Origin of the sequence: Gluconobacter sp. GP1, assembly GCF_032913585.1 — a bacterium.
Lineage (GTDB): Bacteria > Pseudomonadota > Alphaproteobacteria > Acetobacterales > Acetobacteraceae > Gluconobacter > Gluconobacter cerinus.
The window spans coordinates 920,078-1,013,139 of the sequence record NZ_JASGXC010000001.1; the positions used below are offsets into that span (position 1 = coordinate 920,078).

Sequence of the window (93,062 nt, forward strand, 5' to 3'; positions counted from 1 at the left end):
CGTGCCGTAGCCCCAGTCCATAGGAGAGACCCGCTGCACCCAGCAGGAGCGAATTTTTATGGAAGAAAATGAAGGCCAATAGCCATACCAGGCCATTGATCAATACAAGACCCACAATCAAAGAACGCCTCTGCGGACATGGACGGACACTGTTATCTGTCAGAGGGCCTCTCCGATTGTCTGACATGCGCTTTTGTCATTTCACAAGACGATCATTGCTTCCCACGGACAATGTCGCATCATGCATTTTTCCACAATGGCAACATCATCCGGGTGGGATTTATTCTCAGAAGTTCAGATTGGCCTGTAGATAATAATACCCGCCGTTATAGCCAAGTTGCTCGATCTGATAGTCATATTGGAATGCTCCCAGATAACGGAACTCCTTTGGGATGCGGCGTTGCTTTGCATTGCCGACATTATTTCCCCCAAGCGTCAGTCCAAGCTGCGGCAAGACCTGATAGGAGACGGCAAGATTGGTCTCGAACCGCGCCTTATTCACATATCGCATGAAATCAGTGTTCGAGTAGGCCAGTGGCCCTTCGTAATAGGTCAGCGACGATGTGGCATGCCCGTAACGGACTTCATGCACAGAGACACCGAGCTTCTTGTATTGCCACGTTCCACCAAAAATCAGCTTGTTCTTCGGGGTGTAGCTTGTGATGTAGGCCGCCTGCTGAGAGTTGAGAAGGCTATTGCCGTTACCGTCTTTGCCAACATGTGTCAGGTCGGTTTCGTTAAGATTGAGCGCTACGTCCCAGTCAATCTTTCCCCAGTTCTGTAGTCGCGTCTGATAACGCGCTGTGACGTCCAGCCCTCGTGTCCGTGTATTGGCTGCATTCGCATAATAGGATGCTGTCACAGCATTGGATTCAAGTGTGGATGGGACGGAGAAGCCATTCAGACGCAGGGCCTCGATTGCATTGGCTCCGTTATAGACACCAGCGGCCAGAATTCGGTTTTTAATAGCAATCTGATACGCATCAACAGTGATGTGCAATCGCGGCAGAGGATCCAGCGTAAATCCGGCGCTGTAGCTCATCGTATGCTCAGGATGGAGTGGCTTCGCCCCGATCAAACGGGCGCCAGCGGAGTTAACGGGCAAATAGCCTGTCGCATAAGTCGGTGCCACAGACAGGTTGGACCAATGCTCCTGCAAAAGCGACGGCGCACTAAAGCCGTTGGAAATGGTACCCCGCAGAGCGAAATATTTATTGAAATCATAGCGTGTAGAGACCTTACCCGTCTTGGTGTCTCCGGCATCCGTGTAATATTCATACCGGCCCGCAAAGTCGACCTGCCAGTTTTTAAGGGGCCGCGCAGAGAGTTCGACATAGCCTGCCGTCACATCACGGTTGCTCTCACTCGCATTCTGGGGGCTCAGGCCGTGCAGACCCTGCGGTCCCGTGCCATAATATGAGTTGGCATCACCCGCCATAATATCGAATTCGTCATATCGATACTGCGCACCCATCGCGAGATTGATCGGACCAGCAAAAAGAGGCGTGTGGAAACTGCGATGAATTCCGAAATCGTTTGTCCATTGCGTGTTTGTAAACGCCATTTCATGGAACCGAGACGGTGACGCACCTGTCGCAGCATAAAGCGACGGATTGACGGTGTTAAAGAGATCCATGGATGTATGATCACTGCCATACGTCGTACTGAGGTCCCAGTTCCAGCCGAATTTTTCTCCTTTTAGGCCCAACGTTACGCTGTAATCATCTTCCGTAACGCTCTCCTTTGGGCTGAAGCCATTAGGATACATGGGCCAATCCGTGGATGCGACGCGCGCGTCCTGGTAACTCTCGCCGTAGCGATGCCCATACGTTGAAAAGGAATACAGAGACAGATCAGGAAGAAAGTCATACTGCATATTGTAGGACAGAGTTCCCCGATGCTGCCGCGGGTCTCCCTCGTCTTTAAAATCGTATTTTCCGGTACGACTGTCGGGCGAATTCCGGATCGTATGGTCTTGGTATTTGTATTCTGCACTCAGATCGAAAAACCCATGCCCCATCAGGTCAAAACCGGCATTGATCGACTCACCTGATTGAAAGCCATCCCCTGCATACCGACCACCATTCGTGGACTGCATCGTGATGCCAGACTTGCGATGCTTGAGAATGATATTGATGACACCTGCGACAGCGTCCGACCCATAAAGTGCCGCAGCACCGTCCTGAAGGATTTCCACATGATCTATTGCCGAAATCGGGATCATGTCGATATCGACGCCGTTTGATCCTTGCTGCGGCCCGGAATTGTTCGAAAGGACCGAAGTGGAATGCCGACGCTTCCCGTCTACAAGAATAAGGGTATGATTTGGAGATAGGCCACGCAGACGAAGCACATCCACCATGTTGGCATTCCCGATCAGCAGCGGAGCACGCGTCAGAGATGGTGTCAGCTGTGTGAGGGCGTCACGAAGGTCGGACTGACCGGTTCTGGAAATTTCCGCAGACGTCACAACCTGAATAGGGCTGGCACTTTTTCGGACAGTCTGGTGAGGGTCACGCGTTCCTGTAACAATCAGCGTCTCGTCTTCTTTAGGGCGAGAGACATTTTTCTTCTTGGAGGTAATATGAGAACTCGCTTTCTTAGGAGACTGAGCATCTGCGCCATGAAACTTCATATCAGCTGCATAAGCATGCATAGCGACCAACTGGCTCGCCGCACATGTGAGCAACATCACACCAAGAGGAATTGAGAGTTTCTTCATCGCTGATGTTCTTCCCGTCCATCTGCCCCCTGCCCGTCGCCCAATTCAGACATCAGAGAGTTCGGAGCATGTCTCCAGTGATCCTCCGCATTTCGCCGATCACTCTGGAAGAAAACTTAACGGACTTTGAAACGATAACGGAATGTATGTTTTTTTCCGCCCCAGCGTAAGCTGATCTTATCCTTGCTGAAGCGCATCGATATGGAAATTTCAGGCATGATTTCGTGGTTCGGACTATAATAAGTAACCACAAGTAAAAATACTGAAGTTTGCGAGAATAGTACGCTCCTTAGACGTGAACATAAAAATGGAGAGTAGGTTTCACTCCTCCCACCCTCCACTTTTAATGAACATTAAAAGCGAGCGTCAATTCGGCCGAAGTAATATCCGCCAGTCATTGGGACTTGAGCGGAATTAGCATCATAGATTCTCGCTCCATAGTTATTGTTTAGGTCGTTAACCCGACGAGGGCGAATATTGAAAATATTATTCGCTCCCACAGTGAGATGCCAGTGCGAATTGATACGGTATCCGACTTCAAGATCAGTAAGCCACCGTGGCGTATTTTTGAATTGAGCAAAGCACTTATTGGAATACCGTAATGCACTAGCAACACCGTTGCTGACACACTGGGCACTGCTCGGGGTCCAGTCCTGATACGCCAGCATCGCCGTTGTTTCACCATACCGGGTCTGCCGCAGGTTGATATCCCAGTTATCAACCGTCCAGTAAGCATTCAGGATAAGCTTGCTGCGAGGGTAAGACGTCGTGATGTAGCTAGCGCTGGCGGCCGTTAAAAGAGGTGTCGTCACGCCATTGACGGTTGTAGTTCCTACATGGCTCAGGCGCGTCCGGTTTAGATCAAGTGAAGCAGAGAGAGCCAGATTTCCGTAGTTATGCAGATGCAGAAGATAATCAGCCTTTACGTCAAGACCTTGCGTTCGCGTACTGGCCCCGTTCGCAAAATAGTACGTACTGACTGCATTGGGATCGAGGCCAGACGGCAGCACAAAACCTAACTGTTGAACGGCATTAATGGCTGCCTGCCCATTGGTCGAACCGCCCGCAATGATACGATCTCGAACATTGATCTGGTACGCATCGACTTCGACATGAAAGTCTTTCAGAGGCTGCAGAACAAAGCCTCCACTGGCATTTGTGGACCTTTCAGGTTTGAGAGCGGCGGCTCCAAGGGTACGGGCAGATTCAGAACTGACGGGTAATAGGCCGGACACACTGGTTGCGCCAACATTGATGGCACTAAAATGCTGTTCAGCCAGCGTTGGCGCGCGAAACCCGTTACTGATAGTCGCCCGAAGGGCAATGCGCGGCGTGATATCATAGCGCGTCGAAATTTTTCCGTTTTCGGTATTTCCAACGTCCGTATAATGCTCAAAACGACCTGCGAAATCCAAGTCCCAGTTTTTCGTCGGATGGAAGTCACCATCCAGATATCCCGCCCAGATATCGCGGCTCCAGTTTCCCGCATTCTGCGGTTGAAGGCCTACATATCCTGCCATTCCGCCAGCTTCGTAAGAGGGTGGCGTCCCCTCCTCGATTTTGTAGGTCTCAAGGCGATGTTCTGCGCCAAACGCGACAGTGACCGGAACTCGAGAAGCAATGTTGAAGTTTCTCTTGAAATCGAGATTGTTCGTCCATTGCGCCATACGGTACGTTTCAGCGCGCGTTGTCGTGGGAGACCATCCACAGCCATCAGTCGAAAGATAAGGACTTGTGCTTCCAGGGTTCGCTGACCGCACGAGGCAATTGCTGCTCAACATGCCGGCGTTAATACTGTTTTTATCGCCTATATCGTTTTCGTCTGCGCCGTATGTGGTGCTAAGATCCCATGAAAAGCCGAGAAAATTATTCCCTTTAAGACCGAGAGTTGCCGCGTAATCATTTTCTTCAATCGTTTCGAGCGGAGAAAAACCATAAGGGTAGACAGATGGGAGTGTGCTGGGAACGCGATAGTTCTGATAAGATTCAGCATGCCGATGTGCATACGTGATCAAACCATAACCTTCGATACCGTCCGTCAGCTTCTTTCCGAAATCTATACTCAGGTTCTGTCGGGTTTCCTCTGGCGTGCTCGTCACCTTATTTGAATCTTTGGGTACGGAGACTGAGCCCGTATACATTGAAGTGCCCGCGCCTGCGGGCTTGTAATTCAGCAGGCGATGATCTTCAGTATACGGCACCATATGATCCGTATGATACAACTGACCGCTAATGTGCAGGTATCCATCACGCCCCAAAGACAGTCCACCGTCGACGCTGGCCTGATACTGCCACCCGTCGCCGTTATAAGCATTGGCACCAGTCTGAAAACTGGTGTTCAGGCCGTGGTTTGTCTTCTTGGTGATGATATTCACCACGCCTGCGATGGCATCAGATCCGTAAAGCGCCGCCGCACCATCCTCCAAAACCTCGATATGGTCGATCGCGGCGGCCGGAATCATGTTGAGGTCGACCGGCGTCGCCCCGAAGGCAGGCCCCGCATCTGCATAGATATTGGCTGTCGTATGACGTCTCTTGCCATCTACCAGAACAAGAACCTGGTTGGGATTTAGCCCACGCATACGAAAAGCTGATGTCAGAGCTCCCGCATCATTGCCCATGTTGCTGACGTTAATGGAAGAATATGTGCGTGTAATGGCTTGAGCGAGGTTCATTTCTCCAGAACGACGCAACACCTCGGCCGAGATAACGGAAATTGGCGTTGTGCTCTGCCGGGCTTTACGATTTGTGGCGTGTGTTCCCGTGACAATCAGCGTCTCATTGCTGCCAGCCTCAGCAGAATGACCTGGCTTCGTTTTTGCGGAATGCTGCTTTACGGGCGCAGACTTAGCTTTCGAGGAGCCCACAGCATCTTCTGAGTAGGCGCTTGCACTCAAAAGCGACGAAAACAGGCACGAAGTTACAAAGAGGGATTTTCTGATTTTCATGAAGACGTTTTCCAGGCAGGAACCAGCGGTCAGTGAACCAGGCTCTCCTACAGCCAACCTGCTGCGAAAAGGATGAAATAAATATGAAACCGCAGGTTATATTATATAATATTTCTTGATTAATTATCGATTTATATTTCTAAATTAATCCTGATGCTTGCATTTAGCTAGAGAAATACCGGGAGCTCCAACTTTGTCACATTGCAATCGCCGCACTCTACTGCAGACTGCCAGCCTCGTCCTTCCTGCTATCGCCACGATCGGAGCGCGATCGGTTGCACATGCCGCAGAGCTGCAACATGCGCGGCTTAATGTTACAGAAAATCCTTTTGGCCCCTCTCCTGCCGCAAAACGCGCCATTGCACAGAGCATTTCGCAAGCCGCTTACTACGTGGAAGACGAACATGCCCTGCGAGACCTTATTGGAAAGCGGGAAAATCTACCCCGTGAGAAAGTCGCGCTTTCCAACGGCTCATTGGATGCTCTCTCTCTTCTTTGCACCGATATCGGCCTGAAAGGTCATATCATTGCCCCTCAACCCGGATATTCCACTCATTTATCGTATGCTGCACGTCGCGGCGTTAAGACTCGTTTTGTTCCATTGAAAAACCATCAGGTCGATTTGGCGGCCATGAAAAATGCCATCAACTCAGAAACGGCTTTAGTCTATTTATGCAACCCCAATAACCCGACAGGTCAGATGATCCCACACGATCAGCTGACAGCTTTCTGCCGCGACGTTGCAAAAAGCATTCCAGTTATCATTGATGAAGCTTACTTTGAACTGCTTCCCGCCGCAATGCAGCAGACAATGGCCTCACTCGTCCAATCTGATCTGGATATCATCGTGACGCGGACATTTTCAAAAGTCTACGGAATGGCCGGCCTCAGAATTGGATATGTCCTGGCGCAACCAGCACGCGTCCGTCAGCTCTACGGTCTCACAACAACATCTCGCAATCAGCCTGGATACGCCGCGGCAATGGCGTGCCTTGGTGATGAACACTATTTAGCTGGTGCGATTGAATACCTCAAAACCTGCCGAAACATGCTTTACAAGATTTGTGACGAGAACAAACTTTCGTACCTCAATAGCCAAGGAACGTTTGTTTATATCGACACAGAAAGATCCGCCTCGGCTGTAAAAGAAGCGCTGGCACAACGGGGCGTAGATATCCGGACGTTCGATGCTCCGGGTTATGAAACATGGATCCGCGTGGGAACGGCAACGCCAGACGAACTCAAACTTTTCCAGAAGACGTTACCTGCCGTTTTGGCGGCAGTCTCTCGAAGTCCCAAACATGGATAACATAGACAGGCTTCCGAGAAAGCTTAGAGCGTATATGCATTAAAGCTCTACCCTTTTGTGTAATCAGGCCTGCTTTAGCTCTTTGCAGAAGCAGGTCTGAAGTGATCATGATCAACGGGGTGTATAAGCTTATTTTTTAATTCGAGGTGCCTTATCCCGATTATGAACTCCGAAATGAGCTCTGATAACAGGGCTTTCACCCGCATTCTGAGCAATAAAAGACGACCCCCTCTCAACCAATAAATCTCGTCGCTACAAAATTTTTGCTGAACGCCTTGAAAACATACCGTCCGGACGGTATTTGAAAATCTATGGCAAACCTTTCCAAACGCACCAACCGTCCGGAAGCCGTGAAAAGCGACCTTCTGAATGCTGCCGCGCAGATCCTGACAACACGTGGAATTCAGGCCTTCACACTTGAGTTGGTGGCGAAGGAAGCGGGCGTGAGCAAAGGAGGTCTTCTGCATCATTTCAGCAATAAGAAGGCTCTCCTCGATGGTCTTTTCATCCGGGAGATGGAGGCCTTTCGACAGCACATTCTTGCAACGATGCAAAATGACCCCGTCAAAGTCGGCCGTGCTGCACGTGCCTACATTGGCATCGGACAAGCCCCTACATCCGCACCACCAGGCATTATTCGTCATCTTCTGGCTGCCATGCTGATTGATCCACAAATCAGTCAGGAATGGACACACCATTATTGGCAAACCATCAAATCCATTGGACTTTTCGAGAACATCACTACACCCCAGCTTCTAGCGTGCTTAGCGATGGATGGCTTGTCTCTGTGGGATATTCTTGAAACCGATCTCCTAAGCCAGAAGAGCCGCGACGATCTGGAGAAATTCATGATCGAACTTACAGGAAAATCAGAGAAAAATTCCTGAAATGCTTGGGTATCTCTATATTTTCATCACGGTTCTTTCTGAAGTCGCTGCGACCACAGCTCAAAAAGAAACGGATGACTTCACCAAGATAATTCCTACGGCCATTATGGTTGTAGGATACGTTTCGTCATTTATATTTCTCTCACTCTCTCTTCGACTTGTCCCTATGGGAACAGTTTACGCAGGATCAGCCGGGCTTGCTATTGTCATGGCAAATCTCGCTGGCTGGATCTACTTCCGTGAAGGACTGGATTCATCCCAAATTATTGGCATTGTTCTTATTTTACTGGGAATTTCAGTAATAGCCCGTGCGCGGGTGACAGGATGACCCACCTTTCTCTCGTGGAAAATATGCTGCTTGCTCGTTGTCATTTTCCTCGCATCGTTCGGGTCATAGCAACAATACCAGCTCTCTGGCTTGCAGGGTGCAAACCGGCAAATACATCAGCGCCCCCATCAACGTCTCCTTCCGTGCAAACGATGCGAGTACAAAGTGCCGATTTGGAAGCTCAGTCCTTCATTGGCACGTACCAAACAAGGCGCACGATCCCATTGGGCCCAAGCCAAGCGGGCCGGATAGCAACGATAAAAGTTGTTAACGGCCAATATGTGCACCAGGGAGAGGTACTGGTTGGTTTGGAAAATAGGCTCTTACTGGAAGCGGTAGCGCAGGCCCAAGGCGAAGTTGACGCGTCGCGTGCGGATGCAAAGCAAGCTGTGTCCACTCTCAGAAGAAGCCAGGGCTTGGATGTTGCGGGGGGGATTTCAAGCGGGACTTTGGAAGAACGTGCCGCTTTAGCTGAGGCTGCTCAAGGAAAATACAGAGCCTCCATAGCCGCGTTGCATCAAGCTCAAATCCAGCTGGCCGAAGCAGATATACGCGCACCGGAAGATGGGTGGGTCATTAGCGTTTCAGGCGTAGCGGGACGTCTTGAAGATGCAGGAACAGAAGTCTTACGCCTAGCAGCCGGAGAGCCCGATATTCACGTCAAGGTGCCTGCCCGGTCTCACTTTAAGGTTGGTGATGCGGCTGAAGTTACCGATCAATCAGATCAACACGCTCAATTTGTGCATGCAAGCGTCAGAGAACTTGGCCCTGTCGATGAGACCTCCCAAATGCAGGACGTCTACATCCGGCCGGATCATTCTCTTCCCGTGCCCTTAGGCAGTCTCGTCACTGTTGCGTTGGCTCCTCCCGTTCAGCCACACGCAGTTCGCGTTCCTCTCACAGCACTTATCTCGGATGATCAGGACCATGCGCATCTTTGGAGCCTCACAGAAGACAAAGCCCCGCAGCTTGTTCAGACATCTGTCATCATCGTTGGACTAAGAGGGGCAGATGCCCTTGTTGACGGCCTAAAGCCACAAACACGGATTGTCACCAGCGGCGTAGACTCACTCCAAGCAGAAGAACATGTTCATATCTCCAGCATTACAAGTGAACGCTAATGATGGACCGTTTCAACGTCTCCCGCTGGGCTGTTAGCCATCCAGCTTTAATCATTTTCATGATGGTCGGCCTTTTCCTGGCTGGTGGCTACGGCTTTCTGAACCTAGGGCGCGCGGAAGACCCAGCGTTTACCCTTAAAAACATGATTGTTTCGGCACAGTGGCCAGGCGCCAGTGCTGAAAAAATGCAGCGACACGTTGCAGAGCCGCTGGAACAGAGCCTACGAAACATTGAAGCCATCGATATTCTGAGCACCTATTGCGTATCATCAGCCTGTGTCACACAAGTTTACCTGAGAGACGATGAGCACAAAGAAAAGGTTCCAGCAATTTGGCAACAAATTCGCAACAGACTGACGGACCTCGCACCCGACCTTCCAGAGAATGTTACGCTAGCGGCTAATGATGACTACGCAGATGTCTACGGGTATGTTTTTGCCCTAACCGGCGCAGAGAATGCGGCGCTTATTAAAACAGCCGAAACATTGAAGAAAGCATTTCAACGCGTCCACGGCGTTGGAAAAGTTCAGATCAGTGGCGAAGTTCCCCAGCAGATCAATGTTGACCTTGATCTGCAAAAAATTGCTGCCCGAGGACTGGTTCTTGAGGATATCGCACGGTCGCTCCGGCAACGATCAGTTTTAGGGGCTGCCGGGTCAATAGATTTTACAACGACCGTTCCACTGAGCATTTCCGGGAACCTGGAAAGCCTGAAATCTGTCGAAAATACGCCCATAGCTGGCCAGGCTGGCTCGTTACAAGTCAAGGACGTCGCACAGGTTAGCCGCGATTATGCAAGCCCTGTCCCCTCTGTGATCCGGTACGGAGGAAAGCCAGCAGTCATCATTGCTGTCGCGATGTCTTCAGGCGGAGACGGTCTTACCCTGGGTGCCTCACTCCGTAAAATCACAAGCGCATTCGATCTCCCTGCTGGCATGAAATTGACGCAGGTTGAAGACCAAAGCCTTGTGATTGGAGAGGCTGTAAACACGTTTCTAATAAAATTTGCGGTTGCGCTCATCGTTGTTCTTCTGGTGGCTTTCGTAAGTCTGGGATGGAGATCCGGCATCATTGTCGCCTGCTCCGTTCCCCTGACACTCGCTGGCGTCAGCCTTTACATGGGAATGAAGCATATCGGGCTGGATCGCATCTCGCTGGGCGCCCTCATTCTTTCTCTGGGTCTTCTGGTCGATGACGCCATCATCAGCATTGAGGCCATGGTAGTGCAACTGGAACAGGGGAGCAGTCGGGAAGAAGCAGCCTCTTTTGCCTGGACACACACGGCCTTCCCCATGCTGACAGGTACGCTTTTGACTGTTGTCAGCTTTCTGCCTGTCGGCCTGGCCACATCCACGACAGGCGAATATGCCGGTGAAATTTTCTGGGTCAGCGGTGCGGCGCTTCTGTTCAGCTGGATCGTCGCGGTTGTCTTTATTCCGTTTCTAGGTGTTCACCTTCTGCCAGAACCAAAACATACAGCAAACGATATTCCGCAGATTTCTGCGGGAACGACAAAGCTCCAGAAAGTCCTCTTATTCGTTCTGAACTATAAAAAAGCGGTAGCAGCAGGAACGATTGGTCTTCTTGCCCTGGCATGTGGTGGTTTTTTCTTCGTTGATCAGCAGTTTTTCCCACAGTCTGATCGTCCGGAACTCATTGTGGACGTCGCCATGCCCCCCGGTACATCCATCAAAGAAACAGATCAGGCCGTCGGCTTTCTGGAGCGTCATCTCGCCGGTCTCTCCTCGCTGCGTCACATGGAAGCGCATATCGGAGATGGCGCGCCCCGGTTTTATCTTCCTTACGCTCCCGCCACCCCCAGTGCAGCACATGCGACCCTGCTTTTGGTTGCGAAAGATCTGAATGCCCGGGAAGAGCTTGCTCGTCAGATTACGACAATTCCGGTTCCCATCGCCGTACACCTCCATGTGCAGCGCCTGTCCTTAGGCCCTACAGCCGATTTCCCTGTACAGTACCGCATCATCGGCCCTGCCGCAGACAAGCTGCTTACAATCGCCCATGAAGTAAACGGAATCGTCGCTGCGACTGGCGCAGCAGTCTCAGTACAATCCGACTGGGGCAGCAAGGCTCCGACCCTGATGCTGGAAGCAGATCCTGACAAACTGGCACGCTTCCAAATAGACCGTGCCAATCTTGCTGCTCAACTCCAAGCAAGTATTTCTGGTGAAAACGCAGGAGACATTTCTAAAGATCACCATGCCATCCCCGTGATCGTACGAGCAGCGCAAGGCATGCGCTCCGATCCAGGGCAGTGGCAATCCATGCCAATCATGACAGGCGCTGGAATTCTTCCCCTTGGTCAGCTTGGAACAATACAGGTGACAAGTGCCTTTCCGATCATATGGCAGAGAAATGGTGAACTCTGCATGACCGTTCAGTCCGGTGTGACTGGAGATGTACAGCCTTCTCGCGTCCTGCAGCTTGCGGCTCCCGCAATAGATGCGCTCCAGCAAAGGCTTCCGGCAGGTTATCGCATTGAAATCGGTGGAGATGCAGAACTCTCATCAACGGCAAATGACGCAATCTTCGCGCTGTTACCGGTCACAGGCGGCCTGATGCTCTTGTTCCTGATGCTTCAGTTACAGAGTTTCAGCCGTTCTCTACTGGTCATCTTTTCAGCTCCGCTCGGCGTCATCGGCATGGTGGCTGGCCTCTTGATATCTGGTGCGCCCTTCGGATTTGTCGCTTTGCTTGGACTGATTGCTCTCGCGGGCATGATCATGCGCAACACAATTCTTCTCGTTGATCAGATCCAGGCCAACCATACCAACGAGACTTCGCTCCATGATGCAATCATCAAAGCGACGCTACTGCGTGCACGACCGGTCTGCCTAACAGCCATAGCCGCTGTTCTGGCCTTCATCCCGTTAAGCTTCAACGTGTTCTGGGGGCCTATGGCCATTGTCATGATTAGCGGCCTTATCGGCGGCACTCTGCTGACGCTTGTCGCCCTACCTGCGTTTTATGCGCTTCTGTTTGATCGCTCACCGTCAGCATCTAACGGTTCACGTCATGCCTAAACCATATTTTGGATCAAAAACGGCGTTTATCGTCCTGTGTGCAACTATTATTGGCTTGGACGGATGTACCATGGGCCCCAATTTCGTCAGCCCGAAGCCTGTTCTGGCGGATCATTGGCAAAACGCAGCTCCCAACCCGAGCGATCAGCACGCGGCAGCTCAATGGTGGACTGTTTTTAACAGTCCCTGCTTAAATACTCTGATACGTCGTTCCGAAAGCGGCAATCCAGACCTCGCCATGTCGCGTGAGCGGATCAGAGCCGCCCGAATACAGCGTGGCGCCGCATCGGCGGAAAGTCTTCCTACACTGAATGGGCAGGCAGCTTATAGCCGTGAACGGCTTGCCACAGCGGGGGTAGGACAGGTTCTTCAACCACTTCTTGGTCTCTCTTCCAGCACTACGGGCAATGAGCCTGAAGGTGTGTCTTACAACAACTACAACATTGGTGCCGTAGCTTCGTGGGAGCTCGATCTGTGGGGCCACCAACGGCGCTTGCAGGAAGCCGCTGCATCTGAGCTTTTAGCCGTAGAAGCCGACGCAGATGCAATGCGCCTTTCCAATCAGGCTGAAATTGCTCGAACCTATTTCCAATGGCTCGACACGAACGAGCGCCTCGAACGATCAGAAGAAACACTCGACACCGCACAAAAATTACTCTCGATTGCTCAGACAGTGCGTGCACATGGGCTTCTCGCAACTATCGACCTTGATGAGCAAAACACCTTTTACCGCACCGCCCAGGCTGAACGCGACAAACTGGCTGCGCAAAAAGCCTCGCTTTATCGAGCGTTGAGCACCCTTGTTGCAGGCAGACCTGATGCCGCAATGCCAGAGCTTAACGCAAAGACCTCATTGCATGACATCAAAATTCCGGAAATTTCTGCCGGTGTTCCTTCGGAAATAGTGCGTAAGCGCCCTGATATCCGTGCGGCAGAAGCACGCCTTCACGCAGCAACAGCAGTGATCGGTATGGCAAAGGCCGACTTCTACCCGCAGCTCACACTCACGGGCCAATTCAGCCTGGATGCCCTGACAATTGCAGAACTCGGATGGAATGCACGGAATACATCCTTTGGCCCAACCCTCTCCCTTCCTATCTTCAATGGCGGGCGCCTCTCTCGACAGCTGGAACTTCGTCACTCCGAGCAGTGCAGCGCAGGCCTTTATTACCAGAGTACTGTTTTAAACGCATGGGTCGAGGTTGAAAATCTTCTGGCAAGCCGTACACTTCTCCAAGAACGGCACAAAAGCCAGAACTCACTCTCCGAAGAAAAAGAAGAAAAGAGTCAAATTCTTGAAAAACTATATCACCGCGGAGAGATTGCTCAGAAAGATCTATTCACGTCAAAGATTTCAAATATAGAATTTCAGAATGACCGTACAGGAACACTAACTGCAAGACTCATCAATGCAGTAGATCTCACAACAGCATTAGGTCAATAGAATTGAAATCAGGGAAATTTAATATTACTAAAAATGTTACCATGTGATGATCACATCAAGAAATATCGCGGTGTCAGACATGTCGCACTTCAGAAGTACTCGTTGCTCTTGTGTAGATGCATAGACGCTACTCCCCTGCTTTAGCGACAGGGGAATAGCATTCTGTCATTCACAAGGCTGGTTTTGTGCCGCCATGGAGCTCCAACCAGCTCCCCGCAACATCCACCGAAATCGTCGCAGGTTTATAAGCCTCTTTCGGCGCGAGCATGATATTTTCTACGTAAGTCTGAGGGTTTCGATCATACAGCGGAAACCAACTCGACTGGACCTGTATCATGATCCGGTGTCCCGGCAGGAACGTATGATTCACCATCGGCAAGCGCACTGGATAGACCTGCTTCACATTCGCAGGGATCGCTTCGGGGTGCTCAAAACTTTTCCGATACCGCCCGCGAAGAATATTTCCAGAAACCATGAGCTGGTAACCACCCATGGAAGGCTGTTGAGCCACTTCATCTGGGTACACGTCAATCAGCTTCACAACAAAATCGCCGTCTGTTCCTGTCGTGGCTGCAGTCAGATGCATCAACGGCTCACCCGTTACAGTGAATGGCTTCGTCAGAACGTCAGACGTCAGAGACAGAACATCGGACCGCGAAGCAGCGTTACGCTGATCCGTCGCCAGCCACCAGCGCCACTCGGAGCCTGCCTGCCCTTTTGAGATGACAGGACGGGAAACATAGGACACCGGATGTTCAGGATCAGAAACATAACTCAGTTGCCCCGCATTAACCGGAGGCTTGCCGAAGCCAAGTCCATGATCAGGCTGGAAACGCAGGATCGAGCATTGGCTGTCACAATCTGGCGAAGGAAGAGCATCCATAGTCTCCCACTCGTTCTCGCCTGACCGATAAGCCGTCACACGCGCGGGTAACGGGACTGTTCCATCCTTGAGATAATGCGCAAGAAACGGACTCAGGACATGTTTCCGAAAGTACAGCCCGGTATCGGAGTGAAGATCCACTGCCCCCAGCGTACTGGCGGCATGAATTTCACCCCCGTGATTCCACGGCCCCATTGCCAGCCAAAGGTTGGATCGTGCATCGAAATTCTTACGCAACGCGTCGTACATCGCGATGGCGCCATAGTTGTCTTCCTGATCCCAGAGGCTATGAACCAGCATCGTCGGAACCTTCAGACCTTCTTTAGGCAGAAGTCGGTCTAGGGCCTGCAACTGCCACCATGAATCATACGCGGGATGAGCCAGAATCTGCTTGAAAAAGCCGATTTGATCCATACCGCGTGACTTACCAACAGCCCCTGCGGAAACACCGTTCAAGAAGAGCGTGTATGAATCATAAGCGCTATTCCACCATTCGACAGTGTTTTTCCGAGTAGCTCCCTGGTCGTAAATATAGGGCAGCATTTCTTCACGAAACGCACCGTTATGGAACCAGTCGTCCCCCATCCAACCATCAACCATCGGGTTCATCGGCACAGACGCCTTCAATGCCGGATGAGGATGGAACAGAGCTGTGATAGCCGTGTATCCGTCATAGGATACACCGAGAATGCCGACCTTCCCGTTACTTTGCGGAACGTTATGAGTCAGCCATTCGATAGTATCCCACGTATCGGTACTCTCATCGACGTCCGTGCCATTCAGTGGGCCCCGCATCGGGCGGTTCATGACAAAAGCCCCTTCAGAACCGTATTTTCCACGAATGTCCTGAAGAACCCGAATATATCCGCCCTCGGTTATGACATCCGGCATGTTGTCATAACCGGGCAGGATCGACGCTAGATGATTGCTTGAGCCGAGCGATGCCATATGCGCCGCATTGTAAGGAGTACGCGTCATCAGCATTCCAGCGTTTTGCGCACCTTTTGGAACCAGGATAACGGTGTGTAGTTTCACGCCGTCCCGCATCGGAATCATGACGTCTCGACGCGTATAATCGAAACTGGCATCGGAAATATGAAATTCAGCCGGCATGTCCGTGTAGACCGAGCCGTCAGCCTGCTGGGCCAGAGCAGACTGCGAGAAAGCCAGCACACAGGCCGACACCATAAGAATTTTTTTCATAATCGTTCCAGGAATAAAGGACGCGCACGGTGCAGACGGCATGTATATTACACCCGATTGCACCGCACCATCATGTCACATCAGAACTCAGCAGAGACTGTGCCGAAATATTGACGCGGCGCTGCGACGAAGAGATTGGCGTTATTGTCGCCTGAGACTGACGCCGCCCCGTAAATTCCGCCGATGTAGTTAGTGTCAAACAGGTTGGTGATACCGAAGGTGGCTTTTAAATTCTGTGCAAAGCCAACTTTGCCGAAATTATAGGCAAGATTAAGATTTGCCTGCCAATAAGACGGAACATACTGGTCGTTGAGGTAAGTCATCGGACGCGCACCAACGTAATTGACGTTGAAATTAAACATCGCCCGACGCCAAGTATAATTCAAATTCGCCTTATACATGAATTTTGGATAATAGACCTGATGCTTACCCTTCAGGCTATATGTACGACCGCTATAATTAATTGAAGACGTCTGATACTCTGCGTCGTTCCAGCTAAAGCTGTTCGTAATTTCCAGCCCACGAAACGGGCGGATGGTGGCAACGGCATCAGCACCATTCATGGTCTCCCGCCCAACGTTCAGATAAGCGCTGTGTGCGGTCGCAGTGCTACCCTCTGTGATAGACGCCAGTCGATTATAGTAATCGGTATGGTAAAAATCTGCACTTCCCGAGAAAAAGCGGGAATCATATCGATACCCCACGATATAATTCCAGGTTCTCTCTGGCTTGATGACCTTTTTATTCGCATCGAACACGGATTGAGCAGACTGAGACGAATTGCCCAGACCACCCCATGGCGTCGCGCTGGACGTCTGTGAATAGTAGTCGTAGGCACGCAGGTTTTCAGCGATATCCCAGTAAATTTCATGATGATCGAGGAAATGATAATCAAAATTGAAATGAGGCAGGAATGCACCTGACGCTGTCAGCGTACCACTTGCTGCATGACGATAATACGTGTTCCACCCTTCAGCAGCGAGTTGATCTGTATAATCGTTTTTTGTACCGCCATGGGTCGTTTGTGTCAGTGACTTGAAACCGGCAAGCAGCGTCATGCCAGGCATGATCTTCCAGCGATCCTGGAGGAAGAACTGAAACGTGTTGGTATTATAGGCGTCATTATACCATGTGCTGCCGGTCCCTTTTTTGAACCCGGACAGCGGATTATGACCAGTTGTCAGACCGTCTTCATAGAGCATGGAATCATATATCCAGCGGCTATTTTCATACCAGACGCCACTTTCAATATAGTTGTCATGCGGGGCTTCATACGAGAACTTCTGCGTGAACCCCAGTCGTCGCATATCGGCATGTGACATGCCCAGCGCCATGGGAACCCCCGTGACCGACCCGTCCGCCTGCAACGAGGGCGTGCCATAGCTCGGCGATGTCACAAAGTTATTGGTTCCTCCATACAGACCACTGCTGACATTTCCATAAGCAACCGTGTCCGAGTGAATTTTTTCGGAGAGATCGAAATGACCCGTCACGGCCGAAAGATAGGTTCTCTGCACCTGAGAGGCGTCCCATGCATAATCACCAATCTCATCATTGGACAATTTCCCCTCATAACCTGGAGGAACATCCGACGTGTACTGAGCGTAATAGGCCCACTGTTTGGCCTTCTCGTAGTCCGGCTTCAGATAGGTCGTATCGCGTCCCATCTGCCGCCACATGTTTTTGGTGAGCGTCAGATAATTCATCTGCTGGAAATTGCCATAACCGAAGAACCCCGTGAGCTTTCCATGCTCGCCCACAGGCTGAACAATCTTGGCATCAGCCTGTAATTCGCTTTGTCCCCCTGCCCCTTTCCACATGTCCGTGTCAGTGCGCGCAAAAGAGGCATAGAATTTTGTGCCCGTAGAGTTCAGGATACCACTGTCTGCGCGAACATACGTTCTGTAAGCATTGTAGCTACCAAACGTCTGGCTGATTTTGCCGCCCGCCTTGTCCTTCGGATCAGAAGACGTGTACGTCATGGCGCCGCCAAGGTTCTGAGCAGAAAATGAATCCAGCGCCCCGGCGCCCTGCGACATTGTCATGCCGCCAACATCATCCTGGATCATCGCCTGAGTGATTGAGACACCGTTATTATTGGCGAAACCTTGCGTCCCCAATGGTATGCCATCAAGCGTTGCGCCGATCTGCATCTGGGTAAATCCGCGCACATAGAACGTGTTGCCGTAGGTATCGAGACCAAAGGCGTCGGTCGACGTGAAATTCGCACCTGGCGTAGTCATCGCGAGGATCTGCATGGGGTTTGTGCCTTCAACAAACCTGTCCATGACTTTACGCGTGACAGCCACTTCAGGCCCGTGACTCCGTACACGGGACACACTAACCGAAATCGATTCCGGATCAGCACCTTCAACCGTATGATGTCGCTGAGGTTTTGAAGCCGCCTGGGATACAGCTCGCGGCGACGAAGGACGGGCCTTCGTAGTATGGTGCGACTTCGTTGCAGCACCTGCTCCCGTAGACACCACACTTGCAACAACCATGCTGAGGATGCTCGTCGTGAACAGATAACGAGATCTTCTTCTCAGCTTACCTGACGATTTCACAACACACATCCGCCGCACTCCTGGAAAGACTTTGATTAAGTTACGTTACGTGTCCGATATGTTGCGCGTCCATATTGCTTTATTTTCGCAGCTGATAGACTGAGGTTAACTCGTCGTCACCGTTGAGGCCTCGCAAGACCGAAAAATACCGACGAGATCCGAGCATTAAGCTTCTCTGATCAAAAAGTGCCCTCCTTGCGCAATATTTCCCAAATGATTGTAAGAGAGATATGAAGACCCTCTTCCCAGTCAGTGGGTTAATACCGTTACTCGTTTGTTCCCAGGAGAGTATACACCGTGAGATTACGTCAGATCGAAGTCTTCTATGCGATCATGACGACGGGATCGCTCCGAAAAGCCGCAGAAGTCCTGAATGTTTCGCAGCCGGCCGCCAGCAAGGTTCTCCGTTATGCTGAGCATTCTCTTGGCTTCGCATTATTCGAGCGCAAAGGTGGTCGACTTGTCCCCACGCGGGAAGCGCAGATCATGCTTCCTCATGTGAATGCCATTTTCGGCAAACTTTCTGACCTGCGGCGCCTTACCCATAACCTGCGCTATGCCCGGGCAGGGCATTCCATCAGTATCGGGTGCGTGCCAAGCCTGGGCCTGAGCCTCATCCCCCGTGTGGTCCGCAGTTATTGTGCTGATCATCCCGATACAGAGGTCACGATTGATGCACTGCATGGCTCAGAGATCGTCTCACGAATTTTCAACCATGATCTCGATCTTGGCGTTGTATTTGGCAACTACTCACGAGAAGGCCTGACGGCCCAGCACATTGGCGACATCCCCTTGGTCCTGATTGATAAAGAGAAGGATCAAGGCCCCGTAGCACTGACAGATATTGATCAGAACCGTTATCTCGGCTTGTCCGAGAAAGATCCGACTGCTGACCTGCTTGATATGGCGCTTGACGAAGCAGGCATATCCGCCACCCCAGCCATTCGAGTGCGGACGCATTTCATGGCGGCAGAACTCGTTCGGTTAGGTGTTGGGTGCGCGATCGTAGATGCGCTGACAGTCCTGCATCATCCGGGGCTTCCCCGCCCTTGCACACTCTCTCCCCCTCTCAGCATCAAATGTACAGTCCTTTACCGCGCGGATTATGCTCTTTCACATATTTCGCGCGATATTCTCGGCCTTTTAAGGCACGAACTCGACAAAGATCTGCAGGATTTGGAAGCAATGGTTTAGCCTTAGGTTATCACCTACGTATATCTCGTCACGGGACACTCCCCTGATTCCATGCTTTATTTCTCTTATCTGACACAGAGGTTCGTTTCTGGACCAATATAAGATGAGAGTTTTCGAGCCGTTATGAACAAGCGTCGCGCCCTGTATGGAACTGCTCTTCTCGCAGGGGCGCTGATGCTCCATCCGGCATATAGAGTTCAAGCCGCAGAGCTACCGTCTGGGTTAACGGCTCCATATATCGATGCATCTGTAGAGCAGGCACGTAAGGCTTTTAACGTGCCTGGTATTGCTGTCGCTGTCGTGCAGGATGGAAAAATCGTTTTCAAGCGCGGTTACGGACGCCGCGCGGAGGATGTCCATAGCGCGCCTGTGGATAGCAGCACCCTGTTTGCCATTGGGTCGAATACAAAGGAATTCACGGCCACCGCTCTGGCCCAGCTTGTAGATGCCGGGAAGCTGAAGTGGGATGATCGTGTTATTGATCACCTGCCGGAATTTCGTGTTTCGGACCCATGGATCACACGCGATTTCCGTGTCTCAGACCTGCTGACTCACCACAGCGGCATGGGTCTTGGCGCGGGAGACCTGATGCTCTTCTCCCACAGCACATTCACCCGCAAAGACGTTTTGGCTGGGCTTGCATATATGCCTTTTACGGCTCCTTTCCGGAAGGAGTACGCCTACAACAATCTGCTTTATGTCGTGGCTGGTGCGCTTGTGGAACGGGTAACAGGCCATAGCTGGGAAGATGTCGTCCAGACCCGCCTCGTCGACGCATCTGGGCTGGCAGCATGCCAGTCAACACCACCATATAAGGGCGAGACAGACGTTGCGACCGGCCAAGGGGATCACACACACCTACCCGAAAAGGCAGCTCGCCGTTTTCCAGCAGTTGGTCCGGCGGGCAGCATATGGTGTAGCGCAGAAGGCATGGCGCGTTGGGCTCAGATCTATCTTGGAGGAGGACAAACGCCAGAAGGAAAGCGCATTTTCAGCAGCGAGAGCCGCGACACGCTTTGGGCGCCCCATGCTCTTCTTCCCTTGCCAGACATGGCGGCTTTAACCGGAACGCATTTTCGCGCCTATGGCTACGGGTGGTTCATGGAGGACTTCTTCGGGCACAAGCGCGTCTGGCATACCGGCACGATCGGAGGAATGGTCAGTTACGTCACGTTCCTGCCGGAACTGAAAAGTGCCGTTGTGATCCTGACCAATCATGATGACCACAATGCAACCTACGCCCTGGCGACCACATTGAGCGCGCGCATCGCAACCGGTCACAGTGCTGACTGGATCAGTTACTGGAAACACGAGGAAGACGAAGCAAAAGCGCACGATAGCGTAGCTGCGACTACGACTGGTCCCGGATCGCCTGCTCGTCCTTTCGTGACACTCCAGACGTCACAGCGACAGGACTATATCGGCGACTATCTGGATAACTGGCGCGGACCAATCTCCGTGACTGAGCACGGTCAAGACCTGCGTCTAACATTTTCCAAGGCCGATGGCCTGGCGGGGACCTTAAAGGCTCTTCCGCATGACCTGTTCGTCGTACGCTGGGATAACCGCGAGGAAGACAGCGAAGATGACGCGTATGTCCAGTTTGAACGCGATGTCACGGGCAAAGTGACGAGTATGAAGATGCAGCTTTTAGGGTCTGACTTCAGTTTCGATGCACAGGACCTCCACCCCCGTAAAGTAGAGACAGCGCACGGAGAGGCACATCCGTGAAACAGCATATTGCGGTTATCGGCGGTGGCGTCATCGGGCTTTCGACGGCTTATGCCCTCATCCGAGCGGGCCATCGCGTAACTCTGATCGAACAGAGCGCAGATGTCGGCCTGGGAGCAAGCTATGCCAATGGCGGTCAGCTCAGCTACCGCTACGTCACCCCTCTAGCTGATGCTGGTATTCCGCGTCAGGCGCTGCGCTGGATGCTGAAATCCGGGTCTCCGGTCTCCCTTCGTCTTCGGGCCGATCCGAAACAGTGGCGCTGGATGCTGTCCTTTCTCTCCGCCTGCACTCGCACAACAAACCGTCGAAATGCAAAAGTGCTTTTACAACTGGGCTTGGAAGGACAGGCCGAGATGAAAATATGGCGCGAAGAGGGATTGAAAGGTTTCCTTTGGCGACAACCAGGGAAGCTTGTCCTCTATCGGAATGAAGCCGTTTTCAGGAAAGCCGTATCAGGAATACAGAACACAACCTTGGAACGGGCCCTTTCTCCTGCCGAATGCGCTGAGATAGAGCCAGCTTTCGCTCACCTGACACCAGATCTCGCAGGAGGCATTTTCTCCCCCGAAGATGAGGTCGCGGACAGCCACCTCTTCTGCAAGGCCTTAAAGACAGCTCTTCTGGACGCACCTGGATTTCAATACCTTCAGGAAAAAGCCACGCTCGCACCTGACACGAACAACACGTGCATGCTGATTGTCGGCGGCCGACATCTTGAAGCAGATCAGATTGTCCTGGCTGCGGGCCTGAACTCACGCAAGCTCGCTGCCCCGCTGGGCATCCATCTACCTCTTTATGGCCTGAAGGGTTACAGCCTTACACTCCGCCCCTCACCCAAGACGCTACCGTCTGTGAGCGTTACCGACTACGACAACCGAGTAGTCTATGCACGCCTTGGCGACGCACTGCGTGTTGCCGCGATGGTCGATATCGGGGCGGAAGATACATCTCTTAACCCAAAGCGTCTCGCATCGCTGCGCGCCCTCGTACGGCAAACGCTCCCGCAGGCAAGCACAGATCATAGCCCTGACTCTCCATGGGCCGGTCTACGGCCTGCCACTCCCACGGGTGTCCCCATTATCGGCCGGAGCAAATGTGACAACCTTCTGCTCAATGTAGGTCATGGCGCGCTCGGCTTCACACTTGCTGCCGGTTCAGCAGCGCGGATCGCCCAATTAGTCGCCGCCGTTCATACCGATGGAGTTCAGAAATGAATGCACACCTACGTCGTCGACTTTCTGCATTCCTGCTTATGGCAAGCGCTGGCACAGCATATGCCGTTCCCCCTGCTGCCACAGACGCACTGCTGACGCACACGTTAACAAATGGGGAGGCCCGCCCGCTGGCAGCACTCGCCGCACTGCGCATCCATAATGGTGCCGTGTCCTACCGATATGTGGGCGGTTTTGCGCGCAAAAATGGCGCTGAAGTCACCCCCGCCCATTCAGATACCCTGTTTCGCATCGCATCTGTCTCGAAATTCGTTACGACGATCGGTCTGATGCAACTGGTGGATCAAGGGAGGATCGATTTGGACGCCGATGCCTCCAAGTACCTTGGCTTCCAGCTTCGGAACCCTGGTTTTCCAGATACACCGATTACAACACGCATGCTGCTCAGCCATACGTCAAGCATCGCAGACGCAGACGACTATGTAATACCCGCAGATCACACCGTTTCAGAATTTTTCGATGCGTCCCGCCGCCCGGGAGCCGCAAACTACCACTTCCTGCCCGGACGGAAGCCGGGGTCATGGTTCAGCTATTGTAATCTGTGTTACGGCTTGGTCGGCACCATAATCGAGCGGGTGAGCGGAGAGCGCTTCGATCTTTACCAGCAAAAGCACGTGCTAACGCCACTTGGTATTGATGGCAGCTATGACCCGGCGCTTCTTTCCCATCCTGAACGTCTCGCAACGCTCTATCATCATACCGCCACTGGCTACGAAGCCGCCAAAGACAGTGACACGCATTTCGCTCCAGAAGCCTCCGCCCAATATCGGATCGGGACGAACGCCACGATTTTTTCACCACAAGGTGGCCTCCGTATTTCCCTTGATGGTCTCTATCGTCTGTCGCAGTTCGTGTTCGGAAACGGGACGCTTCAGGGGGTGAAAGTCCTTTCCTCCCAGTCGCTTCAGGCGATGCTGCATTCGGGCTGGCATTACGATGGTCATAATGGCGAAGGACCTTATCCCATCGCAAGCTACGGTCTGGCGACCATTCAGTTGACCGGCGCGCGCGACCCATCAGGGCACCCGACAACCCCATGGCGTGGCTATCAAGGCGGCCTGGTTGGGCACCTTGGGGATGCTTACGGTTTGAGGTCCGGGTTCTGGCTCAATCCGGCAACGCGCGATGGCTATCTGTTCATTGCCGATGGTTTTCCTGAGGACGGCAAGGAAAAGCCAGGAAAAATATCGTCTTTTACCAATGTCGAAGAAGAGATTTTTAGCGCGCTTTCAAACACAGGGTCTGTTTCAGGAACGGTTCAATGAAGATTACCATGCCCCATAGCCGCACATGCGCGTTGGTCTTGTCACTTCTCTCATGCACATCCTGGACAGCACACGCTCAGGACGACGCATCGACGCAGTCACGCCTTTCCAACTTAATGGCAATGCCATTTGCGACGGATATGGTAGGAGCCAAGCACGCGCAGCGTCTGGCATGGGTAGAACAACGCAAAGGCGTGCGTAACGTCATGATCTCGGATGCCGGGAACGCTCCCCATCAGGCCACAACCTACTTAAAGGATGACGGAACCTCCCTTTGGGGCCTGGCGCTCACACCGGAGGGCAAGGCCCTGGCTTATGTAGAGGGCGGCGATCCAGAAGCCCTCACAGCCCCTGCTCCCAACCCGGAAAATGCCGCCTATCGCCCTACGGCCACAGTCCATGTCGTTCGCGATGGCAAACAAAACACCATTGCAGGACAGGGCTATCTTCCGAAGTTCTCTCCCGACGGGCGGCAACTCGCTTTTGCACAAGGAGGCACTCTGCTGCTCGGGGCAACCGGCTCTTCTGCCCGGGCGGTCATGACTACGGACGGAACGATCACGGCCCTCCATTGGTCCCCGGATGGCACGTTTGTCGCATTGGAGATCAATCGTGGTTCACACGGCCTGATCGCGTTATGGGACACGAAGCACAGCGTTCTCAGCTTTATTCCGCCAGGTTTAGGGTTCGACCGGCTACCGACATTCTCACCTGACAGCAAGCATCTTGCTTTCGTCCGTGTACAGCAACCTCCATTACTGACGCGTACAGAAAACGGCCGGTTCTGGTCCCTCCATAGCTACGACCTGACAAGCGGTGCAGAACAACTGCTCTGGACACCACCAAAAGGGCCTGGAAGCAGGTTTTGGGCAGCAGACGACCTTGATCTTACATGGACGCCAGACGGGCGCATCCTGTTTCCTTGGGAGGGAAGCGGCTGGCTTCGGATCTGCGCCATTTCTGCTGCTGGCGCTGTCACGCCGCAATGTTTAACCCCCGAACAAGCCGAGGTTTCATCCTATCTCCTGTCATCCGACGGTAAGTCGCTTTTCTATACCTCCAATGTCGGGGAGCTCGATCACTGGCGCGTATGGTCCAAGCCGTTGGACGGGAATGCAGCCGCTCTGACGGATGCAACAGAAGAAGCAGGCTCGCTTGCTATGGCTGGCGAGGACCTGGCAGTGATGGTCACAAGCGCCACCCAGACGGCTCACCCTATCCTTCGCCACGAGGGACAATGGAGAGCGCCGGTAACGCCGACACTTCCTAAAGATACCAACTTCGTTGCACCGCAGAGTGTGCAGTTTCGCAGCGAAGACGGAACTAACATCCACGGTCAGCTTTTCCTTCCACCGACTGAAATGCATGGACCTCATTCAGCGCTGGTGTTCGTCCACGGCGGGCCTAATCGGCAGATGATTCCGGCCTTCAATGCCATGGGATACTATTCCAACGCTTACATGATGAACCAGACACTCGCATCACACGGTTACGTCGTGTTGTCCGTGAACTATCGCAGCGGTACGGGCTATGGACAGGCGTTTCGTGAGGCCGACAAAATAGGAAGCGCGGGAGCCAGCGAATACCAGGATGTCCGTGCCGCCGCGCAGTATCTGCGAGCAAGACCAGACGTAGCATCGAAGCATATCGGGATCTGGGGCGGAAGCTGGGGTGGCTACCTTGTCGGATTAGCACTGGCCCGCGATAGTGGGTTGTTCGCTGCCGGTGCAGACTTCCATGGCGTCCATGACATGACAGAGCCAGATCATCCCGGTCTGTCCCCTGAAGAAAACCGCAAGCAACACGAAACGGAATGGCGCTCGTCCCCTCTGGCAGACATCGCGCACTGGCGCGCGCCGGTCCTGCTTGTCCACGGGGATGACGATCATGACGTGGAATTTGAGCAATCGGTGTTGCTGTCCAAGGCATTAACTGCGTCAAGTGTGACGCACGAGGATCATATATTCCCAGGTGAACGACACGAATTTCTTCGGCAGCAAGACTGGCTGAAAGCATACGGCTGGACCATTCGATTTTTTGATCACTATCTCGAAAACGCTGAGGTGCCGTAGAGCGGCTTACCCCACAACAGATATTATCTGGATATTTTCACGCAAACTGTGAGCACGCCTAGAAAAAATCGACTTTGATATACCTGTTCGCTATAGAGGCAACATTCTTCAACCGGGTCTTCAAGGGTTAGTTTGTGCAGTGCGAGTGGCGTAGATCTTATGACAGGCTGGTTCCAATGCTGATCAAAGAACATTTCGGAGACCCGGGTGTCCTTACGCGGCAGTTCCCCTACATGAAGTCGACGTATCTATGGAAAAACGACGACTTTATCATCACGGCAAAAGCCCTTTCCAACCCGAATAGCAAGTATCATGAGCTTGAACGACAGGCCGTAGCGCTTCATCAGGCCGGATCTTGGCGACTTGCCGGTGAATATTGGCTAATTGCGGCCGGATGGCGTCGTAATATGATGGACGCAGGCAATGAACAACACGTAGAGGCGCTCCAATTCGTGCTTCGTCATGTCGAGTACAACAGAGCACTAGCGGAATGGAAAAAGAAGAAGCTTAGCCGAAATGCTATGCCCTATCCTGATCAGTTCGGAATTCCCGAAGAGTAAAATTTCGATATCGTCTTAGTTCCTAATTCTACACAGATTCTCAATATTTTTGAAATTTCAATTTTCAGAGGGTGCGAATTCATTAACTCGCACTCAAAACCAATTGCGTTTATTCTCCACAAGTACACATAAAAATACTTTCGATCTTCTATTCCACTTCTTCGGTGTCTCTATAATTCCAGAGACAGCAAGTTTTCATAGAAAAATAGAGGTTTTTCTAACCTCATCCGTCATCAAACACCGCAGATTCAACATTGATAGCAGAACGCTTCAAGCGGGCTCGCTCGAAGGTGATCGACCTAAAAAGCGTGCTGATGCGTTCTTTTCCTCAGTGATCCTCTGAGGACGAAAGATACGATGAAGCGCTTCTACAATCACCGCGATACTCTTGTTGCAGAAGGTCTTGACGGTCTTCTGAGGTCATCCGTCGGGCACCATCTCTGCCGACTTGAAGGGCACGAGAATATCCATGTCGTTCTCAGAAGGGACTGGGATAAGTCGAAAGTAGCCATCATTTCCGGCGGAGGCTCAGGCCATGAGCCAGCTCACGCTGGTTTTGTCGGCAAAGGCATGCTGACGGCAGCAGTCTGCGGTGCACTCTTCGCCTCCCCCAATGTGGATGCCATTCTCGCCGCCATCCTTGAAGTGACTGGCGAGGCAGGATGCCTCCTGATTGTTAAGAATTATACTGGAGACAGGTTAAATTTCGGCCTTGCCGCAGAACAGGCCCGCACTCTTGGAAAGAATGTTGAACTCGTCATTGTGGCGGACGATATCGCACTTGGCCGCGGATCTCATGCCCGAGGTATCGCTGGGACAGTCCTTGTTCAGAAAATCGCGGGCCATCTGGCAGAAACGGGATCTAGCCTGGCAGATGTAAAACAGGCTGCCACTGATGCGATCCAATCAACAGCGTCGATCGGCCTCGCTCTATCAGACGTCAATGTTTACGATGTGGAGCATAAAACGCGGCTAAATGACTCAGAGGCGGAACTAGGCCTTGGCATTCACGGCGAACCTGGCGCTGAGCGGATCTCTGTAGATAAACTCGATGTTTTAGTTAATAAAGCCGTAGATACACTCGAAAAAACTCTAACAGATGATAAGCAAGTCATTATGGTCAACATGCTGGGCGCAGTTCCAGTTCTGGAGGCTCAGGCCATAGTTGATGCTCTCTCCAGAACCGCATTTGCAGACCGCATAGAATTTATTATCGGGCCTGCCCCGATGATGACTTCCTTGGATATGTATGGATTTTCTTTATCCGCCATACCTGCAAGAGAAGACTTCGTCGAGGCCTTGAAATCTGCTGTTGAGCCTTGGGCTTGGCCGGGTTTAGCCCCTTTTAAGGAAGTACAGACAAGGCAAACTCCGACCTTGCCTGAAACATTCTCCTACGAGCCCTCATCCGACGCTTATGTGGAGAGCCTTATCACTCATGGCGCAAAGGTTCTCATAGACAATGAAAAAGATCTCAATGCGCTTGATGCTCTGATCGGCGATGGCGATGCAGGCTCAACTTTCGCTGAGGCGAGCCGCGTTATTCTCAAAGAAATCGGCCGCCTTCCCCTCGCTTCTCCCCAACATCTCTGTGAAACGATAGGCAGGCTTCTCGCGCGCAATGCTGGTGGCTCCAGCGGCGTTTTGTTGTCCATCATGTTTGCCACAGCAGGACAACAGCAGGATTGGCGCACCGGGCTTGAGGCAGGTCTGGACCGTATGCACAGATACGGTGGAGCGTCTCAAGGAGATAGAACAATGCTTGATGCGTTGTTTCCAGCAATAACGACACTTCAAACTGGAAATCTCCAACAGGCTGCCAAGGCTGCTCGTGAAGGTGCGGATGCCACCCGGAAGATGCCAGCACGAGCTGGCCGCGCAGCTTACGTTCCGAAAGAACAACTCAAGAATATCCCTGACCCAGGGGCAGAAGCCATTGCTCGCCTGTTGGAAGGACTGTCGAGTTTAACCTAAAAAGTAGTGGCGCTTTAAAATTCTCATTGCGCGTTGTTACGATTTTTACCAATCGCCAACAACGTGCGCACATTTTTTCCTGCGAAATTCCAACACTTCCACAATACATATCTAGTTTTTACAAAATTAAACTACATCTCGCCCTCTTTGAATGGAGAAAAATTATTCTAAATATCATTACCATACAAAAAAACGTATATCATTTTCGAACTAAGATAATCATAGCCGCCATAAATAACCATAAGATATAGAACTATAAAAATATTTTTATTCTATTTGTTTATCACTCTCATATATTTTTCCCTCCTTATTTCGTCATGCTCAAAAAATCGTTACCACATCAAACTGTTGCCAAAAAAATACACACGATTTCATAAATCATTCGTTTCTGCATCAGAACCGCTTGCTTGGTTGCAATTAATATTGAAACAGCAACAAAATGTAGCGTTCCGGACGGCTGATCCGTGATCCCAACCGTCATCGAAAGAAACCCATGGTGTATCGAAGCAGAAAGCGACGTCGTACAATCATGCTTTTTGGTGCTACTGCGCTGGCATCAACCTCTATGTACGCGGGTGCGTCAAAAGCACAAACTGTCAGCCAGGGCGCAGGCACTGCTGGAAACCAAAATCCAGCCGTGGTTGCCCCTCATCATCGCGGCAAGAGTGCCAGCAAGAAAAAAACACCCACACAAACAATCAAACCCTCTGGTGCCGAAGCCCCGGCAGGCTCCGCAATAACGACTGACAACGCTGCCAACAGGCGCGTAATTGCTGATGCGAAGGCGCAAGGAGCCGCCCCTCGGTCCAGAGAAGAGAACGTTGTTGTAACAGGAACGCTCTTCAGTGATCCAAACGCGACCAATGCGTCGCCGATTGAACACATCACCCGCATGGACATGCAGCGGCGCGGTCTCAAGACAGTGACCGACGTGCTCCAGTCCCTGTCAACGAATGGCGCAGGCAATCTGACAAACGGCTGGTCTGCTGGTGGTGGTTTCGCAACTGGTGGGTCTGCTCCGTCGCTTCGTGGCCTCTCTACCGACTCAACTTTGACGCTCATAGACGGTCAGCGCCTCGCCTATTATGGCCTTGCCGACGATGGCGAGCGCAATTTCGTGGATACCAACTGGATCCCGATGTCGATCATGCAAACGGTCGATGTTCTTGAAGATGGTGGCTCCGCCACCTACGGTGCAGACGCTGTCGCAGGCGTCGTCAACATGGTGACACGCAAGGAAATTCAAGGCGTTGAGGGAAATGCTGAGGGCGGCTTGTCCCAGCGTGGCGATGCCGGTCATCAGCGTCTGTGGGCAACATATGGCCACGGCGATCTGCACCGTGATGGATACAATTTCTATATCAACTCAGAATATCAGCAGGATGACCCTCTTTACTACCGCCAGCTTCAGTCCCCTTACAATAGTGGCGACCTGACAGGTATTGGAGGTGGAAACGCCAACTATAACACCCTGCTCCCGGATGGAACGATCAGTCCTTTCGGTGTAACGCCTGCGGCTATCGTCCGACGTAGCGATGGAGCAAACAGCGGAACAGGGGCGTGGCAGCTTCTGAATCCTTCTGCTGGATGCGGCTCTTTTGGATCGGTTGTTACCGGCAGTGTCGTGAGTGGCGACAACGGTAAAAGCCAGACCTGCACCATGAATTCGCAGCGTTATGCTCAGGTCGCGCCAGACATTCGCCGTATCAATGCCACCGCGCATCTTACGGTGAACGTGACACCGCGTTCCCAGCTCGTGGCCATGTTCAATTACTCACAGGCCATGACGACTGTTACAGGCACACCAACAACCACAAGAACTTACAGTCAGGCTGAACTGGCAAACACGCTAAGCACGCCAATTCCTGCTTATCTTCCGAACGGACAGCTCAACCCTAACGATCCGTTTGCTGCCGAAGGCAAAGCGGCAGAGGTCGATTACCGTTTTGCGGACCTTCTACCGACCACAACAGAGTTTAATCAGAACTTCCGCGGGTCCGTTCGCTACGCAGGATGGGAGCCCTCTGACTGGGGTTCAGACTGGCATTATAATGCCGATTTCGTAGGCATGGCGACACGCCTGACCCAGACTATTACGGGCGTCCCCACAATCAACAGTCTTGAGAACGCGATTACAAGCGGCGACTACAATTTCGTCGATCCTTCGCAAAATTCACAGGCCGTTCTAAACGCGCTGGCTCCTCGGAGTGTTATTACAGCCACAACATCTGAATATTCTGGGAATCTCACCGCCAACAAAGGTCTTTTCAAGCTTCCGGGTGGCACAGCCAACCTCGCAATTGGCGCCAATTTCCGCCATGAAGCATTGAATGATCCGTCGGCCAATCCGCTAAATATTGCGGATCCTGGAGCACAGTACGTTGGCACGATCAATCCCGTGAATGCAAAAGGAAGCCGTTGGGTTGAATCTGGCTTCTTTGAAGTCGGCTTACCATTCCATAAAATGGTCAATGTGGACGTCTCGGGCCGTTACGACAATTACAACGAAAGCACGGGCAACAGCTTCCACCACTTTTCACCTAAAGTGGGCCTACAGTTCAAACCGACGAAAATGCTGACCCTTAAGGGAACATTCAACCAAGGTTTCCGAGTTCCAAGTTTCTCTGAAACCGGTGGCTCGAATGTCGGTTACGTGACCTATGATCCGTCTGCTGTCACATCTTTCGTCAATCAGCATCGGAGTGCTGACGGCTCAGCCAATACCTACGCCCAGCCTTATTCAATCGGTGAAAATACGTCTGGCAATCCAAACCTTCGACCAGAAACATCGACTGGGTTTTCCGGAGGGCCAGTATTCAAACCGACCGACTGGCTGACAATCAGCGCAGATTACTACTATATTCGCAAAAACCACTATATTGCGCCTAATCCCTATGGTGTCGCTGCTATGGCGACCGACTATCTAGAGGGGAATGCTCTCCCAAGCGGCGTAACCGTTACCCCTGACGTTGCTGACACGCAGAACCCGAGTGGACAGCTACGCCCTGGCTTGATCAACCTTGGCTACGTTAACACGAAGAAGCTGATCACGGATGGTTTTGATCTGAAAATTCAGGCACAGAAGCACCTGCCCGGTCCGCTACATGATGTTCTCTGGGTGAGTAAGGGCGAAGCGACTTTTGTCCATCGTTACAATATCTATCTACCTGCCTCATCCGGCGGCGGTGTAGAGCGCTTTGCAGGAACACTTGGCCCTTACAGTGCAGTTTCTTCTTCAGGAACACCACGCTGGCGCGCGAACTGGGCCAACACTTTCATGTGGAAAGGGCTCTCCGTCACACCGACCGTATATTACACAAGTGGTTATCGCCTGACTGCGGACGACTATTCCGGAGCTGGCACAAGCGGCGGTTGCGCTAACGTAATCTCCAACAGTGCGTATTATCCCTCCCAGTGTCATGTAAAAGGTTTCTGGGATGTTGATCTGACGGTCAACTATCAGGTGAACCGTCGCTGGAATATTTACGCGAACGTCTACAATCTTCTTGGCTTTCGAGCACCGTATGACTTTGGTACATATGGCGGCTATCTTTACAACTCTTCCTGGGCTCAAAATGGCGTTGTCATGCGTTCATTCCAGTTCGGTGTAAACGTTACGCTGTAGTCCTTGATGCTCATTTATTGTGATTTTGAATTTTCGCTGATTTAGGAAAATTTAATAGACTGCCTGCGGACGAGTAAATAACTCGTCCGCAGCTTTCTTCGATATGGCGTCGCAGATCGCGAGATGAACGGCTACCAGATTGAAAAAGCTTATCGCCTGTTTTTCACGGCCTTAGCCCCTCTCTGCCTGGAAACTCTCTCTCAGATCAGCAGCTGGCTGCATACCATACTCCGTCACCACAGACGCCCGACACTCTATTTCTCAGCCATCTGCTGCGTAGCAACGATCATGGTCCGGTTATGAACCGTCAGCCTATGGCAAACGCCTTTTCATACAGACGTAAGCCGCTAGATAAATAGCCATATAAAAGAACGGGATGAAGAAGATAGCGCCTTCCAGATCACCCATCATGACAGTTTCTCCGTGTTTGCAACGCCGTCTTCCTGAGCATCAAGAAGCACGGCGCCCGCCCCGGAAATCAGAACGATCATGATCGTTCCAATGACCCATGCGAAATACCAAGGCCCCTGATCGCCAACGAAAACAGCGAACAGCAGCGCGACGACTAGGGCCAGAGCAAGGCCGGCCAATCTGAAGATTTTCATGAAGCGTAATTCCTCAGTAGCTATGAGAGTCATTCATGACGTCCTGAACCCGCACACGGCCACGCATCACATGGTAGCACCACGACGTGTAGCTCAGGATGATCGGTACAAAGATAACCGCCACAACAAGCATGCAACTCAGGCCATAAAGGCTTCCGGTACCGTTCCAGACAGTGATGCTTTGATCGGGTGCGGTCGTGGATGGCATCAGGAAGGGAAACATCGCGGCCCCAACCGTTATGATAGTTCCAGCCCAGGCCCCTACCCCCAGCCACCAGCCCAAGGCGGGACGATTGGCGCGTAAAAGAAGCGCTTCACCGACCATACAGACCGTACCAAAAACCGGCAGCAGCCATAGAACCGGATGAGCATGGTAATTACCAAGCCACGCACCGGGGCGAATTGCCGCGGTTTGACCATGGAGCGGGTTGGCAGGCATTGCCGGATCAGACAGGGATGTCAGAACAAAACCGGGCATGTGCGCGATCCAGAAACCGCCAATGACAAACAATGCGGCCGCAACAAATCCACCCACCGAACCATAAGCCCGTGCCCGGCCATAAATGGGATCTTCCGAGCGCAGCATCAGCATCGCACCGCCCTGCTGCACACTTAGGGCAACGGACATCAAGCCGCACAGGATGGCAAACGGATTGATCAGATAGCTCAGGAAAGACTCATCCTGAACATATTGGCCCGTCCAGGTGAAGTGATAGCCCACCCCTTCCAGAATATTTCCGAATGCCGCGCCGTAAACGAACATGGGCACAAAGCCGGAAATCAGGAAGGTCACATCCCAGCTTGCACGCCAGTGTCTGCTATCGGCTTTTGAACGATATTCAAATGCCACAGGGCGCAGAATCATGCTGAACAGCAACAGGATCATGACAACATAGAAGACAGAAAACGACGTGCCATACAGTGTGGGAAATGCCGCAAAAATCGCCCCACCACCCAGAATGAACCACACCTGATTGCCGTCCCAGTGCGGGCCAATGATGTTGAGCGCCGTCCGGCGCTCCCCGTCATTACGCCCCACGAACCGCAGCAGCGTACCAACGCCCATATCCATCCCGACCATGGTGCCAAGCCCGATGAACAGGACACCGAGAATTCCCGTCCAGATCAGTTTAAGAAGTGCATAGGTCTCCATGTCAGACCCTCCGGTTTTTAAAAGGAAGAAAAAAGACGTTCATTTCAGGCGTGGCTCCCGTGGAAGTGGGACAGCAGAGCTTCTGTTTTGTCGTGATGAGCTCCATGCGCTTCCGGACCGAGGCGGGCAAAACGGAACATCAGGTAGAGCTCAGCCGCGATAAACACGCTGTAAAGCAGCGCAAAACCGGCTAGCGAGAACACCATGTATCCAGTGCTGTGCCCTGAAGCAGACAGGAAGGTCGGCAGCTTATTGAAGACGGTCCAGGGCTGACGACCGGCTTCGGCAGTGATCCAGCCAAATTCCGTTGCCAAGATCGGCAGCGGAATGGACCACATGGTTGCTCTCAGCAGCCATGGATTGGCTTCAAGTCGGTTTTTCAGACTCAAGAGCGCTGCCACGGCAAAAATCGCAAAGAAATAGCCGCCGAGGAATACCATGAACCGGAAAGACCAGAACGTCACAAACACGTTCGGCAGAATGTCAGGCTGCGTCTGCTTTACGACCGTATCAAGCTGATCCGCAGGGATATTTGTCACATCCTGCTTAGGAGCATGCCGCGTCGCGAGGAAGCCGAAACCCATATCGTCCTGATGCGCGTTAAACATGTCCAGATCGGCCTTGTCATGCGTCTCGCCATAATGGCGGAGTGCGGTCAAAGCGATGATACCGGAGCGAATGCGCGGGCCTGCCTGCTCTTCCAGTTCATACATGCCCGTAACGGGCTGATTGAAGCTGTGCGTAATCAATGGCGTTAAAACGTAGGGAATATTGATTTCGAAGTGGTTGACCTGCTTTTCATCATCTGGAAGAGCCGCAACGATCCACGGTTCGTAAGGTGGCTTCGTCGTGTGCCACAGGCCTTCAATGGCGGCGATTTTCGTTGGCTGCTTTTCGTAGTCCATCCGGCCCAGCACATCGCCCAGCGTAATAACGGCGACCGATGAAATGATGCCAAACAGGGCGGCCATACGGAAAGACCGGGCGGCCAGTTCACGATGCTGCTCACGAAGCAAATAGAATGCGCTGATCCCCATGACGAACATGGACGCAGCCACATAGCCAGCCACAGAAGTATGTACAAACTTGGCCTGCGCATCCTGGCTGAAGACAACATGCACAAAGCTGTCAAACTGCATGCGCATCGTATCCGCGTCGAAATGCGCGCCTTCAGGAACATTCATTCCGGCATTGGCAATCAGGATCCAGAGGGCGGAAAGGTTGGATCCGAGTGCCACAAGATAAGTGATGGCCAGATGTCCAGGTTTACTGAGGCGATCCCAGCCAAAGAACATAAGACCCACAAAAGTGGATTCCATGAAGAAAGCCATCAAACCTTCGATGGCGAGCGGCGTACCGAACATGTCCCCAAAGAAATGCGAGTACATGGACCAGTTGGTCCCGAACTCGAATTCCATGGTCAGACCGGTCGCAACACCTATGGCAAAGTTAATACCAAACAGCTTGCCCCAGAACTGGGCCATGTCCCGGTAAATCTTTCGGCCGGTGACAACATACACCGTCTCCATTGCGGCCAGCATGAATGTCAGCCCGAGCGTCAGAGGCACAAACATGAAGTGGTAAAGGGCCGTCAGCGCGAACTGGAGACGCGAAAGATCGACGACCTGCGGGTTAGTTAAATCCACGATGGGATCCTCCTGTGAACAGGACAGAAAAAGGAACGAAAGGCCGGTATCCGGCGTGCTTCATCGTCGGATCACGGCAGTCCCTCCCGTTCATGAAGTCGGCCGTCTTCCAGTCGCAGAATACGCTGCATGAACTCCAGCGGCTCAGGGCGATGGGTAATACAGAGCACTGTTGCCAAGGGCAGCGCTGCCAGTAGGGACGCGATCAGGTCTCTGCCTTTTTCAGGGGGCAGTCCTTCGGTCGGTTCATCCAGAATGACCCAGCGCGGCCGACGCAGGATAATCTGCGCAACGGCCAGACGCCGCGCCTGCCCACCAGACAGCCGCATACCGTGCTCACCGACGAGGGTATCCAGCCCGTTTTCCATAAGCCGGACTTCCTCGAAGACGCAGGCGCTGGACAATGCGGCCCACATGTCCTCGTCAGTTGCGTCTGGGCGGGCGAGCAATAAATTGCGGCGAATACTGCCCTGAAACAGATGAAAATCCTGCGACAGAACGCTGATCTGCGTTGAAAGCGCCTGCGTATCGAGCTGTTTCAGATTAGCCCCACCCCAATGGATGGAACCCGACTGATACTCTTCCAGCCGAAGCAGCAGCCGAATAAGAGAGCTCTTTCCTGCCCCTGAAGGCCCGACAATCCCAACACGCTCTCCGGCGTGGATGCTTAGGGAACAGTCCTCCAGTACCGTCTTCCGACTACCAGCATAGCCAAACCGGACGTCCCGCATCACAAGCCGCGTGAAATCGGCGCCTTCCCAAACGTTTTCCGCTTTAGCAACAGGCAGGGGCGCCTCGCACAGTGTCATGAGGCGACGTATTGAAACCCGCGCCCGAGCCAGAGCCTGCCGCGCCGGAACGACGCCCGAAACAAACTCCATTGCCGCCAGGGTCCCCAGGATGAGCATAGGCAGTTCGGGAGCACTCAGGGCTCCAGATTGCAAAGCTCGCGCACCGATCATCAGCACCCCAGCAACCGCGAGGGCCGCTATAAAAGCCCCTGCCTGCCGCGATGCATGCGACCATGCGAGAGAACGCAACTGCTTCTTGCCGAAGAGAGTCTGCGTGGCATTCAGCGCCTCTGCCGTCCGCGCAGTTGCGCCACACAGAGTGATATCGCCAGCACACTGCACAGCTTCCACGAGATCCGCACGAAAGTCGTCGCCCAGCCCTGCCAGACGCTCCACGTCATCATCAACCTTCCGGCCAACAAAAACTGGCACAGCCATTCCACTGAGCAACAGCGCCAGAGCCAGAATCAGCCCTGCTTGCAGGGAGAACACGGATATTATGACAACGCTGACCGTCCCGCAGACCATCGCGACGCCAAATGGTATAAGCGCATCAATTGGAGACTGACCGACAATCTCAGTATCGGAGACCAGTCTTCCTAGAACATCCCCGCTGCGGTGGTCTGTCAGGAGCGTCGAACGCGGGATCAGGCGTTCAAACACCCGAGCCCGCAGAACACTGACACTTTCCAGTGCTGCGTCATGCGTTACCAGTCGTTCCCCGTAGCGTGTCAGGATGCGGGCGGTCGCAAAAAACCGTACGCCCGCCGCAGGCAAAAAGAGGTTGAAAAGATTGCGCGTTACTATGCCACCCAGACCCGCCGCAGCCGCAGCCGCAATCAGCCATCCCGACAGAAACAGCAGCCCGAACCCGGAGAGAGCTGCCAAACAGGCAAGGAAAAAACCAAAGATCATCTTCCCCCGCGCAACTGCGATCAGGCGAAAGGCATACTGAAGCTCCATCATGCTACAGCTCGCTGGATTTCATGGGACTGGATGACACCTTCTCGAAGGTGAAGAACCTGGTCGGCCTGATTGATAATGTCCGGGCGATGAGAAACCGCGATCACGATGCGACCGGCTGCCAGGTGCTTGATGGCGGCTGCAATCATGTTTGCATTCGTCGCGTCCAGATCAGCGGTTGGCTCATCGAAAACCAGAATATCCGGCGTATTTATCAGCGCGCGCGCTAACGCCAGCCGCCGGATCTCGCCACCAGACAGGGCTGCGCCACGATCGCCCACTACGGTATCTAATCCGTCGGGTAATGCGTCGATAAAGGAGAAGACTCCAGCCAAGGCCGCAACAGACCGCAGCCCGGCATCATCAATATCCGGATTTGCCAGATGCAGATTGTCCCGAATTGTCCCGTTGAGGAGACAGGGAGACTGCGGGACCCAACCAATACGCCAGTTCTGCACGGCAATGTAGGTGCCCGTATTATCAACGGCGACAATATCTCCAGCTCGGACCGGAATCATCCCGAGCAGAACCCGCAAAAGCGTGGTCTTCCCGCTACCACTGGCACCCGTTACCGCCGTAATGGTGCCGCGATGAGCAGTAAAGGAAATACCACACAGAACGTCTGGACCCTGTCCGTAGCCAGCGGAAACATCATTGAAAATGAGCTTTTCAGGTGCCCCTGTCGTGGCCTGATGAGGGTTCTTGCCCCGGTCGACACAGAGTTCCGGAAGACGCATGAATGCCATAAGCCCATCCATGGCCGAAAGCGCGTTCTGGCGAGCATGATAGCTGGCAGAAAAATTACGGAGTGGTGCAAAATACTCTGGAGCCAGCAGCAGAACAAAGAAGGCTGTGTAAAAATCGACATGCCCTGAGAGCAGACGGGAGCCGAGAACTATCGCTACAAGCGCGACCGCGAGGCTGGAAAAGAACTCCAGAACAGCAGATGTCAGAAACGCAACGCCCATGACACGCATCGTCGCCAGCCGGTGCGCCTCTGCCATGGACTGCACCATTTTCACGCTTTCCTGCGCGCGCCCAAACAGACGCAGCGCTGTCAGTCCCTGCACTGCGTCTAGAAAAGACGCGCCAAGCAGCAGAAGCCGCGTCCACTGCCGATCCATCAGGCTTTGAGCGCTATAACCAACCAGAGCCATAAAAACCGGTATTAGTGGCCCCGTCACAGCCAGGATCAGAAAACTCCACCCATCCAGCCCTGCCACGACCGCCAAGATAAGGAGAGGCAGAACAACCATTGCCGCGGCGCGCGGAATATACTGCGCAATGTAGGGCTGAAAGGCCGCTACGCCATCCGTCAGAGATGTTGCAAGGCGCCCGGTCTCCATGCATTGCAACCCGACTGGCCCCACTCGAAACACATGCCGGATCATCTCTTGGCGAAAGAGAGTAACCGCTCTCTGACCAGCCATTTCTCCTGCCATATCCGAAACCCACTGCACACAACCGCGCGTGAGTGCGACACAAAGAAAACCAACGAACGGCCTAGCATCTGCCATAATCGACAAGCTTTTGAAGGCAAGGTCATCCACGAGTTGCGCCAGAAGCCCCATTTGCAAGACCAGCAGGACAGCCGCCACTGCCGCCAAGGCGACCGCGATAGCCAACGTCGGTGATGCCTTGCGTGTGACTTCTGAAATGCCCGAAACCCTACCCCCAGACATTGGTGCCGACCTCATATTTGTTTTCTTAATTATATTAAGTTTGAATATTATAAATTTAATTAAGTCATAAAGTCAATTCGTATTTTTTGTAGCAGCACCACGTTTTGAGAGGGGAAAATTTGAGAAATATGAGGGTTTTTTGGACGATTCAAGCCTGAAAAGCGGACAGAGCCAGAAGATATAAAATCGTGTTTTTGATAAGTTTGTTTATTGGTTTTATTAATTATAAAGTTTTTTGGAAAATTTTCCTATAATCTGCCCAAGGCATCTATCGATTATAAAGCCACATTGATTGTGAGAATCATGGGGGTGTTTTCACTGTCTGACAGCCCGTTTCACCCTGATAGGTGCAGCATTCAGTAACCGAGCGACTTCAGGCAAATCAGGAAACCAAATTAGGTTCAGGTTCTATTGATTTGAGCTGGACGCTCTACTTCACGCAGCGGGAAAACGTAAAAACGTTGTTTATGGAAAATAAGAAATAAAACTATTCGTCTTTATTTTCTACACCGACCTGACAGGAGCAGGGTTGGCCCTCTTGCATTGGCGAGGCACCGCATGGAAATAAAATCCGCGCAAAACAGCGCAAAGGCACTGAAAAAGGCAGCCCGCAATTGAGTGTCTTTCTGGGGATGGGTGCAAAATTTTGCACCGTCAAGCTAAGACAATCCCATCGACAAATATCGTTATATCGTTTTTTTTTCTATAAAATTTGCATTTTCAACGATCGGAAATTTTAGGCATCCCAAAAGTTGGAAACGACAGTGATCGAACCAGTCTATCTGGAACGGGAGATTTCAGCCTCAAAGGTTCATAGGAAAAAGCCGCCTCCTATTCCCGATCTTCAGATCAAATACTGGAAATTTAGTGATTCAATCTCGTGTCGAACGCGCCTTTCTCGATCAAAAAACATATAAAACATGAATTCGAATAATTGGCGTCAATAAGTCCATAACAAGAATTGGAACGACTAATATTGTTCATCAAAACACCTGTATTTAATTTTAACGAAATAGTTTAATTGTGCAGAAGGAGACAGGGAAGTGACCTCTGCCTCATTCCAGCGCCAGGGGGAAGTTAATATCCAGAAGACCTGTTAATTTCTCCAACCATTTCCGCCCCCTTCTCAAACTGTAAGATATTTTTCAAAATCATTTCTCCACCTGTCTCAGCATGCGAAGAACTTGCAATGTGCGGCGTAAGGGTAATCAATGGATGGTTCCAGAACGGATGGTCCTCAGGAAGGGGCTCCGGATCGGTCACGTCAAGAACGGCTTGGCTCAATAGTCCCTCATCCAACGCTAAAAGCAGATCATCCTGTGCAAGGTGACCGCCCCTCCCACAGTTGATAAGACAGGCTCCCTTGGGAAGCTTGGCGAATAATTCTTTGTTCAAAATCCCTTTTGTGGCGTCAGTCAGGGGCATCAAGCAGACAAGGACATCTGTGGCCGCCAGAAAAGCATCCAGCTCTTCAGGCCCTGCGTAACTTTTGATTCCGGGAATGTCATGTCGGCTTCTGCTCCAGCCATGACAGACGTATCCGAACTGCGACAACTTTTTCAGGACAGGTGTACCAAGCGCTCCCATGCCCATCACCCCAACCCGAAACAGGCGTGAAGATACGTTTGGCGTACCTTTCCAAACATGCGCCGCTTGCTGACGCGCGTACTGGAACATATTCCGATGGTAAGAAAGAACAGCCCAGAGGACGTATTCTATCATTCCCTCCGCCAAGCCTGGCTCCATCATACGGACGACCCGGACATTTTCAGGGATTGAGGCAAGGTTCAGTTGATCCACACCTGCACCAACAGAAAAGAGCACCTCAAGATTAGGAAAGTTTTCTGCCAGATTTTCCGGTGGCTGCCACGCGGCCAGATAGCGAACTTTCTGCGGATCGCCGGTCTCAGGCCAGACATGAAATGCAAGTTCAGGCAGTTCGCTAGCGAACATTGGCTTCCACAGACGTGCACGCTCTTCAGTAGATTTCAGCACAAAAGACATTTCAATAATCCTTAACCGAGAGCCTGACTTGTCAGAGCAAAATATTGCGGAGCATTTTCAGAGATCACCACAGGCTCGGTCGACATTGTGTTGACGACATCCACGCGGATCAGCCCCATTTCATCCAGCCAGCCTGAGAGACCAGATGAAGTCGGCGTATCAATTCTGATAAATTCTCCACCATACGTTCCGATCCAATGCGAAATGAGCGCCTTTGCCTGCTCTGTCGTTTCCGCTGCGACAGGACCAATCAGCCATCCCCACCCGAACCGACGACAGAACGAGTATCCCCGGATCCCCTCTTCCGTATCGATCACAACGCCTTTGGCGTTCTGCACCAGATCTTCAACAAGCGCAGATCGATCCATCCCCGTAGCAGCCCTGTCGAACGCTATGAGATCCTGAAGATCATACTGAACAACCGGCCGCAGCCGCTGGCCCTCATCCAGAGCGATGATGGGAGAGGACACACCATTACCCTGATGCTGCTCCACAATTCCCGTCGGAACAAAGCCCAGTTTTTCATAGAGCGGCTGGCCAGCCGGTGTCGCATTAAGGGATATTGAGCGGCCAGGCAGAAGCCTGCGCACCGTGGTCAGCATGTTTGTACCGATCCCGTGCCCTTGCCACGCCCCATTGACAATAATCAGTCCGACTGTGGCGTGACGCTCCCCAAACGACCACCACATAATGGTGCCTATGATTTCTCCACTTTCCAACGTGGCGACTAACCCACGACCAAGACGCAGCATGAAATCCCAGTCTTCAAGGCGGTGCGGCCATCCCAATACCTTTGAAAGACCCGATGTCGCCCCCAGATCTTCCTCGGTCATACTCCGGAGGTTAATGGCCGTCTGTTCACGTTCATTCGCATTTTCCAGGCTCATAACGAACGCTCCGTGTTTCTGGTAAGACTTTCGATCAGAAATGCTGGCTTCAGAATGGGAGATTTTATAACAATATAACTAAAGTACTTCTCGATACCGATATTCTGATCCAGAAGAGCTTCGATTGTTTCCTGATAATGATCAATGTTTCTGACCATGAATTTCAGAAGGTAATCGTACCCACCACTGATAAGATGCGCCTCCACCAGAGATTCCACTTTCTGCATTGCAGTCTCAAAGCGAAAAAAATCATCTCGCCTGTGATCTGAGAGTGTGACTTCTGTAAAGACAGTCATGACGCTTGAGATTTTTTGCAGGGCAATCTGCGCCCCATATCCCACAATGTAACCGGCTGCTTCCAGCCGCTTGACGCGAATGAGACATGGACTTGCAGACAGACCAACGCGGTTTGCCAGTTCCACATTGGTCAGCCGGCCATTCTTCTGCAGCTGAGCAAGGATTTTAAGATCAATACGATCAAGCTTGGGCGCGATTGCCATAAGTCAGGCCATTCTCTCTTCAGCGACGGTCATTGTGCAGTCGGCAGTCCAATGTGAAAGCTCTTCACTTCCAGGAATTCTTCGAGGCCCAGTGCGCCCCCTTCCCGGCCGAGCCCTGACTGCTTCACGCCCCCGAAAGGTGCTGACACAAGAGAGATGGAGCCAGTGTTCAATCCTACCATGCCAAAATCGAGAGCCTCGCCAACCCGCCAACCTCTCGCGATGTCATTCGTGAAGAAATAGCTCGCCAGACCGAAGGGGGTAGCATTGGCCTGCTGAACGGCATCCTGCTCGTTATCGAAGCGGAACACGGGAAGGATCGGACCAAACGTTTCTTCCTGTGCAATCCGCATCTCGGACGTCACATCCGCCAGCAGCACGGGAGAGGCGAACCGACCGTTAATGTCCAGTGGTTTACCCACAATGCGAGCGCCCTTAGCCAAAGCGTCTTCTACATGTTCCTTTACCTTGGCGACGGCAGCCTCGTTAATCAGTGGTCCGATCTGCGTTTGCGGATCAAATCCGTCGCCCGTCTTCAGGGTCATCACCTCTGCTGCGAGTTTTTCCAGAAACGCATCATGAATTCCGGATTGAACGTAAACGCGGTTTGCGCAGACACAGGTCTGCCCGGCGTTCCGGAATTTGCTCAGCATTGTTCCGGACACGGCAACAGAAAGATCGGCGTCATCGAAGACAATGAGAGGAGCGTTTCCGCCCAGTTCAAGACTGAGCTTTTTAATCGTATCTGCGGACTGACGCATCAGCAACGACCCGACTTTCGTAGAGCCCGTGAAAGACAGTTTGCGCACAACGGGACTTGCGGTCAATTCCGGGCCAATCTCCTGCGCATAGCCCGTCACCACAGACAGGAGCCCTTTAGGAAGGCCTGCACGTTCTGCCAAAACAGCTAGAGCCAAAGCAGAATACGGTGTGAGTTCGGACGGTTTGATCACCATGCTGCACCCTGCGGCAAGAGCCGGGGCACATTTGCGGGTAATCATGGCAAGAGGGAAATTCCAGGGCGTAATGGCCGCTGTCACTCCCACTGGCTCTTTCAGGATGATGACCCGGCGATCGGCTGTCGGTACCAGTGCACTGCCCTGTACGTGCTCGGCCTCAGCCGCGAACCATTTAAGGAAAGACGCAGCATAACCAACCTCTCCTTTGGCTTCTGTTAGAGGCTTGCCTTGCTCAAGTGTCATGATCTTGGCCAGGTCATCAGCATGGTCCAGCATCAGTTGGTACCATGCCATCAGCAGACCCGCACGATCTGCGGCTGAGCTCCGACGCCATTTGCCCTGCGCAATCCGCGCGCTTTCAATGGCAGCGCGGGTTTCTTCAGCCGTGCAGGCCGGGATACTGCCGATGATCTCACCCGTTGAAGGGTTATCGACGGTCAGGGTCTTGCCACTCGTGGATGCTTTCCAGTCTCCTCCGAGAAAGGCGGTCTGACGGAAAAGATCTGGATCATTCAGGGAAAATGTCATGTCGAAAACTCCGAACAGATTGACGCAGGCAAATGACAAAGAACTCTGGGACCTCCTGGAACAGAGCGAACAGGAGGAGGAACCCTGTCGCAGAGGCCGCTCACACGATCAGGGCACCGCGCAAGAAAGCAGCATAGTTCCGGATCAAGAGAGAGTGAATTTAATAGGGTTGCAGGCATGGCCTCATCCGCGTGCTTTATTCGTGTGCTCTCCAGCCACCCTGGCTCCATGAGAGGAACGGAATCATGCAACAGCCGGGTGTATGGATGATGTACGCCCTTCCCCAATGCCATGGCTGGCCCAACCTCCACGGCCTGCCCCGCATACAGCACGGCAACACGATCACAGATGGACTGAAGAGCATGCAGATCATGGGTAATGAAGATGAACGAAAGCCCCAGATCACGCTGCAATTCCTTCATCAGATCCAGAATGGCAGCCGCCACAACCGTATCCAGGGCCGCTGTGATTTCGTCGCACAGTACGATCTGCGGATCGGCTGCCAGCGCCCGTGCAAAGTTGATCCTCTGTTTCTGGCCGCCAGATAGCTCCGAAGGCAGACGGGAAGCGAGAGAGGGCGAAAGGCGAACCATATCCAGCAACTCATTCACACGCCGGGTGGCGGCAGCCCCCCGTAAACCACCATAAAAACGAACGACCCGCGCAAGGGTTTGTCCTATGGGCTTCGAAGGGTTCAGCACGCTATCTGCGTTCTGAGCCACAAGCTGCAGATGGCGCCGCTGGTCAGGCGTACGCTCTCTCACGTTCCCAGCCAGCGGTTCTCCATTCAGCAGAAGCTCTCCGGTTGCCCAGGGCTGAAGGCCGGAAATCGCGCGCGCCAAGGTGCTCTTTCCACAACCGGATTCCCCGATCACGCCCAGCATACGTCCTTTCGGAACACTGAAGCTGACATGATTGACAATCACGTTCTCTGGCAGTCCAGCAGCGGTGCGTTGCCCGTACCCCACCACCAGATTACGCACGTCCAGCAGGCTACGTTGCTCAGGCTGTCCGGTAAGGCCCGCTTGTCGTGAACGGGGTTCCGCAGCGGCAAGAAGGGCCTGACTATAAGGATCGTCGGGCTGAAACAGGATCTTCGAGACCGTTCCAGCTTCCCGGATGGCTCCATCTTTAAGAACGACGGCATGGTCGGAAATCTGTGCCACAACCGATAGATCATGTGTCACATACACGCCCGTTATCCCGCGCTCTGCGAAAACGGCTTTGAAGGCTGAAAGCACTTCAATCTGGGTCGTGACGTCCAGAGCTGTTGTCGGCTCATCGAAAACGACGACTTCAGGGTCTGTCATCAGAGCCATGGCGGCCATTAACCGCTGCAACTGGCCACCCGACAGCTCTCCCGGATACCTTTCACCGATTGTTTCGGGGTCAGGAAGCGCTAACGCCCGGAACAAGGAAACTGCCTGGGCTTCCAGATCCCGCCTAGGCAGAGTGCGATGAACCAAAGCTGGCTCTACGACCTGCCGCATGATGGACAATGCCGGATTGAAGGCGCTTCCGGCATTCTGCGCGACATAGCTGATCACTCGCCCCCGGATGGCGCGGCATTCATGCGGGGTCAGAGCCGTCACGTCATATCCCGCAACCCGGATCGTCCCCCCGGCAATCCTGCATCCTTTCCGGATATGGCCGAGCAGTGAAAGTGCCACCGTCGTTTTTCCGGACCCGGACTCCCCAATCAGCGCCAGCATTTCTCCGCGCTGGACCGAAAAACTGACATCACGGACGATCGGAAGTTCCGTGCCCTTCCCTCGCCGCCCAACGATCTCGAGATTTTCAACCTGAATGGTGGCAGCCATGCTCAGCGCCTTCCACCGCTGGAATCCAGCGCAAGGTTAATGCCGACCGTGAGTATTCCAATCACGACGACCGGTACGATCATCGCAGGCGAACCATATGCCATGCCCAGCATGTTCTCCCGGACCATGGAACCCAGATCAACCTCCGGCGGCTGAACACCAATCCCGAGAAAGCTGAGATTGCTGAGCAACAGCACCGAGTAGATAAATCTCAGCCCCACGTCTGTGATCATCGGGCCTGTCATGTTGGGAAGAATTTCCTTCAAGATGATATAAGGCGTGCTTTCGCCTCTGGCGCGCGCCACGGTCACGAAATCGAGCCGTGCAATCCTTTGAGCCAGCGCACGGCTCGTGCGATATGCCCCGGGCGTGTAAATGACTCCCATCGTCACAATCAGAGCCGTCGTCGATGTTCCAAACACGGCAATGACCAACAGAGCGAAGAGCAGACTGGGAATGGACAAAAAACCGTCTGCCAGCCTTCCTGTCAGGGCCTCCACCCACGGTCTGGCCGTAACCGCTGCAATTCCCAAGAATGTGCCAACAGAACAGGACACTAGCGTAGATGCGAAGCACAGGAGCACTGTGTGCCGAATACCGTTCAGCAACCGCGCCAGTGTGTCCCGTCCAAGATAGTCTGTTCCCAAGAGATGAGCGACTGAAGGAGCCGAAAAGACAGGCTGGCTACCAATCGCGCCCGGATCGTGAGACGAGCACAACGGCCCGAGAAATGCCAGAAGAAGCCAGAACACAATTAGTAGAAGCGCCCGGTCGTGACTGCTGCGTAACTTCCCGATCATGGCGATCATGCTTTTCTCCCTCTCGGCAGAGACAGGATCGTAACAACGTCGGCAAACGTTGTGAGAAAAAGATAGGTCACACAGAAAACAAGCGCACAGGCCTGTACCGTCGGAACATCGCGTGAACTGACAGCATCCACCATCAAGCCAGAAATTCCAGGATATGTGAACACAACTTCAATCACGACCACCCCGCCAAGCAGGGAAGAAAGACTCAGAGCTACGGCATTGACGATCGGTCCGATCGCATTGGGAATGGCATGCACAAGGATCAGTCGTATCGGCCCGACGCCTTTGAGGAGCGCCATTTCGATATAGGGCGCGGACAACGTATCGGCCATGGCAGCACGTGTCATACGCACCATCTGCGCGAGAGTTACGAGCGCAAGGCTGGCGACAGGCATAAAAAAGGCAGAAAGAAACTGCCTGAGCGAATGAACGCTTCCGACGTCTGCCAGTGCAGGCAACAGGTGTAACCGCACAGCAAAAACATACACCGCCATCGTGGCAATCACGAACTCAGGGACGGATACCATCCCCAGCGTCATGATCGAGACGACACGATCATAGACCGTGTCTTTCCAGATGGCAGACGTGATGCCCAAAAAGAGCGAGACAGGGACGGAAACCGCAGCAGAGGCGCCCGCAAGGAGTAGCGAGTTGTGCAGACGTGGCCCAATTGCATCCGCGACGGATAGACCATTCAGAAGAGAGTGCCCAAAATCGCCGTGCAGAACGCCCCAGAGCCAGAACCAGAAACGAAAAAATACAGGCCGGTCGAGACCCAGATCATGCCGCATGACCGCTACCGCCTGCGGCGTCGCGCCCTGGCCTAAGACCGCATCCGTCGCATCGCCAGGAAGGATATTTGTGATGGCAAAAACAGTCACGATCACGAAGACAAGCGACATTGCAGCGGCAAAGAAACGCCGACCAATCAACTTCAGGGTCTGGCTGTTCAAACCTTCTTCCCCCGATTTTCATTGAGCCAGACCGAGCGCGCAAAATCATAGCCCATCAACTGACCAGCCTGACTAGGACGAAGCCCACATACATGCGGAGCATAAGCATCAAGACTATTCGTGAAATTCGGGATACATACCCCCGATCCAGACGAAACAAGCTCCTGCATATCCCAGTAAAGCTGACGTTTTCTGCTCTCATCCCGCGTCGATTTGGCGTCCCGCAGGAGGCCGTCGAAATGCGGATTACGCCAGCGGGATTCATTCCACGGAGACGTGCTGGCAAAACCAAGCTCAAATGTCAGGCTGGGCGCTGGCCTCGGGTTGATATTGCCAAAGCCCAGAGGGGCTTTCATCCAGTACTGCGTCCAATAGCCATCTGCGGGAACACGATGCACGGCCATTTTCTGCCCGATTTGAGATGCTGCATATTGCAGAACAACAGCAATATCGACGGATGCCAATGCAGCAGGAGAACAGACCAGCGGAATTGTTTCGCCCAGAAACCCACTTCGCTTCAGTAGGAAGTGCGCTTTGTCCGGATCGTAAGTGCGCTGGGGCAATTGATGATTGAAGTATGGACTTTCCGGTGGAATGGGCTGGTCATTCCCAACCCGAGAAAAGCCCAGAAAGACGGATTGCCGGATCTGCTCCCGATTAAGAAGGAATTTGATGCCCTCGACAAAGTCCGGCGAGCGTCCATACCTCTGATCCAACCGAATAGATAAGTCCGTGTAAGTCCCCACGGGGCTTTCCACAATGCCGAAACCGCCCTGTTTCAGCATTTGAACAAGCCGCGGGTTGACAGTTGCGATCAGGTCCACATCCCCGGACATCAGGGCATTATGCCGTGCCATCTCATCAGGGATAGCAATCAGTTCAACACTCTCCAGATAGGGTCTCGCACCCCAGAATTCCCGGTTTCTGACGGCTACTGTTCTAATACCTGGTGTAAATTCCTGGCACCGAAAAGGACCTGTACCGTTTGGAACTTTGAAATCTGTTGTTCCAGCTTTCACAATAGCAAAATTACTGATCCCCAGAATGGCTGGAAAATCCGAATTGGGTGCATCGAGAACAATTTCTACCAAAAGCGGCGATACCGCGCGCACAGACTGCATGGTGCGAGCAAGGGCGTATTGTTGCGAGCCCACCCCAGGGTCCTGATGTCTTCGTAGAGAAAAAACGATATCATCTGCTGTCAGGGTAGTTCCATCGTGAAACTGAACATTCCGGCGCAAACGGATTTTCCAGGTTAGAAAATCGTTGCTGTCCAGCGCTTCCGCGAGGGCAAAGCGGGGGTTAAGCCTATCATCCAGCGAGATCAGGCCATCGTAGAACAAATGACCTCGGATATAGTCCGTAGCCATGGATTGACGTGCCGGATCAAGGGTCTCTGAAGCCGATCCAACCGCCCCGGCTACTTTCAGATGCCCACCAGAAACAGGAACTGCCTTCACGGACTGAGACGTCATTCCAGCAACCATAAGCCCTGCCCCTTTCAGAACAGACCGCCTATGAAGGACAGAGGCTACCTGCATTTCCGTTCCTCAGAAAGCGAAGCGCGTGAGCGGCGAGGCATGAAAAACAACAGAGCCAAACATCTGATTCAAAGAAGTCATTCAAGTCTCCGTTGCCATCATGCAAGCCTCGTCGGAGGGCTGCTTTCATTTCGATAGAAACACGGATTGGCTAATTATTTTACTCAAATTGCTTTTCATTGCAGAGAAATCTGCTGAATGGCTTTGACCATGCAGCAGATTCAACGGCGCCCTTAGGCAACCATGACAAGCTCACCGCGATCCGCAGCATCAGCCAGTTCAGCAAGGGTATGATAATGATAATCAGGTGTCGTCAGTTCCTGCACCGCCACAGTACCTCCAAAACCGCCACCAACAGCCTTCCGCCGCTCAATCCAGCACACGGTATAACCTAGCTCCCGGGCAATTCCGATGTCATGGAACTGGCTCTGGGCAACATGCAGCACATCGTCCTTCGTGTAGCCATCTGGCGCAAGCTGTTCCAGCACATAGCTGAAATACTGCGGGTCAGGCTTTTCACAACCACTTTCGTCTACCGTAAACCCCTTGAAAAAAGGGTATTCGAGCGTCTTGTCCATACCATAAAATGCCCATCTCCGTGCATTCGTCATGGCGACAAGATGGAAATGTTTTTGCAATCTTTTCAGAGCTTCCACACTGTCGTTAAAGGCCGGCCATGACGTAGCACTTTGGACAAACGCCTTCTCTTCTCCCTGCCCCGTTGGAAGGGAGAATTTTTCTGCCAGGATCAGATAGATAGGTGCCAAATCTTCTGGAAACAGCAGTTTGTCTGGACGGTTCCGCAAAGCTCGGTATTCCGTTAGAAATGCTTCAAAATCCAGTATTGCACTCTCCTTTCCCAAAATTTGCAGCAGGGCATTTTTCATCCCATTTTCAAAATCGATCAGCGTTCCAACCACGTCGAATGTCAGAACTTTAGGTTTGCGTGTCATGATCTGAATTTTCCTGGAAAAGCTGATTAGAATCCGGTTGTGAAGGAAAGAACTCCAGCAAAGCCACCGCCGACAAAATAGGTCGGTGAACTTCCGGCTATTGTGGTTCCGTAAACACCCTTCGTAGATTTGGCGTTCGTACTGAGGCCACTTACCCCGGAAAGGAAACCATTGTTGCCAATATTCATAAGGTTAAGCTGAACTTGTGGATGCTTGAGATACATATAACTATGAAAGCGATATCCAAAGTTAAGATTGAACGTCTCAAAGGATGGAATGCTTTCATCATCCATAAACGTTGAATACTGTTTGCTGACATAGTTCATATTGAAGGCCCCAAAGAGGCTTCCATCGTCATAAGACAAACCAACCGCAACCGTGACCTTCGGGCTTTTAACGGCAATCTTTCCAGCAGATCGCACGTAGTCATTACCAACCTGTAGGTTGTTATCCGTCGTCGCATGCAAATACTGTGCTGAAACATACGGGCTGAAATGATGCCAAGGACGTAGTCCCATCTCGATTTGTGCACCACGAGCCGTCTGACCACCACCATTGATAGACTCTGTCACGGGCGTACCGCTGGCATACGTCGTCGTATTGATCTGTCGGTTCGTGAAATTATAGTTGAAGAGTGCTAGCGCGACACTTACGAGACCAGTGTGACGATACCCGATTTCCTCTCCAATCGCATATTCAGCTTTGGGGTTAACAGTGTGAGACCGCGTCTGTACTCCGGTAGAGACACTATAACGATCGACATATGACATGATGGAAGCTGGCAGACGAAAGGATGTTGTCCCGTTAACGTAAATCTGGTCATGGGGCGTAATCTTGTAGCTGATGGAGACCTGAGGCAGCGGCGCAGCATCACTCTGCCCATTTTGATAATTCGCACCCGGAATATTCTGGGTCACCTTACGGGTCACCATTGTTTCTTTGAAACCAGCCGTCAAAGTCAGACGATCATTCAGAGCCTTGTAAGTATCGTTTATGAAAAGAGAGTTTGTCTGTTGGATCAGATGAATATTATACTGAGACAGAAGTGAGCCATCCTGCGTTTTAACTGCCCATTGGCCATACATACTGGACACCTGCCCATCCGGACCGAGCGCTTCGTACAGAGACGGCTCGGACTGGTCAAAGTAGGAATACCAATATCCAACAGCTAGCGTGTTATTCCCCTTGGTCCAGGAGAGAGTTGTATTTATTCCACTGTAATACAGGTCATACTTATCGATTGAAACCGCCGAAAAAGAACTCCCGCTACTGGTTCCCGTGTTCTGCAGAGAGCCAGCAGGCTGATTGCCGTAATAGCTGCCATTTCTCGACAGTGTCGTACCGCCGTTATCGTATCCGGTAGCGTAGGTGAAATATGGCGTTGTGTTGAAACTCAGCCCATGGCCAAGATTCAGATTAACCGGTGCGCCGAGGATAAGCGTGCGGTGCACGTTCTCCTGAAGCTTATAGTAATCCGAACTTCCTTTTGTATACTTGTCTGCGTAATTGTAATTCACGCCCTGCTGGCGCCACAGAGACTTTGTAGGGGCGCGCAGATAATATTGAAGAGGATCGTTATAGGACAGGACGAAGGACGCCTTGTTCCCCTCTCCCCACTCCTTCACGAATTTCCCATCCACATGATAACGCCGCGTCTGACCAACACCGCGCCATTCATCAGCCGTTCTTGCCGAAAAGGATAGAAATCCACGAATTCCTGTATGGCCGATATCTCCGGTATCCATACGAATGAACTCTCGCTTCAGGCTAAAAGAGCCATAAGAGAAGTTGGCAAGGCCGCCAAACTTGTGTGACGGATCACGAAGGCTTTCCGTCAGCTCTCCCCCCACCGCGTTGTATAGAGGCGACGTGATGTCAGGCGATCCCTGCGTCAGAGTAATGCTCTGGATGTTTTCGTTATCCGCTGTGGAAGACGTATATGGCAGGAGATAGACCGGAGCAGCAGTAGGAATACCTTCGTAAAGATATCCGATTTCCGTTTGATCCAAACCCCGAACACTCAGCCCCTGCTGATCATCGTTCGTGCCCAGAGGGTCATTCCCAGAATAAACAACCCCTGGAAGACTGGCCACCATAGACACAGGGTTTGCCGTTGGGCTCTGCTTTGCGATGAAGTCCCGCGTGATCCCGCTACGCGACTTCGCCACGGTCTGCGGAGGCATCAGACCACCTCCCGGCGTTGTGTTCGTCACACCCGTAGCTGAGGCTACGCCCCTGTGGACTACGACGCTTTCAGTTGCGTGAGACTCAACATCATGATGCACAGGAGCCGCTGCAGGAGTATTATTTTCCTTAAGGGGGCTTACACCATGGTGCACGACCTTGCTGGAAGGGCGGGCATGCCGGTGATGAGCAACGTCTGCAGCGACCGCCCCTTGCATGGACAGCCAGGTTGAGAGCGTGAGGAGAACCAGGCGTCCCGGCTTCTTTGCCGCTTTTGAGAGAGCCTTGGAACCGAAACATTGAAGAACGAACATTTGCGCTGAATCTGACATGTCTGTTCCCATCGGTAGCGGGCTCTCCTCGAATTCTCAGAGAACCGTATTCGCATTCTTTCTGTCAGACAATTCGTTGCATATTCGGTTCAGTTCATTCTCCCGTTTCCCCTCTTTGAGCGGCATATGATTCCGTTATTGGAACGGTTTCCCCATGTTAATCTTCGGTGCTTATCAAATGCCTGAAGTCAGCGCTTTTGCGATGGCACTCCCTACATCTGACGTCCTGGCAAGGCCTCCCATATCGGGCGTACGGGGAGCACTCGGGGCTGAAAGAACGTCTGTCATGGCTTTCAAAATCAGAGCGGCTGCCTCTGCCTCTCCAAGATGATCCAACATCATGGAGGCTGCCCAGATCTGCCCTATCGGGTTGGCAATATTCTGCCCGAAGATGTCCGGAGCAGACCCATGAACAGGCTCGAACATGGACGGATATTTTTTCTCAGGATTGATATTGGCAGACGGAGCAACAGCAATGGTTCCTGTCATTCCCGGCCCCAAATCAGACAAAATGTCCCCGAACAGATTGCTTCCCACAACTACATCAAATCGCTCTGGAGACATCACAAAACGCGCGGCAAGAATGTCGATATGATATTGATCCATACGAACATCCGGGTATTCCGCACCGATAGCGGCAAAGCGCTCATCCCAATACGGCATGGAATGATACAGGCCATTCGACTTGGTGGCGGATGTCACATGCGGACGGCCCAGCTTCCGCGCCAGTTCAAAGGCATATCGCAGGATCCGGTCGGTACCGAACTTCGTAAAGACAGCACTCTGGACGACGCCTTCTGCCTCCGTTCCCTCTGCAAATCGGCCCCCGACTTGAGAATATTCGCCTTCAACGTTTTCCCGAACGATCCAGAAATCCACATCTCCCGGCTGTTTGTTGGCCAAGGGACACGGAACTCCCGGTAAAAGCCTCACAGGACGCAGATTCACATATTGATCAAACTCTCTACGGATCTTGAGAAGAAGCCCCCATAGGGACAGGTGATCCGGAACACCTGGATAACCCACAGCGCCCAACAGGATGGCGTCGTTCTGCGCCAACTGGCTCATGCCATCTTCGGGCATCATCTGCCCGGTTTTCAGCCAGGTTTCGCAGCTCCAGTCAAAGTGGGTATAATCAAACCCGATCCCACAAAGACGCCCGACAGTGTCCAGCACTTTGATGGCTTCCGGCATAACCTCTTTGCCAATTCCATCTCCCGGCAGAACAGCAATCTTGTAAGTTGGCATGGTCAAACGTCCTGATTGATGCGCAGGCACATGTGGGCGAGTGCCACCCAATAGGCGATGCCGTGCGGAATGATTGTGTCGTCAAAATCGTAGTCTGGAGCATGCAAAGGCGCTGAAGCACCATTTCCCAGCATCACAAGCGCACCCGGCCTTTCTTCCAGCATGAAGCCAAAATCCTCAGAGGCCATGCTGGGTGTCATGTCAGGTACAACCGTACCCCGCGCGCCAACAGCCCGCGCCATAGCGGCACGCGCCAATGTCGTCTCGTTCGCAGTATTTACCGTCACAGGGTACGGTTGGTGAAACTGTACTGTGATGGTCACGTCATGCGCGAGAGCAAGCCCTGCGGCCAGACGTGTCATCCCATCTTTCAGATCATTCAGCACCTGAACATTCAGAGCGCGGATCGTGCCGCGAAGCGTGGCAGTCTCAGGAAGAATGTTGTCCGTTGTTCCCGCATGGAACGTACAGATGGAAAGAACCGCTGGCACCAAAGGGTCTGAACGGCGCGCCACCAGTAATTGGGCCTCCTGAACGAATGCCGCGCCAACAGTCAGTGCATCCCGTCCCAATTGGGGCTGGGCCGCATGTGATCCTTTCCCTTTTATATCGACCAGAAACCGCCAACCACCAGCCATGATCGGTCCTGTACGGGTCGCCATAGAACCTGCTGGAAGGCCAGGCCAGTTATGCATTCCAAAAACACGCCCGGCGGGGAATTTCTCCAATAACCCCTCTTCCAGCATGATTTTGGCTCCTGCGCCCCCTTCTTCCCCGGGCTGAAAAACGAAATGCACTGTCCCGCATTCCGGCGGGTTAAGAGCCAATGCGGCAGCAGCCCCCAGAAGCATCGTCGTATGCCCGTCATGCCCACACGCGTGCATGCGTCCCGGATGGCGAGAGATATGCGGATGATCTCCCCGCTCATTGATCGGCAGAGCGTCCATATCTGCGCGTAAAATGATGGATGGACCGGGTTTCTTTCCCTGAAGAGACGCCACAACTCCGGTTTTTGCCAGTCCTCTGGAGGGGCAGTACCCCAAAGACGTGAGAACGTCCGCCACGATATCGGATGTTCGAAACTCCTCGAACCTCAGCTCAGGATGAGCATGAAGATCTTTTCGCAGGGCGACGAGGTAAGCAAGATCCATGACGTTAGCCCTCAAACGCCATGAGAACACTTTTATAGCGCAGATTGGCTTCAACAGCCTGACGCCCCAGATCCTTGCCAATCCCGGAACCGCCATACCCGCCAGTAGGGATCACGAAGTCTGATGAGCGGCCATACCGATTAACCCAGACGGTGCCAGCTTTCAGGTTCCGCACAGCCCGCATGGCACGCCCAAGATCGGACGTATGAACGCCGGCAGCGAGACCGTAAGTCGCATGAGACGCCAGAGAGAGTGCCTCAGCCTCGTCATCAAATGTCTGGACCGTCAAAACCGGGCCAAAGAGCTCGTCCTTTACGGCCCGCGTCTGCGGCGTGACATTGGTCAGAATGCACGGTGAGAGGAATGCCCCTTCTGAGCCGTTCAGACGGCTGAGAGGAAGAAGCGCAGAGGCTCCAGCCTGCACACTATCCTGAACTGCAAGCTCAATGGATGTCGCCTGTCGCTCTGAGATAATGGGGGAGTACCGTGTTTCGGCCTTTTCAAGCGCACCAGCAACGAGGCCCTGCGCGCGCTCAACGATCTTCTCCACAAGGACATCATGAACCGCCCTCTGAACGATAAGACGCGATCCAGAAACACAGACCTGTCCCGCATTTCCCGTGAAAGCTCTCAGGATACGATCAGCAACACCATCTACATTGCGGATATCATCAAAAACGATCTGTGGACTCTTCCCGCCTAACTCAAGCGTGACAGGCTTGGGGCCGCTCTCCGCTGCCGCCTTCATGATTTCGATGCCAGTTCTTGTGGAACCAGTAAACGTCAGCTTTCCGCAGACCGGATGTCGTGCCAGAGCGTCGCCCGTGATCGGACCCGTTCCCTGCACAACGTTGAACAGGCCGGCCGGAACACCAGCTTCGACAGCCAGCTCCGCCAGACGAACAATCGAAAAAGGCGTCATTTCTGACGGCTTGAGGACGACACCATTTCCCGCCGCCAGCGCCGGAATCACTTTCCAGCTCCCCATGACCAGAGGGAAATTCCAGGGAGCAATGGCCCCAATGACGCCATAAGGCTCAGCCAAGACCAAGCCTAACAAGTCACTCTGGGTCGCAGCGACTTCCCCGCCCAACTTATCAGCATATTCAGCAAAAAAGCGGATGCCCTCTGCCGTAAAAGGCACGTCCCAGCCCGTTGTTTCTGCAATAGGCCGCGTCGAACAGACTGTCTCCAGACGCGCCAGTTCCACAGCATTTTCTTCTACAAGCTCGGCCCAGCGCCTCAGCACACGCCCCCGCTCCCGCGGGGCACAGGTCGCCCAACCCGAACGCATTTGTACATCTCTCGCCAGGCAGACAGCATAATCCACCAGATCCGCACCAGCTTCAGGCAGATGACAGAGCAACCGACCATCCGAGGGCGCATGAACAGGAATGGCGCCCTCACCTTTCAAAAGCTTTCCACCCACAAAATGCGCGTTTGGCAGCGCCACTAGGGCTGGGTCGAAGGTAATGCCTGTCATCATTCATGCCTGCGAAAGACCATTGCGGGAGGGATACAATGTGCGCAGCCGGACATGTGGAGCAAACGGCAAAATACTCACGCGGCACATTTGAATATCCCTGCTATTCCGGCCGCACCAACAGCATTTTATGCTCCGAATATTGGCTTTTCTTGCATTACATATCGCAGGCTTTGCGCGATGATCACATTCAGGATCAGGACAGGAATCATCATGGATACGCCACGTCTCGTCTCGCTTGACCGCGAACACCTCATCCATCCCGTCTCGTCATGGCAGGGGCACGAAGCCAGTGGGGCGACCATTCTCGAATCTGGCAAGGGTGTCTGGCTGACGGACAGCAAAGGCCACCGTCTTCTGGATGGTTTTTCTGGCCTTTGGTGCGTCAATACCGGTTACGGCTGCGAGAGCGTTATTGAGGCAGGTCGACGTCAGCTTGAGAAACTGCCCTATGCGACGGGATATTTCGGCTTTTCAAATGAGCCCGCTATCGAATTGGCAGCGCGGCTGACACAGCATGCTCCGGGGCACCTCAATCACATCTATTTCGCTCTTGGTGGTTCTGATGCGGTGGACAGTACGCTCCGCTTCATTCGTTACTACCAACATGCACGGGGTACGCCCGAAAAGCGCCATGTCATTGGGCTACAGAAGGGCTATCATGGCTCGTCCTTCGTTGGCGCAGGCCTGACCGCGCTTCCGGTCTTCCATCGTGATGCAGATGTCCCACTCCCGTGGCAGCATCATATTCCAAGCCCCGATCCCTACCGCCACCCTGCTGGACCGGACGCTGAAGCCATCATCCAGGCTTCGGTACAGGCGTTCCATGATGAAATCGCAAAGATTGGCGGTCCACAGCATGTTGCAGCCTTCTACTGCGAACTTGTTCAAGGGTCCGGCGGCGTCATTATCCCGCCAAAGGGCTGGGCGACGGCAATGCAGGCAGCCTGCCGCGCGCTGGATATTCTGTTTGTCGTTGATGAAGTCATCACGGGTTTCGGGCGGACTGGTCCTCTCTTTGCCTGCGCGCATGAGAACATCGAACCGGACATGATGACCGTCGCAAAGGGTCTGACGGCTGGCTACGCTCCAATGGGAGGCGTCTTTATGTCTGATACAATCTACGAGACGATCCGTGACAAGACCCCGCCAGGTATCTCCGTCGGACATGGTCAGACCTACAGCGCCCATCCCGTCAGTGCGGCCATCGGCCTCGCAGTTCTGGACCTCTATGAAGGTGGCCTGCTTGAAAACGGTACGCGTGTTGGTGCGCATCTTGCGACGCGTTTGCGCGGTCTAGGCAATCATCCACTCGTCGGCACAACCCGGTCTGTTGGAATGCTTGCCGGCATCGAACTCGTGACCGACAAAACTACCAAAACCAAGCCGGATGCCCAGCTTGGAATTTCCGGAAAACTCAGCCGCTATGGCTATGAGCAAGGTATTCTTTTCCGGGCCTTTGGTGACGATGTCATCGGACTTGCCCCCCCGCTGTGCAGCACGATCGCCGAAATGGATCAACTCTGTGACGGCATTGTCTCGGTACTGGACCGCGTGATGGAAGATCCGGCCGTCGCCAGCGCTCTCAAAGCCTGACCACGCCAATGGAGGAAACAGAAGGTTGCCCCATCATGACACCTGAAGTTTCCCCCACTGGACCGGCAACCCTGGATGATCTGCCTGCTAACGGCTTTCATTCAAAACTCGCCCTGATTTCTGCCGGGGGACCGTTCTGTGACGGCTACATCCTCGGGATCATCGGTATTGCGCTCCCATCCATCGTGCGAGAACTTCATCTCACAGGCGCGGAGACAGGCCTCGTAGGCGCGGCTGCTCTTCTCGGCGTTCTGGCAGGCGGAATGCTGGGGGGCGCGGTCTCGGATCGCCTTGGGCGACGGCCTCTTTTTACGTTAAATATTGCAGCGTTCGTAGTCTTCTCCCTGTTGCAGGGAGCGTGCTCCGGTCTTGTGCTATTGGTAAGCCTTCGCTTTCTGCTCGGTGTAGCAGTTGGTGCGGACTATCCAATTGCGACGTCTTACGTCGCAGAGTTCATGCCACGTAAACTCCGCGGCCCAGTTCTTTCCGGGTTAATTCTCGCCTGGTGGGTTGGATATACCGCGAGCTACGCCGTGGGCTATGGGCTTTCCTTTTTCCCCGACATCTCTTGGCGGATCATGCTGGTCTCCAGCGCTGTTCCGTCAATTGTGCTCTTCTGCCTGCGTATGGGATTGCCTGAGTCTCCCCGCTGGCTGGTTCAGCAGGGACGGACCGAAGACGCAAGAAACGTTATACGCGAGCATCTGAAGGCTGACATACTCCCCAGTGTAGAACATCAGGGGCAGCTCTCCCTGCTTCAGATCATTCGATCTCCCTATCGCGGAGCACTCGTGTTCGTCAGTGCGTTCTGGATCCTGCAGAGCGCTCCGGGATTTGCCATCCACACCCTTCAGGCTCAGCTCCTGCATCAGTATCACGTCCAGAACGCACTTCTTGGATCTCTCTGCATTACCGGATTGACCATTCTGGGGATCCTGCCCGTCACTCTGGGGCTGATCAATCTGATGGGGCGTCGCCTGTTACTGATCGGCACTTTTGCAATCAGCATGCTGGGCCTTTTGCTCCTCGGAGTTTCAGCCACCCCTGCCAGCTGGATAATCTTTTCCGGGTTTATTCTTTATTCGGTGTCCGAGGCAGCAGGAAGCGGCCTGCAGTTTGTCTATCCTAACGAGCTGTTTCCAACAGCCATCCGTGCCAGCGCGGTCGGTATGGCCTGCTCCTTCAGCAGACTGGGTGCAGCACTCGGAACGTTTCTGCTTCCTCTGGGATACACGCAATTTGGGATGCAACCCATGATGCTCATAGCAGCCAGCTTTATGCTGGCAGGACTGTTCATCAGCTGGATGTGGGCTCCAGAAACAAAGAATGCGTCCTTGGGAGAACCTCCCTCCCAGACTCAACCGCCCTCTCCTTCCATCTGTACCTCCTGACGGAGATCATTCCATGAAACTTGTTCCCTACTGGCTGGATAGTATTTCACCTGTATCAGGTACTGCTCTGTCTGAGTTTCCTATCCGTGCAGATGTCGTGGTTGTAGGCGGCGGCTTTACCGGCCTTTCAGCAGCTCGAACCCTAGCCAAGGCCGGCAAGACTGTTGTCGTCCTCGAAGCAGACCAGATTGCATGCCATGCCTCCGGCCGAAATGGCGGACACGTCAACAACGGGACGGCTGGAAATTTTCAGAGCATGGTCGGAAAATATGGCCTGGAACAGGCCGTTGCACTGTACCGGTTCTTCGATGATGCTGTGGATACGGTCGAGCAGATCGTCACGACCGAAAACATCGACTGTGACTTCCGTCGATGCGGAAAGCTGAAAGTCGCCTGGACGGAAAAGCATCTGGCAGGCCTGCGCGCGGATCAGGACGCCGTAAAACAGCATGTTGACCCGGAAACTGATCTTCTCGACCGCCATGCCGTCGCCGCGGAAATCGGTGGCTCGACAACATTCGCAGGTGGGATGTTATATCGCAAAAGCGCACAGATGCATGTCGGAAAATTTGGGAGTGCGCTTGCAGCCAATGCCATGTCCGCGGGTGCAAAAATCTTCGAAAACACGCCTATGACCGCCCTTCGCCGTGCGGGCAACCTGTTTGAAGTCTCCTCTTCCTCAGGCGTTATTCAGGCACAGAATGTACTACTGGCAACGGGAACAAGCCGGAGAGCACCAAACTGGTTCCGGCGACGCGTCATGCCAGTCGGCAGCTTCATTGTTGCCACGGCACCCATGTCGGAAGATTTGTTTTCCCGCATTCTCCCCGGACGCCGCAATGTCGTCACAACGCGGAATATCCATAACTACTTTCGAACAACCGCAGACCGACGCTTGATCTTCGGCGGCCGGGCCAATTTTTCGCAATCCAGCGAAAAGTCTGACATTCAGTCAGGGCAGATCCTTCATTCAGCGCTAACGGAGATCTACCCTGAACTGGAAAGCACTGAAATCGACTATTGCTGGGGGGGCAACGTCGACATGAGCGTGGATCGCCTACCACATGCTGGTGAATGGAATGGCGTCACCTATGCGATGGGCCTGAGCGGACATGGTGTTCAGATGTCCGTCCATCTTGGCCATCTGCTAGGACAAAAGCTTTCCGGAGAACAGGTTGATATTCCTGTGTGGAACCGTCCATGGCAGCCCATCCCAGCTTACGGACTTGCAACGCATTTCATGCCCGTCGTGGGTGCCTATTATCGCGCCAAGGACAGATATCTCTAATGTGTTCAGATAAGCCTGCGGGAGAGTGATCCTCCCGCAGGCTTGCTATCTTTATAGGCCAAAGACGCCGGGCAGCCCGCTGATGTCCTTGATTTCTTCATATTCATAAAAGGGATTAGCTGGTTCATGGCCCCGGTTAACCCAGACTTTTGACCGGATCCCCAGATCGTAAGCGGTCATGAGATCATAGCGGAAAGACGATGATACGTGTGTGATGTCTTCTGGCCCACAGCCGAGAACATCAAGCATATATTCAAAACCGTTCATCTGAGGCTTGTAAGTCCCCGTTTCCTCCGCCGTGATGACCTTGTAAAACGGTGCACCCAACTTCTCGACATTCGACATGATTTGGCTGTTCATGGCGTTGGATAAAATGACCAGGGGGATTTCCTTGGCAACTTTGGCAAGACCCGCAGGCACATCAGGGTGAGGCCCCCAGGTTGGAACCTCATTGTAAATCTGCAAGGCATCTTCCTCACGGAATGTCACGCCATTCTTCTTGCAGGTCCGCTCCAGAGCATTGTGCACAATCTCCGCATAGGGTTTCCATGCGCCCAGCACCTCGTCGAGCCGGTAAGCAGCAAAATTCTTAATGAAGAGCTGCATTGCCTGCTCACTCAATACTTCACCATAGATCCTACGGGCCGCACCAGCCATATCGAAAAATGTCAGAGTGCCGTAGCAGTCAAAGGTAATGAACTTGGGACGGAAGGTCATATACGATTCCTTGTGAGGCCATTACTGTCTGGCATATTCGTTATGATGCCGCCTTCAGGCCGATAGTCGTTATCAGGTTTTTATTGTTTGACGCAGGAAATTTCATATTCAAACAAGGATGCAGCACGCTCTGCTGCACAGGTTTGAAAATCAGGATCAGAACCGGCGCAGAACGCAGCACATTAGATCTGCAATTCCCCACTGTGTGAGATCTTCCATGAGCCTGCTTCTTCCTGTTCAGACAAGCCCGGACTTTACCCCACGTGAATCCGTATCGACTCCAGAACGTCTTATTTCAGGCTCTCCAGCTTTCAAGACATGGGCGTTGGATACGTCCCGCAACGGGAATGTTCGCACAGGGGTATGGGAAGCCACTCCCGGCACAACCAAATCCATTAAGGGTGAAGCTTTCGAATTCTGCCATATCCTTGAAGGCCTTGTCAGAATCACAGAAAACGAAGGAGAGTCCTATCTCTTCAAAGCTGGAGACAGCTTCATTATGAAGCCCGGTTTCGTTGGAACGTGGGAAACTATCGAAACAGTCAGAAAGATCTATGTCTTCGTGGAATGACTATATGCCGTGTCCCTACTGAACCAGAGCTGAACTTTGCAATACTCTGCCATTCAGCAGCAGGTTTGCAGTGTCAAAAACTGCCTGAATGCCCCTACACTCGTCCGCATACAGCACGGAGACTTTCATGCCTGCCCCACTGCATCTGATTCAGACCAGTTCCAGCGTTCCAGCAGAAGCGGATGTTGTTGTTGTCGGCGCTGGAATTGTGGGAGTTTCAGCAGCCTACTGGCTCGCCAGAGCGGGAATGAAGGTCGTTCTTCTAGAGAAAGGCACGGTTGGGGCTGAGCAGTCCAGCAGGAACTGGGGATGGTGTCGCCAGCAAAATCGCGATGCACGCGAGCTCCCCCTGTCCACCCGAAGTCTTTCTCTTTGGGAAGACATGACAGCAGACATCGGTGAAAATCTTGGCTTCCGCCGCTGTGGATTACTGTATCTGACGAACAGTCAGGCAGAACTGGACGGATGGGCACGCTGGGGTGAATTTGCCAGAGGCGAAGGCGTGGACACTAGAATGCTGAACGCGACTGAAGCAGCACAACGAGGGAACGCTACACACCGGAAATGGCTTGGGGGCGTATGGTCGCCGACTGATGGCATCGCGGACCCGTCACTCGCCGCGCCCATGATTGCCAAAGGGGTCCTCAAACACGGTGGCCACGTCGTTCAGAACTGCGCGGCTCGCGGCGTTGAATTGGCAGGCGGAGCTATCTGCGGCGTTGTGACGGAACGTGGAACCATTCGGACAGCGCAGGTTGTCATGGCCGGAGGCGTCTGGGCACGATCTTTCCTGAATCAGGTTGGGGTTAACCTTCCGCAAGCGTCTGTCCGGTCGTCAATTCTTTCCGTCAAACCAGGTGCATTGGGCCTTCCAGACGCTCTTCATACTCACGATGCATCTGTCACAAGGCGCGGTGATGGTGGCTACACCCTCGCTATTTCCGGCAACGGTCGTGTAGATCCCACTCCCGGGATATTGAAAAGCGCCACAGAATTTCTTCCAATGTTCGCCCGACGGTGGCGTCACCTTGCACCCGGCGATTTTCAGGGTTGGCGTTATGGTTTCGACACCATCGCCAAATGGAAACTTGATCGGCCGACACCTATGGAAAAAACACGTATCTTGGATCCCAAACCAGATGCTGGAACCATTCGTAAGACCCTAAAAAACGCCCATGCACTCTTGCCTGCCCTGAAAAATGTGTCTGTTCAGGCCGAATGGGCAGGATACATTGATAGTACGCCAGACGGGGTTCCTGTTATTGACCCTGAAAGTGGCGTTCCCGGTCTCTTCATTGCGGCCGGTTTTTCTGGGCATGGCTTTGGCATTGGGCCCGGTGCTGGACATCTTATCGCCGATCTCTTGTTGGGTCGGGAACCAATTACCGAAGTCGAGCAATACAAACTTGCCCGCTTTAAAAAATCCGCTTGGGGTAAAGTATCGGATTTCTAGGCATACATTTATCATCAGACCAAGCCATGTGCCCCGGTGAGTTGCCTTTTTTATTCAGGTACACCGTTGGCAATGCTGGCCCTTTTTAACGCGGACCAAGAAAACCATTGCTTGATGTTTCGGTGAACTGATTTTCAGGATTACAGGATACTGAAGACGGGTGCTTTTGCGATGTTTTTGTTGTCTACTTGTCAGAATGTCACACCAGTTTTTACTCCAAACACAGTAATCATATTTTTCTGAGTGTACCCGCCAGGATCTACCCAAAACTGAACATTAGGCTCGAGATAAAGCCATTTTGTTGCTTGAAACGTATAATCCGTTTCAATCGCAAATTCCGAATTACGTCTCGGCCCTTTTTTGCCGTCCTGATACCAATATAAAGTCGCCAGTCGGGAATTAACGTGGTTGGTTCCGAACGCGAGTGTGACAGCATCATTCTTTCGGCCAGGAAGACCAAGATAACGGAGGCTTGCTGTCACCTGAGACGACACAGGCCCTGTTTCCTTATCCACCATTGTCAATGTGACGTAGGCTGTGAGGCCTTTTGTAACAACAGCATCCTCCCCTGGTTTCTCTGTAAATGTGCCCGTCAACTGCTGCTGGAACCACAGATATCCACCATGGCTTCCACTCCTCTGAAGCATTGACATCCCCGCCAGAGTTGCAGGCCTTCCATCATTTGCCAACAGCACGTCCGGTGCCGCAGCAGTGTTGATCCATCCCCCAATGCGATAAGCGCCTGGATAACCGTGCGGGCCAAGATGAACACGTACACCCGTTTCAAATGGGAGCAGAACGCCAGTTGCGCCATGCAGATAACCTATGAACAGGTAATTATCGAGGTTTCGATCATTCTGTTCATACGCACCCACCTGAAAGTACCAATGCGGATTATTATACTTTACAAGTCCGCCCCATACGCTGACAGGCCAGTTATACCAGCGACTTCCATCCATATTCCCCGTGGTTGCGCCACAGAAGTAATTAATCATCGTCAAGCAGGGGATATTATCAAAATCAGCACCGGTAGGCAGTCGCCCCACCTTGAAACTGAAGCCACCTCCCAGGTTCTGGTTATACCAGAGCTGGGTTAATCTGGTCGTCTGTCCTCTTCCCCACACTTCCTGAGGCTGCTGTAACGTATACAGACCTGCATCGGTGATCAGGTTACGACCAGAACGCCAAGTAAAGGTGAAGTTAAAAGATGCCCCTTTCCAATGAAGGAGCTTTTCGGCATTCACATCAAGTCCAGCAGTGATCTGATTTGTCTGTGCGGCAGTTCGCCGGTCCCCACCGCTGACATTGCCTGCAGTCTCGTTCGTCCAACTTGCTCCCAGTTCGACCCCTTTATTACGCAGATATGTCCTTGCACCACCCCATTCTCCTGTCATTGTCGGAAGGGAGTTTGGACCGTTATCAAACAGAGAATAGCTTGCATCGTCGCTTTCATTGCCATTTGTTGGCTCTGCGGCCATGGCTTCACCAAATATGCCGACAGACAAAGCAACACAGCACGACAACGCTCGGGAAACGCTGAAGCGGTCCATGAGATTACCTCTACATTTTCGGTAAACGCACAAAAATTGCGCTGTTACTTAGAGCTTATATATTCAAGATAATATTGGCTTGAATACCTATTCAGATCCGGGAAGAGAACTTCCCGGATCCTATTAAATAGTATTTGTTCCGCCAATATTATGGGAGAGTGTAAGCCATCACGTAGTCACCACGGTTTGCATTGGTGCCGGTACGCGTAGCACCGCCAACGACAACCACAACATACTGCTTACCGTCCTGACCGATGTAAGACATCGGAGCTCCCTGCCCGCCAACCGGAAGCCGGTCACGCCACAGTTCCTTGCCTGTGTCATTGTCCAAAGCACGGACATAATAGTCCAGAGTGCCATGGAAGAAGGTCAGGCCACCCTTGGTAACAAGCGGCCCGCCCATTGTTGGCATGCCTAGTGGAATGCGCACACCCGGGACAATACCGTGGACAGGAGCATCCTGAATGCTACCCATCGGAACCTGCCATTTGGTCTTTCCTGTCGTCAGGTCAATCGCTGTCATGCTGCCGAAAGGCGGCTTGAAGCATGGAACGCCCAGAGGCGACACAAACATTGAGCGCTCAACACCCCACGGCGTACCGATCTGCTCTGAGTATTCACCCTCAGCGCTCGGCTTCAAACCAATGCGCTTGGCTTCATCCTGCTTGATGAAACGGCCCCACTGCGCCATACGAATATCGTTGACAATCAGCGTTCCGGTCGAAGCGTCAATTGCGCCACCGCCCCAGTTGGAACCACCGTAATAGCTCGGATAGATCAGAGTACGCTGCTTGTCAGAGAGAGGCGTGAACTCGCCCTTCCAGCGCATCTGCTTGAACTGGATCCGGCAATACAGCTGGTCAAGGATCGTACCGCCCCACATATCGGATTCCTTGAACGGCGTTGTGCCGATCGAAATCGCGGAGAAAGGCTGTGTTGGAGAGATACGCATGCCGGGCATACCGTCCGTTGGAACCTTACGATACTCCACCGGGACAACTGGCTTACCATCACGACGGTCCAGCACGAAGACTTCACCACGCTTGGTCAGCTGAATAATGACCGGCGTCGTAGTGCCATCCTTGCCCGGGAGGTCGTAGAGGATAGGCTGAGACGTCACGTCATAGTCGAATTGGTCGTTATTCGCCGTACGGAAGTGCCAGTGCTCTTTGCCGGTCTTGATCTCAACCGCAACGATGGCGTCTGTGTATTCATCCGAATAAGGGAAGCGGTCACCGTTCCAGAAATCAGGTGTCTGGTTGCCAGTTGGGAAATAAGCCAGACCCAGCTTGGGATCGTAAGCTGCAGTGCCCCAGAAATTCGGAGTTTGCGGAGCATAATGCTCGCCGGGAGGTAGCGGTGTGCTGTCCTTGGCGCCGCGGGAAGCATCCCAAGCCCACAGAAGCTTGCCTGTGCGAACGTCATAGCCGCGGACGACGCCAGAGGGTTCGCCAACAGAAATGTTATCGTTGATCTTGCCGCCAACCATAATGACGCCATCCGCGACCAACGGTGCAGAGGTCAAATAATACGATCCATTTTCCGGAGCGTCCGTCAGACCTTCAAGAAGGTTAACAAAACCATGATCGCCAAAATCTTCGCATGGTTTGCCTGTTTCGGCATCTACTTCGAAAAGGCGAGCGTCATTGGTGTTGGAGACAATTCGCTTACGGCATGCAGCCGATAGAGCTGCAGCGTCCTGCGGAGGAGCTGCCTGATCCGTTCCTGCCTGATCCACAGCAGGTTGAAGATCTTCAGGCGGAAGCGTGGAAATATCAGCATATCCAACGCCACGGCAACGCTTCCAACCTCGATTGCTGTCAGTGATCCGCAGCTTGGGATCAAAGCGCCACCGCTCCTTACCGGTGACCGGATCAATTGCAATCACCTTATTGAGCGGTGTGCAAAGATACATCGTGTTATCGACCTTGAGCGGCGTAACCTGATATTCTGATCCATCAATAGCAAGATCACCCGTATGGTAGGTCCAGGCCAGCTTCAGATCTTTGACGTTGGATTTATTGATCTGATCGAATTGAGCGAAACGGTTACCCGCGGTGCTACGTCCATATGCAGGCCAGTCATTCCCGCTGTCTTGCCCTGCCTGTGCCTGAATGACAGGAGCAGGCCCGGAAGACTCAGCCACAATGGTCGGATGCGGGAAAAACATTCCGACAATAAACGCACCAAGTGAGCCAAGCAGAGCAATACCCAGACTGTTTGCAACTACGCGCGGAAGTGCCGGACGGCCGTCTTGCCGCGATAGTCGACGTGCAAGGGCCGTGACAATCAATGCAATAATAATGAACGCCAGAAGACGGGGTACGAGTTGCCAGAAATCAAACCCGACCTCCCATAGTGCCCAGAGCACACTGACGGCGAGCAATGCAAGCGCTGTATAAAGAGCGAATGCAGCACGTTTATAAAGACCAAAACTAATAGCAATAATGGCCGCGCCTGCTAATAAATAGAATGGTGATCCTCCGAGGAAGAGCAACCAAAGGCCGCCAAAAACCAATGTCAAACCTAGAACTACGCCTAAAAATTCAACAACCCAAAAGGCTGCTATTTCCAAGGTGCGCATCAGGAACTTCTCCCATCCCGTTATGCACGGGATCAACGACAGTAAATTTTCTTACGGTCTGGTCTAGAAACATCCCATTGGACGTGTTCGGTCTTCAGGGCGCGGAAACGGCCATGGACAACAAACATTTTCGCGAGTTACCCCCAAAAAGGAGGGTGCGATGGGTATGATTTTTAACCAGTCAGTGGTCATTATCTGTATCACCCAGCGGGTGAATATCAATCAATTCCTGCCCCAAAACAGGGGCCGTTAAATCACAGTGTGGAGAGCAGTCCTTGAAAAGCGATGAAAACAGCATGCAGGGCGTGAGCCGTGCCGCGGCGATCCTTAGAGTGCTTTCAAGCGCTCACGTAAGTCTGGGGTATATTGCAAAAGCAACAGGCCTTCCCCGGTCGACTGTTCAACGGCTTGTCAACGCTCTCGCCGTTGAAGAATTGGTAGAAGTCACCAATGACGGTATCTCGCTGTCTTGGGGGATCATGCGACTAGCGGAGGCTGCGCAGTCCAGCCTGCTCGACAAGTTCCGAAGCGCGATCGAGACCATGTTTCAGGAAACGCATGAGACTGTCGATTTCAGTACGGTCTATGGAAAAGAAGTAACGTATATTGAAAAAATTCATTCCGATCAGGAAATTCGCGTTGTCCCCAAAGCCGGGCGCCCAATGCCTCTACATGCGATGTCAAACGGCAAAGCCATGCTGTCCATTATGTCGAAATCTGAAATACAGGCTCTTATTGGTTCACAACCACTCAAAATGACCTCACATACAAAAACTAACGTGAAAGATATTCTTAACGAAATCGAGACCGTAAAGGCGACGGGATACGCTTATGATTTCGAGGAGCATAGCGAAGGAATTTGCTGTATCGCCACGCCTATCGTTCTTCCTGGCCACAGGCCATACGCGATCTCAATTACTGTTCCCTTTTTTCGTTTCGAGCAAAATCTTCCCCTATTCCGAGATGCCCTTGATCGGTGCAAGAATAAAATAGAACGTTCTTTTGGTAAAAAATAACTATGAAATTGAACTGTTCAATAAAAAATACGGAACGCATTGTATTTTTCAATACATCTGCGGTCCGTATTTACTCATCTGGAAAATCTAAACAATTATTTTCCGCCGAGCTCCCCTGTCAGGAATTGAGCCCTTCCCAGCCCGAAGGACCAGTGAGCGTCTTTATTCTCGACCACAGACACCATGACATCTGAGGAAGAAATACCACATTCCTTTTCCAGATATTCCGTAAGCAATTTGTAGAACAGAGCTGTCTTCTCTTCGCCACGAGGACGACTGAACATCTGAACCACCACAACCTTTTCAGTGCGGGGAATTCCCAGACCGGTATCTTCCACGATCATGCGGGAAGGCTTGTACTCAGACACAAGCTGATAACGGTCGCCGCGCGGAACCTCGAAGGCTTCCAGCATGGCTTCATGGGCGGCGTCCAGAAGTGTCTTGATTTCCGCATCCGTGCGGCCTTCAAGCATATGAAAATGAAGTAATGGCATGGTATTTTCTCCAGCTTTAATTGAAACGGTTCAGGAAATCGTCTGCCATTTCTGTTCCCGGTGGGAACGAACAGCCGTATCGATGATTTTCTGAATTTCCCATGCTTCCCGGAAGTCAGGAGTGCTGGGCTCGCCACGATCAATGGCACGAATGAACTCTGCCATTTCGATTGTCTTGATATCGTTGAAGCCAAGGTGATGACCCTGCGCAACACAGAACGCGCCATAAGGCGAATGTTGCGGGCCAGTCTCGATCAGTCGGAACCCGTTTGATCGGCTATCGTCACCAGCCTTGTAGTAAAGCAGTTCGTTCATGCGCTCCTGCGTGAACGACAGCGCACCCTTGCTTCCGGAAATTTCAAATTCCAGCTGCATTTTGCGCCCTGTTGCCAACCAGTTAGCCTGGATGGTTCCCGAACATCCCCGTTCAAAATTGACGATCATTCGAGCGACATCATCCACGTTGATATCTTTAAGTTCGGAAGCTCCCGGATAAGCAGGACGCTTCTTCACCACCGTATCAAGCTGGGCAAAGATCGACGTCACAGGCCCAAGTAAGAAACGGGCAATCGAAATGATGTGACTTCCGACATCTGCCAGCGCGCCCGTTCCGCCGGCCGGATCGCAACGCCAGCTATAAGGAGACAGAGGATCAGACATAAAGTCTTCCGCGTGGATCCCGTTAAAGGCGTAAATCTCCCCGAGTTCTCCCGATGCTATAAATTCACGAGCATATTTCAGGAGAGGATTCTTCAGATAATTGAAGCCACTCTGCGTCCTGACGCCAGCCTTTTCAGCCGCCTGAACAATCTCCCAGGCTTCAGATGCGGTCGGGGACAGCGGCTTTTCGCAATGAACGTGCTTGCCTGCGGCAATAGCAGCCAATGCCATTTCACGATGCAAAAGCGTAGGCGTCGTGATGGAGATGATATCGATCTCCGGATCATTGACGAGTTCCCGCCAATCCTGCGTGCTGGAGGCAAAACCAAACTGCCGCTGGAAAAGACGCGCGCGCTCCCCATCAATATCTGCGATCCTGTGCAGGACTGGCCGGAAAATGTCGTCGAAAACGTTTCCTGCGGCCTGATAGGCCAGAGCATGGGCCTTCCCCATGAAACCCGTGCCAATCAGACCAATCTTCAATGTATTCACAAACTTCACTCCTGGCCTGAGACGGCTGGAACAACTGGGGTATTGATAGGAGAGACCTGAGACGGCGCTCCTCCTGGGCGACGGCTGAGCATGACGGCTTCAATTTTCTCAAGCGATACGCCTTTTGTTTCAGGCACGAACTTGAGAACAAACCACATGCACACAAGGCACAGTCCGGCAAAAAGCCACATGGAAAATGCACCGTGGAAATGATCATTCAGAAACTTGTTGTCGCTCAGCATGGGGAAGGTCTGGCTGACGCCGAAATTCATGATCCACTGGCAGGAAACTGCAATGCTCATTCCGATGGAACGGATGGCATTTGGAAAGACTTCAGCAACCAGCGTCCACGTGACAGGGCCCCAGGACATGCCGTAGGCGAACATGAACAGGAGCATTCCGGTAAGCGCCAGAAGGCCGGTTGTCTGCGTGTAAAGTGCCCATGATACGATCAAGAGCCCGATGCACATCGCAACCGATCCAACACGGATCAATGGCAACCGCCCTTTGCGATCAATGATCCACGCTCCCAGAATAGCCCCGGCAACAGACACCACGCCGATCCAGATCGTCTGGAACAAAGCCGCCTGAATGCCGCCGCTGGTGCTCTTCAGAACCATAGGAGCGTAGTACATGATGACGTTGACACCCGTGAGCTGCTGAAGCAGTGCAATCATCGCCCCTACAAAGATAATCCACTTTGCGCCGTCCCGCTTCAGAACGGACACGCTGTTGCGTGCATCAAGTTCCATGCTGGAGACGGACTCACGGATTTCACCCAGCAACGAATGAGCGTGCTGTTCATTGGAAATCCGCTTCAGCGTCGTGAGTGCCTCTTCATCACGCCCACGCAGAACATGCCAACGGGGTGATTCCGGGATCAGGAAGATCGTGGCGCAGAAAATGGCGCACGGTACGATTTCTGATGCAATCATCCAGCGCCAGCCAACATCTCGCAGCCATTCGGTCGAGGCACTTCTCGCGATCAGATAGTTCACGATGAAGACGACAACCTGGCCAAGAACAATGGCAAACTGCTCCATTGTCAGAGCACGACCACGCATGTCCTTAGGTGAGACTTCCGACATGTACATCGGTGAGACTGCCGAAGCGACGCCCACCGCAACGCCACCAATCATGCGGTAGATAACAAACCACAGAAAGCTGTGAACGAGCGCTGCGCCGAGAGCCGAGATCGTGAACAGGATGGCACATATAAACAGCGTGACACGCCGCCCCAGTCTGTGCGCCATCCAGCCGGACAGTGCAGCACCGATGATGCAGCCAACCACCACGTTCGAAACCGCCCATCCCGTCTCTGCCGGAGAGAGCTGGAAGTAGTCGCGCAGTGAATCAATTGCGCCCGAAATGACGGACGTATCATATCCGAAGAGGATACCCCCGAGCGCTGCGACGGCGCAGATACGAAGAACATATTTTACGTCATGCCGCTCTGACTGAACGAACACGACATCCTTGATACTCGCCATGATTTCTACTCCATCACTAAGAAGCATTTCTCTCTTGGTGATTGGTTGGCCTTGTCGTTTCCTGTTGAAGAACCCTGTCGTGCAGGCTTTCTTTAGCGCTCAATATGAAAGATGCGCCTGATTGGGATCCATGGAGAATTTCCATGCCCGACGCGGGCCGGCCATCACATTGAGATAATAAAGGTCGAACCCATGCGGCGCACCGACCGGGTGATATCCTTTCGGAACCATAACGGTATCCCGATCGGAAACAGCCATGGTCTCATCGAGAGAACCGTCTTTCGTATAGACGCGCTGCAGAGCAAAACCGCTGCCCCGTTTCAAGCGATGATAATATGTTTCCTCGAGATAGGTCTCATTGGGAAAATCATCGGTATCATGCTTATGTGGCGGATAGCTTGACCAGTGACCGCCAGGGGTAATGACTTCGACAACGAGCAGCGTTTCCGCCGGTGCCGTATCCGGAAGGATATTCCGGATCAGCCGCTCGTTTGTTCCTGTGCCCCGTGCAATCTCGCCCGCCTCCTCCGGAGGGATCAGTCGTGCCGGATATTTTCCGGACGCAGGAGAACGGCACACTGCAAGCTCCACATCCGTCTCGGCTTCAGCACGCCACACCGTTCCGGGAGGAAGGTAGACTGACCACGGCAGCCCATCGAATGGACTCATCCGCTCTCCCAGCACCCCAAAATCCTGCTCCGCACCTTCGATACGGGCACGACCACTCACCAGAACGAGGCAGACCTCTGTCCGGTCCGTGGCTTCCGAAACCGTTTCACCGGCCTTGAGTGACATCACTTCAAAGCCGATGTAATCCCACCCAGCCTGTTCTGGCGTCAGATTGATAATCCGACGATTTTCATCGCGTGGGTGAGCGTGAATCAGGAGGCGCGAAGACATGACAGATGCCCCGTCTGTGAGAGAATATTGATCAGATAGTTCCGTCCCATCCGGGCATAGGTCAGCGGACTGACTTCTTTTGAATACTGTTCCGCCTCAAGAACAACCCAACCGGAATAGTCTGGAATCTCCGCAAACACCTTGCCGTAGTCGATGCAGCCATCACCCGGGACAGTAAAGACATCTCCCATGATCGCCTGCAGGAAGCTCCAGTCTTCCGCATCCGCCATCGCCCGATTGGCGGGCCGCAGATCCTTCACATGCACATGGCGAATACGATCACGATAGACCTTCGCCAGTTCTGCCGGATCCGAACCACCCCAAAAAGCATGACCCGTATCAAGCAGCAGCTTCACGGAAGGCCCGGTCAGCGTCATGAGGGCATCAATGTCCTGGCGAGACTGAACAACGGTACCCATGTGATGATGGTACACGAAGTCCAGCCCTGCGGCGGCCACGGCATCAGCCATCAGCGTCATGCGACGTGCAAATTCCGGCCACTCCTTTTCTGCCAGAACAGGGCGTCGGGAAAGCGGAATACTGACATCTGAATGAATGGCATTCGATGTTTCCGCAGCGATGAAGACCGGGGCTCCCAGAGCTTTGAGGAGCTGCAGATGCGGCTGCATTCGCTCGATCTCTTCTTCCGCACTTCGAACCAGAAGCTCCGTCGAATACCAGCCGGAAATCAGTTCCAGTCCATATGACGCAAGCACAGATTCCAGCTCAGAGGCCGTTGTTGGAAACTTGTTCCCCAGTTCCATGCCTTCAATCCCTGCCTCCCGTGCTTCGGACAGACAGGTTTCCAGAGAAATATCCCCCCCCAGAGACGGCATATCGTCGTTGCTCCAGATGATGGGATTGGCACCAATTCTAATAGCCATTGAAGACTCCCGGCCTTCCCTGAAGGCCTCACTTCCTGTGTTCAGTTTCAATTCCCGATGCGCTGACCAGCCCGCAACCGCTCGTAGGTCGTGCGAGCTTCCCGGACCGCTTCGCGCGATGACACTTCCGGAACCGCGACATCCCACCATGTGCCACCATCATCCGTGATCGCTTTCGGATCAGTATCGATAACGATCACCGTCGTACGATCTGCCGTTCTGGCCCGCTGGACGGCCGCCGAAAGCTCCGCAGTTCCCGAAACCTTTTCCGCCCGGGCACCCAGACCTTGCGCCAGTTGAATAAAATCAATTTCCGGCGTCACCACCTGCGTGCAGTTTTCCAGCAGGTTATTGAACGGCGCACCACCAAGCGCCTGCTGCAGCCGATTGATGCAGCCATAGCCCCGGTTATTCAGGAGGACGACTGTCAGCTTCTGACCCAGCATCACGGATGTCGCGATTTCAGAATTCAGCATGAGGTACGAGCCATCCCCAAGCATGACGATCACATCCCTGCTGGGATCTGCCATTTTGACGCCCAATGCGCCTGCCAGCTCATATCCCATGCAGGAAAAACCGTATTCCATGTGATATCCACCCGGCATCCCAGGGCGCCAGTGTTTCTGAAGTTCCGCCGGCAGCCCTCCGGCAGCACAAACAACAACATCACTCGCCTGAGCCACACGCTGAACAGCCCCAACCACCTGCGCATCGCTCGGCAGGGTTTCCTGCGAAACAGACGGCTCAGCCTGATAGCGCAGAGAACTTTCCGACCACGCCTCCAAACCGTTTTTGGCTTTCTGCGTCCAGTCTGGGTCAGCTTTCCAGCCAGAAAGGTGGCTTTCCAGTGCTCTCAGCCCCACGCGTGCATCCGCCACAAGCGGAGTTGCGAGATGCTTTGTCGCGTCTGCAACCTGTACGTTGAGAGTGACAATCTTCACGGACGGATTATGGAAAATCCCCCAGGAACCCGTGGTGAAATCCTGAAGGCGGGTTCCCACGGCGATAATGAGATCCGCCTCTTCCGCAAGTTCATTGGCCGCTGAAGTCCCAGCCACTCCGAGGCCACCCATATTCAAGGGATGGTCCGGCAGCAGCGATGATTTCCCGGCCTGCGTTTCACCCGACGGCACGCCGTGGCGGTTACAGAACTCCGCTAACGCCCGCTCTGCACCAGAATAGAGAACACCACCCCCTGCGATAACCAATGGCTTGCTGGACGTACGGATCAGCGCCGCAGCGTCCACCAGTTCACGTTCGTCGGGTTCAGCCCGGCGGATACGGTGAATACGGTCCGCAAAGAAGCTTTCCGGATAATCAAACGCTTCCGCCTGAACATCCTGGCATAGAGACAGCGTGACCGGCCCACACTCCGCCGGATCAGTCAGAACCGTCATGGCGCGATTGAACGCCGGAATGATCTGCTCCGGTCGCGTGATGCGGTCAAAGTACCGCGACACAGACCGGAACGCATCATTCGCGCTAACGGTGCCATCTCCAAAATCCTCGATCTGCTGAAGCACAGGATCAGGAATACGATTGGCGAATATGTCCCCCGGCAGAAGCAGCAAAGGCAGCCGGTTGACGTGCGCTACGGCCGCGCCAGTCACCATGTTCAACGCACCGGGACCGATCGAACTTGTACAGGCCATGGCACGACGACGACGGGATGCCTTGGCAAAAGCCGTCGCAATATGCGTCATGCCCTGCTCATTATGAGCACGCCAGGTGACCAGTTCATCACGGGACGCATGGAGCGCCTCTCCAAGACCCGCAACATTGCCATGCCCAAAAATTGCCCAGACGCCCGCAAAAAATGGCTCTATCCGGCCGTCTATTTCGGTCTTCTGAGCGATCATGGCGCGCACCAGAGCCTGAGCCATCGTCAGGCGTATCGTTTTCATTGTGATATCCTTCCGGGCATTCGCTCAGGCCGCACTCTGGTGAGGCAGAGGACGTCCCCTGCTCTGCCAGGCCACCACAAAATGCTCGAAACGACGCACCAGCTCGTCTCTGGCCTCGCTGTCCGACAGCTTGCCCGCAAGCCATGCACGCGCCGGATCGCCGAAAATGGTACGCCCGATCGCGAAGCCTTTGACCCAGGGTGTTGCGGTGGTTTTACGGAATGCCTCTTCCAGATCCGCTACAGGTGCATCCAGTCCAAGGAGCAGAATACCCCGGCAGAACGGGTCACGCTTTTCAATGACATCGCCAATATTTTTCCACGCGGCTTCCGACGGCTGAGATTCAAGCTTCCACCAATCCGGCTGAATGCCGATGTCATAGAGCCGCTCAAGTGCGCGAGAAACGGTATCGACCTTGAGTTCACCATGCTTCCCGGCAATGATTTCCAGCAACAGTTCCCGTCCTTGCAGCCGACATGCCTCGTACACCCGACGAAGTTCACGTTCCTGCCGCAGTTTCAGATCGTCGCTATCGTCCGGATGATAGAAGCACAGGCATTTGATAACCTGATCTTTCGGCCATTCGATAAGCGAGGTTCCCAAGCTCCCCTGCCCTTCAAAATCCAGCGGACGTGACCCAGTTTTCTCGACAGGGCGAGCCGTCCACAGACCTTCCTCGGCGGCGCGGAACAGAGCGTCCTGTCCGTATCGGCCGTCCATGAAAACCCCAAAACCATCTCGCCCTTTCGCGACGCGCGCGGCAGCTTCAATAGCGAGAATTTTAAAATGGGAGATCTTGCTGAAGGGCGCCCCTGTTGCCAGGGCCATGTCTTCCAGTTGCAGCCTGTGATCACAGGCAAGTGCCATAATTGGAAAAGCCTGTTCCCGTCGCGTCGTAACCCAGTGCAGATGATTTAGAGCGTCATCATATCTCAGCACCTTGGACGTCGATCCGTGAGACAGAAAATATTGCAGTTCTTTCCAGGTCGGGATCTCAGACGAGCATAGAAGGCGGGAAACGGCGAATGCACCACACGCATTCGCATACCGGCAGCACTCAGACAGTGCCTCATCCTTAAGCCAGCCACGCAGGAAGCCGGACATAAATGCGTCCCCGGCTCCAAGTGTATTGTAAACTTCTATGGGGAAGCCTGGACCACTAATTCCTTTTTCAAGGCTGTCAGGGATGACGCCGTCAAAAACGACACATCCCATCGGCCCGCGCTTGCAGACAATCGTACCGTCGGAAACAGCTCGAATATTCCGGATGGCTTCCAGCGTATCTTCACTGCCACCTGCAATATGCAGCTCTTCTTCCGTACCAACGATCAGATCACAATCCGGGAGAATATCCTGGAGATGCGCTGTCACATTCTCAGAACGAACGTAACGCGCCTCGCCGTCTCCGATCCCAGCCAGTCCCCAAAGGTTGGGCCGATAATCCACATCAAAAGCAATGCGGCCGCCCGCCTCCCGGATTAATTTCATCGCCTTGCGCTGTGCGGCGGCAGCTTCCGGTCGTGCGAAATGCGTTCCGGTTACGACAATTGCCTTTGCACGCTGAATAAACGCTGGATCAATGTCGTTTTCATTCAATGCGGCATCGGCGCAGTCCGTCCGATAAAACAGCAGTGGGAAACTATCACGGTTTCTAACACCTAGGATCGCCAGAGCCGTGAAGCGGTCCGGATCCGTACGAATACCGTCAATCGCAACGCCCTCGCGGAACATCTGCTCCCGGATGAAACGCCCGAAATGCTCATGCCCGACACGGGTAATGATGCCGGACTTCAGCCCAAGACGGGCCGTTCCAATCGCAATATTAGCCGGACAGCCGCCGACCGCCTTACTGAAGCTGGCCATATCTTCAAGCCGGCTGCCAATCTGCTGCCCGTAAAGATCCACGGAAGCACGGCCAATGGTGATAACATCAAGATCTGGAGACATCGCAGGATACACCTTCATCGTGTCTGAACATTCCCTGAGAAATGGAATTTTTATTCTCTTTCCACACCTTCAACGCGCCTGCAATCCGATTCTTCGTTATTTATATCACTTTTAAATGAGATATTCCCTTTTTTTACGTTACATATCTCGTGACTCTCAACTGAAAACACACCGACGGTTCGATCAGGAGGGTTAAATGGAATATATTTTCCATTTGAAGTAAGGGCATTTTACAAGCTTTCTTCCAAGCACCGCCAAAAAATGCGATCATCATCAAGACATTGCGCATGATGATGACAGGAAAGGCGCAGCTGAACGACCATGACTGATCGGTATCAAATTTTCTCAGCAGAGCTTGGAGAGCGATACGCATCCCTCCCCCCACGCCTGAAGCAACTCGCCGATCTGGTCTCCAGCAATCCTGACGACGTCGCACACTGGACGGTCAGTATTCTTGCGCTTCATGCCAATGTTCAACCATCGACGGTCGTTCGCTTCGCACGAACGTTCGGCTTCCAGGGATATTCTGATTTTCAGGCCATCTTCAGAGAACGGCTCCGCGGTCTGGCGTCATCGTACCCCGAGCGTCTGCAGACATTAAAGAACCCGGACGATGCTGCGCATTCTACAATCAACCTGCTCACAGGCTTTCATCGAGCTGCCATCACATCCCTGAACAGCCTTCAGGAAAAGACAAACCCTCTCTTGCTGGACCAAGCTGTCGACATCCTAGCAAACGGACGCAGCATTCACATTCTTGGATTACGCCGCTCCATGCCCGTAGCGCGTTACTTCGCCTATCTACTGGCAAAAATGGCTATCCCCCATCAGATCATCGGAATGGAAAGCGGCATGGAAGAAGAAGCCCTTCTCACCGCAAACCCGACTGATGCCGCCCTCATCATCAGTTACGCTTCCTACGCCCCAAAAACCGTCGAACTGTTCCAGAAACTGGAAGAACGCGGCGTCCCTATTGTTTCCCTGACCGATAACAAAAACAGCCCAGTGATCCCAAAATCCGGGATGTGGCTACAAGTCGCCGAAGCTGACTTTCACGGCTTTCGCTCCAATGCAGCTTCTGTCGTTATGGTTATGACATTAGCAACCGCAATAGGAAATTATCGATCCCAAAACCTTATATAAGGGTGGGGTTTAGTTTTGGACCATGGGTTATCTGGACTTACTACGGTTATGTGCCGATATGTGATTTTGTTAGGCGGCTCGTGGGACATGCGAGACCATGGCAGTGACGCACACAGAAGAATTTCGCCGTGAGGCGGTAAGGATTGCCTTGAGCAGCGGTTTGTCACGGACCCGCGTGGCGGCGGATCTGGGGATTGGAAAATCGACATTGGGACACTAGGTTTCGCAGTATCGGACCGCTGATCTGTCAGTGCCTGCACCGCAGGCCGATCTGGCCCGGGAGAACGAGCGCCTACGCCTGGAGAACCGCGTTCTGCGGGAAGAGAGGGAAATCTTAAAAAAAGCCACACAGTTCTTCGCGAGCCAAAAGACATGAGGTTCGTCTTCATCCGTGAGCGTTTTGTCCTGAGCAACTCCACCTACGGTCGTCCTCGGATGACCATGGAACTCAAGGAGGCGGCCTCGATGTCGGCGAACGTCGTGTGGGGCCGCTGATGAAACTCAACGGGGTCCGCCCAGTGCGCACCCGTCGCCACAGGGTCACAACTGACAGCCGTCATTCCCTTGGTGTTGCAGCCAATGTTCTGGACGGCGATTTCCTGGCCGAAGCCGTCAAACGGAAATGGGCAGGCGATATCAGCTCTATCTGGACCACCGAAGGATGGCTCTACCTTGCCGTGGTCATCGACCTGTTCAGTCGACGCGTCATCGGCTGGGCGGCAAGCGACCGGATGAAAAAGGATCTCGCTATCCGGGCGCTCGATATGGCGGTGCGACCGCGCGATCCATCGCCTGGCTGTATTTTCCACTCTGATCGTGGCAGCCAATATTGCTCACACGATTTCCAGAAGAAACTGACGGAATACAGGATGATGCCATCCATATCCGGCAGGGGAAACTGCTTCGACAATGCAGCCGTAGAGACCTTCTTCAAGAGCCTGAAGGCCGAAATACTCTGGCGACAGACATGGCCTACTCGGCAGCAGGCAACCGCCGCCATCTTCCAGTACGTCAACGGCTTCTACAACCCGCGACGGCGCCATTCATATCTGGGCAACATCAGCCCTATCGCTTTCGAGGCTAAAGCCGCCTAACAAAATCACATATCGGCACATAACCGTAGTAAGTCCAATTCGCCATTGTCACTGGTGCGGGCACGGGTATCGGGCGTACGACCGCTGTCGCCGTTGCTAATGCAGGTGCAAGCGTCGCAGTAGTTGGCCGCTCGGAAGGAAATACTCAGGAGACATTACGCCTCATTACAGAAGCTGGTGGTAGAGCAATCTCCATTATTGCCGACGTCTCAAAGGAGAATGAAATCAAAAGTGCTGTTGCAAAAACCGTTGCGGAATTTGGACGCCTTGATTTTGCATTCAACAATGCGGGCATTGGACACAAGGCACTCGCAACTGCCGACCTTCCGTCGGAGATGAGGGAAAATGCTATCTCAACCAACCTGAATAGCGTTTTCTTCAGTCTGAAGCATCAGATACTGGAAATGTTGAAAGTTGGCGGTGGTGCTATTGTCAGCACGGCATCGGGCGCTGGCGTGAAGGGCTCCCCAGGAAACGGGGCCTACTGTGCATCCAAATTTGGAGTTATTGGTCTCAGTAAAGCCGCCGCTCTTGACTACGCATCTTCAAATATTCGCGTTAACGTCGTGGCTGCTGCCATCATAGAAACCCCGATGATGACCCTTTTCACTGGAGGAACCGAGGAGGGACGTCAGGCGGCTATCGGACAGGAACCTGTGGGTCGACTGGGCAAACCGGAAGAAATTGCCGGAACCGTACTGTGGTTGTGTTCGGATCTCGCTGCCTTCACGGTCGGCGTAACGTTCGTGGTGGATTGCGGTCAGACCGCATAAGTAACAGTGCTGTGGAAAGAGAATTTCCACAGCACGTCAAAAAACACTCTGTATAAGTCATTTTTTTTACTTCTTTATCTTCCCCGCAGATAAAAAAATCATATTATTGGAGGGCACTGGCATGCTTCCGAATAAAACCGAAGTAAAATCCTATATAATACGATTTAATTTCGGAATATCATACCGGATTACTTTCTCTATTTTTTTAGCTGCCACTAACCTTGCATTGTCAACGGCTCAAGCCGCACCATCCACAAAGACCAGTGAACATTCAGGGGAAACCACATGGATAAATACCAAGAATGTCAAACTCCAGATTCAGATTGGCAACACAAAAATGCTGGCGACTCTTAACAACTCGCCAACTGCACACAGCTTTGCCGCGCTGCTTCCGATAACAATGACCTTGCGAGACCTGAGCACCGCAGAGAAAGTCAGCGATGCATTGCCTAACCGTCTATCTGAAAAAGGTGCGCCGAAAAGCGACATGGGAACGATTGGTGACATCGCCTGCTATGCCCCTTGGGATAATATTGCTTTCTATCGCGACGAAGGGCCTAACGCATCAGGGGTCATCAAAATTGGAAAAATCATATCTGGCCTAGAAGCCTTAAACTCTTTTGGGCGAGTGACGATTACCATGTCGCTAATTAATCAATTTCAGCCCTGACCGGATCGGGCGCCAATCTGGTTCAGGCAAACTGGATCGTTTTTGGGTAGAGTTTTTCGAGTGCCGTTTCTCAGGATGGGAGAAACGAAAAGCGACGAAGGCATCGAAATTTTCAGATGCACAGAAGGCGGTCATTCTGAACCAAGGGACGACGGCATCCCCATTGCGGAGCTTTGTCGAAAGGCTAAGATCAACCAGGCATTATATTTTCAACTGGAAGAAGAAATATGACGGCCTACTGCTGATGGAGATGCGGCAACTGAAGCTGCTTGAGGATGAAAATGTCACGTTGCGCAAGTTGGTGGAGGATATATCGTTGAATCGGGAAATACAGCAGGACGTGATCCTTCAAAAAATCTGAGACCTGCTCGCAAGCGCGAACTCGTGGACAAGCTTAAGAAGATATCGACATGGCGCGCCTGCGCAAGGAACGTCGTCATGCGGCGCACACCAATGATAGCTGGGCAGTGGATTTTGGTCATGACCGGCTTGCGACAGGACGCATCTATGGAGGTATCAGAATGGGGGCGTGCTGACTTCTTCAGCCGAGGAAAAAATGGAGGCTTGGCGTGTCGACTACAACGAGGTCCAGCCTCTACAGGACCATCGACAAAGCGAGACCTTCTCCTAATCGAGAGAAACAGGACCGAGAGTGCTCATCACCTTAAGTGGCTTCGCGCCTCCATCACACACTTGTGAGCTCCGAGAAAAATGCGCCGGATTACCTTTTCGTCTGTTTCCTATGTGTTTCCTGCGGTGGAATTCCGGACGCAAAAAAGCCGCCTCTGGGGGCGGCATTTTTTGTTAGATATCAGTATGTTCGGTATGGTTGCGGGGGCCTGCAACCAATGTAGCCTGCGCCTTGTGAGCGGGTTCGTTGAACGTCTGGCAGCATAGCTAAACGACTGAAAAATAGAAAGCTTTTTTGGTCGACTGCAATATGACCCTTCACAACCGTAGTTCCGAAAGGCCCGGATGATCGTCCGGTCGCCTCCCCTGCGGCCAATAAAAAAGCCGGGCACCAGCATCGATCGGCCAATCGTTGATTGAGGCAATGCGTCGTCGCATCAGGCCGTTTTCGTCGAACTCCCAGTTCTCATTGCCGTAAGAGCGGAACCACTGCTCCTCCCCGTCATGCCACTCATAGGCAAAACGCACTGCGATCCTGTTCTCCCGGAATGCTCAGACCTCCTTGAGCAGCCGATACTCGTGCTCACAACCCATTTGCGGACCAGAAAAGCGACAATCTCTTCCCTCCCCCGCACGAATGTCTCCCGATTGCGCCACTCGCTGCCGGGGGTATACGCAAGCGCGACCTTCTCCGGGTCACGAGTGTTCCAGGCATCTTCGGCCAGACGTTTCTTGATCGCGGCGGTCTCGGCGTCGAAGGGCGGCAATGGCGGGCGGGTCACGGCAAGACTCCGGTTCAGCAGATTGAGGAAAGACGGGCAGCGGCTTCCCGCGCCTGTGCCTCGCGTGGAGCCAGAAGTGGCGCGATCTGATTGCGGTAACCCGCCAGAATATTTGGCGGCGCAGTCTCCGGCCTCCCAGCGATGAATGGGGGTTCGGGGGCATATTCGAGACCGAGCTGGAGCGTCTGCGCCACCTTCTCACCCGCGATCTCGGCCAGCACGGTCAACGCAAAATCAATACCCGCCGTTACACCGCCGCCGGTGAACACGCCCCCGTCCCGCACCACGCGGCCTTCGTCCGGGATCGCACCAAACAGCGGCAGCAGATGACGCCACGCCCAGTGGCAGGCCGCCCGCTTGCCGTGCAGCAGACCTGCTGCTCCAAGAATGAGGGAGCCGGTGCAGACCGATGTGACATACCGCGCTCCACCGCCGAGCCGTCGGATTTCTCCGATGAACGTGTTATCCAGCGCCACATCAAGCGCATTGAGACCACCCGGCACACACAGCAGATCGCACCCGGACACGTCACTCAGCCGACACGTGTCGGCGAAGACCAGACCTTCGCTGGCCACCGCGCCTCCGATGGAACTGGCGACGATGGTCCTGCTGCCTTGCATCCGGGAGAGAAACTGGTGTGGGCCCGTAAAATCCAGCTGGGTCATGCCAGGATAAACGGCAAAGAGAATACGGAACGGCGGCTGGCTCATGGGAGACTCCTTGATGCACGGTGATCACTTGTTCTCCAGAAGCTTGCTTGACGAAAGGACAATGATCCCTCATTTCGAGCCATGGTACGATACATCGGCATTCTGCTCTATCCTGATTTCCAGCTGCTCGACGCAGCCGGTCCCATTGCGGCATTCGAAATTGCCGCGCGCATGGCGGGTGACGCCTATGCACTGACGCTCCTGTCGCGAGGCGGCGGTTCTGTCAGGTCTTCCTCTGGCGTGTCGCTGGATACGGCAACGATACGGGACACGGGCGCACTCGACACACTGATCGTGGTTGGCGGCAATGGAAGCCGCAACGCCATGCAGTGCCCGGATCTGTTAGCGTTTCTTCGTTCCCGGATGGAAGATACGCGCCGGCTGTGCAGTGTCTGTTCCGGAGCCTTCCTGCTGGCAGCGACCGGTCTGCTCGACGGAAGGCGCGCCACAACCCACTGGCAGCGGGCCGAAGAATTATCCCGCCTGTTTCCTGATGTGCGGGTCTCCCCCGATGCCATCCATATTCAGGATGGGGCAGTCTGGACCTCGGCAGGGATCAGCGCGGGCATTGATCTGGCTTTGGCCCTGATCGGCGAAGATCTCGGGGACGCGCTGTCGCGACGCGTGGCGCAGCAGATGGTGGTGTTCCATCGACGGCCAGGTGGACAGTCACAGTTCTCGGCGCTGCTGGAGATGGGCGGAGGTGATGGACGCTTCGCCGAGTTGCTCGGGTGGATGCGTTCCCATCTCCACAGCCGGTTGACCATCGAAACGCTGGCCGACCGAATGGCAATGAGCCCGCGCAATTTTACGAGGACTTTCCGGCTTTCGGTCGGCATGAGTTCGGCCAAAGCCGTCGAACGGTTGCGGCTCGAGGCCGCCCGCGAACGCGTCGAGCATTCCGCCATCCCCATCGAGGTAGTCGCCATTGAGACCGGCTTCCGTGATCCCGAACGCATGCGCCGGGCCTTCCTCCGGGCGTTTGGCCAACCCCCTCAGGCTATGCGTCGGAACGCCAGCGCCACGTAACATTGCGCCGTCTAGAGACAGCTACGGGGGGGGGGGAAGCGGCAGGTCGGCTTTGTGTAAGGCGATCAAGAAACCGGACATGTCCATATATGTCCAGCGCAAAAAACTTTCACGTCGCTTTGATCGCCTCAATAATCCTTGATACTTTCGGGCAACCAACGCTTCCCAACGAAGCTGCAGTACCAAACCATGGCAAGATCATCAAAACATTCGTCTAGCTGTTGCTTACTAATGTAATTTATCATCGAGAAATGAGCTCTCTTAGTCGCTGTGCAACTGCAGCCGATCCGTGCAAAAGATCGACGCTTGCGATCCGCAAACGCTCATCTCCCACCATCATGGCATAGCTAGCATTCAAAGCATCGGAGCCAAGACCAACATGATGGGGGTATAGCAAGAGCAGATCGCGGCACTGATAGAGGCGGGCATACGCCATCATCTGATAGACGTCGGATTGCGAAACGCCGCGTTTCTTATCTTCGGGATTTCGACCAATCAGCTTCCATTTGGTATCTATCACGATCTGGGTCTGTCCATGGTGCTTGATAAGGATGTCAGGTGACGTTTGGAAACGTGCCCGGCCATTCTCGCTTTCTTCCATCAGGCAATAGAGCAATCCACCCTGTAAATGAACCGTAAGCTCGCTACCTTGCAGTGCCTTGCGAGACAAGGCGGCAATATAGGCTTCGAACAGATCGTTCATGGCGAATAACAGAGTGATTCCCTGACCAGCCTTGGCGTCGTGGTTGGTCCCTTGCCATTCGCGTTTCAGGAACAGCTTTGCCAATACGTAGAGTGTTTCCCAACGGCGGCTCGTCCGGTCGATGCGCACTTGGCTCCAAGGCAAAGCATTAATTGGAATATCCCCGACATCCATAAGAAGAAAACGCAGCTCATCAAGTCGTCTCTGCGTTTCCAATACGCGAGCGTAGCGGCGCAGCGTCACGACGCAAGCTTTCATCACACGCAGAAGAGGCGTATCTGGTATCAGAATGTCAAACTGGCACGCTAAGCGGTCGGGACGCACTGCATGGTGAGTGAACTGGCGAATGACATCAAGCCGCCCGCGCAGCGTTGCGAGATCTTCCTTTTGTGCGACATAACCGCGGGGCAGGCCACGACGCGCCTCGGCCAAAAAGCGATCAGCAAACAATCGAATCAGGATGTCGAGAAGGGTTTCCTTCTGGCGCGCCATGGCCAGAGCCTGTCCGTCTCCGATTTTGAGCCCGAGCGCCACATCGAGCATAGTAACAAGCCGGTGGCGGAGTGTTTCATCGCTCTCATCTGATGCGGCATCGATTTTAGGCAGAATTTCAAGACTGCATCCTGGGGCGGCAATAACGCCGACAACCTGCTGGGCTCTTATCTCGTTGTAACGATCGACAAGAATATTGCTCCCGAATTGGTTGGCCAGCGCATGTGATCGCGCCGCCCGCAGCAGAGTATTGGCCTGAGTGCGGGTAAAGGTCTCCTTCGGCGCGGAGCCGGTGCCATTATAAACGCTCGTCCGTCCCCATTCATGGATCGTCAGATGCGTCATGGACGGGAACGAGCGATAACGCGATCAGTGCGATTGGTCAGCCCTTTGTGGAAAATAAGCGTATGGACATTCATGCCTCTGCCTCTTGCAAAAGGTCGGTCGCGGTAAAGCCAAGTTTGCGCGTATAAGCATCGAGACTGAACTCAGGCCGAACGAACCAGCTAGGTTTATCCTCACCTTCTCCAAGAGGGCATTTGAGCATTCGGCTGCCGATGAAACCGTCGCCAAGCACCGCGTGAATGCGGCTCCAGTCCTCGAAGAAATACTCCTGCAACAACGGGATGACCTTGTGGCGCATGGTATCATGAACCTGCTCAGCCGTTTCACAGCCAATGAAGAAGGCGTGCCCGATGCGATGTTCCCGGTCGAGCAGATATTCAATGCGGTCATTGATGGCAGTCAAAACGCGGGCAAGATTGATCCCTGTCCGCTTACTGGCGGCCGCCAGCAAGCTGGGTTCAGGAGCCATTTCCCGAAAATTGAAACGCCGCCGCAATGCCGTATCCAGAAGTGCGATAGAGCGGTCTGCCGTGTTCATTGTTCCGATGAGGTGAAGGTTGGCAGGAACGGAAAACTGCCGTTTTGAATAGGGCAAAGACACCGAAAGCGCGTTTTCCATACCTGCCCGCTTGTCAGGCTCCAGCAGCGTGATGAGTTCACCAAAGACCTTCGACACATTGGCACGGTTGATTTCGTCGATAATGAGAACGTGCGGTAACGGATCGCCTTCCGTGCCCTGGCCACCGCTTTCTGAAATCAGTCGTGCAATCAGGGCCCGGTTGAGTTCCGCGTCCTTAAGCCGGTAAAGCGTTTTTTGGATAAACTTTGGAGGGTACAATTCGCTGACCTCCAGACCGTCCTTGTCCTGCCATAGCCATCGCACTTTCCTACGATGGCAGTACCGGCCATCGGGACGAGGCGCATATTCGTATTCGCCCTCGACAATTCCAATGGCCCTGAACCGATAATTGCCCTTGGAGATAATGAGAATATCGCCGATTTGCAGCTGATTGCGGAATACATCGGGCGATTGCACGATACCCTTGTTCGGGGTGACGTCCTCATCGGGAAATTGCTTTTTCACCTCTGAGAATATTTCTTCCCGATCCGAAAAACGCGGGTTGGTCCAGTCGATGTCGCGAAAGCCGAAAAGGCAGTAATTATTCTTGATAGATTCCGTAAAAACAAAATCATCAGCTGAATCAGCGACCTCTCCCAGCGACATTTTGTAAACCGCTCGATCAACGACATTCAAAGGCTCGCTGCCTACAACAAGGCTCCCTGTTTCTGCACGTTCTGCGATCAGTCGGAAAATACCCGGTTCTGGTTGCAGATGGAATCCAACAGATTCCCCGTCGTTGTTCCCAATGGGTACAGGGCGAAGACCCTCAACAAAGTCTTCGTAGCCATAGTTTTGGTGAAAAGTAACAAAGGCAATCCTCTTGTCGGCGACCAGTTCATTGTACCGCGCCATCAGAGCAGAGCGACCTTCTTTGGTTTCCGGATCGCTGGCGGTGCCATCACACAGCTTCACCGCTTCCAGTGCCGTGTTATAGGTTTTTCCGGTGCCAGGCGGCCCGTAAAGTATCAGATTGGTTGGCATGGTCATGTCTGTGCTTCCGGGGCTTGCCTGGTTAGGCTGGCTATATTCATCGGGCCACTTACCTTGACGCTCCGGCCGATTTTCTTGCCAGCTTCGGATGACTGGCTCAGCATCGACAATAATTCGTTCAAATCGTTCAGCGCCATTCTCATCAAAGGGGTAATCCCCCGCCAGACCAAGCGAATTACTCTGGTGCGTGAACTGCAGGAATGGTTCCGTCATTCTGCACAGTAATGCACCGAGCGTACCCTCGGCCTGTCTAAGCTGAGACGATTTTCGTCCGAACCGGGTTTGCGGAATGTCGGTCTGGTACCAGTCAAGCCCGACCGCATGAACGGCTCGCGCCATCCGGCAAAATGCAGCCCGCTGTTCGCGGGTCCAGTCAGGGCGCCTGGCGCGAAATTCTGGATTACCATCGAACCGCGCAAGGATCTGTTCGTCACCAGGCGATACCCCCTGTTCTTGACTGGGGAGCAGAATGAAACGGTAAACCATGTTACCGCCGCGCTCGCGGACAGGGCCTGAAAGGATCTCAGGCTCACCCAGGTTCGCCGCGTTACGAAATTTCTTGCCTGCGATCGTCTGACACACGTTGGGCATCTGGTTGGTCAGGTCAAGTTCCTTGTGAACATCTCCCGCCCGGATTGTGACAAGGTGGTCGCCGCGCTGGCGAGCAGGGGCGATATAGTGCGCGATCAAGTGTTGGCGGATACGCTCAGCGAGAACTTCCTTGCTACCAAATCGCCGGTTTTCGACCTCGTAGCCCAAGCGACGAAATTCGGTATGAATTGCTCCGCCTTCAGTGTCCCGGAACGTATCGCGCTGGTCTCTAACAGTCAGATTGGGATTCCCGGGAATTGAACTATAGGCAACTAAAAAGACCGCTTTGGCCGGATAACGTTGCTGTTCGCCCGGACGGAAAACAACATAATCGAAATTCGCCGCAAACCCGTGTTGGCGCATAAACACGTCACTGCTTTGATCAAATTCACGCATGACCGTTTCCACGGCCTCACGTGTCAGACTAGGGATCTCCTTGGTCAACGGCACGCCCGGCCCAGGACGCCTGTCTAAGCCGGCACGGAATTCAGCCTCGCGCATGGACACATCTCCTTGTGTTGGGAACTCCGGGCCTAACCGGTTTTCCCTTGTCACGTGCCGGGTGCTTGCTAGCGAATGGCTGTTTAGAATACTCGCACAACCACAATAAATCAAAGCGATGCAAGATAGTCAGCGCACCACGTCCTTCGGGGAGGCTGCGGGTCATAACTTCACGGTTTCTCGCTAGTCCACCCACATCCACCCTGCTGATCAATTTGGCAAACAGATCTGGATCTTTAAAGCGTTCCACGTGTCGGATTCTGATGGCCTCCGCGCACGAAGTAAACAAAGTATCTGGCCCAGCAGAAGCTCCTGCATCTAGTGCCCAGCTTGCTATGAAGGCTTCGATGTTACGTGCACTATAGGCATCCAACTGCCGACGGATAATTTTAGCTTCGCCGCATGACTGCGCATCGATTTCCAACGTTATCATCTCCCTATTTGCACAAACCGGCCACCTTCATCGAAGTCTGCTTTCAGGTGAAATTAACAGACTTGGAATGACCGTAAGGAGGGCGGAAGCCGCCTATCTTCTTCGTCTTCGATGAGAAGATAGGCGGTACAGTCGAAAAATTAAGCGTTAATGCGGAGGCATCCGAAGCATAGAATATCCTCTTTACCGTGTCATGATAAATACAGATCTTTAGCTATTCGCTTTGCCGTTATTATCATCCTCTTCTTCCATCTGTCGTTCAATGGTGAAGCACTTTATCGCTTGATGACCGACATATTGTGTAAGAGCATAGTTGAGGCTCGAACCAGCGACTACTCCCACGCCGAAAGGTATACTCTTTTCAAGTGCTTTGCGAGTAAAGGTAAGCCCAAAGCGCTTGAATAATTCCTTTACAATAGTAAGCGTCGCACCTTTTAGATATTGCTTAAGCATTTTAACGCCAGCTTTTGATGCTACCGGAACCCCAATGCCTACTCCCATTTTCTCTAATCCGCCGCTGACAGCGATAAGCGTAGTCATGTACATAGCGTCATGGTCGTTCAGGTCGTAACCAAAATTTGTCGCCAACAGCATCGTCATGTCGATCTGTATCTTCATGCAAGCTGTTGTGTCTGCCATTCCGCCCCCAACCATAGCTGCGACCGTCCCAACGCCGGGGATAATACCGGGTAGTGCGGCTACGCCACCGCTGAGCGAAGCATACCTGGAATATTTGTCGACGATCTTATGGGAGATGATTTCTTCGATCTCCGTTTCACTCGCCTTTGGGTTCGTCTTGCGTGCAGACTTTTGGTATTGGCCTACAATTTTTTTGGCTTTTTCTGGACTGATTGCAACCGCTTGAACAGCAGTCAGAAGCAGAGACCCCTGATCTCCGGAAGGCGCGTCGTTCAAGTCTAATCTCCACTTCAAGAAACACAAAGAAACATAGTTTATCGAGATGCTTCTTGCTAGGCCCATAATAAAGACCAACACGGACACCGCTTATCGTTTTGGCTCAAATATGACATTAAATGGTCTTGCCAAGGGCGCCTGATACCCGCCGGCGTAATTTCTACGCGCAATCCCGCTTTCAGCGGGGGATGGTAAGCTGAATATACCAAAACTTAGAAAAACACTCATGTCTGCTTTGCCTGCGTTCCTGCAACGCTTGTATGTCTTCCATGTAGGCGAAAAGCGTCTGTCCGTTCATGTATCACCAAGTAGATATGCTATTTTGAGGGGGATAGACGGTCTGCTTCAGGAACGAAGGTGGCAGTAGAAGATAAATTTTTGAGGAAATCGTATTATCTGGAATCGATCTTTTGACAACGAATAAATCCTCCTAGTATTAATTGGTGATCTTTAATTTGGTTCATTTGCGAGAAAATATTATGTTAGACCTTAGACAGAAAATAATATCGAAATATATCGAGATTTTGAAAGATACAAATCCGTTATTGGTATTTAGCGAGCTTCGATCGACATCAGATTACACAGGGTTCTCAAACCTTTTTCTGCCTGATGTTCCAAGAGAGTGGACACCAGGGAAACGTGTTTTAGTAGTCGGGCGTGAGACGCGTGGATGGAAGCCTGACAATCCTATAAATCCCGCTGATGGGCTGCATTGTTGCATCCAGAAGCTTATGAAAATGCACGAAAAGCACGTCAACAATATGATGGCACGGCGTGGAGAGCGCGGGATGCGCTTTTTTAACTTCGTAAGAAACGTGGCAGCAATTACCGGTAAAGGGAATGTTGCCTGGAGCAATATTTTTGCGCTTGATTGGGAAAACGGCATCCCGACAGAAGCCAAGACCCCGCATTATTCAGCTCTGAAAGAACTCTCTGAAAAACTATTAAAGGCTCAGATCGAAGTGTTGGAGCCGGACGTCATCGTTTTCGCTTGCGGCGACGCTGGAAACATCGTCCGAAGAGAGTTCTTCCCTACCAAAGGAGAAAATGCCGTTTGCTTTGATGGTCGTACGTTTGAACATACTCCGAATAAATATCTTTGGTCCTTTAAGCTGTATGGAAAAATTCAATGCTTTCGTCTTGGCCACCCTTCAAGCCGAGGTGAAGCGCACCAAGCAGCGCGAAAAAAGGTCCTCCTTGAAATCCAATCCTATTTAAATACCAGCCATTTCTCATTTGGCTCACAGTAGGTGATCCCTACCGAATGTTAGCGGCTCAGTTAATTCGTTTCCGGAATGAGGCTTAAGCGGCGCTTGTGCCCCTTCTCAACCGAGCGCCTCAGACGCCAAATGCGCCACTACCCGCTGAGTTTCTGGAGCAATCCCATCTTTGATAAACCAGACCGCCGACAGGCCGCTCCAAGCATGAATCCATCGCAGGAGCCTGACAGGCTCGATCCCTGCATGTGAGCTGACAATCCTGATCCTGTGCCCAAACCTTTGTGGAGAAATAGCGTAGGGCCGTTGTGAATCCGCAAGATCGGGGTTCAGAAATAAGGCCGCAAAATCAGCGGCCCGTTCCCCGTAAAGGCCCTTCGGGTCGATCGCACGCCAGCCTCGCGTCCCGAAATCAAGAACGTTGCCGTGATGGAGGTCTCCGTGCAAGACGAACTGCTCCTGTGGATCACTTAACAACCTGTGGGCTTGGCCGGCGCAGTCCTTCAGCCATTCTGCGCTGTTCGGGGGCGGTTCGAGTAACTCAGCGAACCAGCTTCTCAAAGAGCGCATTTTTTCTTGCTGCAGGAGTGAAGCTGAGTGCAGAAGTCCTGCTGTCTCACAAAGGTTTCGCGTCGCTTCATCGTCTAAACCAGCGTAAACGAGATCGGCGAGAGTACGGCCGCTCACCGCTCTTTCAAGAAGAAGAGCGTCCCGATCATGTTCTAGAACTGCGGCAGCACCCCGCCCATCCCACCACGCCATGAGATGATTGCCGCGACGTTCATCGAGGTCGGACGTGACTTTCAACATAGCCGGAGAACCATCGCGGGTGACCGGCACCAAGTAGGAGCTTACCGTCCGAACAGGCGTACCATCATCCAGCAGATGCCATCGTGACATATAGTTAGTAGCCGCTGAAGAAAGATCCGTATGGTGCTTGGTACCGGGCATTCCATGAACTTATAGCTCTCATTCAGTGTCCGCTATTGGGAAACCCTTCAACCACGCACACTGACTATCATGAGGGCGCCTACTGATGTCTGTGTTGTAGACCTAGGGTCTGGTGAATTGCACTGCTGTGTAGACATATTCATCGAAACGGGAGCGCGCGAAGAATATCGATGATAGTCGTGCCACACCGCCCCGTCGGATCCCGATCAGGATCGTAAATAGTCAGAGTCATGCCCAGGCATCGCGCGCTGGATACAAGGGGAGAGAGGATCTGGACCAGATATTCGGGTGAAAGGCCAGGAGAACCCGGACAATCCACTGCAGGCATGATCGCCTGATTCATGACATCGACGTCGAAATGGATCCAGAAGCTTTGCTCTGGTGCTCGAAGAAGCACATCATGAATGCGCTGAGATAAAACTGACGGACCGATCTTCTGGGCTTCAAAGATATCAACCTGCTCAATCGCCGTGCCTGCGATATCGGGCCAGGCAAAGTCGGGATCGTGACTCTCACGCTCACCAATCTGGATGACATTTTCATCTGAAACCAGCGGGCCGGACACGCCAGGCCAAACAGTCAGAAGCGGTTCACCTCGTCCGGTCGTGAGCGCCAGATCCATACCGGCCGCACCGCTGAGGACTGCTGGATCGTAATTCCCCGGGTGCCTGAAGTCGCTGTGTCCGTCGATATGGACCAGTAAAACAGGTCCAATCTGTCGAGCGCCTACCAGTCCTCCAAGCAATAGGGAGCAGTCTCCCCCAATGACAAGCGCGAATTCCCCTGACTTACAGATACGCTCAACCGTTTCTCCCAGGATGAGGTCGTAAGTACGAAGGACGTGCCCGTTCCGAATGCGCGTGCCCTCCTGAGCCTCAGGACGATAATTCGGTCGCGGAAGGCTATGGAGGTGACTGTAGTTCACGGCCTTCCCGAGGCCGGCGTCCATAAGGGCTTCAGGTGCGCACCATGTTCCGGGGACATGCCCGTCATGGAGGGGACTCAGTCCAAGGTTTGTCGGGGCGAGAACAAGTTGCATGGAATTTTCTTATGGCTTCGCAATGAGACTGAATGAATGCGAGGGTTATTATGTATAGAAAATTCAATACGCCTATAGGAGATTAAGGTCTGCTTTTGGGAAGCTAAAAAGATCGGGCTAACTGTCCACTTTGTAGGCGTATGCTGCCTGTCCGCTTCACGTTCCTTGAGCGGACAGGCAGCACAGGGGGGGGG

Annotated in this window: 66 protein-coding genes and 2 pseudogenes (1 of these 68 cut by a window edge); 28 read left to right on the forward strand and 40 right to left on the reverse strand. The window is 53.0% G+C overall.

Features of this window, described 5'->3' with window-relative positions:
* The 3 genes from R5H23_RS04110 to R5H23_RS04120 all read right to left on the reverse strand — a co-directional run.
* Window positions 1–115, reverse strand: the 5' end (the start) of a protein-coding gene (locus R5H23_RS04110; RefSeq protein ID WP_317214476.1) for a HoxN/HupN/NixA family nickel/cobalt transporter. Its footprint begins 815 nt before the window's first position; only the first 115 of its 930 coding nucleotides appear in the window; its start codon is at window positions 113–115; its stop codon lies beyond the left edge, outside the window.
* Window positions 116–286: 171 nt separating this feature from the next.
* Window positions 287–2,722: a TonB-dependent receptor gene (locus R5H23_RS04115; protein ID WP_317214477.1), complete on the reverse strand. Its 2,436-nt coding sequence runs from the start codon at window positions 2,720–2,722 to the stop codon at window positions 287–289.
* Window positions 2,723–3,075: 353 nt separating this feature from the next.
* Window positions 3,076–5,670 (reverse strand): TonB-dependent receptor, encoded by a 2,595-nt coding sequence (locus tag R5H23_RS04120; RefSeq protein ID WP_317214479.1) that lies wholly within the window; start codon window positions 5,668–5,670, stop codon window positions 3,076–3,078.
* 193 nt (window positions 5,671–5,863) lie between these two features.
* Here R5H23_RS04120 and R5H23_RS04125 point away from each other — a divergent pair, with 193 nt between their 5' ends.
* The 6 genes from R5H23_RS04125 to R5H23_RS04150 all read left to right on the forward strand — a co-directional run bounded on the left by R5H23_RS04125 (window position 5,864) and on the right by R5H23_RS04150 (window position 13,800).
* Window positions 5,864–6,979, forward strand: coding sequence for a pyridoxal phosphate-dependent aminotransferase (locus R5H23_RS04125; protein WP_408874326.1), 1,116 nt, complete (start codon window positions 5,864–5,866; stop codon window positions 6,977–6,979).
* Between the two features lie 311 nt (window positions 6,980–7,290).
* Window positions 7,291–7,866, forward strand: coding sequence for a TetR/AcrR family transcriptional regulator (locus R5H23_RS04130; protein ID WP_215766337.1), 576 nt, complete (start codon window positions 7,291–7,293; stop codon window positions 7,864–7,866).
* A gap of 1 nt (window position 7,867) precedes the next feature.
* Window positions 7,868–8,194, forward strand: a complete 327-nt coding sequence (locus tag R5H23_RS04135) for an SMR family transporter (protein ID WP_317214480.1) — start codon at window positions 7,868–7,870, stop codon at window positions 8,192–8,194.
* A 152-nt stretch (window positions 8,195–8,346) separates the two neighbouring features.
* The gene (locus R5H23_RS04140) at window positions 8,347–9,315 is read left to right on the forward strand and encodes an efflux RND transporter periplasmic adaptor subunit (protein ID WP_317214613.1); all 969 of its coding nucleotides are present in this window, start codon (window positions 8,347–8,349) and stop codon (window positions 9,313–9,315) included.
* Window positions 9,315–12,356 carry an efflux RND transporter permease subunit gene (locus R5H23_RS04145; RefSeq protein ID WP_317214481.1) on the forward strand — a complete coding sequence of 1,014 codons (3,042 nt, stop codon included), beginning with the start codon at window positions 9,315–9,317 and terminating at the stop codon, window positions 12,354–12,356. The genes R5H23_RS04140 and R5H23_RS04145 overlap by 1 nt, the downstream gene beginning before the upstream one ends.
* Window positions 12,349–13,800, forward strand: a complete 1,452-nt coding sequence (locus R5H23_RS04150; protein WP_317214482.1) for an efflux transporter outer membrane subunit — start codon at window positions 12,349–12,351, stop codon at window positions 13,798–13,800. Before R5H23_RS04145 ends, R5H23_RS04150 begins: the two co-directional genes overlap by 8 nt.
* A 169-nt stretch (window positions 13,801–13,969) precedes the next feature.
* Here R5H23_RS04150 and R5H23_RS04155 read toward each other — a convergent pair whose 3' ends face one another.
* Together R5H23_RS04155 and R5H23_RS04160 are read right to left on the reverse strand one after the other, a co-directional pair.
* Window positions 13,970–15,886 carry a CocE/NonD family hydrolase gene (locus R5H23_RS04155; protein WP_317214483.1) on the reverse strand — a complete coding sequence of 639 codons (1,917 nt, stop codon included), beginning with the start codon at window positions 15,884–15,886 and terminating at the stop codon, window positions 13,970–13,972.
* 80 nt (window positions 15,887–15,966) lie between these two features.
* Window positions 15,967–18,462, reverse strand: a complete 2,496-nt coding sequence (locus tag R5H23_RS04160) for a TonB-dependent receptor domain-containing protein (protein WP_317214484.1) — start codon at window positions 18,460–18,462, stop codon at window positions 15,967–15,969.
* 288 nt (window positions 18,463–18,750) lie between these two features.
* Here R5H23_RS04160 and R5H23_RS04165 point away from each other — a divergent pair, with 288 nt between their 5' ends.
* The 8 genes from R5H23_RS04165 (at window position 18,751) to R5H23_RS04200 (ending at window position 32,109) form a co-directional block, all read left to right on the forward strand.
* Window positions 18,751–19,647 (forward strand): LysR family transcriptional regulator, encoded by an 897-nt coding sequence (locus R5H23_RS04165; protein ID WP_099212769.1) that lies wholly within the window; start codon window positions 18,751–18,753, stop codon window positions 19,645–19,647.
* A gap of 123 nt (window positions 19,648–19,770) precedes the next feature.
* A complete protein-coding gene (locus R5H23_RS04170; protein ID WP_317214486.1) occupies window positions 19,771–21,378 on the forward strand; it encodes a serine hydrolase in 1,608 nt (535 codons plus the stop codon).
* Window positions 21,375–22,595, forward strand: a complete 1,221-nt coding sequence (locus R5H23_RS04175) for an FAD-dependent oxidoreductase (RefSeq protein WP_317214487.1) — start codon at window positions 21,375–21,377, stop codon at window positions 22,593–22,595. The genes R5H23_RS04170 and R5H23_RS04175 overlap by 4 nt, the downstream gene beginning before the upstream one ends.
* Entirely contained in the window at window positions 22,592–23,878 is a 1,287-nt protein-coding gene (locus tag R5H23_RS04180) for a serine hydrolase domain-containing protein (RefSeq protein WP_317214489.1), read from the forward strand. The genes R5H23_RS04175 and R5H23_RS04180 overlap by 4 nt, the downstream gene beginning before the upstream one ends.
* Window positions 23,875–25,950 carry a prolyl oligopeptidase family serine peptidase gene (locus tag R5H23_RS04185; protein ID WP_317214490.1) on the forward strand — a complete coding sequence of 692 codons (2,076 nt, stop codon included), beginning with the start codon at window positions 23,875–23,877 and terminating at the stop codon, window positions 25,948–25,950. The genes R5H23_RS04180 and R5H23_RS04185 overlap by 4 nt, the downstream gene beginning before the upstream one ends.
* 176 nt (window positions 25,951–26,126) lie before the next feature.
* Complete coding sequence (locus R5H23_RS04190) at window positions 26,127–26,510, forward strand: hypothetical protein (protein ID WP_264648249.1); 384 nt, start codon at window positions 26,127–26,129, stop codon at window positions 26,508–26,510.
* A 357-nt stretch (window positions 26,511–26,867) separates the two neighbouring features.
* Window positions 26,868–28,484 carry a dihydroxyacetone kinase subunit DhaK gene (locus R5H23_RS04195; protein WP_317214492.1) on the forward strand — a complete coding sequence of 539 codons (1,617 nt, stop codon included), beginning with the start codon at window positions 26,868–26,870 and terminating at the stop codon, window positions 28,482–28,484.
* A 493-nt stretch (window positions 28,485–28,977) separates the two neighbouring features.
* Window positions 28,978–32,109, forward strand: coding sequence for a TonB-dependent siderophore receptor (locus R5H23_RS04200; protein ID WP_099212762.1), 3,132 nt, complete (start codon window positions 28,978–28,980; stop codon window positions 32,107–32,109).
* 407 nt (window positions 32,110–32,516) lie between these two features.
* Here R5H23_RS04200 and R5H23_RS04205 read toward each other — a convergent pair whose 3' ends face one another.
* The 18 genes from R5H23_RS04205 to R5H23_RS04290 form a co-directional block, all read right to left on the reverse strand.
* Window positions 32,517–32,714 carry a hypothetical protein gene (locus tag R5H23_RS04205; RefSeq protein ID WP_317214493.1) on the reverse strand — a complete coding sequence of 66 codons (198 nt, stop codon included), beginning with the start codon at window positions 32,712–32,714 and terminating at the stop codon, window positions 32,517–32,519.
* Between the two features lie 13 nt (window positions 32,715–32,727).
* Window positions 32,728–33,867 carry a cytochrome d ubiquinol oxidase subunit II gene (gene cydB, locus R5H23_RS04210; RefSeq protein ID WP_317214494.1) on the reverse strand — a complete coding sequence of 380 codons (1,140 nt, stop codon included), beginning with the start codon at window positions 33,865–33,867 and terminating at the stop codon, window positions 32,728–32,730.
* Between the two features lie 44 nt (window positions 33,868–33,911).
* Complete coding sequence (locus tag R5H23_RS04215) at window positions 33,912–35,513, reverse strand: cytochrome ubiquinol oxidase subunit I (protein WP_317214495.1); 1,602 nt, start codon at window positions 35,511–35,513, stop codon at window positions 33,912–33,914.
* 71 nt (window positions 35,514–35,584) lie between these two features.
* Window positions 35,585–37,270 carry a thiol reductant ABC exporter subunit CydC gene (gene cydC / locus R5H23_RS04220; protein WP_317214497.1) on the reverse strand — a complete coding sequence of 562 codons (1,686 nt, stop codon included), beginning with the start codon at window positions 37,268–37,270 and terminating at the stop codon, window positions 35,585–35,587.
* The gene (cydD, locus tag R5H23_RS04225) at window positions 37,267–38,949 is read right to left on the reverse strand and encodes a thiol reductant ABC exporter subunit CydD (protein WP_317214498.1); all 1,683 of its coding nucleotides are present in this window, start codon (window positions 38,947–38,949) and stop codon (window positions 37,267–37,269) included. Before cydD ends, cydC begins: the two co-directional genes overlap by 4 nt.
* Window positions 38,950–40,026: 1,077 nt before the next feature.
* Window positions 40,027–40,953: a glyoxylate/hydroxypyruvate reductase A gene (locus R5H23_RS04230; protein WP_317214499.1), complete on the reverse strand. Its 927-nt coding sequence runs from the start codon at window positions 40,951–40,953 to the stop codon at window positions 40,027–40,029.
* An 11-nt stretch (window positions 40,954–40,964) separates the two neighbouring features.
* The gene (locus tag R5H23_RS04235) at window positions 40,965–41,840 is read right to left on the reverse strand and encodes a GNAT family N-acetyltransferase (RefSeq protein WP_317214501.1); all 876 of its coding nucleotides are present in this window, start codon (window positions 41,838–41,840) and stop codon (window positions 40,965–40,967) included.
* Window positions 41,837–42,340 (reverse strand): Lrp/AsnC family transcriptional regulator, encoded by a 504-nt coding sequence (locus R5H23_RS04240; RefSeq protein ID WP_046901991.1) that lies wholly within the window; start codon window positions 42,338–42,340, stop codon window positions 41,837–41,839. The genes R5H23_RS04235 and R5H23_RS04240 overlap by 4 nt, the downstream gene beginning before the upstream one ends.
* Window positions 42,341–42,369: 29 nt before the next feature.
* Window positions 42,370–43,827 carry an NAD-dependent succinate-semialdehyde dehydrogenase gene (locus R5H23_RS04245; RefSeq protein ID WP_317214503.1) on the reverse strand — a complete coding sequence of 486 codons (1,458 nt, stop codon included), beginning with the start codon at window positions 43,825–43,827 and terminating at the stop codon, window positions 42,370–42,372.
* On the reverse strand, window positions 43,824–45,647 hold the full coding sequence (locus R5H23_RS04250; protein ID WP_317214505.1) for an ABC transporter ATP-binding protein: 1,824 nt from the start codon (window positions 45,645–45,647) through the stop codon (window positions 43,824–43,826). Before R5H23_RS04250 ends, R5H23_RS04245 begins: the two co-directional genes overlap by 4 nt.
* 2 nt (window positions 45,648–45,649) lie before the next feature.
* The gene (locus R5H23_RS04255; protein ID WP_317214506.1) at window positions 45,650–46,456 is read right to left on the reverse strand and encodes an ABC transporter permease; all 807 of its coding nucleotides are present in this window, start codon (window positions 46,454–46,456) and stop codon (window positions 45,650–45,652) included.
* Complete coding sequence (locus tag R5H23_RS04260) at window positions 46,453–47,409, reverse strand: ABC transporter permease (RefSeq protein WP_211515491.1); 957 nt, start codon at window positions 47,407–47,409, stop codon at window positions 46,453–46,455. Before R5H23_RS04260 ends, R5H23_RS04255 begins: the two co-directional genes overlap by 4 nt.
* Window positions 47,406–48,950 (reverse strand): ABC transporter substrate-binding protein, encoded by a 1,545-nt coding sequence (locus R5H23_RS04265; RefSeq protein ID WP_317214508.1) that lies wholly within the window; start codon window positions 48,948–48,950, stop codon window positions 47,406–47,408. The genes R5H23_RS04260 and R5H23_RS04265 overlap by 4 nt, the downstream gene beginning before the upstream one ends.
* Before the next feature lie 233 nt (window positions 48,951–49,183).
* Window positions 49,184–49,903 carry an HAD-IA family hydrolase gene (locus tag R5H23_RS04270; protein WP_317214510.1) on the reverse strand — a complete coding sequence of 240 codons (720 nt, stop codon included), beginning with the start codon at window positions 49,901–49,903 and terminating at the stop codon, window positions 49,184–49,186.
* Window positions 49,904–49,929: 26 nt separating this feature from the next.
* Entirely contained in the window at window positions 49,930–52,419 is a 2,490-nt protein-coding gene (locus R5H23_RS04275; protein ID WP_317214511.1) for a TonB-dependent receptor, read from the reverse strand.
* Window positions 52,420–52,593: 174 nt separating this feature from the next.
* Complete coding sequence (locus R5H23_RS04280) at window positions 52,594–53,667, reverse strand: tartrate dehydrogenase (protein WP_317214512.1); 1,074 nt, start codon at window positions 53,665–53,667, stop codon at window positions 52,594–52,596.
* 2 nt (window positions 53,668–53,669) lie between these two features.
* Window positions 53,670–54,818 (reverse strand): amidohydrolase, encoded by a 1,149-nt coding sequence (locus R5H23_RS04285; protein ID WP_317214513.1) that lies wholly within the window; start codon window positions 54,816–54,818, stop codon window positions 53,670–53,672.
* Between the two features lie 4 nt (window positions 54,819–54,822).
* Complete coding sequence (locus R5H23_RS04290) at window positions 54,823–56,304, reverse strand: aldehyde dehydrogenase family protein (RefSeq protein WP_317214514.1); 1,482 nt, start codon at window positions 56,302–56,304, stop codon at window positions 54,823–54,825.
* 210 nt (window positions 56,305–56,514) lie between these two features.
* Between R5H23_RS04290 and R5H23_RS04295 the strand changes: the two genes are divergently transcribed.
* From R5H23_RS04295 to R5H23_RS04305, 3 genes are read left to right on the forward strand one after another with little or no spacing between them, the layout of a single operon-like run.
* Complete coding sequence (locus R5H23_RS04295) at window positions 56,515–57,897, forward strand: aminotransferase class III-fold pyridoxal phosphate-dependent enzyme (RefSeq protein WP_317214515.1); 1,383 nt, start codon at window positions 56,515–56,517, stop codon at window positions 57,895–57,897.
* Between the two features lie 35 nt (window positions 57,898–57,932).
* A complete protein-coding gene (locus R5H23_RS04300) occupies window positions 57,933–59,288 on the forward strand; it encodes an MFS transporter (RefSeq protein WP_317214517.1) in 1,356 nt (451 codons plus the stop codon).
* A 13-nt stretch (window positions 59,289–59,301) separates the two neighbouring features.
* Window positions 59,302–60,576, forward strand: coding sequence for an FAD-dependent oxidoreductase (locus tag R5H23_RS04305; RefSeq protein WP_317214519.1), 1,275 nt, complete (start codon window positions 59,302–59,304; stop codon window positions 60,574–60,576).
* 51 nt (window positions 60,577–60,627) lie between these two features.
* On the opposite strand, the gene R5H23_RS04310 is transcribed toward R5H23_RS04305, so the two are convergent.
* A complete protein-coding gene (locus tag R5H23_RS04310; protein WP_086634350.1) occupies window positions 60,628–61,293 on the reverse strand; it encodes a haloacid dehalogenase type II in 666 nt (221 codons plus the stop codon).
* 217 nt (window positions 61,294–61,510) lie between these two features.
* Here R5H23_RS04310 and R5H23_RS04315 point away from each other — a divergent pair, with 217 nt between their 5' ends.
* Both R5H23_RS04315 and R5H23_RS04320 read left to right on the forward strand, forming a co-directional pair.
* Window positions 61,511–61,864 (forward strand): cupin domain-containing protein, encoded by a 354-nt coding sequence (locus tag R5H23_RS04315; protein WP_317214520.1) that lies wholly within the window; start codon window positions 61,511–61,513, stop codon window positions 61,862–61,864.
* A gap of 127 nt (window positions 61,865–61,991) precedes the next feature.
* A complete protein-coding gene (locus tag R5H23_RS04320) occupies window positions 61,992–63,317 on the forward strand; it encodes an FAD-binding oxidoreductase (protein WP_317214521.1) in 1,326 nt (441 codons plus the stop codon).
* Between the two features lie 191 nt (window positions 63,318–63,508).
* Here R5H23_RS04320 and R5H23_RS04325 read toward each other — a convergent pair whose 3' ends face one another.
* Together R5H23_RS04325 and R5H23_RS04330 are read right to left on the reverse strand one after the other, a co-directional pair.
* A complete protein-coding gene (locus R5H23_RS04325) occupies window positions 63,509–64,867 on the reverse strand; it encodes a carbohydrate porin (RefSeq protein ID WP_317214523.1) in 1,359 nt (452 codons plus the stop codon).
* 148 nt (window positions 64,868–65,015) lie between these two features.
* Window positions 65,016–67,451: a membrane-bound PQQ-dependent dehydrogenase, glucose/quinate/shikimate family gene (locus R5H23_RS04330; protein ID WP_317214525.1), complete on the reverse strand. Its 2,436-nt coding sequence runs from the start codon at window positions 67,449–67,451 to the stop codon at window positions 65,016–65,018.
* Between the two features lie 275 nt (window positions 67,452–67,726).
* Between R5H23_RS04330 and R5H23_RS04335 the strand changes: the two genes are divergently transcribed.
* A complete protein-coding gene (locus R5H23_RS04335) occupies window positions 67,727–68,467 on the forward strand; it encodes an IclR family transcriptional regulator (RefSeq protein ID WP_317214526.1) in 741 nt (246 codons plus the stop codon).
* 95 nt (window positions 68,468–68,562) lie between these two features.
* Here R5H23_RS04335 and R5H23_RS04340 read toward each other — a convergent pair whose 3' ends face one another.
* The 7 genes from R5H23_RS04340 to iolC all read right to left on the reverse strand — a co-directional run bounded on the left by R5H23_RS04340 (window position 68,563) and on the right by iolC (window position 77,256).
* Window positions 68,563–68,961 carry a tautomerase family protein gene (locus R5H23_RS04340; protein WP_317214527.1) on the reverse strand — a complete coding sequence of 133 codons (399 nt, stop codon included), beginning with the start codon at window positions 68,959–68,961 and terminating at the stop codon, window positions 68,563–68,565.
* 30 nt (window positions 68,962–68,991) lie between these two features.
* Window positions 68,992–70,113, reverse strand: a complete 1,122-nt coding sequence (locus R5H23_RS04345) for a Gfo/Idh/MocA family oxidoreductase (protein WP_317214529.1) — start codon at window positions 70,111–70,113, stop codon at window positions 68,992–68,994.
* Between the two features lie 5 nt (window positions 70,114–70,118).
* Window positions 70,119–71,603, reverse strand: coding sequence for a sugar porter family MFS transporter (locus R5H23_RS04350; protein WP_317214531.1), 1,485 nt, complete (start codon window positions 71,601–71,603; stop codon window positions 70,119–70,121).
* Between the two features lie 99 nt (window positions 71,604–71,702).
* Window positions 71,703–72,503: a 5-deoxy-glucuronate isomerase gene (gene iolB, locus R5H23_RS04355; protein WP_317214533.1), complete on the reverse strand. Its 801-nt coding sequence runs from the start codon at window positions 72,501–72,503 to the stop codon at window positions 71,703–71,705.
* Entirely contained in the window at window positions 72,485–73,387 is a 903-nt protein-coding gene (iolE, locus tag R5H23_RS04360) for a myo-inosose-2 dehydratase (RefSeq protein WP_317214535.1), read from the reverse strand. Before iolE ends, iolB begins: the two co-directional genes overlap by 19 nt.
* 47 nt (window positions 73,388–73,434) lie before the next feature.
* On the reverse strand, window positions 73,435–75,291 hold the full coding sequence (iolD, locus tag R5H23_RS04365) for a 3D-(3,5/4)-trihydroxycyclohexane-1,2-dione acylhydrolase (decyclizing) (protein WP_317214536.1): 1,857 nt from the start codon (window positions 75,289–75,291) through the stop codon (window positions 73,435–73,437).
* 24 nt (window positions 75,292–75,315) lie between these two features.
* On the reverse strand, window positions 75,316–77,256 hold the full coding sequence (gene iolC, locus R5H23_RS04370; RefSeq protein WP_317214537.1) for a bifunctional 5-dehydro-2-deoxygluconokinase/5-dehydro-2-deoxyphosphogluconate aldolase: 1,941 nt from the start codon (window positions 77,254–77,256) through the stop codon (window positions 75,316–75,318).
* Window positions 77,257–77,559: 303 nt separating this feature from the next.
* Here iolC and R5H23_RS04375 point away from each other — a divergent pair, with 303 nt between their 5' ends.
* The 6 genes and pseudogenes from R5H23_RS04375 to R5H23_RS04400 all read left to right on the forward strand — a co-directional run bounded on the left by R5H23_RS04375 (window position 77,560) and on the right by R5H23_RS04400 (window position 81,454).
* Window positions 77,560–78,381 carry a MurR/RpiR family transcriptional regulator gene (locus R5H23_RS04375; RefSeq protein WP_317214539.1) on the forward strand — a complete coding sequence of 274 codons (822 nt, stop codon included), beginning with the start codon at window positions 77,560–77,562 and terminating at the stop codon, window positions 78,379–78,381.
* Window positions 78,382–78,478: 97 nt separating this feature from the next.
* Window positions 78,479–79,475: pseudogene (locus R5H23_RS04380) on the forward strand (IS3 family transposase).
* Window positions 79,476–79,519: 44 nt separating this feature from the next.
* Complete coding sequence (locus tag R5H23_RS04385; protein WP_317214615.1) at window positions 79,520–80,248, forward strand: SDR family oxidoreductase; 729 nt, start codon at window positions 79,520–79,522, stop codon at window positions 80,246–80,248.
* 121 nt (window positions 80,249–80,369) lie between these two features.
* Window positions 80,370–80,918, forward strand: a complete 549-nt coding sequence (locus R5H23_RS04390) for a cyclophilin-like fold protein (protein ID WP_317214540.1) — start codon at window positions 80,370–80,372, stop codon at window positions 80,916–80,918.
* Between the two features lie 136 nt (window positions 80,919–81,054).
* Entirely contained in the window at window positions 81,055–81,279 is a 225-nt protein-coding gene (locus R5H23_RS04395) for a hypothetical protein (RefSeq protein WP_408874332.1), read from the forward strand.
* A 49-nt stretch (window positions 81,280–81,328) separates the two neighbouring features.
* A complete protein-coding gene (locus tag R5H23_RS04400; RefSeq protein WP_317214541.1) occupies window positions 81,329–81,454 on the forward strand; it encodes a hypothetical protein in 126 nt (41 codons plus the stop codon).
* A gap of 412 nt (window positions 81,455–81,866) precedes the next feature.
* On the opposite strand, the pseudogene R5H23_RS04405 reads toward R5H23_RS04400, so the two are convergent.
* Both R5H23_RS04405 and R5H23_RS04410 read right to left on the reverse strand, forming a co-directional pair.
* Window positions 81,867–82,330: pseudogene (locus tag R5H23_RS04405) on the reverse strand (DUF1348 family protein).
* A gap of 14 nt (window positions 82,331–82,344) precedes the next feature.
* Window positions 82,345–83,040: a DJ-1/PfpI family protein gene (locus R5H23_RS04410; protein ID WP_317214543.1), complete on the reverse strand. Its 696-nt coding sequence runs from the start codon at window positions 83,038–83,040 to the stop codon at window positions 82,345–82,347.
* Window positions 83,041–83,121: 81 nt separating this feature from the next.
* Here R5H23_RS04410 and R5H23_RS04415 point away from each other — a divergent pair, with 81 nt between their 5' ends.
* Complete coding sequence (locus R5H23_RS04415; RefSeq protein ID WP_317214545.1) at window positions 83,122–84,069, forward strand: GlxA family transcriptional regulator; 948 nt, start codon at window positions 83,122–83,124, stop codon at window positions 84,067–84,069.
* Between the two features lie 241 nt (window positions 84,070–84,310).
* Here R5H23_RS04415 and R5H23_RS04420 read toward each other — a convergent pair whose 3' ends face one another.
* The 3 genes from R5H23_RS04420 to R5H23_RS04430 all read right to left on the reverse strand — a co-directional run bounded on the left by R5H23_RS04420 (window position 84,311) and on the right by R5H23_RS04430 (window position 89,661).
* On the reverse strand, window positions 84,311–85,609 hold the full coding sequence (locus tag R5H23_RS04420; RefSeq protein ID WP_317214546.1) for a 5-methylcytosine restriction system specificity protein McrC: 1,299 nt from the start codon (window positions 85,607–85,609) through the stop codon (window positions 84,311–84,313).
* Between the two features lie 70 nt (window positions 85,610–85,679).
* Window positions 85,680–88,313 carry an AAA family ATPase gene (locus tag R5H23_RS04425; RefSeq protein WP_317214547.1) on the reverse strand — a complete coding sequence of 878 codons (2,634 nt, stop codon included), beginning with the start codon at window positions 88,311–88,313 and terminating at the stop codon, window positions 85,680–85,682.
* Window positions 88,314–88,956: 643 nt separating this feature from the next.
* Window positions 88,957–89,661: a hypothetical protein gene (locus tag R5H23_RS04430; protein ID WP_204368111.1), complete on the reverse strand. Its 705-nt coding sequence runs from the start codon at window positions 89,659–89,661 to the stop codon at window positions 88,957–88,959.
* 479 nt (window positions 89,662–90,140) lie between these two features.
* On the opposite strand from R5H23_RS04430, the gene R5H23_RS04435 reads away from it, so the two are divergent.
* Window positions 90,141–90,911, forward strand: coding sequence for a hypothetical protein (locus tag R5H23_RS04435; RefSeq protein WP_317214548.1), 771 nt, complete (start codon window positions 90,141–90,143; stop codon window positions 90,909–90,911).
* A 75-nt stretch (window positions 90,912–90,986) separates the two neighbouring features.
* Here R5H23_RS04435 and R5H23_RS04440 read toward each other — a convergent pair whose 3' ends face one another.
* Window positions 90,987–91,829, reverse strand: coding sequence for an aminoglycoside phosphotransferase family protein (locus tag R5H23_RS04440; RefSeq protein ID WP_317214549.1), 843 nt, complete (start codon window positions 91,827–91,829; stop codon window positions 90,987–90,989).
* 139 nt (window positions 91,830–91,968) lie between these two features.
* Entirely contained in the window at window positions 91,969–92,868 is a 900-nt protein-coding gene (locus tag R5H23_RS04445; RefSeq protein WP_317214550.1) for an arginase family protein, read from the reverse strand.
* Window positions 92,869–93,062: the final 194 nt, after the last annotated feature.

Excerpts from the sequence above, each read along its gene's own strand:
- R5H23_RS04115 (WP_317214477.1), bottom strand. The coding sequence starts at position 2,722 with ATGAAGAAACTCTCAATTCCTCTTGGTGTGATGTTGCTCACATGTGCG.
- R5H23_RS04120 (WP_317214479.1), bottom strand. The coding sequence starts at position 5,670 with ATGAAAATCAGAAAATCCCTCTTTGTAACTTCGTGCCTGTTTTCGTCG.
- R5H23_RS04130 (WP_215766337.1), top strand. The coding sequence starts at position 7,291 with ATGGCAAACCTTTCCAAACGCACCAACCGTCCGGAAGCCGTGAAAAGC.
- R5H23_RS04135 (WP_317214480.1), top strand. The coding sequence starts at position 7,868 with ATGCTTGGGTATCTCTATATTTTCATCACGGTTCTTTCTGAAGTCGCT.
- R5H23_RS04140 (WP_317214613.1), top strand. The coding sequence starts at position 8,347 with ATGCGAGTACAAAGTGCCGATTTGGAAGCTCAGTCCTTCATTGGCACG.
- R5H23_RS04145 (WP_317214481.1), top strand. The coding sequence starts at position 9,315 with ATGATGGACCGTTTCAACGTCTCCCGCTGGGCTGTTAGCCATCCAGCT.
- R5H23_RS04150 (WP_317214482.1), top strand. The coding sequence starts at position 12,349 with ATGCCTAAACCATATTTTGGATCAAAAACGGCGTTTATCGTCCTGTGT.
- R5H23_RS04155 (WP_317214483.1), bottom strand. The coding sequence starts at position 15,886 with ATGAAAAAAATTCTTATGGTGTCGGCCTGTGTGCTGGCTTTCTCGCAG.
- R5H23_RS04160 (WP_317214484.1), bottom strand. The coding sequence starts at position 18,462 with ATGTGTGTTGTGAAATCGTCAGGTAAGCTGAGAAGAAGATCTCGTTAT.
- R5H23_RS04170 (WP_317214486.1), top strand. The coding sequence starts at position 19,771 with ATGAACAAGCGTCGCGCCCTGTATGGAACTGCTCTTCTCGCAGGGGCG.
- R5H23_RS04180 (WP_317214489.1), top strand. The coding sequence starts at position 22,592 with ATGAATGCACACCTACGTCGTCGACTTTCTGCATTCCTGCTTATGGCA.
- R5H23_RS04185 (WP_317214490.1), top strand. The coding sequence starts at position 23,875 with ATGAAGATTACCATGCCCCATAGCCGCACATGCGCGTTGGTCTTGTCA.
- R5H23_RS04190 (WP_264648249.1), top strand. The coding sequence starts at position 26,127 with ATGCTGATCAAAGAACATTTCGGAGACCCGGGTGTCCTTACGCGGCAG.
- R5H23_RS04195 (WP_317214492.1), top strand. The coding sequence starts at position 26,868 with ATGAAGCGCTTCTACAATCACCGCGATACTCTTGTTGCAGAAGGTCTT.
- R5H23_RS04200 (WP_099212762.1), top strand. The coding sequence starts at position 28,978 with ATGGTGTATCGAAGCAGAAAGCGACGTCGTACAATCATGCTTTTTGGT.
- R5H23_RS04205 (WP_317214493.1), bottom strand. The coding sequence starts at position 32,714 with ATGAAAATCTTCAGATTGGCCGGCCTTGCTCTGGCCCTAGTCGTCGCG.
- cydB (WP_317214494.1), bottom strand. The coding sequence starts at position 33,867 with ATGGAGACCTATGCACTTCTTAAACTGATCTGGACGGGAATTCTCGGT.
- cydC (WP_317214497.1), bottom strand. The coding sequence starts at position 37,270 with ATGATGGAGCTTCAGTATGCCTTTCGCCTGATCGCAGTTGCGCGGGGG.
- cydD (WP_317214498.1), bottom strand. The coding sequence starts at position 38,949 with ATGTCTGGGGGTAGGGTTTCGGGCATTTCAGAAGTCACACGCAAGGCA.
- R5H23_RS04230 (WP_317214499.1), bottom strand. The coding sequence starts at position 40,953 with ATGTCTTTTGTGCTGAAATCTACTGAAGAGCGTGCACGTCTGTGGAAG.
- R5H23_RS04235 (WP_317214501.1), bottom strand. The coding sequence starts at position 41,840 with ATGAGCCTGGAAAATGCGAATGAACGTGAACAGACGGCCATTAACCTC.
- R5H23_RS04240 (WP_046901991.1), bottom strand. The coding sequence starts at position 42,340 with ATGGCAATCGCGCCCAAGCTTGATCGTATTGATCTTAAAATCCTTGCT.
- R5H23_RS04245 (WP_317214503.1), bottom strand. The coding sequence starts at position 43,827 with ATGACATTTTCCCTGAATGATCCAGATCTTTTCCGTCAGACCGCCTTT.
- R5H23_RS04250 (WP_317214505.1), bottom strand. The coding sequence starts at position 45,647 with ATGGCTGCCACCATTCAGGTTGAAAATCTCGAGATCGTTGGGCGGCGA.
- R5H23_RS04255 (WP_317214506.1), bottom strand. The coding sequence starts at position 46,456 with ATGATCGCCATGATCGGGAAGTTACGCAGCAGTCACGACCGGGCGCTT.
- R5H23_RS04265 (WP_317214508.1), bottom strand. The coding sequence starts at position 48,950 with ATGCAGGTAGCCTCTGTCCTTCATAGGCGGTCTGTTCTGAAAGGGGCA.
- R5H23_RS04270 (WP_317214510.1), bottom strand. The coding sequence starts at position 49,903 with ATGACACGCAAACCTAAAGTTCTGACATTCGACGTGGTTGGAACGCTG.
- R5H23_RS04275 (WP_317214511.1), bottom strand. The coding sequence starts at position 52,419 with ATGTCAGATTCAGCGCAAATGTTCGTTCTTCAATGTTTCGGTTCCAAG.
- R5H23_RS04280 (WP_317214512.1), bottom strand. The coding sequence starts at position 53,667 with ATGCCAACTTACAAGATTGCTGTTCTGCCGGGAGATGGAATTGGCAAA.
- R5H23_RS04285 (WP_317214513.1), bottom strand. The coding sequence starts at position 54,818 with ATGGATCTTGCTTACCTCGTCGCCCTGCGAAAAGATCTTCATGCTCAT.
- R5H23_RS04290 (WP_317214514.1), bottom strand. The coding sequence starts at position 56,304 with ATGATGACAGGCATTACCTTCGACCCAGCCCTAGTGGCGCTGCCAAAC.
- R5H23_RS04295 (WP_317214515.1), top strand. The coding sequence starts at position 56,515 with ATGGATACGCCACGTCTCGTCTCGCTTGACCGCGAACACCTCATCCAT.
- R5H23_RS04300 (WP_317214517.1), top strand. The coding sequence starts at position 57,933 with ATGACACCTGAAGTTTCCCCCACTGGACCGGCAACCCTGGATGATCTG.
- R5H23_RS04305 (WP_317214519.1), top strand. The coding sequence starts at position 59,302 with ATGAAACTTGTTCCCTACTGGCTGGATAGTATTTCACCTGTATCAGGT.
- R5H23_RS04310 (WP_086634350.1), bottom strand. The coding sequence starts at position 61,293 with ATGACCTTCCGTCCCAAGTTCATTACCTTTGACTGCTACGGCACTCTG.
- R5H23_RS04315 (WP_317214520.1), top strand. The coding sequence starts at position 61,511 with ATGAGCCTGCTTCTTCCTGTTCAGACAAGCCCGGACTTTACCCCACGT.
- R5H23_RS04320 (WP_317214521.1), top strand. The coding sequence starts at position 61,992 with ATGCCTGCCCCACTGCATCTGATTCAGACCAGTTCCAGCGTTCCAGCA.
- R5H23_RS04325 (WP_317214523.1), bottom strand. The coding sequence starts at position 64,867 with ATGGACCGCTTCAGCGTTTCCCGAGCGTTGTCGTGCTGTGTTGCTTTG.
- R5H23_RS04330 (WP_317214525.1), bottom strand. The coding sequence starts at position 67,451 with ATGCGCACCTTGGAAATAGCAGCCTTTTGGGTTGTTGAATTTTTAGGC.
- R5H23_RS04340 (WP_317214527.1), bottom strand. The coding sequence starts at position 68,961 with ATGCCATTACTTCATTTTCATATGCTTGAAGGCCGCACGGATGCGGAA.
- R5H23_RS04350 (WP_317214531.1), bottom strand. The coding sequence starts at position 71,603 with ATGGCGAGTATCAAGGATGTCGTGTTCGTTCAGTCAGAGCGGCATGAC.
- iolB (WP_317214533.1), bottom strand. The coding sequence starts at position 72,503 with ATGTCTTCGCGCCTCCTGATTCACGCTCACCCACGCGATGAAAATCGT.
- iolE (WP_317214535.1), bottom strand. The coding sequence starts at position 73,387 with ATGGCTATTAGAATTGGTGCCAATCCCATCATCTGGAGCAACGACGAT.
- iolD (WP_317214536.1), bottom strand. The coding sequence starts at position 75,291 with ATGAAAACGATACGCCTGACGATGGCTCAGGCTCTGGTGCGCGCCATG.
- iolC (WP_317214537.1), bottom strand. The coding sequence starts at position 77,256 with ATGAAGGTGTATCCTGCGATGTCTCCAGATCTTGATGTTATCACCATT.
- R5H23_RS04375 (WP_317214539.1), top strand. The coding sequence starts at position 77,560 with ATGACTGATCGGTATCAAATTTTCTCAGCAGAGCTTGGAGAGCGATAC.
- R5H23_RS04390 (WP_317214540.1), top strand. The coding sequence starts at position 80,370 with ATGCTTCCGAATAAAACCGAAGTAAAATCCTATATAATACGATTTAAT.
- R5H23_RS04400 (WP_317214541.1), top strand. The coding sequence starts at position 81,329 with ATGGCGCGCCTGCGCAAGGAACGTCGTCATGCGGCGCACACCAATGAT.
- R5H23_RS04410 (WP_317214543.1), bottom strand. The coding sequence starts at position 83,040 with ATGAGCCAGCCGCCGTTCCGTATTCTCTTTGCCGTTTATCCTGGCATG.
- R5H23_RS04415 (WP_317214545.1), top strand. The coding sequence starts at position 83,122 with ATGGTACGATACATCGGCATTCTGCTCTATCCTGATTTCCAGCTGCTC.
- R5H23_RS04420 (WP_317214546.1), bottom strand. The coding sequence starts at position 85,609 with ATGACGCATCTGACGATCCATGAATGGGGACGGACGAGCGTTTATAAT.
- R5H23_RS04425 (WP_317214547.1), bottom strand. The coding sequence starts at position 88,313 with ATGCGCGAGGCTGAATTCCGTGCCGGCTTAGACAGGCGTCCTGGGCCG.
- R5H23_RS04435 (WP_317214548.1), top strand. The coding sequence starts at position 90,141 with ATGTTAGACCTTAGACAGAAAATAATATCGAAATATATCGAGATTTTG.
- R5H23_RS04440 (WP_317214549.1), bottom strand. The coding sequence starts at position 91,829 with ATGCCCGGTACCAAGCACCATACGGATCTTTCTTCAGCGGCTACTAAC.
- R5H23_RS04445 (WP_317214550.1), bottom strand. The coding sequence starts at position 92,868 with ATGCAACTTGTTCTCGCCCCGACAAACCTTGGACTGAGTCCCCTCCAT.